The following is a 110113-nucleotide window of genomic DNA, read 5'->3' on the forward strand; positions in this document are numbered from 1 at the left end:
CCGGCTCGAGGTCGTCACCGGGGACCGGGTCGGAGCTGCGCCGGTCGCGGTCACGACGGTCGCGGTCACGACGGGAGGCGCGCGATGAAGGTCGTCGTCGTCGGGAACGGCATGGTCGGGTCGCGGCTCGTGACGGAGCTGTGCGCGAGCGCCGAGCCGGGCGCCGCCGCGCTCGACATCACCGTCCTCGGCGCCGAGGACCACGCGCCCTACAACCGCGTCCTGCTCAGCGAGGTCGTCGCCGGGGCGTACGACGTCGCGGCGATCGACCTGCCCGGCGTCGTCGACCCCCGGGTCGGTGTGTGGACCGGGGTGTGCGCGGTCGCCGTCGACCGCAGAGCCCAGGTCGTCGTCGACTCGACCGGTGGGCGGCACCGCTACGACGCGCTCGTGCTCGCCACCGGTGCCACAGCGCGCGTCCCCGAGCTGCCGGGCCTGCGTCGCGACGACGCTGCTCTCACGCCACCTCCGGCCCTCGCCCCGACCAGCCCAGGCTGTGACGCTGCCCGGGCGGCCGCCAGCCCGCTGCCGGGCTTGCTCGCCCCACAGAGTGACAACGCCGGTCTTGTGCCCGGCGCGCACGTCCTGCGCACGATCGACGACGCCCGCGAGATCGTCGCCGCGAGCGTCAACGCACGCCACGTCGTCGTGCTCGGTGCGGGCGTCCTCGGGGTCGAGGCCGCCGTCGGGATCGCGGGCCGCGTCGGGCCGGGCGCGGTCGTGCACCTCGTGCACCCGCGCGGCCTCATGAACGCCCAGCTCGACGCCGCCGCCGGCGAGGTGGCGGCCGACGCCGTCGCGCGCCTGGGCGTGCACGTGCGCACCGGCGTCGGCGCGGTCGCGGTCGCGCTGCGCGACGGGCGCGTCGCGGGCGTCGTCCTCGACGACGGCACCCAGCTCCCCGCCGACCTGCTCGTCGTCACCGTCGGAACGCTGCCCGAGACGACCCTCGCGCGGCGCGCGGGACTCGACGTGGACCGCGGCGTCGTCGTCGGGCCCGACCTCGCGACGCTGCGTGACCACCGCGTCTACGCGGTCGGCGACTGCGCGCAGCCGCCGGAAGGCGGGTCTGGGCTCGTAGGGCAGGGCTGGGACCAGGCACGACGCCTCGCGCGAACCCTCGCCGAACGTGCCGGAGCGTGCCCCGCGACGCCTGCCGGCCAACATCCCGGCACCCCCGACGGCGTGCCGCGCGAGGCGTGCTCGTGCGGTCCCGTCGACGACAGCACGGTCGTCAAGGTCAAGGGACGCGGCGTCGACATCGTCGCGATGGGCGTGTCCGGCAGCGCGCGGCCGCCAGCGTGCGGGACGCACCCGCGCCGCACCGTCCGCCTCAGCGACCCCGACGCCGTGCGGCACCTCGAGGTCGTCGTCCAGGGTGGCCGGGTCGTCGGCGCGACGTGCATCGGTGGCGGCGCCGTCGCCGCCGACCTCGTCGCCGCGTTCACGCGCGGCACGCCGGCACCGCGCGACCCCGCGCAGCTCCTGGTGCGCGCCGTCGGCCCGGTCGGCGGCAGCGCCGAGACGCCCGTGCGCATCCCGGACCGCGCGACCATCTGCCGGTGCAACGGCGTCACGAAGGGCGACCTGGTGCAGGCGTGGGCCGGCGGGAGCCGCACGGTCGAGGACGTCGCCCGGACGACGCGCGCGACCACCGGCTGCGGCGGATGCACGTCCCCGGTCTGCGGCATCCTCGACTGGCTCCGCGCAGCAGAACCGGCATCGCCGCCCCCGCCCCCGGCCGCGGCCCCGCCCGCCCTTGCCGCGGCCGCGGCCGCTGCACCGACCCCGCCCGCCGCTGCCCCGGCCCCTGCCCCGAGTCCGTCAGTTCCAGCGTGAGACCGTCGGTTGCGTCGGACGGACTCACGCTGGAACTGACGGACTGATGAGGTGCCGCCGCCGAGCTGGAGCGCTGGCGAGCGGGTGACCACAGGGGCGTCCCTGGGGCGCGTTCCCCGTCGACAGGTCTGGACGAGCGATGCGGACGACCGGTCACCAGCTACTGAAGGAGCATGACCGAGACGCTTCGCGAGCGAACACAGACCGACCTCCCGTCGATCTACCGAGCCGCGAGCCACCCCGACCGAGTCGTCCGCGACATGGTGAGGGCAGGGCGGTGGGTCCGTGTGCGTCGCGGCTGCTACGTCGATGCGAGCTGGTTGGCCGGACCGGAAGGCGGGGGCGAGGCGCTCAGCGGCCCCGAGCGTCAGAGCGTGACCGGGTCCCGGTCCAGGGCCGTGCGCGAGCACTCTGGGCGACCGCCGACGACGCCGGCGTACCGACGCAGGCTCGCCGTCGCGCAGGTGGCCGCAGTAGCCGCGACGTCGGCCCGCGCCGAGGAACCGGTGTTCACGCACGTGTCGGCCGCGCTGCTCTAGGGTCTTCCGCTGTGGCGCCTCCCGTCGTCCGTGCATGTCCTCGGGCAGCACAGCCGTGGACGCGACGCGTCGCACCTGACGACCTCGCACGTCATCTCGCTCGCCCCGGAGCACGTCGTCCGGCTTCGAGGTCTGCTCGTCACCAGCGTGGACCGGACCATGCTCGACGTCGCGCGGACGGAGCCGGTCGCCGATGCGCTCGTCGTCGCTGATGCTGGATTGCGTCGCGGGGCGGATCGAAGTGGTGTGCTCGAGCTCGCGTCGAAGTTCGCGGGACGCCGCGGCATCGCTCGAGCACGAGAGACGCTCAGCCTCGCCGATGCTGGGGCCGAGTCTCCGGGGGAGTCGTTCACTCGGCTTCATGTTCTGGCCGCCGGACTCCCGGCACCACGGCTGCAGGTCGACGTGTCGACCCGCCAGGGGAACTATCGAGCGGACATGGGTTGGGAAGCGTGGCGGCAGCTGATCGAGTTCGACGGAAAGGTCAAGTACCGGGAGCTCGCGAACGGTGATCCGGACTCCGTGCTGCTCGCAGAGAAGCGGCGGCAGGACGCGATGACGGAGGTGGGGTGGCGCATTCTGCGTCTGACGAGCGACGACTTCCACGACATCGACCACCTTCATCGCCGGCTCCGAGCCCTCGTCCCTCCGCGCGAAGCGACGTCGCTGATCCCACGCCCACACCTCCTGCTCCGGTGACCCGCGGTGCTCGCCGAGCTGGGCAGCGCCGGGCCAGCCCGCGGCACTCTTCCAGTCGAGTCCGTCACTTCCGGCACGAGTCCGTCAGCTGCAGCTGACGGACTCGGCTGGAACTGACGGACTCGCGAGGCGTGCGCGGGGGCGACGGCCCCGGCCCGGGTCCGGCTGGGAGGGGGAGGGCGGGGGAGGGACGGCGCCGGGCGGGGCTCACAGTGGGGGAGCGGGGGGTGTGAGGAGAGGTTTACTGCCGGGTAACCGCCGGGGTATGGCGTGGAAATCGCGCGGCCATAGCGTCGCAGACATGGACACTTCACCCTCCCAGCCCCAGCCCGACGGCGGCTCGGCCGAGCCCGACGTCGCCGCACGTCCGCTCGCCGGCTCGACCGCGGCCGCGCTGCCTGCGGAGGTTGCCGCCCCTGCGGCCGCCCAGGCCCGCGCCCTGCGGCGGGTCGTGGTGGTCGGCGGTGGGATGGTCGCGCAGCGGTTCGTCGAGGCTCTCCGCGACCGGGACGACGCCGGGCGTCACCACGTCACGGTCCTCGCCGAGGAGCCGCGCGCGCCCTACGACCGTGTCGCGCTGACGTCGTACTTCTCGGGCCGTGACCCTGAGGACCTTGCGCTCGGCGACCCCGCGTTGTGGCAGGACCGGCTCGTCCGGCTCGTGCGCGGGGACGCGGTGACGCAGGTGGACCGCGACGCGAGGACGGTCACGACGGCCACGGGCCGCACGTTCCCGTATGACGAGCTGGTCCTCGCGACCGGCTCCGACGCCGCGGTCCCGCCGATCGAGGGCAACGACCTGCCGGGCGTGTTCGTGTACCGCACGATCGACGACGTCGCGGCGCTGCGCGGCTGGGTCGAGGCGCGTGCGGCGGCGGCGAGCCGGCCCGTGCGGGGCGCGGTGATCGGCGGCGGCCTGCTCGGCCTCGAGGCGGCGGGCGCGCTCAAGGCGCTCGGCGCGCAGGCGACGGTCGTCCAGTTCGGCAGCCATCTCATGAGCGCGCAGGTCGACCTCGGTGGTGGTGAGGCGTTGCGCCGCCTCATCAACAGCCTCGGGGTGGCGGTGCGGGTCAACACGGCGACGCAGCGGATGCGTCCGTCGCGGCGGACGGGCGCCGTCGGTCGCCTCGACTTCGCGGACGGCGGCCGGCTCGACGTCGACGTCGTCGTCCTCGCGACGGGCGTGCGGCCGCGTGACGAGCTGGGGCGCGCGATGGGGTTGGAGATCGGCGCGCGGGGCGGTGTCGTCGTCGATGACGCGTGCCGCACCGCGGCGCCGAACGTGTGGGCGATCGGCGAGGTCGCGTGCATCCAGGGAGCGTGCATCGGCCTGGTGGCGCCGGGGTACGCGATGGCGGAGGTCGTCGTCGACCGCCTGCTGGGCGGCGCGGCGACGTTCCCGGGTGCAGACACGGCGACGAAGCTCAAGCTGGCGGGGGTCGACGTCGCGTCGTGGGGCGACGCGTTCGGCTCGACGCCGGGCTCGATGGAGGTCGTGTGGGCGGACCCGGTCGGCGGCGTCTACAAGAAGCTCGTGCTCGCGGACGACGCGCGCACCCTCCTCGGCGGCGTGCTCGTCGGCGACGCCTCGGCGTACGCGAGCCTGCGGCCGATGCTCGGCCGTGCCTTGCCGGGCGACCCGGCGGCGTTCCTCCTGCCGGAGGGCGGCGCGGGCGCGCCCGACCTCGAGCTGCCCGACGACGCGGGCGTCTGCTCGTGCAACAACGTCTCGGCGGGCACGGTGCGCGCTGCGGTGACGGAGCACGGCTGCACGGACCTCGCTGGCGTGAAGGCGTGCACGCGCGCTGGCACGAGCTGCGGCTCGTGCCTTCCGCTCGTGAAGAAGCTCATGACGGCGGAGCTCGCGAAGTCCGGCGTGGAGGTGTCGAACGCGCTCTGCGAGCACTTCGACCTGTCCCGCGCGCAGCTGTACGACGCCGTCCGTGTCGCGGGCCTGACGTCGTTCAGCGAGGTGGTCGCGCGGTTCGGGACGGCCGGGGCGGGTCGTGGCTGCGACATCTGCAAGCCGGTCGTCGCGTCGATCCTGTCGACGGTCGCTCCGGCGCACGTGCTCGACGGTGAGCGTGCGACGCTCCAGGACACGAACGACCACGTCATGGCGAACATGCAGAAGGACGGCACGTACTCGGTGGTCCCGCGCATCCCGGGCGGGGAGATCACGCCGGAGGGGCTGCTCGTGATCGGGCAGGTCGCGAAGGACTTCGGGCTGTACACGAAGATCACGGGCGGTCAGCGGATCGACATGTTCGGGGCGCGGATCGACCAGCTGCCGGGGATCTGGCGGCGGCTCGTCGACGCGGGCTTCGAGTCGGGCCACGCGTACGGCAAGTCGTTGCGCACGGTGAAGTCGTGCGTCGGGTCGACGTGGTGCCGGTTCGGCGTGCAGGACTCGGTCGGGCTCGCGGTCGATCTCGAGCTGCGGTACCGGGGCCTGCGGTCGCCGCACAAGATCAAGCTCGGAGTGTCGGGCTGTGCGCGGGAGTGCGCCGAGGCGCGTGGCAAGGACGTCGGGGTGATCGCGACGGACAACGGCTGGAACGTGTACGTCGGCGGCAACGGTGGGTTCACGCCGAAGCATGCGGTGCTCCTCGCGGAGGACCTGTCGACCGAGGATCTGGTGCGCACGATCGACCGGTTCCTCATGTACTACATCCGCACCGCGGACCGGTTGCAGCGCACGGCCGCGTGGGTGGCCGACTACGAGGGTGGCGTCGACGCGATCCGCGCCGTGGTCCTGGAGGACTCGCTCGGCATCTGTGCCGACCTGGACGCCGCGATGGCGTTGCACCTCGATACGTACGAGGACGAGTGGGCGGCGACCCTCGCGGACCCGGACAAGCTGCAGCACTTCCGCAGCTTCGTCAACGCTCCTGACGAGCACGACCGCACGCTCGCGTACGTCGCGGAGCGGGGGCAGGCGCGCCCGGCGACGGCGGCCGAGCGCGCGGGTGCAGGCCCCGTCCTTGTTGCCGGAACCACCTTGGAGGTCCGCTCATGACCCGCAGCCCGGCTCTCACCGCCGCGCTCCCCGACGCCGCAACCCCCGACGACGCGACGTCCGCTGCGATCCCCGACGCGTGGCTCCCGGTCTGCGCGCTCGGGGACCTTGCGGTCGAGCGCGGCGCGGTGGCGCTCGTGGCGGGGGAGCAGGTCGCGCTCTTCCGGCTGCTCGACGACACGGTCCTCGCCGTGCAGCAGCACGAGCCCCACACGCAGGCCATGGTCATGTCGCGGGGCATCGTCGGGACGCGCGGCGGTCGTGCGGTCGTGACGTCCCCCCTGTACAAGCAGGTCTTCGACCTGAGGTCGGGGGAGTGCCTGGACACGACGAAGGGCGAGCGTGTCGCGCTCGTGACGTGGCAGGTCGAGGTGCGTGACGACGTCGTGCACCTCGGGGCGACGCACGCCCCCGCGGCGGGGGCTGCGGCGTGAGCGTGCCGGGGACGGTCGTGCTCGTCGGTGGCGGCCCCGGGGCGGCCGACCTGTTGACGGTGCGCGCGCGGCGCGCGCTGTTCTCGGCGGACGTGGTCGTGGCGGACCGGCTGGGCCCGACGTCGGTGCTCGCGGACCTGCCGTCGCGCGTGCGCGTGATCGACGTCGGCAAGCGCCCGGGTGCGCACCCGGTGCCGCAGGCGCGCATCAACGAGATCCTCGTCGCGGAGGCGATCGCGGGGAACCGCGTCGTGCGGCTCAAGGGCGGCGACCCGTTCCTGTTCGGCCGTGGGGGCGAGGAGGTGGCGGCGTGCCGCGCTCGCGGGATCGCGGTCGAGGTCGTGCCGGGCGTGTCGAGCGCGCTCGCGGCTCCCGCGGCGGCGTGCGTGCCGGTCACCCATCGCGGGACGGCGTCGGCGCTGCTCGTCGTGCAGGGTCACGACTCGCTGCCTGGGCTCGCGGTCCAGTCGGTCGTGACGCGTGCCGCGACGGTCGCGATCCTCATGGGTGTCGCGCGGCTCGCAGAGCACGTGGCGGTCCTGCTCGCCGCCGGGGCGAGCCCGACGACGCCGGTCGCCGTCGTCGAGCAGGCGACGACCGACGACGAGCGCACGACCTTCATGACGCTCGAGCGGGTCGTGCGGGCGTGCGCGGAGGCCGGGGTGCGCTCGCCTGCCGTCGTCGTGCTCGGCGACGTCGCGGACCCGGCGCTGCTGGGGCTCGACCTGCACGCGATCGACGTGCCGCTCACGTCCGCGGACGTGACCGACGCCGCGGGTGCGGACACCCCAGCACCGACCGACGCACCCGCGTACGCTCCTCACGTGGACGCTGCAGCCCGCGAGGCCGAGGTGGCCTACGCATGACGACGCCGAACACGGCCCCCGAGGCCGCGCCGGACACCGGTGCCGCCGTGGGCGGCGCCGCACCCGCCCGAGCCCTTGCGGCGCAGCCTGCGCTCGACCCGGTGCTCGCAGGCCTGACGGTCCTGATCACGGCAGACCGCCGCTCGACCGAGCTGCGGGCGGCGCTCGAGCGGCGTGGCGCGATCATCCGACACGCTCCGGCGATGCGGATCATCCCGCACGAGTACGACACGGAGCTCGTCGCAGCGACGCGCGCCCTCCTCGCCGAGCCGCCGAGCACGGTCGTCGCGACGACGGGCATCGGCTTCCGGGCGTGGATCGAGGCGGCCGACGCAGCCGGGCTGGCCGACGACCTGCACGCGCTGCTCGACCGAGCCCGACTGATCGCGCGCGGCCCGAAGGCTCGCGGAGCGATCCAGGCCGCTGGCCTCACGGCCGACTGGGTGGCCGAGTCCGAGACGAGCGCCGAGATCCTCGACCTGCTGCTGACGGAGGGCGTCGCGGGGGAGCGGATCGCGATCCAGCAGCACGGCTCGGGCGCGGACCAGCTCGACGTCGAGCTGGCCGCGGCGGGCGCTGACGTGCGCAACCTCGTCGTCTACCGATGGGGCCCGCCCGCGGACCCGCAGGCTGTGGTCGAGTCCGTGCGTGCGGCGGCACTCGGTGAGGTCGACGCCGTCGTCTTCACGTCGGCGCCCGGCGCGTTCGCGTGGCTCGAGGTGGTCGACCGTGAGGGGGTCGGGCAGGCGCTCGCGGCACGCTTCGCCGACCGTTCGCTCGTGGCGGCCGCTGTCGGGCCGGTCACGGCGGCTCCGCTCGAGGCGCGCGGCATCGTCCCGATCGTGCCGGAGCGCGCTCGCCTCGGCGCGCTCGTCCGCGCTCTCGTGAGCCACTACGAGGAGGACCGCACGACGCAGGTCGGGACCGTCGCGGGCTGCCTGCAGGTCAGGTCGCGCGCCGCGCTGCTCGACGGTCATGTGCTGCCGCTGTCGCCCGCGACCCTCGAGGTGCTTCGCGTCCTCGCCGCCCGGGCGGGCGACGTCGTCACGCGCGCCGAGCTGCTCCAGGTGCTTCCCGGTCTCTCCGAGGACCCGCACACGGCGGAGGTCGCGGTCGCGCGCCTGCGGGACGCCGTCGCGCAGCACGCGCCCGACGCCCGCGCGCTCGTCCAGACGGTCGTCAAGCGCGGGTACCGGCTCGCTGTCCGGTGACGGCGTAGGCACTCCCGCGGGTTCGGCCCTCGCCCGCGAGTTCGGCCCTCGCCCGCGAGGTAGGCCCTCGCCCGCGAGGTAGTGGCTCCCCTGCGAGTCCGGCCCCCGCCCGCGAGGTAGGCCCTCCCACGCGAGGTAGGCCCTCCCACGCGAGGTAGGCCCGTGCAGGGCCCTGTCTCGCGTGAAAGCACCTACTTCGGCGAGGGCGCGGGGCGCGGGGCGCGGGGCGCGGGGCGCGGGGGTGGGGAGGGGAGCGCCGGGGTGCTCAGCCGACCGAAAGGCGGGCGGTGATCGTGCGTGTCTCGCCGGGCTCGACCGTGAGCGTGTCGTCGAGAGCGTTCGCCGTCTCGACGCAGAGGAAGCCGGGCCATGCGTCGTCGGGCACGTCCGCCATCGCGGCGGCCTTCTCAGCCCACGGGTTCCACACGACGGTCGACCGTGACCCGGACTTCGCGACCGTCACGGTGGGCCGGCCGGGCTCGACGACCTGCGTCGTCGCGCCGGTGCCGGTGTAGACGCGGTCGGTCTCGCCGTCGAGCGTCACGGGGCCGACCTGCACGCGGACGTCGTCGGCGACCTTGTCCACGTACGTCGCGCCGTCGAGCCCTGTGACGATCGCGCGGCGCACGTCGCCTACCGCGAGGTAGGTGTGCAGCGCCTCCGAGACGGTGAACGTCGTCCCGCCCGTGTTCGTCACGGCGAGCGACAGCGACAGCTCGCGCCCGACGACGAGGCGCACGCGTGCCTCGAACGGGTGCGGCCACACGCTCGTGAGCGCGGGGTCGACGTCCTGCTCGGTGAGCGCGAGCGTCACGGCGACGCCGCCGCCGGGGTGAGCGGCGTCGTCGGGCAGGTCCGTCGCCTCGACGAGGCGCCACACGGACGTGCGCGCGAAGCCGTGCGCGGGCCCCGTCCCCGACGGGTGCGGGCCGAACCACGGGAAGCACAGCGGCACACCGCCGCGGATCGCAGCGCCAGGCGTGTACGCGGAGCGCGGGGATACCCACAGCGCGTCCGCGCCGCCTGTCGGCACCCACGAGACGAGGTGCGCGCCGTACGTGTGCAGGCGCGCGGTGCCCGACGGCGTCTCGACGACGAGCAGCTCGGCGTCGCCCACGCCCGGCTCCACGTGGACGGACGGCGGCAGCGTGACGGGCATGGGTCCTCCTGGAGGGGGCGTCGTGGTGCAGACCTGCACGGCGTCATCGTCCCAGGACCGGGCCGGGGTGGCGAGGCCGTCCGCGGCCCGCTGGCTTCAATGTCGTTGACGTGCACGAACGCGCCTCGGAAGACTCGAGCGATGACAGCCCCGCGGCATACCGCCCGCCTCACCTTGCGCTCGTTCACCCCGCACGACGGGCCTGCGCTGCACGGCTATCTCTCCCAGCCACGCGCGGTCGAGTTCGAGCCGTACGGCGTCTTCACCCTCGAGGACGCGGTCACGGCGGCGGCCGCACGAGCGCAGGACCCGGCGTTCCTGGGGGTGTGCCTGCGAGACGACGACCGGCTGATCGGCAACCTCTACGTCGCGCCGCACGCGCACCCGGACTGGGCGACCTGGGAGATCGGCTACGTGTTCGACCCTCGTGAATGGGGGCACGGGTACGCGACCGAGGCGTGCCGGGCGCTGCTCGAGGAGCTGTTCGTCGAGCGGCGTGCGCACCGCGTCGTCGCGCGCTGCAACCCGCTGAACACGCGGTCGTGGGAGCTGCTCGAGCGGCTCGGCATGCGGCGAGAGGCGCACATGCTCGCCGCCGCGAGCTTCGCGGTGGCCGACGACGGCAGCCGCGTGTGGCACGACACGTTCCAGTACGCGCTGCTCGCCCACGAGCGGGCGTCCGCTGCGGGCGGGCCGACCGTCGCGTAGGTCCGACCGCCGCGTAGGTCCGTCCGCGCGGACGGCCGCCCGCGCTGCCCTCGCGAGGTAGGGCCTCCCTCGCGAGGTAGGGGTTCCGGTGTGAGGTGGGGCCTTGCAAGCCCCTACTTCGCGCGCAAGGCCCTACCTCGAGCGCAGCCCCCGACGTCGCACGCAACTGCCTACCTCGAGCGCAGCCCCCGACGTCGCATGCAACTCCCTCCCTCGCGGACGGGGCCGGGGTGGGGCGCGAGCCGGCGTGCGCGGAGCCGCGACGGCAGGTGGACCGCCCTGCCGGGCGCGGCGGGCAGGTGGAACGATGCCGTGGTCGGCACCGTGCGGCGCCTGACACGTCGGCGTTCCGAGGAGCAAGAATGAGCCAGCGAGTCCAGACGATCGTCGTCGGCGGAGGAGTGGTCGGGTCCGCGGCGGCCTGGGCGCTCGCGCGGCGCGGGGCCGACGTCGTCCTCCTGGAGCGATTCGGCGCCGGGCACGTGCGGGGTGCGTCGCACGGCGCGTCGCGCATCTACCGCACGACATACACGGAGCCCGAGTACCTCGACCTCACGCTCGAGGCGCACGGCCTGTGGCGCGAGCTCGAGGCTGTGACGGGCGAGGACATCCTGACGATCACGGGCGGTGTCGCGTCCGGCGGGCCGTCGCTGCAGGGGCACCTCGCCGCCCTCGCGGCGGCCCTCGGTTCGCGCGGTGTGCCGCACGCGCTCGTGAGCGCGGCGGAGGCTGCCGAGCGTTGGCCTGGTCTCGCGTTCGAGGGGCAGGTCCTCGTCGAGCCTGAGACTGCGGGCCGGCTGCACGCGGACCGCGCGGTCGCGGCGTTCCAGGCCGACGCCGTCGCGCACGGTGCGCGTGTCGTCCACGGTCGCCGCGTGACGGCGCTCGAGGACGTGCCGGGTGGCGTGCTGGTGCGCACGGAGCCGGAGCCGTTCGCGGCGTCGACGGACGACGACGTCGCCGAGCTCGTCGCGCAGCGCGTCGTCGTCGCGGCGGGGGCGTGGAGCACGGACCTCCTTGCTGACGTGCGCGGCGGCGAGGCCCGGCGGCCGGAGCTCGCCGGGCTGTCGCGGCTCGTCGTGACGCAGGAGCAGCCGGCGCACTTCGCGCCGCGCGACCCGGCCGTGCCGTGGCCATCGTTCACGCACGACCCGGGCGCCGACGCCGTCGGTCCGGGCAGGCGCTGGCCGTCGGGCGCGTACGGGCTCGAGACGCCGGGGGAGGGTGTCAAGGTGGGCTTCCACGGCGTCGGGCCTGTGGTGCACCCGGACCGGCGGACGTTCCAGCCGGACGAGCGTCAGCTCGCGCAGCTGCGCGACTATGTGGCGACTCGCGTCCCGGGCGTCGACCCGGACGCGTTCGCGGCGGTCTCGTGCACGTACACGACGACGCCGGACCACGACTTCGTGCTGGACCGCGTCGGGCGCGTGGTCGTCGCGGCAGGCTTCTCGGGGCACGGGTTCAAGTTCGCGCCCGCCCTCGGGCGTGTCCTCGCGGACCTCGCGGACGAGGCGTCGGCACCGGACGCTCCGGTCCGTGCGCGCGCGGAGCGGTTCGCCCTCGCACGGCTCACGGCGCGATGACATCCCCGGACGCCGGACGTGTCGCCGCCCTGCGGCGCGCGGTCGCGCTCGTCGCGCTGCTCAACCTGGCGTACGCGGGCGTCGAGGGCGCGGTAGCGCTCTCGATCGGTTCCGTGTCGCTGTTCGCGGACGCGGTCGACTTCCTGGAGGACACCGCGATCAACGTGCTCGTGCTCGTGGCGCTCGGGTGGTCGCTGCGACGGCAGGCGGTCGCGGGCAAGGTCCTCGCGCTGCTCATCCTGGTGCCGGCGCTCGCGGCGGCCTGCCGGGCGTTCGCGAAGGCGGGGGCGCCGGAGCCGCCGGACCCGCTCGCGCTGGGGCTCACGGCGGGCGGCGCGGCGGTCGTCAACCTCGTGTGCGCGATCGTCCTGGCGAGGTTCCGTGGCGCGGGCGGGTCGATGGTGACGGGCGCGTTCTTGTCGGCGCGCAACGACGTGCTGGTGAACGTCGCGATCATCGTCGTCGGGGTGCTGACCGCGCTGACGATGTCGGGGTGGCCGGACATCGTGCTGGGCGTCGGGATCGTCGTGCTCAACGTGCGGGCCGCGCGCGAGGTGTGGGAGCTCGCTCACGAGGAGCACCTGGCCGCTCGTGCGCTCGCGGGCGAGGACCTGGACTGAAGGACCGCAGATCGCCCGGATGCGCGTGTTCGCCCACCCCGTTCGCCAGACGCCGGTCGTGGACGGCACCAGGCCCGGGTCGATCAGCGAGTCCGGTCGATGCGCGCGAGGAAGTCACTGACGGCGGCGGCGAACGAGGCAGGTGCTTCCTGTGCGACGAGGTGCCCGACGTCGGGGATCACGACCGCGGTCACGTCGCCTGCGACCTGGCGCATCGTCTGCTCGGTGAACGGGGCGTTCACGCCGTCGACGGCGAGCACCGGAACGGTGAGGGGTCGCGACCGGGCGAGTGCCTTCATCTGATCCCCGCCGGTGAGGGAGGAACGGTAGAGCGCCTCGGTGCCGCGCCAGCCCCCGGGGCGCGCATAGGTGCGGGTGAGCTCGTCGACGTCGGCCTCGGTGATCACGTCCGGGTTCTTCGTCATCGCCGATAGAGCCCAGTCGAGCATCATGCGCTCGCGTCCGGTGAGGAACTGCTCGGCGACCCCGGGCGCGGCGAGGAAGCCGACGTGCCAGGACCCGCCGTTCTGGACGTCGGCGAGCATCTCCCAGCCGTGGCCTGGAAGGGCAGTCTCGACGGCGGTGACGCTGAGGACGTCGTCGGGGTGCGTGGCAGCGAACGTGAATACGACGCCGCCGCTGATGTCTTGACCGGTGACGTGGACGGGGCCGACGTCCAGGTGGTCGACGAGGTGGTGCAGGTCCTCGGCAGTCGTGGCGAGGTCACCAGGGTCGGAGCTGGAGTCGCCGAAGCCGCGGAGGTCGACGGCGAATACGCGGTGGTCGGAGGCGAGCAGGGGGATGACGTCGCGGAATGCCCACCAGGACTCGGGCCATCCGTGCACGAGCAGGACCGGCGAGCCGGTGTCGCCTGCTGCGACGTAATGGAGCTGGGTGCCGTGGACCTGCGCGACGTGGTGGGTGACACCCGGCAGCGTGGGCGACGTGGTCGTGACGGGGCTGGACATGGGACGGCTCCTCAGATCGACAACTAGGTTGACCAAGTATTTGGTCAACCTAGTTGTCGATGTCAAGGGGGGCCTAGACTTCCTCTGTGTCCTCGCGATCCGGCGCCGATCTCGCTCTCCTGCTGCTCGGCAGCTATCGCAACCTCGTCGACGAGGTGGTCCGCGAGCTGGCGAAGCGGGGCTACCCCGACGCCCGGCCCTCGCACGAGCATGCGATCCAGGCCATCCGTGCGGGCGCCGACAGCGCCTCGGATCTGGCCCGCAGGCTCGCCGTCAGCAAGCAGGCAGCCGCGAAGACGATCGCCGCGCTCGTGGAGCGCGGCTACGTGACCACCGAGGTGGACCCTGCCGATGTCCGCCGCAAGAAGATCCGCATCACGGATCGCGGGGACGGTCTGATCGCCGAGGGGGCCGCGATCTTCGACGAGGTGCGGGCGCGCTGGGAGGGGCGTCTGGGTGCTGCCGAGCTCGCGCGGCTCGAGGTGCAGCTCGCCCAGCTCGTCGGCGATGCGCCGATCAACCTCGACTCTCCAGGCTGGGTGGCTGGTCAGGATCGGGCCTGACGGCCGACCGTGCCGCGGCGCCACCGTTCGGCTAGGACCAAAGTCTCACATCCTGAGAGTCGAGGTCAGAGAAACGGCGTCGCCACGAGGGTTTAGCGATGCTGAAGGGGGGTCGCATCATGAGACGGCACGCCCGTCCAGGTTTGTCGGGTGAGACAGTGATCGGCACGCATCACGTCGTCCGAGGAGAACCCATGCAGAGCTCACTCGCGCCCGTCTTCGAGCAGGTGCTCCGGCGCAACCCCGGTGAGGAGGAGTTCCACCAGGCAGTACGCGAGGTCTTCGACTCGCTGGGTCCCGTCCTCGAGAAGAACCCCCAGTACGCGGACGCCGCTGTGCTCCAGCGCATCTGCGAGCCCGAGCGCCAGATCATCTTCCGCGTCCCGTGGGTCGACGACCATGGCCAGATCCAGATCAACCGAGGATTCCGCGTCGAGTTCAACTCCGCGCTCGGCCCGTACAAGGGCGGCCTGCGGTTCCATCCGTCCGTCTACCTCGGCATCGTGAAGTTCCTCGGCTTCGAGCAGGTCTTCAAGAACTCTCTGACCGGCATGCCGATCGGCGGCGGCAAGGGCGGCTCGGACTTCGACCCGCGCGGCAAGTCCGACGCCGAGGTCATGCGCTTCTGCCAGTCCTTCATGACCGAGCTCTACCGCCACATCGGCGAGTACACCGACGTCCCCGCAGGTGACATCGGCGTCGGCGGCCGTGAGATCGGCTACCTCTTCGGCCAGTACAAGCGCATCACCAACCGCTACGAGTCCGGCGTCCTCACCGGCAAGGGCATCACGTGGGGCGGCTCGCTCGTCCGCACGGAGGCGACCGGCTACGGCACCGTGTTCTTCGCGCAGCACATGCTCGAGACCAAGGGCACGTCCTTCGAGGGCAAGCGCGTCGTCGTCTCCGGCTCCGGCAACGTCGCGATCTACGCGATGCAGAAGGCGCAGCAGCTCGGCGGCCACGTCGTCGCGTGCTCCGACTCGTCCGGCTACGTCGTCGACGAGGCCGGCATCGACGTCGACCTCGTCCGCCAGGTGAAGGAGGTCGAGCGCGCCCGCATCGCCGAGTACGCCGCCCGCCGCCCGTCGGCGAAGTTCGTCGAGGGAGCCCGCGTGTGGGAGCTCGGCGCCGACGTCGCGCTGCCGTGCGCGACGCAGAACGAGCTCGACGAGCAGGACGCCAAGGCGCTCATCGCCTCAGGCGTCCTCGCCGTCGCCGAGGGCGCGAACATGCCCACGACCCCGGCCGCGATCTCGATGCTCCAGGACGCCGGGGTGCTCTTCGCCCCGGGCAAGGCCGCGAACGCGGGCGGCGTCGCGACGTCGGCCCTCGAGATGCAGCAGAACGCGAGCCGCGACGCGTGGTCCTTCGAGCACACCGAGGAGCGCCTCGCCCGCATCATGAGCGCGATCCACGACCGCTGCGCCGCCACGGCGGACGAGTACGGCCAGCCGGGCAACTACGTCGCGGGCGCCAACATCGCCGGCTTCACGAAGGTCGCCGACGCGATGCTCGCGCTCGGCGTCATCTGACCGGTCACCACCTCCTCACGCGGCACGCCGCGTGAGGTTGCGTCGCCCCCTCACCCGGGAGCGCGGCGCACCAGCGGGCGGGCTCCTCATGAGGGGGCCCGCCCGCTGTCATGCCGCCGCGCTCGCCCTACCCGCCCGGCGGATCCGCGCTACGTTCGTCTCATGCCTCGCACCGCTCGACGCCGCCGCCGCACCTCCGTCGCCCTCGCCCTGGCCCTGGTCCTCGCCGTCCCTGGCGCGACGGCCGCCGCCGGGACGGACCGCCTGCCCTCGACGCCCGACGCCGCGGCTGCCGCAGGCGCCCACGTGTCCGTCGCGCACGTCGTCGCGACCGCGTCGAAGGTGCGCAAGCTCTACGTCGACAAGGACAGCCAGGCCGAGACGGCCCGCAGGGCAGCCGTGAGCGCGGGCCGGACGAGCGAGGCGAAGAAGCTCAAGGTCATCTCCAGCACCGCCCAGGCGAAGTGGTTCGGCACCTGGAACCCGACGTCGTCCGTCCGCAAGGACGTACGGACCTACACGCGCAAGGCCACCAAGGCCAAGGCCATGCCGCAGCTCGTCCTCTACGCGATCCCGGGCCGCGACTGCGGCGGCTACTCGTCCGGCGGGTTCGACGCCGCGACGTACAAGCGATGGGTCCGCGAGGTGGCCGCCGGCCTACGAGGCAGCAAGGCGATCGTCGTGCTGGAGCCCGACGCGCTCGGCCTCGACTGCGGCGGTACGCAGCGCGCAAAACTGCTCAGGTACGCCGTCGGCAAGCTCTCCGCCGCAGGTGCCCTCGTCTACATCGACGCGGGCCACTCGAACTGGCGCACGCCTGCGGACATGGCGAAGCGGCTCAAGGCTGCCGGGGTCGCGAAGGCGCGCGGCTTCGCGACGAACGTCTCGAACTTCCAGTCGACCAAGAACGAGCGCGCGTACGCCGCGAAGGTGTCGAAGGCGCTCGGCAAGCTCGGGGTGAAGCCGAAGAACCGGCACTACGTGATCGACACCGCGCGCAACGGTCGGGCAACCGCGGGAGCCCAGTGGTGCAACCCGCCCGGGCAGGGGCTCGGCGTGAAGCCCCGCTGGGTCGGGGGCTCGCGGCTCGACGCCTACCTGTGGGTCAAGCGCCCGGGCGAGAGCGACGGCACCTGCAACGGTGGTCCCGCCGCCGGTACCTGGTGGACCGAGTACGCGCTCGGTCTCGTGGACCGGAGGGCGCGTTGACGCGTCACACGATGCGGCTCGAGCCGTCGCCGTCTCCTACCCTGGCGGACCGGTTCGAGCAGCTGCGCATCGACCTGGGGCTCGAGGTGCACTTCCCCGCGGACGCGCTCGCCGAGGCGGAGGCCGCGGCTGCGCGTGTCGTTGCGGAGCTCGCGGCACCGCCTGCGGACGTGCTCGACGCCCGTGACGTCGCGCTCGTGACGATCGACCCGCCGGGCTCGATGGACCTCGACCAGGCGGTGCACATCGAGCGCGACGGGTCGGGCTTCCGCGTGCGCTACGCGATCGCGGACGTCGCGCAGGCCGTCACGCCGGGTGGCGCGCTCGACCGGGTGACGCGCGAGCGTGGCACGACCGTCTACGGGCCGGCGACGCGCCTGCCCCTGCATCCGCCCGTCCTGAGCGAGGGCGTGCTGAGCCTCCTGCCCGACGTCGACCGGTTCGCGTACCTGTGGGACGTGCGGCTCGACGCGCGTGGCGAGCAGGTGGACGCGCAGGTGCGTCGGGCGGTGGTGCGCTCGCGCGCACGGCTCAGCTACGCGGGCGCGCAGGCCGCGATCGACGACGGGAGCGCGACTGACGTGCTTCTCCTCCTGCGAGAGGTCGGAGTGCTGCGGCTGGACCGCGAGCGGGACCGCGGCGGCGTCTCGCTCGACGTGCCGGAGCAGCAGGCGGTGGTCGACGGCGCTGGCGTGCACCTCGAGTTCCGTGAGGTGCTGCCGGTCGAGGCGTGGAACGCGCAGATCTCCTTGCTAACAGGGATGGCGGCCGCGCGGATGATGGTCGGGGCGGGCGTCGGGATCCTGCGGACGCTCCCGCCTGCGGACCCGCGCGACCTCGCGCGGCTGCGGCGGGCTGCTGCAGCGCTCGGTATCGAGTGGCCGGCGTCGCTCGCGTATGCGGACCTCCTGGACCGCCTGGACGCGCGCACGCCTGCGCATGCGGCGTTCATGAACGAGGCGACGTCGCTGTTCCGCGGTGCGGACTACCGGGTGCTCGACGCCGAGGCGGGGCATCCGCTGCCCGCTGAGCCTGCGGACGCGCAGCACGCGGCGATCGCGGCGCCCTATGCGCACGTGACTGCGCCGTTGCGGCGGCTCGTCGACCGCTACGGGCTCGAGGTGTGCGCGGCGGTGAGCGCGGGTGAGCCCGTGCCTGCGTGGGTGCGCGAGGGTCTCGCTGGTCTGCCGGAGATCATGTCGTCGACGGGGCAGCGTGCGGCGGCGTTCGAGCGGGGTTGCGTGGACGCTGTCGAGGCGGCGGTGCTGAGGGGGCGTGAGGGCGAGGTGTTCGACGGCGTGGTCGTCGACACGAACGGCAGCCGCGGTCGCGGCACGGTGATGATCGCGGAGCCGGCGGTGCGCGCGAAGGTCTCGTCGCCGGGGGCCGATCTCGAGCTGGGCAGCCGCGTGCGGGTTCGGCTCGCGCACGCTGAGGTGGGCGACGGCAAGGTGGGCTTCGAGCTCGCGGAGGAGCCCGCTGCGGCGGGTGGAGGTGTCACCCGAGCGCGATGAGCCTGTCGCGGGTCTCGGCGCTCAGGCGCCGGTCGCTGAAGACGATCCGTTCGGCGTCGGCGGCGACGAGCGTGCGGTCGCGCGGGACGCCCCGCCACACCTGGGTGAGGCCCACGTGGTCGAGCACGCGGATCGATGCGGGGTTCGTCGCGAGCACGCGTGCGGTCACGGGGGCGTCGGGCTCGGCGCGGCGGGCGTGCACGATCCCCGCTCGCGCGACCTCGGTCGCGAGTCCCTTGCCCCATGCTTCGGGTGCGAGCCGGTTGCCGAGGTTCCAGCAGCCGACCGCGGACCACGTGACGCCACCGACGCCGATCACGGGCCCGTCGGGCCCGCCCTCGGCGAGGCGCATCGACCAGCTGCCGCAGCCGTGCTCGGCAAGGCTCGCGAGCGAGCGCTCGATCATCGTGACCGTCTGCTCGACGTCCGTGTGACGCCCGCTCGGGAGGTGCCGCCAGGTGCGCTCGTCCGCGAAGATCGCGTGCACCGCGTCCACGTCCGCGTGCGAGAGCGGGCTCAGCAGGAGGCGTGCGGAGCGGAGGGGCGGTGCTGGGGCGAACGTGTCGATCATGGTCGGGACGCTATCGGCTGCCCCTGACACCGGAGCTGCCGCGTCAGCGTGCGCGAGCGGCCTGCAGGGGAAACAGCCGGGATATGTCTGCGCGCGTGCCGGATGCGCGCAGGCGCCCGTCGGCGACGGCGTCGGCCCAGGCGATCTCGCCGGTGACGATGCCGAGCCACGTCTGCGGGTCTGTCTCGACGACGTTCGGCGGGGTGTCCCGCGTGTGGCGAGGGCCCTCGATCGCCTGGACGGCGCCGTCGGGCGGGATGCGGACCTCGACGGCGTGGCCGGGCTCGATCTCGGCGATCTCCTCGAGCGTGAAGCGGACGGCGGTCGCGCGGGCGCGTCGGTCGGTCGGGTCCTCGCGCCAGGCGGCGATCGCGGCGCGTCCTGCGGCGGGGTCGGTGCGGCGTCGTGCGGGCATGGCTCGATCGTAGGACGACCGCGCCGAGCGGCTAGGGTCGGAACGTGACTTCCACCGACCCGCAGCAGCCGAGCACGACGACGCCCGACCCCGCGCCGACGGACGCCACCGTGCCCGCGCCCGAGGCCGCAGCGAACGCCGAAGCGACGCCCGAGGTCGCCGTGACCGCCGTCGTCGACCCGAGCACCGTGCGCCGCGCGCCCCGGTTCAAGGCGTTCGCGCTGACGGGGATCGTCGTGGGGCTGGTCGTGAGCGCGGCGCTCAACGTGTTCGCCCTCGAGCCTGGGCACCCCGGGTGGTCTCGCTCGATCCTCACGCTCGAGGTCACCCTTGCGGGTCTCGTCGTCGGTGTGGTCTGGGCGCTCGTCGCCGACCGCCGCTCACGCCGCTGAACCGGGGGCCCGGCGGCTGAGCCCGGGGCGAGATCCCTCCTCGACGGATCGCCCGCTTGCACACGCGACGTGTGCAGACGGGCGATCTGTCGCCGAACCAGGCAGCGCCGCGTGGGCGAGGCGTGGTGGGCGGGTGTCAGACGAGGGTGAGCGTGCGGGCGTCGGGCGCGGGGCGCAGCCAGACGGTCGACCCGCCGGAGGCGCCGAGCGCGCGCTGCTCCGCACGGGTGAGCGTCACCTCGGTGCGGCTGCCTGCGGTCTCGACCTCGAGCCGGACCTCGAACCCGACGCGCAGCGCCCGCACGACCCGCCCCTCGACGGTGGCGAGACCGGCGGGCGGCTCGGTGAACACGTGCACGTCGTGCGGCCGCACGAGGCGGTCACCGAGCGTGGTGACCGGCCCGAGGAAGCCCATGACGAACTGGTTCGCCGGGGTGTCATAGAGGTCGTCAGGTGACCCGACCTGCTCGACGCGCCCTTCGTTGATGACGACGATCTCGTCGGCGACCTCGAGCGCCTCCTCCTGGTCGTGCGTCACGAAGACGGTCGTCACGGGGATCTCGTCGTGCAGCCGCCGCAGCCAGTCGCGCAGCTCCTTGCGGACCTTCGCGTCGAGCGCGCCGAACGGCTCGTCGAGCAGCAGCACGGACGGCTGGACGGCGAGCGCGCGGGCGAGCGCCATGCGCTGCCGCTGACCGCCGGAGAGCTGCGCGGGCTTGCGGTCGGCGAACTGGGTGAGGTGCACGAGCGCGAGCAGCTCGTCGACGCGGGCGCGCACCTCGTCCTTGGGGGTCTTGCGGATCTCGAGGCCGAAGGCGACGTTCTTGCGCACGGACAGGTGCTTGAACGCGGCGTAGTGCTGGAACACGAACCCGACGTTGCGCTTCTGCGCGGGCAGGCTCGTCGCGTCGCGGCCTTCGATCGAGACGGTGCCGGTGTCCGCCGTCTCGAGCCCGGCGATGATCCGCAGGAGCGTCGACTTGCCGCCGCCGGACGGGCCGAGCAGCGCGGTGAGCTGGCCGGTGGGGATGGACACGGAGACGTCGTCGAGCGCGACGAAGTCGCCGAACTTCTTGCCGACGCCGCGGACGTCGATGCTCATGGTCGCTCCTGGAGGTGGGACGGGCGGAGAGGGCGGTGCGGGGCGCTCATCGACGGGCCTTCGTCTCGGGCCGCAGGAAGGAGACCACGATGATGCAGGCGACGGAGACGGCGGCCAGCAGGAAGCTCGTCGCGTAGGCGGTGGCCTGCTCGAAGTCCTGGTACTTCTGCTCGACGAGGAGCGTCGCGGTCTGGGTGCGGCCCTCGAGATTGCCGGAGACGATCTTGACGGCGCCGAACTCGCCGAGGGACCGGGCGAGGGTGAGGACGACGCCGTAGACGATCGCCCAGCGGATCGCAGGCAGCGTGATGCGCCAGAAGGTCTGGAGCCCGCCCGCGCCGAGGGACCGTGCGGCCTGCTCCTCGTCGGTGCCGATCTCGGTGAGGACGGGCACGACCTCGCGGATCACGAGCGGCAGGGACACGAACGCGGTCGCGAGCACGATGCCCGGTGTCGCGAAGATGATCTGCAGCCCGTTGGCCTCGAGCGTCGGTCCGAACCAGGTGCCGCGGCCGCCGTAGGCGAGGACGAGCGCGAGGCCGACGACGACGGGGGAGACAGACAGCGGCAGGTCGAGCAGCGAGGAGAGCAGCCGCTTGCCGCGGAACTCCTGGCGGACGAGCAGCAGCGAGATGCCGACGCCGAACACGGTGTTGATGAGCGTCGCCTGGAGGGCGACCGCGACGGTGAGCTTGAGCGCGAAGACGACCGACGGCTCGCTCAGCGTGTGCCGCAGCGAGGCGAGGCCGTCGGCGAAGGTGTTCTGCACGACGAGGCTGACGGGCCAGCCGACGAGCAGCACCAGGTACGCGACGACGACGGCGCGCAGCACCCAGGTGGTGGTCTTGCTCCTAGCCACGGGACGCCACCTTCCGCTGGATGAGGTCGAGGGTGACGATCGCGAGGAGCGAGACGGCGAGCAGCAGCGTCGCGACGGCGGCGGCTGCCGCCTGGTCGCCGTTCTCGAGGTAGGACAGGATGCGCACGGACGCGACCTCGGTGCGCATGGGCAGGTTGCCGGAGAGCAGCACGAGCGAGCCGTACTCGCTGATCCCGCGGGCGAAGGACAGTGCGGCGCCGGAGGCGATCGCGGGGACGAGCGACGGGAGGATCACGCGCCGCAGGGTGGTCGTGCGGCTCGCGCCGAGGGAGGCGGCCGCCTCTTCGACGTCCTGGTCGAGCTCGGCGAGGACGGGCTGGACGGTGCGGACGACGAACGGCAGCGTGACGAACAGCAGCGCGAGCGTCACGGACAGCTCGGTGTTGGCGACGTTGACGCCGAGGGGGCTGCCGGGCCCGTACAGGGACAGCAGGACGAGCCCGGCGACGATCGTGGGCAGCGCGAACGGGATGTCGATGAGCACCTCGAGGAGGCGCTTGCCGGGGAAGGAGTCGCGTACGAGGACCCAGGCGATGACGGTGCCCATGACCATGTTGACGAGCGTGACGAGCAGCGCGTGCGTGAGGGTGAGGCTGATCGCGGCGGCGGTCTGCGGGTCGGTGAGGGTCGCGCGGAAGGCGCCCCATCCGCCGTCGGACGTCGCGACGACGACGGCTGCGAGCGGGAGCAGGGCGAGCACGGAGAACCAGACGACGGCGATGCCGAGCCCCACACGTGACGACGTCGTCAGGTCGCGGGCGCCAGGTGTGCGTCGTGCCCGCCGCGGGCGCCCGGGGGTGATGGGCGCAGGAGCCGTCGGCTCCGGGGACGCGACCGGGGCGGCCGGCCCCTGGGGGGCCGGCCGCTCGAGCGCGGTGCGCGGCGGGTTCACTTCTTGCCCGTCTCCTGCTGGATCTTGGTGACGAGGCCGGTGTCACCGAAGAACTTGGTGCTGGTCTCGCTCCACCCGCCGAAGTCGTCGGCGATCGTGAGCAGCTTCTCGGGGGCGGGGAAGGGGTTCTTCGGGTCGTTCGCGCCCTCGACCTCGATGGCGCCGACGTCGACGAGGGGGCGGAACCCCTTCGCGGCGAACTCTCGCTGGCCGTCGGCGGTCAGGACGAAGTCGAGGTACGCCTGGGCCTTCGGGTCGGCGTCCTTGAGGACGGCTGCGGGGTTCTCGATGAGGAGGGTCTCGGAGGGGACGACGTAGTCGAACGTCTCGCCGTTCTGCCGCGCGAGGATCGCCTCGTTCTCGTAGGAGATGAGGACGTCGCCCGTGCCGGACGTGAACGCGGTCGTCGCGTCCCGGCCCGAGCCGGGCAGGGCGGCGACGTTCTGGAAGAACGCCGTGAGGTACTCGGCGGCGTCTGCCTCGGTGCCGCCCTTCGCGATGACGGAGCCGTACGCGGCGAGGATGTTCCAGCGTGCCGAGCCGGACGAGCCAGGGTTGGGGGAGACGATCGTGACGTCGTCCCGGACGAGGTCCTCCCAGCCCTGGATGTTCTTGGGGTTGCCCTCCCGGACGACGAGCACGACGACGGAGTCGCTGACGATGCCCTTGTTGTCGCCGTCGTCCCAGGTGTCCGCGACGAGGCCCGCGTCGACGAGGCGCGTCACGTCCCCCGTGAGGGAGAAGTGGACGTAGTCGGCGTCGAGCCCTGACTCGACGGCGCGGGACTGGTCGCCCGAGGCGCCGTACGACGTCGTCCACGTGGTGCCGGCGCCCGCGGAGGTCGTCGCGAACGCGGCCTGGGCGGCGTCGTTCGCGGCCTTGGGGACGGCGAAGCCGACGAGGCTGAGTTGCGTGCTCGCGGCGTCGCCGCTGGTCGCGGCGTTGAGAGGCTCCGGGCCGCAGGCGCTCAGCGCCGTCGCCGTGAGTGCGGCCAGGGCAAGGGTGAGGATCCCTCGAGTCGAGCGTGCGGTCATGGTCGTGCCTTCGTTCGTGGGGTGGGCCAACGGGTGTTGGTCGGACTGGAACGTAACGGCAACCCGAGAGAATCGATCGACAATGCTCGGGCCGTCTCACATGTCAGAAAGGTCCGTCCAGGGACCGACGTCCCAGCCGAGGTCGCGGCGCTCCAGGCGGCGGGCGCACAGACCCGTCGTGCGTCGTCTGTTCCGCATCGTGGGCCCGCCGGGAGGGCTCAGTGTGCTGTGGGACACTGAAGCCGTGGCCTTGCGCGGAGACGGACTGCTCAATCACGACCTCATGCCTGGCGAGAAGGGACCGCAGGACGAGTGCGGTGTCTTCGGCGTCTGGGCTCCCGGTGAGGAGGTCGCCAAGCTCGCCTACTTCGGGCTGTACGCGCTCCAGCACCGCGGGCAGGAGTCGGCTGGCATCGCGACGAGCAACGGGCAGCAGATCCTCGTCTACAAGGACATGGGCCTCGTCTCGCAGGTCTTCGACGAGACCGCGCTGAACGCGCTCGGCGGCCACATCGCCGTCGGCCACTGCCGCTACTCCACCACCGGCGGTGTCACCTGGGAGAACGCGCAGCCGACGCTTGGCGCGACGGCGCAGGGGACGGTCGCCCTCGGCCACAACGGCAACCTCGTCAACAGCGCCGAGCTCGTCGAGCTCGTCGCAGAGCGCTACGGCGCCCAGCGCCGCGGTGAGCTCGCCCGCGGCAACACGACTGACACCGCGCTCATCACCGCCCTCTTCGCGGGCGACGAGGGGCACACCCTCGAGCAGACCGCCCTCGAGGTGCTGCCGCGCCTGCGCGGCGCGTTCAGCCTCGTCTTCATGGACGAGCACACCCTCTATGCCGCCCGCGACCCGCAGGGCGTCCGCCCGCTCGTGCTCGGTCGCCTCGAGCGCGGCTGGGTCGTCGCGTCCGAGACGTCTGCCCTCGACATCGTCGGCGCCTCCGTGGTCCGCGAGATCGAGCCCGGCGAGATGATCATCATCGACGACGAAGGCCTGCGCTCCCACCGCTTCGCCGAGGTCAAGCGCGCCGGCTGCGTCTTCGAGTACGTCTACCTCGCCCGCCCCGACACGACGATCGCAGGGCGCTCCGTGCACGCCGCACGCGTCGAGATGGGGCGCCGTCTCGCCCAGGAGCACCCGGTCGAGGCCGATCTTGTGATCCCGGTGCCCGAGTCCGGCACGCCGGCCGCGGTCGGCTACGCGCAGGCGTCCGGCATCCCGTTCGGCCAGGGCCTCACGAAGAACGCCTACGTCGGCCGCACGTTCATCCAGCCGTCGGACACTCTGCGCCAGCTCGGCATCCGGCTCAAGCTCAACCCGCTGCGCGAGGTCATCCGTGGCAAGCGACTCGTCGTCGTCGACGACTCGATCGTGCGCGGCAACACGCAGCGCGCCCTCGTGCGGATGCTCCGCGAGGCGGGCGCCGCCGAGGTGCACATCCGCATCTCCGCGCCGCCCGTGAAGTGGCCGTGCTTCTACGGGATCGACTTCGCGTCCCGCGCCGAGCTCATCGCGAACGGCCTCAACAAGGACGAGATCGCGGCATCGCTCGGCGCGGACTCGCTCGGCTACATCTCCCTCGAGGCGATGATCGAGGCGACCGAGCAGCCCGCGTCACAGCTGTGCGCCGCCTGCTTCACCGGCGAGTACCCGATCGAGCTGCCGGACGCCGAGCAGCTCGGCAAGCACCTGCTCGAGGCGGGTGACGCACCGCTCGGCAACCCGACCGACGGCCTGACGACGCTGGCTGTCGCCACGGGCGGCGGCGACGCGCTCACCCGTCCCTGACCGCAAGCACACCGTCCATCCCCGTGGTCCGCGAGCGGTCCACGACGCGAGGAGCGCACCGATGACCGAAGGAATCACGTACGCCGCGGCAGGCGTCGACACCGAGGCGGGCGACAAGGCCGTCGAGCTGATGAAGGCGGCGCTCGGGCGCACGCACGGGCCGCAGGTCCTCGGCGGGGCCGGTGGCTTCGCGGGGCTGTACGACTTCTCCGAGGTGCTGTCCTACCGCCGTCCGCTGCTGGCCACCTCGACCGACGGTGTCGGCACGAAGGTCGCGATCGCTCAGGCGATGGACAAGCACGACACGATCGGCTTCGACCTCGTCGGCATGGTCGTCGACGACATCGTCGTCGTCGGGGCGAAGCCGCTGTTCATGACGGACTACATCGCGTGCGGCAAGGTCGTCCCCGAGCGCATCGCGGACATCGTGCGTGGCGTCGCTGAGGCGTGCGCGGTCGCGGGCACGGCGCTCGTCGGCGGAGAGACCGCCGAGCACCCGGGCCTGCTCGGTGAGGACGAGTACGACGTCGCCGGCGCGGCGACCGGCGTGGTCGAGGCAGACGCGCTGCTCGGCCCCGACCGTGTCGAGGTGGGCGACGTGCTCGTCGCCATGGCGTCGTCGGGCCTGCACTCGAACGGCTACTCGCTCGTGCGCGCCGTCGTGAAGCATGCGGGCTGGGAGCTCGACCGCCACGTCGACGAGCTCGGCCGCACCCTCGGCGAGGAGCTGCTCGAGCCGACGCGCGTCTACGCGTCGGACGTCCTCGCGATCGCGGGTGACCCGGCCACGCAGGTCCACGCGTTCACGCACGTCACGGGGGGCGGCCTCGCGGCAAACCTGGCGCGCGTGCTGCCGGCGGGGACGGTCGCGACGGTCGACCGCGCGTCGTGGGAGGTGCCTGCGGTGTTCCGCCTCGTGCGCGAGCTCGGTGGCGTCCCGCGTGGCGACCTCGAGAACACGCTCAACCTCGGCGTCGGCATGGTCGCTGTCGTCGGTGCGGACGGCGTGGACGCGACGATCGCGCGCTGCCAGGCGGCGGGGTTCGACGCGTGGGTGCTGGGTGAGGTTGCTCACCTCGGGGCTGACGAGGACCGAGAGGGCCTCGTCGCGGGGACGAAGGGCGTGCAGGCGGGCGCCGTGCGCCTCGTCGGCGACTACCGGTAGCCGAGGCTCGCGGGCCGCGGCGACGCCTCCCTGACGACAGACGAACGAGAGCGCCGTACACCTGGGGTGTACGGCGCTCTCGCTTGCTCGGGATCAGCTCGGCGACTGGAGGCCGTGGAGCTGTGGGGGAGCGAGTCAGTCGCGCTCGTCGTTCCAGTCCACGTACGGGTCGACATCGTCCTCCGCCGCACTGCGGTGGTCGACGACGTCAGTCGCGCTGCGGCGGGAGAGCTCTTGCTCGAGCGCCCTGATGTCCGTAGGCGGGGTGTAGTACTTCAGCTCGCGAGCGACCTTCGTCTGCTTCGCCTTCTGACGGCCGCGGCCCATGGCTGTGACCCCCCTTACATAGAGGCAGGACTGGCTCGTGTCGGTATGCCGTCGATGGGCTCCGATGCACGGGCGGTCCGGCATGTTGACTCGTCTATTCGCCCCCAACGGTACATGGTCCGACGGTATTCCGACCACTTCGGTGTTCCCTGCCGATAAGGGGGGAGGGGTGAGCTGCAGGTCGATCCGGACACATCGGTTCAACTGCGACGATCCTCACATCTTCACCCGTGCGTCCGGTCACTTCGTCCGGTTGCGGGTGGCATGATGATGCCTTATAAGAACGACGATGAAGGAGCGACCCATGCCAGTCCACGGCAATGAGTCCGACGTACTGCTGACTCCGGCCGAGGTGGCGAGCCTCTTCCGTGTTGACCCCAAGACGGTCACCCGCTGGGCCAAGGCGGGCAAGATCTCTGCGATCCGCACCCTGGGTGGTCACCGCCGATACCGCGAGGCAGAGGTTCTCTCGCTCCTCAACGAGAGCGCGACGCAGGCCGCTCTCGCCGACGGAAGCTGACGCAGCCGCACGCAGCGGCATCGTCGAACTTCGCGGCTGGGGGCACCGAGCGGTGACCCCCAGCCGACAGCACCCGTCAGATCAGACGAGACACGTCGACGGGGCCTCGCGGCCCCGTCCTTGGCGTACCCGGACACTGGCGCCCGGCGGTCTCAGCGGCGCCGCGCCACCACGAGCGTGACGAGCGCGGTCGCCCCGAGCGCGACACCGATGAGGATCTTGAGGTTCCGGCTGCGCTCCCGGTCGTGCTGCGGAGCGCCCTTTCCTGTCAGCAGCCCGCGCGCGTCGACGGCGGCCTGCTTCGCTGCCTGAGCCGCCTCGGTGGCACGCACGCGTGGGTCGAGCCGCCCGGCAAGTGCGTCGACCGTCCTGGCGAGGTCCGCGCGGGCCGCGAGCACCTCGGCCTCGGCAGCCGACAACGAGAGCTGGGGCTCCTTCTCGGCGCTCATCGGCGCAGTCCCTTCTTGATCTCCTCGACGTCGGCCTTGACGTTGTCGATGGCTCGTTCGGGCGTGGGGGGCGACCCTGCTTTGAGGGCCTTCGCGCCCAGTGCGGCGAGGATGCCGACGATGATGAGCAGCACCACACCGACGATCAGGAAAGCGAGCCACGGGGCGACGGCCTCGGCCAGGCCCAGCGCGGCGGCGTCGAGCAGCTTGCCGAGCGCGTAGAACGAGAGGACGCCGGCGAACACGAGCAGTCCAGCGCCGATCCCGATCTTGGTGAGCTTCGCCTTGAGCTCCGCCTTTGCGAGCGCGATCTCCGCGCGGACGAGCCGCGTCGTGTGCTCGGTCAGCCTCCCGAAGAGCTCGCCGACCGACGGGTCGGCTTCCTTCGGTGCGCCGGCGCCGGTGCGGGCGCCGTCGCCGTGCAGCGGGTCAGTCATGAGATACCTGCCTTCGTCCGGCCGTTCGCGGGTGCGCCGACACTCCCACTCAATCGTGATTCGGAACGCGAGACAACTGTAGGGCGGCTGTGACGTGGCCGCAGGTAGTGACGTCGACGTCCTCGGGTGCCGCACGCTGGCGGCGGGAGCGGGTGCGCGGGGCGGCCGCTGTCGGTCGAGAACGACGAAGCCCCGCGCCGGGAACCGGGCGGGGCTTCTGCGATGTGGCCACTGGCAGGGTCGAACTGCCGACCTTTCGATTTTCAGTCGAACGCTCTACCAACTGAGCTAAGTGGCCGTAATCGACGACGCCCGGTCAGATGACCGGGCGATATCGAGCGACCCCGACGGGACTTGAACCCGCGACCTCCGCCGTGACAGGGCGGCGCGCTAACCAACTGCGCTACGGGGCCTTGTGGTGAGACAAGACCATACTGCATGTACTACAGGTGTTGCGTACCCCCAACGGGATTCGAACCCGTGCTACCGCCGTGAAAGGGCGGCGTCCTAGGCCGCTAGACGATGGGGGCCTAGTCGGTTCCGTTGGAGACCTCGGTAAGCATATGCGTACGGCGGCGTCCTGGCAAAATCGAGAGGATTCCGCGGCTCCGGGGCCCGGAGGTCGGCGGGCCGGGGCCCGGGGGATGATGGTGCCGTGATCGAGATGACCAGGGAGCGCTTCGAGGAGCTCGTGAGCGACGCCCTCGACGAGGTCCCGCAGGACCTGGCCGCGCAGATGGACAACGTCGTCGTCTTCGTCGAGGACGACGCGCCCCCGGAGGACCCGACCCTCCTCGGCGTCTACGACGGGATCCCGCTCACCGAGCGCGGGGCGTCGTGGGCCGCCGGCGCGATGCCCGACCGCATCACGATCTTCCGCAACCCGACGCTCGCGATCTGCGAGACAGAGGAGGACGTCGTCGACGAGGTGCGGATCACGGTCGTCCACGAGATCGCGCACCACTTCGGGATCGACGACGACAGGCTGCACGAGCTCGGCTGGGCCTAGCACGACCGGACCTTCGGTCGCTGCGCCGAGAGAGCCCTGCTCGCTAGGATCGTGACCATGACCACCCTCGTCACCGGCGGAGCCGGGTACATCGGAGCGCACGTCGTCCGCCTTCTCGAGCAGCGTGGTGAGCGCGTCGTCGTCGTCGACGACCTCTCGACCGGCTCGGCCTCCCGCATCGGGGACGCCGTCCTCGTCAAGCTCGACGTCGCGTCCCCGGAGGCCGTCGGCGTCCTCACGGCGACGATGCGCGAGCACGACGTCGACGCGGTGATCCACTTCGCCGCACGCAAGCAGGTCGGCGAGTCCGTCGAGCGCCCCACCTTCTACTACCAGCAGAACGTCGGCGGCCTCACCAACGTGCTGACCGCGATGGAGGCCGCTAACGTCGACCGTCTCGTGTTCTCGTCGTCCGCTGCGACCTACGGCAACCCGTCCGCCGCGATCGTCGAGGAGAAGCTCCACGCGGAGCCGATCAACCCCTACGGCGAGACCAAGCTCATCGGCGAGTGGCTCGGACGCGCCGCCAACCGCGCGTGGGGCCTGCGCTTCGTCGCGCTGCGCTACTTCAACGTCGCAGGTGCCGGCTGGGACGACCTCGGCGACCCGGCGATCCTCAACCTCATTCCGATGGTCCTCGACCGTCTGGAGCGCGGCGAGAAGCCCCTGATCTTCGGTGACGACTACCCGACGCCGGACGGTACGTGCATCCGCGACTACATCCACGTCAGCGACCTCGCCGAGGCGCACATCGCTGCGATCGAATACCTCGGCAAGGACGAGCGGCCGCACGACGTCTTCAACGTCGGGACCGGCAAGGGCGCCTCGGTCCGCGAGGTCATCGAGCAGATCGGGGTCGCTTCCGGGCTCGACACGACCCCCGAGATCCGCGAGCGTCGCGCGGGTGACCCTGCGCAGCTCGTCGCGTCGTCCGATCGGATCAACGAGGTGCTCGGCTGGACGGCGCAGCACTCGTTCGACGAGATCGTGCAGTCGGCGTGGAGCGCCTGGCAGGCAGGTCCGCGCCGCATCGACGTCTGACCTGACCGGGTCCGGGACGGACGGCGGACACACGCCGTTCGTCTCGGCTTCCGATCTGCGTCGTCTCACCGGGCTACGATCCGAGCATGAGCGCCGACGACGCGCGGCTCGACGACGAGACCGCCCTCTCTGACCGCCCGACGTCTCCGTCTCCCGCGGCGCCTGTCCGGCTTCGCGTCGTGACCGCGTGGGCCCTGTGGGACTGGGGCTCCGCAGCGTTCAACGCCGTGATCACCACGTTCGTGTTCACACGGTGGATCACGTCGAGCGACTTCGTCGCGCGCGACGTCGTCGACGCCGCCGAGGCCGAGAAGGTCGCCGGCGTGGCGAAGGGCCCCGCAAAGCTCCTGCTCGACGGCGTCCTCGCCGACCACTCCGCGTGGCTCGGCTGGGGCCTCGCGATCGCCGGCGTGCTCATCGCGGTGAGCGCGCCTGTCGTCGGCGCCCGCTCGGACGACGGCGGCAGGCGCCGCCGCTGGCTCGCGGTCAACACGTTCATCACCGTCGCTATCAGCGCTGCGATGTTCTTCGTCACACCCGACCCGGACAACCTCACGGGGAACCTGCTGCTCGGGATCACGCTCCTGGCGGCGGGCAACATCTTCTTCGAGCTCGCGTCGGTCAACTACAACGCGACGCTCACGCAGGTCTCGACGCCCGCGAACGTCGGTCGCGTCTCGGGTTTCGGCTGGGGTGCCGGCTACCTCGGCGGCATCGTGCTGCTGCTCATCCTGTTCGTCGGGTTCATCAACCCGGAGGTCGGCTGGTTCGGCGTGGGGGACGACGGCGGTCTGCGCTACCGCGTCGCCGTCCTGTTCTCCGCGGTGTGGTTCGCGGTGTTCGCGGTCCCCGTGCTGCTTGCCGTCCCGGAGGTGCCGCCGTCGCCGACGCGCGCGCGGCTCAGCGTCGCGGGCGCCTACCGCAAGCTCTTCAGCGACGTCGCGAGGCTGTGGCGCGAGCGCCGCGACGTCGTGAAGTTCCTCATCGCGTCAGCGGTGTACCGGGACGGGCTCGCGGGCGTGTTCACGTTCGGTGCGGTCATCGCGTCGGGGACGTTCGGATTCACGCCGTCGGGCGTGATCGTGTTCGCGATCGCAGCGAACGTCGTCGCGGGCCTCGCGACGATCATCGCGGGCTTCGTGGAGGACTGGGTCGGGCCGAAGCGCGTGATCGTCGTGTCGCTCGTCGGCCTCGTGATCTCGGGTGTCGCGGTGTTCTTCCTGCACGACGCAGGTCAGGGCGCCTTCTGGGTGTTCGGACTGCTCCTGTGCCTGTTCGTCGGGCCTGCGCAGTCGGCGAGCCGCACGATGCTCGCGCGGCGCATCCCGCCTGGGCGGGAGTCGGAGATCTTCGGTCTGTACGCGACGACGGGCCGTGCCGCGAGCTTCATGGCGCCAGCCGCGTTCTCGACGTTCGTCGCCATCTCGGGCGCGCAGTACTGGGGGGTGCTGGGCATCATGCTCGTCCTCCTCGTGGGCCTCGTCCTCCTCGCGCCCATCTCGGACAGCGCCCGCGACGAGGTCGCGGCGTAGCCTGCTGACAAGCACCGACGACCGCACGGGGGTAGAGATGCGCTGGGTCGCAGACGAGCTCGACGGCTTCGAGAAGGCGACGTTCGACCTCGAGGGGGACGACGACGGACCGGTCGTGGCGACGCTCGTGCGCCGCGTCCAGCCCGAGGGGGAGCCCGCCCGGCGTCGTGCCGTGCTCTACGTGCACGGCTACAACGACTACTTCTTCCAGACGCACCTCGCGCAGCGCTGGGAGGACGAGGGCTACGACTTCTACGCGATCGACCTGCGCCGGTGCGGCCGGTCGTGGCGACCGTGGCAGCTCGCGCACTTCGTCGACGACCTGCGTGACTACCGGCCCGAGCTGACCGAGGCGGCGGCGTGGATCCGCCGCTCGCACGACGTGCTGGTCGTGAACGCGCACTCGACCGGCGGACTGACCGCGAGCCTGTGGGCACACTCCTTGCGGCGGAAGGTCGCGGTCGACGGGCTCGTCCTGAACTCCCCGTGGTTCGATCTCGCGGCGCCGTGGTTCGACCGGGAGGTGGCGACGCGCGTGCTCGACGTCGTCGGGCCGCTCGGGCCCACGTACGTCCTCGATGCCGCACCGTCCACGTACGCGCAGCGGCTCCACGTCGCTGGCGGCGGCGAATGGGACTACGACGTCGCGCTCAAGAACCCCGACGGTGTACCGGTGCGTGCAGCCTGGCTGCGCGCCGTGCGACGCGGGCACCGTCGCCTCGCGCGCGGGCTCGCGGTGCGCTGCCCCGTGCTCGTGTGCACGAGCGACCGCTCAGGACCTGACGGCGACGTCGTGCTCGACGTCGAGCAGATCGAGGCGCGGGCCAAGCAGGTCGGCGCCGACGTGACCCTCGCGAAGATCCCTGGCGGTGTCCACGACCTCGCGCTGTCCCCCGAGCCGGCGCGTGAGCAGTACTTCGCTACCGTGTTCGACTGGCTGTCGCAGAAGCTCTGACCCGCGGGGCCACCGCCCAGATCGCGCCGAACAGGACCGTCGGGGTCAGGGGGTGATGTCGGCGTCGGGCGGCGCGGGATCTGACGCGGCGAGCGCGGCGCGGAGCTCGCGCGGGGTGTTCGTCGTGAGCTCCGCGACGCCGAGGCCGACGAGGAGCTCCGCGTCCGTGACGTCGTCGACCGTCCAGACGCGCAGGGTACGGTCCTGCGCGACGAGGGCGCGCACGTCGTCCGGGTGCGCGCGGCACCAGGCGACGGACGGGCCGAAGCCGCCTACCGCGCCGTCGATCACGAGGGCCATGCCGTGCGCGACGAGCGCGCGGGCGGCCGCGACCGCTGCGGGCGTCGGCTCCGCGCCGGGGTCGAGGTCCGCGACGAGCTCCGCGTCGGAGAGCTCGTCGACGAGGAACATGAGCGCCCCAGCCGGCACGTGGGGCGCGAGGTGCTCGAGCGACGACGGGAAGAAGCTCATGAAGCACACCGTCACCTCGGAGTCACCGAGACGAGCGGACTCGGGGTCCCAGCCGTGCCCGCGCAGCACGTCGAGCGCCGCGTCCTCGAGAGCGTGCCCGAACGGGCTCGGGTGCTTGAGCTCGACGACGAGCACGACCGGCCGGCCGGCCGCGATCGCGAGCAGGGCGAGCTCGCCGAGCGTGAGGACCTGCGTGCCCGCCTCGCCGTGCGAGTCAGGTACGGCGGGCGTGCGCCACGAGAACGTGTCGAGAGCTCGCAGCTCGGCGAGCGTGAGGCGATGCAGGTCGCCCGTCGCGTCGCTCGTCCGGTCGAGGGTCGCGTCGTGCCACAGCACGACCTCGCCGTCAGCCGTGAGCTGCACGTCGCACTCGAGTCCGTCCGCGCCGTCGGCGAGGGCCTGCACGTAGGCCGCGCGCGTGTGCTCGGCGAAAGCGGCGCTCGCACCGCGGTGCGCGATGAACGTCGTCATGCCTCGACCGTAGCGGGACCGTGCGGACATCCTCGACGGCGCGCGCCGGTAGCGGTGGCGGGCCGACGGCGTGCACGGAAGGATGGGGCGGCCGCCGCCAGGGCGGCAGACGCAGGAGGGGTAGACATGGTCGGATCGGCCGGAGTCGGGGTCGTGCTCGGGTTGCTCGTATGGATCGGGCTGCTCGTCGCGGCGATCGTCCTGATCGTCAAAGGTGCACAGGGACGCAAGAAGGTGCCGCGCGTCGCAGTCGAGGGGCGCGTCGTGCAGCGGTGGCAGCTCGGCGGCAACGCCCACACGATCGAGTTCGACTACCCGCTGCCCGACGGCGCGTGGCGACGCGGGAGCGGGCGCCTGCCGATGTTCTTCAAGCCGTACGCGGACGGTCAGCCGATCACCGTGTACGTCGACCCGTCCAACCCGCACGACGCCGTCGTGGACCCGGAGAAGAACGGCAACTCGCGGATGATGTTCGTCGGCATCGTGCTGCTGTTCATCGCGGTCACGCTTGGTGGGCTGGGCTTCGCGGCGCTCGCGATCCTCGCGCAGCTGCCGCGCTGAGCGCGGGCGCGGCCTGGTCGAGACCGCGAGCCGCAGCGATCGCAGCCTTGCGTCCGGCGCGTGTCGCGCCGAGCGTCGACGCGGACGCGCCGTAGCCGACGAGCAGCACCCGGGGGTCGCGGTCGACGACCGTCCCGTCCGTCTTGATGCCGCCGCCGGGCTCGCGCAGCCGTAGCGGTGCGAGGTGGTCGAGCGCCGGCCGGAAGCCGGTCGCCCACAGGATGACGTCGGCGTGGACGTTCTCCTCGGGGCCGCCGTCGCGCCCGGGGAAGACGACGCCGTCCGGCACGATCCGCGTGAACATCCCGCGCGAGACCAGCAGGCCCGAGTCGATCGCCCGCTCGTACTCGGGCGTCAGCGCGAGACCCGTCGCTGCGACGACGCTCAGCGTCGGCAGCCCCGCGAGCGTGCGCGCCTGCACGCGCTTCTCGACGTCGATGCCCCACTCCGTGTCGAACGGACGGTCGACCCACTCGGGTTCGCGACGCGTCGCCCACGTCGTCGACCGTGCGACGCCGTCGAGCTGCAGCAGGAACTGCGTCGCCGACGCACCCGCGCCAACGACGACGACGTCGAGGCCGCGCATTTCCTCGACCGACCAGAAGTCACGCGTGTGGAGCTGCCGACCGCGGAACGTCTCGCGGCCGCGCACGTACGGCCAGTACGGGCGGTCCCACGTGCCGGTCGCGGTGACGACGCGACGCGCCCGCCACGTTCCCGCGTCCGAGGTGACGGTGAGCGGCCCGTCGGGCCCGTCGTCGGACGTCACCGCCGTCACGCGCGCCGGGCGCACGACCGGTAGGTCGAAGCGCCGCTCGTACTCGCCGTAGTACCGCTCCACGACCTGGGACGACGGCTCCGCCGGGTCGGGTGTGCCGAGCGGAAGGCCGGGAAGGTCGTGGATGCCGTGCGCCCCACCGAAGGTGAGCGACGGCCACCGGTGCCGCCACGCCCCGCCGGGGCCCTCGTTGGCGTCGAGCACGATGTGCTGCACGCCGAGCCGCCGCAGGTGGTACGACGCGGAGAGCCCAGCCTGACCGGCGCCGACCACGAGGGCGTCGATGACGGTAGCGCCGCCGGTGATGGAGGGGCGCTGGACAGCGTGGGGCGCGACCATGCTCTGCCCGGCTGAGCGGTACGTCATGGGGCCTCCTCCAGAGATCTCCGTCTGCTGGGGGGAACACGACCCTCGCCGCGCGCATTCCACGACGTGACGCGAGGCACGCGCCAGCGCCTCCCACCGAGAATCAGCAGTTTTGGTTGCTCACAACGACAAAAACTGCTGATTCTCGGGCTGGGCTGGGCTGGGGCCGCTCGGGGCTAGCCGCGGCGCTCGTACCGGCGGGCGCGCCCGACGATGCCCGCGAAACGGAACGGCGCGGCCGTCACGTGCGGCGTCTTCACGTCGACGTCGGAGGCGAGCTCCGCTGCCGCGTGGATCTTGCGGTACTCCGGGACGTCGACAGGCACGCGAGCGTCGAGCTGCGCTGCGACCGAGCCGGGGCGCAGGGCGCTCCGGTAGCCGGGCTGCACGACCGCCGTGAACAGCTCGCCGACGCTGCCGGACCCGTACGAGAAGAATCCGATGCGGCGGCCCGCGACGTCAGCCTCGTTGTCCAGGACGGACGCGAGGGCGAAGTACAGCGACGCCGTGTACGAGTTGCCGATGCGGCGGTTGTACGTGAACGTCGACGCGAGGACCGTGTCGTCGCGCGTGACGCCCGTGTGGTTGCTCAGCTGGGCGAACGCCTTCGCGGCCATGCGCGTGAACGGCTGGTGCAGGCAGAAGCGGTCGATCTCCTCGGCCGCGACGCCCCCATGCGCCTGGTAGTCGTCCCACGCGCCGAGGAGCGAGTCCACGTACGCGGTGACGGACAGGCGCCCGTCCACGACTGCCGTCGAGCGGTCGTTCGGACGCCAGAAGTCGTCGACGTCGGCCGTGTGCACGCCGCTCGCCGGCTCGATCGCGAGGAGCGTCGGGTCGGCACCGATCAGCATCGCGACCGCACCCGCGCCCTGCGTCGCCTCAGCCGCCGAGTCGACGTCGTAGCGTGCGTTGTCGCTCGCGATGAGCAGCACCTGCTCCTCGGGATTGCGCGCGACCATGCCGAGCGCCGCCTGGAGACCAGCGGTCGCGGAGTAGCAGGCCTGCTTCATCTCGACGACGCGGCACCCCGACGGCAGGCCGAGCAGCTGGTGGACATAGACGCCCGCAGCCTTCGACTGGTCGATTCCCGACTCGGTCGCGAACAGGACCGTGCGGATCTTCGCGGTGCCGTGCCGCTCGATGATCGGCGCGGCCGCCGTCGCAGCCATCGTGACGATGTCCTCGTCGGGTGCGAGCAGGCTCATCTCGTCCTGCCCGATGCCCACGTGGTACTTCGCCGGGTCGACACCCGTCGCGACGGCAAGGTCGGTGAGGGACACGACGTGGTGACCGGTCGCGACCGAGAGGTCGATCAGGCCGATCAGGGGTGCAGCCGCCGTCACGACGACCTCCTTGCGTTCCGTTCGAGGGTGATGTGCGCAGCCATGAGCTCGCCAGGGTTCGTCTGCGCGGCCATGAGCGACAGCTCCCCGCACAGAACGGTAGCCGCTGCCAGTACCGCGAGCCTCCGGGAGCTGGCTCCGGGGACGTCGGTTCGCTCACAGCCGAGCCGGACGAGCGCCTCGCCGACGCCGGGCACGTCCTTGCCGTTGCCGACCGTGCCGACGATCAGGTTCGGGATCGTGCACGAGAAGTACAGGTCCCCGTCGCGGTCCTCGGCATGGGTCATGCCCTGCGAGCCCTCGACGATGTTCGCGGCGTCCTGGCCGGTCGCGAGGTAGAACGCGAGCAGCATGTTCGCGTAGTGGGCGTTCGCGGAGCGCAGCGCGCCCGCGACCGTCGAGCCGACGAAATTCTTGCGCAGGTTCAGCTCGGCGATCTGCTTCGCCGTCGAGCGGAGCTGCTTGTGGACGAGCTCCTCGGGGATGAGGATCTCCGCCACGACATTCTTGCCGCGGCCACGGATGCCGTTGACCGCGGTGGCCTTCTTGTCCGAGCAGAAGTTCCCTGAGATCGAGCCGTAGGAGAGCGTCGGCTCGGCGTCGAGGACGAACGACATGAGCGCCTCGGACGCCTTGGTCACCATGTTGTGGCCCGACGCGTCGCCGGTCGTGAACTCCCAGCGGACGAACAGCAGGTTGCCGACGATCTGCTCGTCGAGGTCGATGAGCTTCGCGAACGCGCTCTGCGCGGCGACGACGGCCTGCAGCTCGGGCAGGCGCGTGCGGATGCGCTGCCAGGCCGCGAATGCTGCGGCACCGTTCTCCGCGACGAACAGCGTCGAGCGGGTCATGCGCTCGTCGATCAGCGTCGTGACGATCCCGTCCGGGACGAGGCGTGAGATGCGCGCGCCGCGGCCGACCGAGGGCCACAGCGGGATCTCGTACGTCGCGAGCGGGACCGACTGCTCGCCGGTCATGACGTTGCCGGAGAGCTTGATCGGGCCCACCCAGCGCGTGGGGACGGCGGTGACCGTGCGGGTCAGCTCGGCGTCGGTGGCGTCAGCGGCCATGGCGGCCTCCTCGGGTGTTGTCGTTCGCGGCCGCGGAGCGGGCGCTGAGTGCGGCGGCGTCGATCCCGCGCAGCTCGCAGAACTCTCGCACGGAACCCCGCACGAGCAGGTCGGTGCCCGTGAGCGCGGGAACGGTCGGAGCGCCGACCGTCGCCATGAGCTGCGTGAGGTGCTCCTTCCACCGGTTGATCTCGGTGACGAGCGCGTCGACGCCGCCGTCGACGGCAAGCGCGAGGAACGTGCCCGCGACCCCGACGCCCTTCGCGCCGAGCGCGAGCGCCTTGAGGACGTCGAGCGGGTTGCGCACACCGCCGGAGGCGAGGAGCGTCGGGAAGTCGCCCGGCGCGTCGAGCAGACAGCTCACGGTCGACTGGCCCCAGCCCTCGAGGTACGCGTAGTCGCCGCCCGCGCGGCGGGAGTTCTCGATCCGCGCGAAGTTGGTGCCGCCGCGGCCGGAGACGTCGGCGACCGTGACGCCGAGGCCTGCGAGGGTCTCGATCGTGCGGCGGCTCAGCCCGAAGCCGACCTCCTTGACGACCACAGGGACCGGCACGGCCGCGACGACGGCCTCGATCGTGGCGGGCCACGCGGAGAAGTCGCGCGACCCCTCCGGCATGACCGTCTCCTGCATGGCGTTGACATGGATCTGCAGCGCGTCGGCCTGGAGCAGGTCGATCACGCGCAGCGCGTTGTCGACGCCGTGGTCCGCGCCGAGGTTCGCCATGACGAACCCGTCGGGGTTCTCCTCGCGGATCACCTGGAACGTCGGCGTCTGTGACGGGTCCTTGAGCGCGATGCTCATCGAGCCGGACGCCATCGGGATGCCCGTCTCGCGCGCTGCGATCGCGAGGGTGCGGTTGATCTCGCCGGTCGAGGCGCTGCCGCCGGTCATGCCGTTGATGTAGAAGGGCACGTCCCAGGCGACGCCGCCGACCGTCGTGCCGAGGCTGACGGTCGCCGGGTCGATCCCGGCGAGGGCGTGGTGGAGGAGCTCGACGTCGTCGAAGTCGTTGCGGCCGCGCACGCCTCGGTTCTGGTCCATCGCGAGGGCGACGTGGTTGTCCTTGCGTTCACTCGTCATCGACGGCTCCTTCGGGTGGGTGCACCGAGATGGTCAGGTGGCGCACGTCGTCGCGCTCCCAGGCGACGAGCATGCGGGCGACGTCGGCTGACGGCGGCGCGAGCACGATCCCGCAGTCGCCCCCGCCGGCGCCCGACGGCTTTCCGGCGGCGCCCGCCTCGTCGGCGGCGTCGCACAGCGCGGCGAGCCGCGCCGTCTCGAGGTCGAGGCCAGCCTGCGCGCCGAGGCCCTGCAGGAGGGTGCGGGCGCCGTGGATCGCGTCGAGGACGGCCGCGTCGTCGTGCTCCTGGAGTCCGCGGACGAGCCGGTCGACGTGGTCGCGGCTGGCCGCGACGAACGCGGGCATGTCGACCTCGCCGGTCGCCTGCTTGGCCTGCACGACGTCGACGAAGCGCGTCGTCGACGCAGGCGACCCGGTCCAGCCGACGAGCAGCTGGAGGTGGTCGGGCGGCGTGAGCCGGGTGACGGACAGGCCGTCCCAGCAGTCGGCGTCGAGCAGGTCGGCGGGGTCGCGGCGGCTCAGCTCGTCGATCAGCACGGCGCGGTCAGGAGCGCTGTAGCGGATCCAGCCGCCGAAGCAGCTCGCCGCGAGGTCGCCGCCCGAGGCGGCGGGCGCGATCTGCACGGTCGCGAGCAGGGCGAGCTTGAACACCTCGAGGTTGCTCAGGCCGAGGCCGTACAGCTCGGACATGGCGCGCACCGTCGCGACCGTGACGGCGGCCGAGGATCCGATGCCGAACTTGCGGCCCGAGACGTCGTCGAGCTGGCTGTCGATGCGCGTGTCGAAGAACTTCGGGGCGACGCTGCGGCGGGCGCGTACCCGCTCGACGGTCGTGATCGCGGACATGACGTAGTCGTACGGGTGGTGGTCGCGGTCGATCGTGACGTCGTCGCCCGACCGGCGCCACACGAGCGGCAGCTGGCCGTACTCGGGGGAGTGCACGGTGCCGACGTCGACGCTCTCGGTGAGCGTGACGGCGAGGTAGCGGTCGATCGCGATGATGACCGCGGGCTGTCCCGGCTCGACGACGGCGTACTCGCCAGCGACGAAGAGCTTGCCCGGTGCGCGGACGGTGATCATGCGGCGCCGCCGGCCGGGTCGACGAGGTGGGCGCCCGGGCCAGGCCCGGCGACGAGGACCTCGGCGCTCAGGCCCGGGATCGCGGCGGTGGTCTCACGCAGGGCGGCAGCGACGCGTCCCGCGTCGGCGGGCGGGCAGATGACTGCGACGTTCGGGCCGGCGTCCGCGGTCGCGTACGCCTCGATGCCCTCGGCGCGCAGGGCGACCACGCGGTCGAACAGGGCGATGCTCGCGGGGCTCAGGTAGCGGATCGCGGGCTCGGCGCCCTGCATCGTGGCGTGCATGCGCAGGGCGTTCGCCTCGGTCAGCTCACCGATGCGCGTGAAGTCGCCCGCCGCGCAGGCGGCGACCATCTCGTCGAGGCTCACGCGTGTCGACGTGACCCACGCGGGGAAGAACGGCGACGTCTCGATCGTGCGGCGCATCGCGACGCGGCTGGAGACGTGCTTGACGCCCGCGTCGAGCGTGACGACGACCATCGCGATCGTCGGGGCGGGCACCTCGCGCGCGTACGACGACGCGTCGTCGCCTTCCGTCCACAGCGCGACGTTCGGGATGATCGAGCGTGACGCCGAGCCGGAGCCGCGCCGGGCGAGGCGGCTCAGGCCGGGCTCGTCGAGGTCGAGGCCGTACGCGGCCGAGGCGGCGACGGCGAGCGCCGCGAAGCCTGACGCCGACGACGCGAGGCCCGCGCCCGTCGGGACCGTGTTGGTCGAGCGCACGCGCGCGTGCGCGTCCGTGCCGGCCTGCGCCCGCACGAGGTCGAGGAACGTGCTCACGCGGCGTGCGGCGTCGTCGTCCCGGACGGTGCCGTTCAGCTCGAAGACGTCCGCGGTCAGGGTCTCGTCGACCTCGACCGTCGTCGTCGTCGGGAAGATGTCGAGCGTGAGGGAGAGGCTGCCGGTCGCGGGCAGCGACATCGACTCGTCGCTCTTGCCCCAGTACTTGATGAGGGCGATGTTGGGGTGCGCCTGGGCCGTGGCCGTCGTCATGCGAACGCCTCCGTGGTCGACGGGTGGACTGCGGTCGCGCCGGCGGCGCGCAGCTCGGCGGCGACATGCTCCGCCGTCGGAAGGTCGGGGGCGAGGGCGAGCAGGCAGCCGCCGAGGCCGCCCCCGGTGAGCTTGGCGCCGAGCGCGCCCGCGGCGCGGGCCGCAGCGGCGAGCGTGTCGAGCTCGGGGCCGCTCACGCCGAGCGCGGAGAGGTGCTCGTGCGACTCGTCCATGAGCGCGCCGACCGTCGCGCGGTCGCCGGTCGCGAGGGCGGTGCGGGCGGCGTGCGCGATCGCCGTGAGGCGGGCGAGGATGCCGCCGAACCGGTCGGGCTCGGTCTCGCGGACGCGGCGGACCGCGTCGACCGCGGTGCGGGTGCTGCCCGCGACGCCCGTGTCAGCGAGGACGAACGTGAGCTCCGCGCCCGTCGGCAGGGCCTCGACGGTGCCGCCGTGGAACCACAGGGGAGACGTCGAGACGACGCCGTGCGCGTCGATGCCGCTCGGGGCGCCGTGGGCGACGCGCTCGGACGTCTGGATGAGGTCGTGACGCTCGCCGGAGGTGAGCTCCCGGCCGGCGAGGTCGGCGATCGCGGCGACGACGGCGGCGCCGGTCGCGGCGCTCGAGCCGAGCCCGCGCGAGGCGGGGATGTCGCTGCTGATGCGCAGCGCGACGTTCACGTCGGCGAGGTCGAACCAGCCGAGCGCGGCCTGCAGAGCCGCGACGGTGGGGCTGAGGCGGTCCGGCGCATCCGTGACAGGGCCGGAGTAGAGGGAGGACACGATGCGGCTGGGGCCGTCGGTGACGGTCACGTGCGCGGTGAGCGTCAGGGCCGGGACAGGCACCACGATCGCGGGGGCGCCGTGGACGACGGCGTGCTCGCCGAAGAGGATCGCCTTGCCGTGGCTGCGTCCCACGCCGCGACTCTGCGTCGCGGGGCGGCGCGGTTCCACACTGCTTCGCAAGGATCCTCCTGTCACGGTGCTCGACGTCGCTGACAGCACCGCGCCGGGTCACGGCCGAGTGCACGGCCCGAAATACCGTACATGCCTGGGTGAGGGGTGTCTGTGATCGGTTCGTGTGGGACGGACGCGCACCGGTGTGGGGCCGGTCACCCCAGGGGCGCGGGCTCCCGGGGCTGAGCGGCTCGTTCGTGGCTGCGCACGAGGTCGCGGGCGGCGTCGAGCGACGCGACGGCGGCCGTGAGGTTCACCCGCACGAGCGACAGGGCCGCAATGACGAGGCCGGCGCAGGCGGTCGCGAGGGTGTCGCGCTGGCTGGCGGGAAGGTCGGGGAGCTGGCGGGCGATGCCGGAGACGACGGCGGTGCGCAGCTCGGCTGCGTAGGCGTCGATCGTGCGCGCGACGGTGTCGTCGCGGGCGATCGGGGCGTTGGCGGCGGAGATGAGGAGGCAGCCGTTCATGGCGGCGCCGGAACCGGCGTGCTGGAGCGCGTCGCGCAGCCCGAGAAGGTAGCGGTCGAGGGCGTCGGGGGTGGCGTCGTCGCGCGCGAGCTGGCGTAGCGGCGGGCGGACGACCTCGTCGAGGTAGCTCGCGACCGCGGCGTCGAAAAGGCCGCGCTTCGAGCCGAACGCGTGGTAGATGCTCGAGCGTGAGAGGCCGGTGGCCTTCTCGAGGTCGGGGAGCGCGGCGCTCTCGTAGCCGTGCTCCCAGAAGACGGCGCGGGCGGCGCGGACGACCTCGTTCGTGTCGAACGTCTGGGTGCGGCCCATGTGACCCTCCTGGTGGTGAACTGATCGATCCAGTATATTCTAGATCGATCAGTCCACTAACGGCGCGCAGGGCGCGCTCAACCGAGGAGTCCCCATGGTCATCGCAGGCCTCGTGCTCGCAGGCGTCGCCGCCCTCGTGCACGTCTTCATCTTCTATCTCGAGTCGATCGCCTGGACGAGCGCCCGCGCCCGCGCCGTCTTCGGCACCGGCACCGTCGAGCAGGCCGCCGCGCAGCAGCAGCTCGCGTTCAACCAGGGGTTCTACAACCTCTTCCTCGCGATCGCCGTCGCCCTCGGCATCGGCCTCTACGCAGCCGGGCACACCGCCGTCGGCGCAACCCTCGTCCTCACCGGCGCCGGCTCGATGGCCGCCGCCGCCCTCGTCCTCCTCCTCTCGAGCCCCGACAAGGCCTCGGCAGCGCTCAAGCAGGGCCTCGCACCCGCGCTCGGCGTGATCGCCCTCGCCCTCGGCCTCGCACTCTGAAACCGAACGAAAGCAGAACATGACCCACGCAGCCAGCACCCAGGTCCAGCTCGTCTCCCGTCCCCACGGGTGGCCCACCCCCGAGAACTTCCGCACGGTCACCGTCGAGCTCGGCGACCTCGCCCCCGGCGAGGTGCGCGTCGCGAACGCGTTCCTCTCCGTCGACCCGTACATGCGCGGCCGCATGAACGACGTCAAGAGCTACGTCCCGCCGTTCGCCCTCGGCGAGACCATGACGGGCGGTGCGATCGGCCGCGTCGTCGAGTCCGCCGCCGACTCCTTGCCCGTCGGGACGCTCGTCCAGCACGACCTCGGCTGGCGCGACGTCGCCCAGGCAGACGCAACCGCGTTCCGCGCCGTCCCCGAGCTCCCCGGCGTCCCGCTCTCCGCGCGCCTCGGCATGCTCGGCATGACCGGCCTCACCGGATACGTCGGCCTCACCGCGATCGCCAGCATCAAGGAGGGCGACACGGTGTTCGTCTCCGGCGCCGCGGGCGCCGTCGGCACCGCTGCCGGGCAGATCGCCCGCCTCCTCGGCGCGAAGCGGGTCATCGGCTCGGCCGGCTCGGCCGAGAAGGTCGCGCTCCTCACCGAGAAGTACGGGTACGACGCCGCGCTCAACTACAAGGACGCGCCCGTCCGCGAGCAGCTCCCCGCCCTCGCGCCCGACGGCGTCGACGTGTTCTTCGACAACGTCGGCGGCGACCACCTCGAGGCTGCGCTCGACGTCATGAACACCGGCGGGCGCATCGCCCTGTGCGGCGCGATCACCGGCTACAACACGACCGAGCGGACGCCCGGCCCGGACAACATGGCGAACATCATCACGCGTGGCCTCACGCTCAAGGGCTTCACCCTCGGCAGCTACGTCCACCTCGCGCCCGAGTTCACCCAGAAGATGGCCGGCTGGTTCGCCGACGGCAAGATCGCCTACGACGAGACGATCGTCGACGGCGTCGAGAACGCCGTCGACGCGTTCCTCGACATGATGCGCGGCGGCAACGTCGGCAAGATGCTCGTCCGCGTCAGCCCGGACGCCTGAGCATCCCTCGCGGGGCGCGGTGTCGAGACGACGCCGCGCCCCGCCCGGCTGCGCAGTGCCGGACGGGGCGCGGTGGTCGTGGTCAGGACGCGGGGGCGTCCTGCGTGATCTGAGCGGGCGTGCCCTGGTGCTGCACCTCGATCTTCCGCGGCTTGGCCTGCTCGCTCACCGGGATGGTCAGCGACAGCACGCCGTCGGCGTAGCTCGCCGTGATCTGGTCGAGCGCGAGGCCGCGACCCACCGTGAGCTGGCGGGCGAACGTGCCCGACGGGCGCTCGCGGACCAGCCAGTCCGAGTCGCTCGAGCGTGCGGTCCGCTCAGCGCGGATCGTCAGGGTGCTGTCCTCGACAGAGATGTCGATCGTGCCCGGGTCTGCACCCGGCAGGTCGACCGCCAGCACGTAGTGGTCCTCCTCGCGCAGCAGGTCCATCGGCATCGCCGCGGAGCCGCGCGGGGTCGTCAGGACGGACGACATCAGGCGATCCATCTCCCGGAACGGGTCCCAACGTGTAGCCATCGTCACCACCTCCTCGAAGCACGACCTCGACCGTCGAAGTCGTCGAACGCCGTCAGCGGCTGCCCGCGGACGGGTTGGCTACATCTCCTGTTCTAGCACTCGTGCATGGTGAGTGCCAGCCTCGTTCGGCGAGAGCGAAACGTGCAGTCTCGCCGACGGGACCACCGTTGACCGGCCCTGCCGACGGTGCTTCGATGAAGAGTCGCCAGGGACCGTTCCTCGCCGAGGACCCCCGGCGCCGTGAGGGGTGAGCGAACCCATGACCAAGCACTCCGTGACGAAGCGCGTCCTTCCCGCCGTCGGGCTGCTCCTGGTCCTCGCCCTGGCGGCGTGCGCGCCCACGGCTCCCGAGGCCAGCGAGGCGGCCGGCGCGCCCGGGGTCTGGCAAGGGCTGTGGCACGGGCTGATCTCGCCGGTGACCTTCATCGTGTCCCTCTTCAACGACAAGGTCGGCATCTACGAGGTCAGCAACTCCGGCAGCTGGTACGACGCCGGGTTCATGCTCGGCGTGTCGGTCGCGCTCGGGGGCGCAGCCCGGGGCGGCGGATCAGCTGGGGCGCGCCGCACCACACGGCCGTGAACGTCGCACGTCCACACGGGACAGGTCCTGGCACGTGGGTGTGCCTGCAAGATGAGGGACATGACATCGAACATCCCCTCCCCGAGACAGCTACGTCTGATCATCGAGACCGACGACTTCGACAACGCCGTGCGGTTCTACCGCGATGTGCTCGGGATGCCGGAGCAGCTGGCCTTCGCAACTGAGGGCGACGACCGCGTGGCGATCCTGCACGCTGGCATCGCGACGATCGAGTTGGCCACCCCGACGCACGCCAAGAACATCGACGTTGTCGAGGGGGCGCCGCACACGCCCGGAGTGCTCCGGATCGCACTGGAGGTCGATGACACCGAGCAGGCTGTCGCGGCAGCACTCGACGGCGGCGCCGACCTGGTCGCCCCGCCGGTGAAGACGCCCTTCCAAAGTCTCAACGCCCGTATCCAGGGGCCGGCAGGCTGGCAGGTCACGTTCTTCCAGGAACTGGAGACGCTAGAGGAGCGGGGAGCGCGCGAGGGCTTCACCACCGACGACGTCCGCGACCGCTGAGCCCTGGCCCGGGGTGGCCGACTCTTGGTCGTCCGCGCTATCCGGCGGACGACCTGCTTGCCCACGTCAGCAAGGCGGGCCGAGCGGCGAGGCCCGAACCCAGCCCCGAAGATTCTCCGGGCAAGGGTCCGAGCCTTGTGCGCGGCGTGGGCCCCGTGGGGCTCGAACCCACGACCCGCGGATTAAAAGTCCGATGCTCTACCAACTGAGCTAGAGGCCCGGGGCGCGGGCCGGAGGACCGAGGTGCTCGCGGGGGCCGTGCCGCCGTGGACATGCTACGCGGACCGGGCGACCGGTCGTGCCACGTGAGGGCCGGACGTACGCTCGGAGGGTCGCCCGGCCGTTCGACGAGGAGCACCCATGGGCAAGCTGTACATCGACCTGTTCACCACGCTCGACGGCGTCGCGCAGGCGCCCGGCGGCCCGGACGAGGACCGCGACGGCGGGTTTCCGTTCGGCGGCTGGCAGGCGCCGCACATGGACGAGCTGGTCGGGGAGTCCGTGACCGCCGGGATCGAGGCGATGGACGCGCTCCTCCTCGGTCGCCGGACGTACGAGATCTTCGCGGCGTACTGGCCGCATCACCGTGACGACATCGGCGCGCAGCTCAACGCCGTCCCCAAGTACGTCGCGAGCCGCGGCAACCCCGACCTCACCTGGGAAGGTTCGACTCTCCTCGGCGCCGACCTCGCCGCAGCAGTGCAGGCGGTTCGAGACCGGCACGAGAGCACGCACGTGATCGGCAGCGTCAACCTCGTGCAGACGCTGCTCGCCGAGCGGCTCTTCGACGTCCTGACGCTGTGGGTGTACCCGGTCGTGCTCGGCCAGGGGAAGAAGGTGTTTCCCGACGGGGTGCGCGCCTCCGGGCTCCGGCTCCTCGAGCCGCCCGTCGCAGGCTCCTCCGGCACCGTCCAGCTCCGCTACGCCCCGACCGGTACGGACCCCGAGACCGGCACCGTCGGGGACCTCGACGGGTGACTCACACGCCGCCGAGCGCCCGGTAGGCCACACCGAACGCCACCGCGACGACCGCCGCCCCGACGACCGCGACGATCCGGTCGTCGCGGCTCCGCAGGCGACCCAGCACCATCCCGCCGACAAGCACGAGCGCACACACCCCCGCCGCGACCCAGTACGTCAGGCCCGTCGTCCCGCTCACCACGGTGATGCCGTAGACCGACTCACCCAACCCGATCCCGCCCAGCAGGGCGGTCCCCGCGGCCGCAGCGCGGCCGCCGTCCCGCAGCGACGCGGCCGCAGCCCCGACGAACGGCCCGACCACGAGGCCGATGACCCCGAACCGCACCGGGCTGTAGAACAGGTCGGCCACGTCGGCCGCCGCCGCGTACCCGAGCACGAGCAGGATGAAGCTCGCCGCACCCAGCACCGCGCCCAGCCGCCACCCAGGGCGGGCGATCGCCACGAGGCACGCGGTCAGCAGCGTCCACCCGCTCGCCGAGTTCGCGAACGGAGCCAAGGCGTCCGGCAGCCAGCCCTGCGCGTGAAACGTCGCAAACCCGAGCGACCAGCTCGCGGCAAGGACGAACACGACCGGGAGCGCAGCGCGGCGCACGGTCGGGGCGGGCGAGAGGAGAGTCGCGGTCATGACCTCATCCCACCAAGCGCAACCGCTCCGGCGCGTCGGCCGCAGGGATCATCCGTCACCGCCGCACCTCATCCCGCGGGCCTACGCCTTGCCACTGGCGGGCGAAGGCCCGGCGGCAGCAGAACGCGCCTAGGCTGGACCCATCATGGAGAAGAAGCTGAACCCCAACCCCCACATCCCCCTCGACCTGCCGACGGGGGAGCGCCTGCGCGCCGCCGTCGACCACTACGGCGAGGACAAGGTGGTGGCCAGCGCGATCGCCCTCCTGCGCGGGGAGAACGCCGGCAAGGACTTCCTCCTGTACGCGGGTGGCCGGCACGGCCTCGGCATCCTCGACGGCGCCCCGCCCCTGTACTGGCCTGAGCTGTGGGGCGCCCGCGCCCTGCTCCACGTGTGGGACGACTCCGCAGCACCGTTCGTCCTCAAGGGCCTGAGCAACCAGGCGTGGCGTGTGCGCGAGATGTGCCTGCGCGTGGTGCTCGAGCGGGGCATCCCCGCGCTCGACCAGCTCGTGCGTCTGACGGACGACGACAACGCGCGCGTGCGCAGCGCCGCCCTGCGCGCTCTCGCACAGCAGGGCGGCGCTGAGCACCACGCGGTCATCGCCCGGCACTTCTCCGACCGTGACAAGACCGTCCGTCCGGTCGCGCAGCAGGCGCGCGACACGCTCAGCTCGCGGCTCGCCGCCGCAGAGTGATCGGGACGGTCGTCACGAGCGCGACCACAGCCACGACCGCGGCCAGCCCGCCGAACATCGCCCAGTCGACCACCGGCAGGGGCGTGCCGAGCATCCCGTAGCCCGCGCCCACGAGCGCAGGCAGGACGGCGACCGTCCCGAGCAGCACGGCCGCACCGATGACGAACACCGCCTCGACGAGGACCATCGCCGTGAGCTGGCGACCCGTCGCGCCCGTGCGCCGCAAGAGCGCCAGCTCGCCGCCACGCTGACCCGAGAGCATCGCGAGCGTGTTCGCGCCCGCGAGCGTCACGAACCCCAGCAGCGCGAGCAGGAGGATCATCGACAGGTCCTGCATCGACCCGCCCGAGCCCTTGACAGCCTCGACGTGCGCGGCGACGTCACGCACGGGTGCGCCGAGCGTCGTCAGGCGCTGCTCGACGTCGTCCGCCGCGCCCGGCGCGGTCTGCACCAGGATCGAGTCGGGCTGGGCGGCGAGGCCGTGCGCGGCGAGCGTCGCCTCGCCGACGACGAGGTCGCCGAACCCGAGCGACCGCCCGTACACCACGACGATCGTCGCCGTGCGCTCCTCGCCGTCGGGCCACCGCACCTCGATCGAGTCGCCGTAGCCCTTGCCCGTGCCGAACAGCGCGTCGCGGCCCACCGCGACCGTGTCGACGCCGTCGAGCGCCGCGACCGAACCCTCGCGCACGTCGAGGTCGAGGATGTCCGAGCTCGCGCCGCGCGGCAGCACGGCGAGCGAGCCCGCCTCCCAGGACAGCGAGTCGAACAGCGGCATCTCCTCGTCGTCGTCCTCGATCTTCACGTCCGCCGGGATCGCGGCCGTCGCGAAGGTGGCAGCGACTCCCGGGACGGCGGCGACCTGCGCCGCCGTCGTGCCCGCCGACGCGTCGACCACGAGGTCCGCGTGCAGGCCGGCCGTGAGCTGCTCGCCCGCCGCAGCGACCGTCGTGCGGTCGAACGCCGACTGCACCGTGCCGAGCGCGATCAGGAGAGCGAGCGGCACGACCGCCGTCGTCAGACGGCGCGAGAAGCCCCGCGCGTTCGCGAGGGCGAGGTGCCCGCTCGCCCAACCGAGCGGCGCCGTGGCGCGCAGCCCCCGCTCCGCGAGCCACGCCACGATCGCCGGGCCCGCGAGCGCGCCCGCCGTGATGAGCAGGAACGCCGACATGACGCCCGCCATCGTGCCCCCGATCCCGGGGAGGAAGAACGGCGTGAGCGCGAGGACGACGCCACCCGCCGTCAGGTAGACCGCCGTGGCGATGCGCGCCTTGCCGAGCCGCGTCGGCTCCGCCTGGCTCTGCTGGACCGCCGCCGTGGGGCTCGTGCGGACCGCCTCGCGGCTGGCGAGGCGCGCGGCGAGCAGGCACGTCGGGACGAGCAGCAGCAGCGTCGCGACGACGGGGACCGGGGAGAGCGTCAGCGCGTACCCGGCGGGCACGATCCCGCTCGACTCGAGCGCCGGCGTCAACAGCCGCGACCCGAACAGGCCCGGCACCGCACCCAGCGGCGCCGCGACCGCGAGGACCATCAGCACCTCACGGGTGACGAGCGAGCGGACCTGGCTGCCCGTCGCGCCGATCGCGCGCAGCAGCGCGAGCTCGCGACGGCGCTGGCGCAGCGCACCCGCGATCGTCGACGACAGCATGAAGACCACGATGAGGATCGTCGTGCCCGCGAAAGAGCTCGCGACCATCGCGAGCAGCATCGCGCTGCCGCCGACCGTGTCCGAGGCGAGGCCCGTGCGGAGCCCCGACTCGAGGAGGACGCCCGTCGCGGTCAGCAGCGCGGAGGCGAGCGCGACGATGATCGCGGACCCGGTGAGGCTCGCGCGGTTCGCGCGGGCGGAGGAGCGGGAGAAGAACCACATGGTCGTCACCGCCCCGCCGCTGCGAGGAGGTGCTCCGCGACCAGCTCGGTCGTCGGCTGCTCGAGGTGCCCGACGACGCGCCCGTCCGCGAGGAACAGCACCTGGTCGGCGACCGCCGCGACGCGCGGGTCGTGCGTCACGAGGACGAGCGTCTGGCCCAGGTCCCGGACCGCGCCCTGCAGCACGTCGAGCACCTGCTGGCCCGTGTGCGAGTCGAGCGCGCCCGTCGGCTCGTCGGCGAACACGACCGTCGGCCGCGTGATGAGCGCCCGCGCGATCGCGACGCGCTGCGCCTGCCCGCCCGAGAGCTGGCCCGGAAGGCGGTCCGCCATGCCGTCGAGCCCGACGGCGTGCATCAGGTGGTCCTGCCACGCCTGGTCGGGGCGGCGCCCGTCGAGCAGCAGCGGCAGCTGGACGTTCTGCGCGACCGTCAGGTGCCCGACGAGGTTGTACGCCTGGAAGACGAAGCCGATGTGGCGGCGGCGGAACTGCGTGAGCGCGTCCGGCTTGAGCGTGGTGAGGTCGACGTCGCCGACGACGACGTGCCCGCTCATCGGGCGGTCCAGCCCGGCCGCGCAGTTGAGGAACGTCGACTTGCCGGACCCGGACGGGCCCATGATCGCGGTGAACGATCCGGGCCGCAGGGCGACGGACACGGACGCGAGGGCCTCGGTCTCGTCGAGGCCGTTGGGGTACGTCTTGCGGACCTGGACGAGGCGGACGGCCGTGCGGGTGTCCGGCGGGGCGGGGGCGGTGATGTAGGACATGGGGTGCTCCGAGAGGTCGAGGGGACGTGCTCTCCGTCGTTCTCGACGCTATGAGCGGGGCGGGGGCGCGTTCGAGCCGCTCAGGACGCAACCCTGCGGCTTGCACCTTTCGATGCAAGCGGCCCGGTCACCCCTCGTCGGGGACCGTCACCACGCGGTTCTGGTACGCCCACACGACCGCCTGCAGCCGCGACCGGACGCCGATCTTCGGCAGCATCCGGGCGAGGTGCGACTTGACGGTCGACACCTCGACGACGAGCTCACGAGCGATCTCCTCGTTCGACATGCCTTGCGCGAGCAGCAGCAGGATCTCCGTCTCGCGCGCCGTGAGCAGCTCCGAACCGCGCTGCGCGGAGACCGGCTGCGTGCGACGCCGCTCGGCGAACTCCCGCAGCACTCGACGCGTCAGGCTCTGGTCGAGCGTGCCGTGCCCTGCCGCGATCGAACGCACCGCCGCGACCATCTCGTGCGGCTCGGCGTCCTTGAGCAGGAACCCCGACGCCCCCGCCTCGAGCGCGCCGAACACGTAGTCGTCGAGGTCGAACGTCGTCAGCACGAGCACGGGCACCGGGTCGACGACGTCGGGCCCGCACAGTGCACGCGTCGCGCTGATCCCGTCCCGGCCGGGCATGCGGATGTCGAGGCACGCGACGTCGGGCCGCAGCTCGTGCGCGAGCGTGACCGCCTCGTCGCCGTCGGACGCGACGCCCACGACCTCGATGTCAGGCTCCGAGCCGAGGAGGGCGGCCAGGCCAGCCCGGACGAGCGGCTGGTCGTCAGCGACGATGATGCGGATCACGCGGTCCCCCCGTCGGTCGTGTCGAGCTCGGTGTCAGGGTCGCGGGGCAGGCGCAGCGTCACGTCCCAGCCGCCGTCGACCTCCGGACCGTAGCTCAGCTCCGCCCCCGTGAGCGCCGCGCGCTCACGCATGCCGACGAGCCCGAATCCCCCGGAGGTGTCGCGCTCGGGCGGGGTGGCCGCGGAGTCGTTCCGCACGGACACGACGACGGCGGCCGGGTCACGGCCGTCGAGCGTCACGACGCACGGCGCCCCGGGCGCGTGCCGTGACGCGTTCGCGAGCGACTCCTGGACGAGCCGGTACGCCGTGAGCTGCGCGAGCGGGCCGATGCCCGCCGCGAGGGTCGGACCACCGCCAGCAGGCAGCGTGACGAGCTCGACCGTGACACCGCGCGCCGACGCGTGAGCGACGAGCTCCGCGACTCCCGCGAGCGCCTCGACACCCAGCTCCGCGGCGTCGTCCTCCCGCAGCAGCCCGACGAGCCGACGCAGGTCCCGCAGGACCGCCGTGCTCTGGCTGCGCACCTGCCGCACCCCCTCCTGCGCCGCAGCCGGGTCGGTCGTGACCTGCCGCTCGATCGCCGCCGACATGACGGCGATGCCGGACAGGTGGTGCGCCGCGATGTCGTGCAGCTCGCGTGCCATGGCCGTGCGCTCCTGCGCGCGAGCCTCCCGCACGAGCGCGTCGCGCTCGCGGGCCAGCGCTGCGAGCTCCTGCTCGCGCGACCGGGCGACCGCCCGCCGGGACGCGACGAGCACGGCGACGAGCGCGGGCCCGCCCACGACGACCACTCCCTGGCCCACTGCCGCGGTCACCGCGAGCAGCGGCTCGAACATGCCGTCCCGCAGCCCGGCGACGGCGTGCGTCACGACGGTCAGCACGACGGCCGCGACGACCGCGGGCCGCATCTCCGCCCACGGTCTCGAGACCACCGCGACGTACACCGCGACCATCACCGCGAGCGTCGTCATCCCGGCGAGGCCGCCCGTCCCGGCGACCGCTGCGAGGAGCGGCACACCCGCGACCCCCACGAGCACACGCGCCTGGGCGGAGCTCGCCCACGCGAGTGCGACCGCCTGAACGGTCACCGTGGCGAGGACCACCCACCACGCTGCGTCGCCGAAGCCGGGCGCCACGTCGGAGGGAGCAGCCTCTGGATCAGGAAGGAACGGAGCCGCCAGCAGGCCGACGAGCGCGACGCACAAGCAGACGGCAGCGCGCACCGCGTCGCGGCGCACGGGACGAGCAACGATCACGGATTGTTGCGGCTCGACGTCACGACGACAGCGACGATCACCGCGACGACCGCGGCGACCGCCACGACACCCGCGATCAGGGCGAAAAAGGATATCGACGCCATCAGCGTTCCCTCCGGTCAGGCGGAGCGTCCCCGCCCCAGCCGCCCGCGCCCCTCCCGGGCACGGCCTGCCTGACGGTACTGCGCCTGCCTGACGTCGGCAACGGTCGCAAACGCCCTGGTACCTTGCGCGGATGCAGAGCCGCCAGCCTCGTTCCCGTCCGCGCCTCGCCGCCGTCATGGCGGTGGTCGTCGTCGCGGGGCTGCTCGGACGGTCGCTGCCGGGGCTCGTGGGCGACGTCGTCGGCGGCCTGCTCTACGCCGTCCTGCTCTACCTCCTGCTCGCGCTCTTCGCGCCGCGGGCCCGGGCCGCGACGCTCGTCGTGGCCGCTGCCGCGCTCGGCGTCACGGTTGAGCTCGCCCAGCTCACGGGACTGCCCGCACGCGTCGGCGAGCTGTGGGCGCCCGCCCGCCTCGTGCTCGGCTCGACGTTCGTCCCCCGCGACCTCGCGGTCGCCGTCGCAGGCGCCACGCTCGCGGCCCTCACCGACCGCCTCACCCGCCGCGGCCCGGCACGGCGTACGGTCGAGGCATGTCACGAGCTGCCGGATGGCACGACGAGCTGCAGGGACGAGCACCGGGAGACTGGCCAGCCTTCCTGAGCGAGCACTCAGGGCTGCCCGGCCCGCGAGCGAACCTCGCCCTCGTCGACGCTGTGGCGGCGCTCGCCTCGCAGGCCACGATCGACGCGCTCCTGGAGTCGGGCGACGAGTACCTCGTCATGTGCGCCGCAGCCGCGCTCGGGCGGCGGGCCGACGACCCGGCCGTCGCGGCCCGCGCGCGAGCCCTCGCCTCGGACGAGCGCTGGCGCGTCCGGGAGGGTGTCGCGATCGGCCTGCAGCTCCTTGGCGACCGGGACCTGCCCGCGCTGCTCGTGCTCGCGGAGGAGTGGGCAGACGACCCCGACCCGCTCGTCGGGCGTGCCGCCGTCGCCGCCGTCTGCGAGCCACGACTGCTCCGCGACCCCCAGGCGACGGCCGCCGCGCTCGCAGCGTGCGAGCGCCTGACCGCGCGCCTCGCCGCGCTGCCGCCCGGGCAGCGTCGGGGCGCCGACGTGCGCACGCTGCGCCAAGCCCTCGGCTACTGCTGGAGCGTGGCCGTCGCCGCCGACCCGGCCGCGGGCCTGCCCACGTTCGGTGCCCTCGACGTCGCCGACCCGGACGTCGCCTGGATCGTCAGGACCAACACGGGCAAGAAGCGCCTCGCATCCCTCCTGCCGAGCCCTGCGTGACCACCGTGTTGCTCCTGCCCCTGGGGCAGGGCCTAGCGTCCACGGCATGACGAACGACGCATCTGCCGGCCAGCTCACGACCGGAGACCTCGCCCGGGCTGCCGGGCTCACGACCAAGGCCGTCCGGCTCTACGACGAGCGCGGGCTCCTGCACCCCGCACGCACGTCCGAGGGGTGGCGGCTGTTCGACCGCACGCAGGTGGACCGCGCGCGGCTGATCGCGCTGCTCCGGTCGCTCGGCGCGCCGCTCGGCGTCGTCGCCGGGCTCCTCGAGGCGGGCGGCACCTCGGACTCGAAGGGCCCGGGCAGCGCCGTCGGGGCGTTCGACCGGTGGTGGGCGCAGGAACAGTCCACGCACGCAGGCCGTGCGCCTCTCGCCGAGCTCGTGCGCCGCCGTCTTGCGGGCGAAGACCTGCCCGCGCTCGCAGCGGCGCGCAGGGAGGTCCCCGAGCAGCTCGTCCTGACCGTCACGTGCCGGACGGACGCGGCCGGGCTCCCGGACGCGCTGCGGCGCAGCGCGGGCACGCTCTTCGAGCAGCTCACGCCCGACGACGTCGCCGGCCCCGTGTTCACCGTGTACCGCGGACGTGTGACGCCCGACGGCGACGGCGAGGTCGAGACGTGCGTCCCCGTCGTCGCGCCGCTGCGACCCGCGCGCGGCAGCGTGCTGCGCGTCGAGCCTGCGGCGACACTCGCCGTCGTCACGGTCCCGGGCCCGCCCGACGCCGTCGGCTTCGCTCGCATGGTCGAGGTCCACGACGCGCTGTCGTCAGGTCGCTTCACGCTCGACGGCGGGGCCGGCGCCGAGCCGTGCGGTGCGAACCGCGAGATCACGTACCCGCCGCACGAGGAGCAGCGGACCGACGTCGCGGTGCCGGTGGGCTGAGGTCCGCGGGCCGCGGGGGCCGCGTCAGGGCAGGAGGGTGGGCGCGATCCATCGCGCGCCCTGTGCGAGCGCGGCGAGCGTCACGAGCGCGAAGATCGCGACCCAGAGCCCGCCCGGCGTCCGTGTGAGCCGGCCGAGCACGTCCGCGTCGGAGCCGGTCGCGCCCCGGCGACGACGCTGCACCTGCAGCTCGACGACCGCCCGCGGCGCGCCGAGCAGCAGGAGCCACACGACGGCGTACGCGGCACCGAGGCGCAGACCGTCGCTGCCCCACCAGGTCACGCCGACGAGGGCGACGAGCGTCACGAGCACCGTCCACAGCCCGTACCAGTTGCGGATCATGACCAGGACGAACACCGCCACGAGCACGAGCGCCCACAGGACGCCGACGGCGTAGCCGCGGTTCAGCCCGTACGCCGCCGCGAGCCCGAGGACCGCGGGCGCGGTGTAGCCGGCGAACGTCGTCGCGACCATGCCGGGCCCGCGTGGCCGACCCTTCGACACCGTGAGCCCAGACGTGTCCGAGTGCACGCGGATGCCCTGCAGCTGCCTTCCCGTGAGGAGCGCGACGACGGCGTGACCCGCCTCGTGCACGGTCGTCACGCCGTGCCGCACGACCGACCACGGCGGCCGCCAGGCCACGACGACGAGCGCGGCCGCGGCGGTCACGAGGACGAGCCGCAGGTCGGGAAGGTCGGACGGGGTGGTCGCCGCGGACCAGATCTGGTCGAGGACGTCGAGGACTGTCTGCACGGTGCCATCCTGCCTGCCCCGCCTGTGACAGGCCTGGTCGGGAGGGGGCGGGAGGCGAACGTCACGCGGACGGGGGAGGTGCTTCGCCGCGTCGTCTGACATGATGGGACCTACTCGGGCCGCGCGATCTGCCGGCCCAGCGTCGTGGAGTCAGCACGTCCCAGCGAGATCGCGGGCGCGTGCGAGCCTGAGTTCTCTCGCGGCGGACCCCGAACCCTCGGTCGAGACCGGACAGCCGGTCGGTGCCGAAGGCTGCCAGGAAGCAGCCAGCAATCAGGCTCGTCGCAGCCTCGTCCCCGCCCGTGTGCGCGGGAGACCTACCCAGAGAGCACCATGCCTTCCACGCCTCAGTCCTTCGCGGACTTCGATCTGCCCACCGCCGTCGTCAACGCCCTCGCCAAGGACGGCAAGACGACCCCGTTCCCCATCCAGACGGCGACGCTGCCCGACACCCTCGCAGGACGCGACGTCCTCGGGCGCGGCCGCACCGGCTCCGGCAAGACCCTCGCCTTCTCCCTGCCGATGGTCACGCGCCTCGACGCGACCCGCCCCGAGGGACGCCGTCGGGCTGCCCGTCCGCGCGGTCTCGTGCTCGCCCCGACGCGCGAGCTCGCGTCGCAGATCGACGCGACGCTCGCCCCGCTCGCCACGTCCCTCGGGCTGACGACGACGGTCATCTTCGGTGGTGTCGCCCAGTCGCGCCAGGTCAACGCGCTCGCGGCGGGCATCGACATCGTCGTCGCCTGCCCGGGGCGCCTCGAGGACCTCCTCAGTCAGGGCCACCTGACGCTCGACGACGTCGAGATCACCGTGCTCGACGAGGCCGACCACATGGCCGACCTCGGCTTCCTGCCCGGTGTGAAGCGCATCATGGACCGCACGCCCAAGCGCGGTCAGCGCATGCTCTTCTCGGCGACGCTCGACAACGGCGTGGACGTCCTCGTCAAGCGCTACCTGAGCGACCCGCTGCACCACGCGGTCGACTCGGCGCAGTCGCCGGTCGCCGCGATGACGCACCACATCTTCGAGGTCGCGGACGCGGGCGTGAAGCGTGACGTCGTCACGCAGCTCGCGAGCGGCACCAACCGCCGCATCCTCTTCACCCGCACGAAGCACCAGGCGAAGAAGCTCGCGAAGACGCTCACCGCTGACGGCATCCCGGCCGTCGACCTCCACGGCAACCTGTCGCAGGGTGCGCGCGAGCGCAACCTCGAGGCGTTCTCGACGGGCGCGGTCAAGGTGCTGTGCGCGACCGACATCGCGGCGCGCGGCATCCACGTCGACGAGGTCGAGCTGGTCGTGCACGTCGACCCGCCGGCCGAGCACAAGGCGTACCTGCACCGCTCGGGCCGCACGGCTCGCGCCGGGCACGGCGGCGACGTCGTCACCGTCATGCTTCCCGAGCAGCGCGGCGACGTGAAGGACCTGACCCGCAAGGCGAAGATCGCCGCGACGCCCGAGCGTGTGCGTGCGGGTGACGCGCGCATCGCCGAGCTGGTCGGTGACGTCGCGGAGCTCGTGGCGCCGTCGGCCGCCCCGGCCGCCGCGCAGCCCGCGCCCAAGCAGCCGCGGAAGAAGAAGCCCGCGGGCGAGACTGCGCGCGGCGCTGGTCGTGGCGCGCAGCAGGGCGGCGGGCAGCGCGGTGGCGCGCAGCGCGGCCAGCGCAGCGAGCAGGCTGGCCAGGGTGGTGGCCGCCGGTCGGGTCAGTCCGCCGAGGGTGGTCGCGGGCGCCGCGGTGCTGGTTCGGCGCCGACGACGTACTCGACGTCCACGCCGTCGTCCGGGGGTTCCGGCCGTTCGGGTCAGGGCCGCTCCGGGGGCTCGCGCCAGGGCGCGACGTCGGGTCGCACGCGTACTGCTGCCGACTTCTCCCGCGGCCGCGGCCGCTGACCCACGGGGTCTTCTTCCCCTTCGCCGAGGTAGGGGGTTGCGCTCGAGGTAGGGCCCTCTAGGGGCCTGTCTCGCGTGCGGCCCCCTATCTCGGCGTCGTTGTGCCCGGCGGGCCCGGCCGCGCGCGACGGAAGAATCGCGCGGCCGGAGCCCGCGCCGTCGCCCCTCCTCGGCGCGTGGTGCCGAGGCGAGGGAAGATGTGAGGGCGCGACGGTGTTGCGCCCCCTGAGGAGGAGAGACATGACGTACCAGGTGAACAAGACCGACGACGAGTGGAAGGTCGTGCTGACCCCGCAGGAGTTCCACATCCTGCGCGAGGCCGGGACGGAGCGCCCGTTCACGGGGGAGCTGCTCGACGAGAACCGCGAGGGCATCTACCGCTGCCGCGCCTGCAGCGCCGAGCTGTTCCGGTCGACGACGAAGTTCGACGCGCACTGCGGCTGGCCGAGCTTCTACGAGGCCACGAGCTCCGACGCCGTCGAGCTGCTCGAGGACCACTCGCTCGGGATGGTCCGCACCGAGGTGCGCTGCAAGAGCTGCGGCTCGCACCTGGGCCACGTCTTCGACGACGCGCCCCAGACGCCCACGGGCAACCGCTACTGCATGAACTCGGTGTCGCTCACGTTCGACCCGGACGCCTGAGCAGCCGACCCAGCGCAACAGATCGCCCCGGTGCACACCTCACGTGTGCACAGGGGCGATCTGTCGTCCGGGGGCTGGCCAGGGCCCGGGCTCGCAGGGCTCGGGACCAGGGCGAGAGCGCGGGTCAGGACTGCTCGGCGTCCTCGCGAGCGAGCTCCTCCATGCGCAGCTCGAGGTTGGACTTGGTGCCGAGCGGCACCTCCTTGATGAAGAGGATCGCGACGAGCGTGACGAGCGCGATCGGCGCAGCGACGAGGAACACCTCGGCCACGCCGGCACCGTAGGCGGACTCGACGATCTTGGCGATCGGCGCGGGCAGCTCGTGGACGTTGGGCAGGGTGCCGCCGGAGAGCGGCCCGCCGTCGACCCCGAGGGACTTCAGCCCGGACGCGATGTCCGACGTGATGCGCGAGCCGAGGATGGCGCCGAGCACGGAGACGCCGAGCGCGCCGCCGAGCGAGCGGAAGAACGCGATCGTCGCGGAGCCCGTCGAGAGCTCGGCGGGCGACAGCGTGTTCTGGGCCGCGAGCATCATGTTCTGCATGAGCATGCCCATGCCGACGCCGATGATCGCCATGTAGAGGCAGATGAGGCCGAGGTTCGTCTGGTAGTCGATCGTGCCCATGAGCCCGAGGCCGACCGGCATGAGGACGCCGCCGACGATGAGGAAGACCTTGTAGCGGCCGCGGCGTGAGATGGCCTGGCCGGTCGCGATCGAGGACGTGAGCTGGCCGAGGATCAGCGGGATGGTCAGCAGGCCGGAGACGGTCGGGGAGTAGCCGCGGGCGATCTGCATGTACTGGCTGAGGAACACGGTCGTGCCGAACAGCACGACGCCGACGGAGGCGCTCGCGATGATCGCGAGGGTGACCGTGCGGTTGCGGAACAGGTCGAGCGGGATGATCGGCGCGGCGACGCGGGACTCGACCCAGACGGCGATCGCGAGGACGACGACGGAGCCGCCGACCATCGCGGCGGTCTGCCAGGAGGCCCAGTCGAACGAGTTCCCGGCGAACGTGACCCAGAGGAGGAGCGTCGAGATGCCGGCGGACATGAGCAGCGCCCCCCAGTAGTCGATGTCGACCTTGTCGGGGCGGGTGAACGGCGGGAGGTGCAGCGTCTTCTGCAGCAGGACGATCGCGACGACGGCGAACGGCACGGCGATGAAGAAGTTCGCACGCCAGCTCACGGCGTCGGTGAGGAAGCCGCCGAGGAGCGGGCCGCCGATCGTGGCGACGGCCATGATGCCGCCCATGTAGCCCATGTACTTGCCGCGCTGGCGGGGCGCGACGATGTCGGCGATGAGCACCATGCTCACGGCGGTGAGGCCGCCTGCGCCGACGCCCTGGAGGGCGCGCCACGCGATGAGGGTGCCGCTGCTCTGCGCGAGACCGGCGAGGCCTGCGGAGACGACGGTGAGGACGAGCGAGAGCTGGACGATGACCTTGCGGTCGAACAGGTCGGCGACCTTGCCCCAGATGGGGGTGCTGATCGTCGTCGTCAGCAGCGTGGCGGTGACGACCCACGTGTAGGCGGACTGGTTGCCGCCCAGGTCCGCGACTATGCGAGGCAGCGACGAGCTGACGATCGACGTCGACAGGATCGACACGAACAGGCCCATGAAGATGCCCGAGATCGACCGGAGGATGTCGGTGTGCGACATGGTCGAGGGTTCGCCGGGGAGGTGGTCGGGGCTCTGGGCCGCACCGGTCTGGGGTGCGTGGGGCGCTGGGGACTTGCTCATGCGTGGTCCTTCTGGTCGGGCGTGGGGAGAGGACCGGCGGCACCGTCGGCGCCGGGGAGGGCGGACGCCGCCGCGGGGGCGTCGATCCGGTTGATGGCGTCGGCGACCGCGATGACGGAGGCCGCCGCGGTGTCGAGGTCTGCGGGGTCCCAGCCGGCGAACGCGGCGGAGAGGTCGGTCGTGAGGCGTGCGAAGAGCTGCGTGACCTTGGCGCGTCCTGCGTCGGTGAGGCCGACGGAGCGGCCGCGGCGGTCGTCGTCGGCGACCGTGCGCTCGACGAGGCCTGCGGCGACGAGTGCGGAGACGTGCCGGGACGCGACGGACGTGTCGACCTTGAGGTGCTGCGCGAGGCAGCCGACCTGGGTCGAGCCGGCGCGCGAGAGGTGCAGCAGGAGCCCGATCGTCGCGCGTGGCAGGTCGAGGTCGTGCGACATGCGCGCGCCGAGGGTCCGCTGCGCGGAGGTGAGCACCTCGAGGGCGCGGGCGAGGCCGATGATGTGCGGGGGGATCCCGGATGGGGTGGTCATGGTGCTCCTTCGGGTGCCGGACCACGATAGGTGCCGTTGCTTGCAGCATGCAAGCAAATTGGGTCGGACGTGACGAGCAAGACAGCCCACGCCCCGACTGGCCGCCGCGACCCCTCGTGCCCAACACTGGACGGATGACTGACGCCACCGGACCACGCCGGCCGCACCGTCGGCCTGCGATGCTCGATCCGCAGCAGGCCGACGAGATCCCCGGCGTCAACGACCCCACCCTGCGCGCCGAGATCGCGCACACCACCGCGTGCGCGCTCGTCCGCGAGGCCCACGCGCACGAGGACCCCGACGTCGTCGAACGTCTCGTCCGCCTCGTCGAGACCGAAGGCCTCGACGTCGTCGCCGGGCTGTGGGCGGACTCCGCGCCCGAGACCCTGCCCGGCGCGCTGTGGCGCCTCTACGTGCTGCGCGAGTGGGTGCGCCGCGACCCCGCGACGGTCACGCTCCGCTTCCGCCTCGGCGTCGTGCACGCGCCCGTCCACGAGGCCGTCGCCGGAGCGTCGGGCCCCTCGCCCGAGGACATGCTCCGCCTGGCCGACGCCGTCCTCTCCGGCGTCTTCGCAGGGGACCTCGCCGTCGCGCTCGAACGTGCGAGCGCGTTCTGCCGCATCCTCGCCGTCGGCGCGGCGTTCGACGCCGACTCGGTCGACGTCACCGACGGCCCCCGGGCCACCCACATGACGCGACGGGCCTCGTCGCTCGTACGCACCGCCGAGGAGCTCGAGAGCTGCGCCCACCTGTGGCGCGCGGGCATGCTCGACTGACCTGACCCGGGGCTCGCCGTTCAGGAAGTGCACGGCGGGCCGCAGCGTTAGAGTGGACGTGCGACGCCGGGCTGCGGTAGCCCCGGGCTCCATCATCAGCCGCTACGAGCGGCCCCGCGCCGAGAGGCGCTCCCGGCCCGGCGTCGTTCATCTCACTCCCGCTCCGGGGCATAGGTCCCGCACGGTCCCCGGCCGGGATGGTGCAGCACCCGAACCCTCATCCGGTGGATGCCTGCCGGACGCCCGTGAAGTTGCGTGTTCACCCAAACGAGGTTCTACGCTGTACGCGACACCTCCCCTCGTCATCGGAGCTTCCCGTGCGCTTCCGTATCACCCCGCGCGATACATCTTTCTTCGACCTCTTCACCGCCTCGGCGGAGCACCTGGTCACCGGTTCGAAGCTCCTCAGCGAGCTCCTCGGTGCCGACAGGCAGGGCCGCAAGGCGATCGCGAAGCAGATGAACGAGGTGGAGCACCTCGCCGACGAGGCGACGCACTCGATCCTGCGACGCATCAACTCGACGTTCGTCACGCCGTTCGACCGTGACGACATCTACGCGCTCGCCTCCGCGCTCGACGACTGCATGGACTTCATGGAGGAGGCGAGCGACCTGATCGTGCTCTACAAGCTCGACGACCTCCCGCGCCGCGTCGCCGACCAGATCCAGATCCTGCAGCGCTGCGCGGAGATCACCGCCGAGGCGATGCCCCGCCTGCGCTCCATGCAGGACCTCTCGGACTACTGGGTCGAGATCAACCGCCTCGAGAACCAGGCCGACAAGCTGCACCGCAAGCTCCTCGCGCAGATGTTCGACGACGTGACCGACCCGATCGAGCTCATGAAGCTCAAGGAGGTCGTCGAGATCCTCGAGGAGGCTGCCGACGCGTTCGAGAAGGTGGCGAACACCGTCGAGACCATCGCGGTCAAGGAGTCCTGACCCCTCGTGGACGTCGCACTCGTTCTGGTCGTCGCCGCGCTCGCGCTGACGTTCGACTTCACCAACGGCTTCCACGACGCGGCCAACGCGATCGCCACCTCGGTGTCGACGCGCGCTCTCACGCCGCGTGCGGCTCTCGCCATGGCCGCGGTCATGAACTTCGCGGGCGCCCTCATGGGTACCGCGGTCGCCGAGACGATCGCTCACGAGATCATCCACATCGACGACGTCGGCACGCGGCTCACGCTCGTCGCGGTGCTCGCCGCGCTCGTCGGCGCGATCGTGTGGAACCTCATCACCTGGTGGTTCGGCCTGCCGTCCTCCTCGACGCACGCGCTCATCGGTGGGCTCGTCGGCGCGGGGCTCGCTGGCGGGATCGCCGTCTACTGGGCGTCGATCGTCGAGAAGGTCGTCCTTCCGATGGTCATCTCGCCGACGGTCGGCTTCGGTCTCGCGTTCCTCGTCATGGTCGGGGTCCTGTGGGTCTTCAAGAACGTCGCACCGGCGAAGGCGTCGCGCCGCTTCCGCATCGCGCAGACGGCGTCGGCTGCGGCCATGGCGCTCGGCCACGGGCTCCAGGACGCGCAGAAGACCATGGGCGTCATGTTCCTCGCGACGACCGCGATCGGATGGACCACGAAGGGTGACGCCATCCCGTGGGAGATCAAGATCCTGGCTGCGGCTGCGATCTCGGCGGGGACGGCCACGGGCGGCAAGCGCATCATGCGCACGCTCGGCCGCCGCATCATCGAGCTCGACCCGGCGCGCGGCTTCGTCGCCGAGTCGGTCTCCGCGGTCGTCCTGTACGTGAACGCGTTCTGGCTGCACGCCCCCGTGTCGACGACGCACACGATCACGACCGCGATCATGGGCGTCGGCGCGACCAAGCGGTTGTCGGCCGTCCGCTGGGGCGTCGCCAAGTCCATCGGCATGGCGTGGGTCCTCACGATCCCGGCCGCCGCAGGCGTCGCCGCGATCGTGTTCTGGCTCCTGCACCCGATCCTCGGCTGAGGTCGCCCGCCGCCTGAGGCGGCCAGACGCAGCGACGGCTCCCGTGCTCAGCACGGGAGCCGTCGTCGTCAAGGGCTGGTGACGCTCAGGAGACCCCGGCCTTCGCCGTGAGGATCGCCTGGTGCAGGTGGCTCTGCGAGCGCTCGACCGCGACGACGCGCGGGCCGTCGCGGTGGTCGGCGACGTGGGCGATGAGCAGCTCGCCGGGCTTGAGGTACGGGTCCTGCGACGGGAGGTCGGCACGGACCCCCTCCCGGGTACGCGCGGAGAGGGCTCGCACGACCGTCGGCAGCACGGGACGGTGCGTGCACATCACTGCCGAGCGGGGCTCCTGGAGGAGCCGGTCGACGACGGCCGCGACCTTCCGCGGGGAGGTCTCGTGAGCGAGCTCCGTCAGGTCGAAGCTCAGGCCCGACGCGAGGCCCGTGGCGCGGGCGTAGGGCGCCATCGAGTCGGCGCAGCGCAGCCAGTGCGACGTCGTGATCGACACCGCGCCGTACGCGGCGAGGATCGGGACGAGCGTCGCTGCTTGCAGGTATCCCGCCGGGGTGAGTGGCCGGTCCTCCTCGGTGCCCGCCCACGCTGCGCGCTTGCGTGCCCGGGCGTGCCGCGCGACGACGAGCGCGCGCGTGTCGAGACGGCCCTTCGCGTGCGCGTGCACGAGCGCGTCGAGAGGCTCGCGGTCTGCGGGGCGGGTGAGGCGGCGTCGGGCATCGTCGACGCCGAGCCAGCACGCCTCGTCGATCTCGGCGGGGTCCACGGCCGGCACGGGCGTGCGCGCGCGCAGCGCAGGCGCGTCCGAGTCCGTCGCGCGTCGTGCTGCCCAGTAGTGCACGCGCTTGAAGCGTCCCTCGGGCGTCTTGTACCGCAGCATCGGCAGCGGGATCCCGAGGATGATCGGCTTGCCGGTCTCCTCCGCGACCTCGCGGACCGCGCACTCCCGCAGCGTCTCGCCCGGGTCGAGCTTGCCCTTGGGCCACGACCAGTCGTCATAACGGGGGCGGTGGATGAGCTGGACCTGGAGCTCGCCCTTGCGGACGCGCCACACGAGCGCACCGGCGGCCTCGATCGCGTGCCGGTGCGAGCTCTCGCCCGTGTCGACGAGGCTGCTGCCGCTAGGGACGTGTCCCTGCGTCGACAGTCGGCTCACCGCCCGAGCCCGAGGCGGCGCCGCTGGCGCTGGATGAGCACGGCCTGGATGTCCTGGAGCGGCTCACCGTCGGGGCCGGTGTGGCGGTGCTCCCAGGTGCCTGCGGCGTCGAGGACCCAGGACGCGGTCGAGTCGTCCATCGAGGCGTCGAGCAGCGCGATGAGGTTCTGCACCTGCTCGGGGTCGGCGATGGACACGAGCGCCTCGACGCGGCGGTCGAGGTTGCGGTGCATGAGGTCGGCGGAGCCGATGAAGATGTCCGGGACGCCGTCGTTCGCGAACGCGAAGATGCGTGAGTGCTCGAGGTAGCGGCCGAGGATCGACCGGACCCGGATGGTCTCGCTGAGCCCGGGCACGCCGGGACGCACCGCGCAGATGCCGCGGACGACGAGGTCGACCTGGGCGCCCGCCTGCGAGGCACGGTAGAGCGCGTCGATGGTGGCCTCGTCGACGATCGAGTTCACCTTGATCTTGATCCACGCGGGCCGTCCGAGGCGCGCGTGCTCCGCCTCGCGGTCGATGCGCTCGATCAGGCCGGTCCGCACGGAGCGCGGCGCGACGAGCAGACGGTGGAACTCGGACTTGGGCGCATACCCGGAGAGCTGGTTGAACAGCCGGGTGAGGTCCTGGCCCACGTCCGGGTCGCACGTGAGCAGGCCGAGGTCGGTGTACTGGCGGGCGGTCTTCGGGTTGTAGTTGCCGGTGCCGACGTGGCAGTAGCGGCGCAGCCCGTCGGCCTCCTGCCGCACGACGAGCGACAGCTTGCAGTGCGTCTTGAGCCCGACGATGCCGTAGACGACGTGCACGCCCGCCTGCTCGAGCTTGCGCGCCCAGGAGATGTTGTTCTGCTCGTCGAAGCGTGCCTTGATCTCGACGAGCGCGAGCACCTGCTTGCCGGCCTCGGCGGCGTCGATCAGGGCGTCGACGATCGGCGAGTCACCTGACGTCCGGTAGAGCGTCTGCTTGATCGCGAGGACCGACGGGTCCGCCGCGGCCTGCTCGAGGAACGTCTGCACGGACGTCGAGAACGAGTCGTACGGGTGGTGCAGCAGGATGTCGCGGCGCTTGATCGCCGCGAACACGTCCGTCGGCTTCGCCGACTCGACCTCCGCGAGGTATCGGTGCGTCGTCGGGACGAAGCGCGGGTACTGGAGGTCAGGTCGGTCGATGTCGGCGATGAGGTGCAGGCCCGTGAGGTCGAGCGGCGCGGTGAGCTCGTAGACCTCGTCGGGCTCGACGCCGAGCTCCCGCACGAGGAGCTTGCGGATGCGCGGCGTGATCGACTCGGTCAGCTCGAGGCGCACGGGCGGGCCGAAGCGGCGCCGCAGCAGCTCCTTCTCCATCGCCTGCAGGAGGTTCTCGGCGTCGTCCTCCTCGACCTCCACGTCCTCGTTGCGGGTGACGCGGAAGCTGTGGAACTCGAGGATCTCCATCCCCGGGAAGAGGTGGTCGAGGTGCTGCGAGATGACGTCCTCGAGCGGCACGAACGACGTGCGCTCGCTGCCCTCCGCGCCGGTCTGCGCGCCGGGCGCCGACGGGCGGCCGCGGGAGTCGACGGCGATGAACCGGGGGAGCAGCGGCGGCACCTTGACGCGCGCGAAGTGCTCCTTGCCGGTGCTCGGGTTGCGGACGATGACCGCAAGGTTGAGCGACAGCCCCGAGATGTACGGGAACGGGTGCGCGGGGTCGACGGCGAGCGGGGTGAGCACCGGGAAGATCTGCTTGCGGAAGTACTTGTGCAGGCGGTCCTGCTCCTGGGCGGCCAGGTCCTCCCAGCGCACGATCGTGATGCCCTCCTCGGCGAGGGCGGGCTTGAGGTCGTCGAACACGCGAGCGTGCCGCGTCGCGAGGATGTGCGCGTGCTCGGCGATGCCCTCGAGCACCTGGCGCGGCGTCTGCCCGGACGCGGAGTTGACCGCGATGCCGGTCGCGATGCGGCGCTTGAGGCCGGCGACGCGGACCATGAAGAACTCGTCCAGGTTGGACGCGAAGATCGCGAGGAACCGCACGCGCTCGAGGAGGGGCAGGCCGGGGTTCTCGGCGAGCTCGAGGACGCGCTGGTTGAACGCGAGCCAGGACAGCTCGCGGTCCGCGAAGCGGTCGTCGGGGAGCGGGACGAGCTCCGGCGTACGGTCACTGCCCGGCTGCTCGGGCTCCGCGATGTGCTCGGCGATGTGCGCGGCGAGCTCAGGGTCGAGGGGGATCGTCGGCACGCCGGGGGCGCGGGCCTCGCCCGGAGCGGGAGCGCTGGCGGGGGCGGCTGGTCCGGTCGCGTCGTTCATGCTGCTCATCGTGGCACCTCGTGGTGACGCCGCGCGACCGCCTGAGGGCGCTCAGGCGCGCGTCGACCGCATGCGGACGCTGCGGGCCGTCGTCTCGAAGCCGGCCCGCAGGTAGGTCGCGACGGCGGGGACGTTGTCCGCATCGACGTAGAGGAAGGCGCGCGGGAGGCCGCGCGCCGCGACGTGCGCGAGCCCGACGGCGGTCAGCAGGTGCCCGTAGCCCCGCCCCTGCGAGTCAGGGTCGACCCCGACGACGTACAGCTCGCCGCCGGTCTCGTCGACGACCTTGACCCACACGAAGCCCGCGAGGGCGCCTGAGCCGGCGTCCTCGAGCAGCAGGAGGTCCTCGGCGCGGAACCAGGGTTCCTCGAGGCGGGCCTGCAGGTCGTCGCGCGTGAGGCGGCCCTGCTCAGGATGCGTGGCGAAGGACCGCGCGTTGACCGCGAGCCACGCGTCCTCGTCGCGCCCGACCTCGAACGAGCGCAGCCGGGTCCCCGTCGGCAGGGCGGGGTACTCGACCTCGGCCTCCGTCGCGGGCTCGACCGGTGCACCGCCGCCCGGGAGGACCGTGCCGACGGCGGGCTCGACGTCGCGCGACATCACCCACAGCTCTCGGGCAGGCTCGAGGCCGCGCGCAGCCGCGAACTCGAGAGCCTCGGGCAGGTTGCCGTGCGCCCACACCGAGAACACGCCGGGGGTCGACGCCGCGGCGTGCCTCCCCGTCGCTGCGGGGACGTCGCGTGCGACCCCCGCGACGGCGTCGAGCAGCGCGGTGCCGATGCCGCGACGGCGCAGCTCGGGCGCGACGACGAGCTCGGCTGACGGCTCGTCGCCGCCGACGTCGACCTGCGCGTACCCCACCAGCGCGCCTGCGCCGTCGTGAGCGAGGACGTGGACGACCGGCGCCTGCGCGGACAGCCAGAGGAGCGTCTGACCGGACAGCGGCGCGGTGCCGTCCTGCTCCTCGGCGCGCCCGGCGAGGGAGCGCACCGCGGTGGCGTCGGCCGTGTCGAGGCTCTTGTGGACGAGGAGGATGTTCACCCGTCCAGTCCACCACGGTGACGCCGCACGCGCGACGGCGTACCTCCGACATCTGGCCCACGGTGGTCACAGGCCAGGCACAGGCTCGACCTACAGGCGTCCCAGGTGCGGGCGTGACGCTCGTGCCATGACCTCACGCAGACGCCTGTTGATCAACGCCGCCCTCGTGGTGGCCCTCGTCCTCGTCGGCACCGGGACATGGTGGTTGCTGCGACCAGGCGATGGTCAGAGCGCCGACGCTGCGACGGGGGCGGTGCGCACCGTGACCGCGCAGCGCGCCGATGTCACGGCGACGATCGCCGCGCAGGGCAACCTCGGCTCGGCGAAGGTCACGGACGTCTCGTTCGCGACGTCGGGCACGATCGCGTCGATCGACGTCGCCCTCGGCGACACCGTCACGAAGGGCGACCTGCTCGGCACCCTCGAGGACGACTCGGTGCAGGACACGATCGATGCCGCGCAGGACGCCGTGACCGAGGCCAAGGCGCAGGTCGCGACCGCAAGGCTCAACGTCACGTCCGCGAACGAGGCGGTGGCCGAGGCGCAGGACGCGCTGTCCGCCGCGAAGGAAGCGGCCGCGGCAGCCGAGAAGGAGGCGAAGGCGAGCCCGACCGTCACCTCGTCCGGTACGGGCACCAGCAGCGCGGCGCCGACCGGGACACAGTCCCAGGTGACGTCCGCCAAGGCCCAGCGCTCCTCCGCCCAGTCCAACCTCACCAAGGCCCTCGCGACGCTCGCCGACGCGCAGGAGAACCTCACCGACGCGAAGGCCGCGCTCGACGACCTCACGCTCACGTCACCTGTCACGGGCGTCGTCACCGCGGTCACGGGCGCCGTCGGGCAGTCGACGGGCGCTGCCACGTCCGCAGCGTCGGGCGGGTCGGGCGCTGTCTCCGCCGCCGGCACCTCGAGCGCGTTCGTCACGATCTCCTCGCTCGCGAGGATGCAGGTCGCTGCGACTTTCGACGAGGCCGACGCAGCACGCCTCGAGGTCGGCCAGGCAGCGACCGTCACGTTCCCCGCGGTCGACGACGTCACCGCCGAGGCCACGGTCACGGCGCTCGACCCCGTCGGCACCACGTCCGGGTCCGTCGTCACGTTCGGCGCGACGATCACCCTCGACGCCGTCCCCGACGGCGTCCGCCTCGGGCAGACCGCCTCCGTGACCGTCACGACCGAGAGCGCGACCGACGTCGTCGCGGTCTCGAGCCAGGCCGTCGAGGTCTCGACCACCACCGACGGCGTCACGACCGGCAGCGTCACCGTGCAGGCGACCGACGGCAGCACCTCCGTGCGCACCGTCGAGGTCGGCGTGCAGGGTGACTCGCTCACCGAGATCACGTCCGGGCTGACCGCCGGCGAGACGGTCGTCGTCTCTGTCGACACCGAGGTCGGCACCGCCACGACGAGCGAGCAGCGGGGCGGCTTCCCGGACTCGGGCTCCTTCCCTGGCGGCGTCCCGGGCGGTACCGGCGGGTTCACCGGCGGCCAGATGCCCGGGGGAAACTGATGAGCGCCGTCCTCGAGCTGCGCGGAGTCAGCCGCGTCTACGGTGATGACCCCTCGTCGCAGGTGCGGGCCGTCGACAGCGTCGACCTCGTCGTCGAGCAGGGCGACCTCGTCGCCATCATGGGCGCGTCCGGCTCCGGCAAGTCCACGATGATGAACATCCTGGGGTGCCTGGACGTCCCGACGGCCGGCACCTACCGGCTCGACGGGGTCGACGTCGCGATGCTGACCGAGAACCAGCTCGCGGCCGTCCGCGGGCGGCGCATCGGGTTTGTGTTCCAGTCGTTCAACCTGGTCCCACGCATGACGGCGCGCGCGAACGTCGAGCTGCCCATGGTCTACGCGGGCGTCCGCCCCGCCGAGCGGCGCACGCGAGCGCAGGCGGCGCTCGAGATCGTCGGGCTCGCCGACCGCGCCGAGCACGAGCCGAACGCCCTCTCGGGAGGCCAGCAGCAGCGTGTCGCGGTCGCGCGCGCCCTCGTCAACGCACCGCGCCTCATCCTCGCGGACGAGCCCACCGGCAACCTCGACTCTCGGTCCACCGAGGAGGTGCTCGACATCTTCGGGCGGCTCAACGACGCCGGGGCGACGATCGTGCTCATCACCCACGAGGACGAGGTCGCGGCGCGCTGCCGCCGGGTCGTGCACATGCGCGACGGCCGGATCGTCGCGGACGACCGCACGGACGACGGCCTCGACCAGCCGCGACCGCGCCGCGAACCTGCGGGGGTGGCCCGGTGAACGCGTGGGACGTCACCCGCAGCGCCCTGCGCGGCATGGCCGCCAACCCGCTGCGGTCGGTGCTGACCCTGCTCGGCGTGCTCATCGGCGTCGGCTCGGTGATCCTGCTCGTCGGTGTCGGCAACGGGTCCGCCCAGGCGGTGACCGACCAGATCGGTGCCCTCGGCACGACGACGATCACGGTCCGCTCGTCGTCCGGCGGGGGACCCTCGGGGGCGGTCCGCGACCAGACGCTGACCCTCGACACGGTCGCCGCGCTCGAGCAGTCGATCGCGTCCGACGGATCGCCGCACCTCGCGTCGGTCGTCCCGCAGGTGACGTCGTCGGCGACCGTCGCCGTGGACGCGCTGAGCGCGAGCGCGCAGGTGGTCGGCACGAGCGCCGGCTACTTCGACGCGACCGCCTCCCCGGTCGCGCTCGGCACGGGCTTCACCGCGAACGACGAGGAGCTTGCCCGGCGCGTCGTCGTGCTCGGCGCCGAGATCGCCGAGACGCTGTTCGGCGCCGACGACCCGGTCGGCCGCAGCGTCGTCGTCGGGTCCACGCCGTACGTCGTCAACGGTGTCATGGCTGCGAAGGACTCCGCGGGGACGTCCTCGACGAACGACCTCGTGGTCATGCCGCTGAGCCGCATGCAGCGCACGATCTCGGGCTACGGAGGCCTGTCGACGATCGTCGTCGACGCGACGAGCGCCGACGACGTCTCCGCGGCCGTCGTCGAGACGACCGTCGTGCTGCGTGACGCCCTCGGTGTCGCCGCGGGCGAGGACGACCCGTTCACGGTCTCGAGCCAGTCCCAGCTCTTGTCCACCGCCGACTCTGCGACCAGCACCTTCACGTCCATGCTCACTGCGGTCGCCGTGCTGTCACTCGTCGTCGGCGGCATCGGCGTCACGAACATCATGCTCGTCACCGTCACCGAGCGGACCCGCGAGATCGGCATCCGCAAGGCGCTCGGGGCGCGCCGCGGCGCGATCCTCGGACAGTTCCTCACCGAGGCGACCCTGCTCTCCCTGCTCGGCGGCGCGCTCGGCGTGCTCGCAGCGCTCGTCGGGTCGCGCTTCACGATCATGGGCATCGAACCCGTGATCGTGCGCTCCTCCGTCGCGCTCGCTCTCGCCGTCTCCCTCGGCGTCGGCGTCCTCTTCGGCGGCTATCCCGCCTGGCGCGCGGCGGCGATGCGTCCCGTCGACGCCCTGCGCCATGACTGACCCCCCACCCTGCTCGACGACACCCGGAGCTGACATGACTCACGAGAACCCCGCTGCCCGCGCGACCCCCGACACGACCCCCGACGCGACCCCCGACACGACCCCCGAGGCGCTCCTCGCAGGAGAGCCTCAGACGCTGCCCGATGGCGGCCGCATCGTCTTCACGAAGCGCAAGAGGTCGACGGTCACCACGGTGCTCGGCGCCGTCGTCGCCGGTGCCGTCCTGTTCGCGGGGGGCGTGCTGACCGGCAACGCCCTCGGCGGCGACGACACCGGCGGCGGACGAGGCCCGGGCAACGCGACAGGTGCCTTCCCGGAGGCGCCCGGCGACCTTCCCGACGGCGCACTGCCGGAGGGCGGCACGCCGGGCGGCGGCGGGGGCTTCCCCGGCGCGACGAGCGGCGAGATCACCGCGATCGGTGACGGCACGCTCACCCTCACGACGGCCGACGGAACCGAGGTCACGGTGACGACGTCGGACGGAACCACGGTGTCCGTGGTCGACGAGGGCGAGGTCTCGAGTCTCGCCGTGGGCGACGCCGTGAGCGTCACGGGCACGACGGACGATGACGCCGTGACGGCGTCGAGCATCCTCGTGGGCGACGTGACAGACCTCGTCGGCGCACGCCCCAACAACCCACGCTAGGTGCTGCGACGGGGAAAGACCAGGGGCCAAGAGCCTTGAAATTCCGCCCTTCCCGGGCGCAGACTGGAGTCACAACAGCACAGAGGAACAGGCGGAACCCACGCGCGATCAGTCCACGCATAGGACCTGTGAACGGGGCCACTGCTCTCGACACAGCACAGTGCACGCTTGATAGCCCCTGTTCCTGCTGACCGGACGGCGTCCCGCTTGGGACGCCGTTCGTGTGTCCGCCTCTGGCTGGCGCCGCAGGCCGCGAGCACAATGAAGGCATGAGCCCAGCGCCGAGCGTCTCGTCGTCCATCACCGCGCGCCTCCACGTCGAGGCGAGGCCGACCGTCGTCAGCGAGCTGACGACAGCGATCGAGCACCAAGGCGGTCTCGTCACCGGCATCGACGTCACCGAGTCCGGCTCCGCCCGCATGACCGTCGACGTCACGTGCGCGACGAGCGGCGACGCCCACGCGCAACGGATCGTCGAGGCGCTGCGCCACGTCGCGGGCGTCGAGGTCGGCCGGGTCTCGGACCGCACGTTCCTCCTGCACCTCGGCGGCAAGCTGCGCATCGAGCCAACCTCGCCGATCCGCAACCGTGACGACCTGTCGATGATCTACACGCCCGGCGTCGCGCGCGTGTGCGAGGCGATCGCCCAGCACCCCGAGGACGCTCGGCGCCTGACCATCAAGCGCAACACCATCGCCGTCGTCACGGACGGCACCGCCGTGCTCGGGCTCGGCGACATCGGGCCGCTCGCCTCGCTCCCCGTCATGGAGGGCAAGGCGGCGCTGTTCAAGCGCTTCGCGGGGATCGACGCGTTCCCGATCGCGCTCGACACGACCGACGTCGACGAGATCGTGCGGACCGTCAAGGCGATCGCTCCCGTGTTCGCGGGGATCAACCTCGAGGACATCTCGGCACCACGCTGCTTCGAGGTCGAACGGCGGCTGCGCGAGGAGCTCGACATCCCCGTGTTCCACGACGACCAGCACGGCACGGCGATCGTCGCGCTCGCGGCGCTCATCAACGCTCTGCTGGTCGTGGGCAAGGAGCTCGAGGCGGTGCGGATCGTCCTGTCCGGTGCTGGCGCGGCCGGGACCGCCGTGCTCAAGCTCCTGCTCGCGGCAGGAGCGAAGGACGTCGTCGTCGCGGACATCGACGGCGTCGTCCACACGGGGCGGCCAGGCCTGACGGAGCAGCTGCGGTGGACGGCCGAGCACACGAACCCGCGCGGGCTCACGGGGACGCTCAAGGCCGCCATGGCTGGCGCAGACGTCTTCATCGGCGTCTCCGCACCGAACGTGATCGACGCCGACGACGTCGCGACGATGAACGACGACGCGATCGTCTTCGCGATGGCCAACCCGGCCCCGGAGATCGACCCGGTCGAGGCCGCGAAGCACGCGACGATCGTCGGCACCGGCCGCAGCGACTTCTCGAACCAGATCAACAACGTGCTCGCGTTCCCCGGCGTGTTCCGCGGCCTGCTCGATGCGGAGTCGTCGCGGATCACCGACGACCTGCTGCTCGCAGCGGCGCGCGCGCTCGCCTCGACCGTGCACCCCGACCAGCGCAACGCGACCTACATCGTCCCGAGCGTGTTCAACCCTGACGTGACGACAGTCGTCGCCGAAGCGGTGGCGAACGCGAGCCGGGCCTGACCGCAGCCCGAAGGTCCCACGAATCTGGCCCGGTCGCCCCGCATCGTGGAGACGTGCTGAGCATCGACGAGACCATGGCCTACCAGGCGCAGTCGGCGGCCACCAAGGTCGCCTTCACCCGCCGCCCCATCGCATACACCGTGCAGTCGATGCTGGCCGGGTCGTACATCGGCATCGCCGTCGTGCTCATGGTCTCCGCAGCGGGGCCCTTCCTCGCAGCAGGATCACCCGCGACGAAGCTCGTGCAGGGACTCGTCTTCGGCGTCGCGCTGACCCTCGTCTTCACGGCCGGCGGCGAGCTCGTCACCTCGACCATGATGACGATGACGCAGGGCGCGTACTCCCGCGCCATCAGCTGGTGGGAGGGCGGTCGCACGATCCTCTTCTGCTTCTTCGGCAACATGCTCGGCGCGTTCGCGTTCGGCGGCATGGTCCACCTCACCGGTCTCCTGGACCGGTCCACCCCGGCCGGCGCGATGCTCGCCGGCATGCTCGAGGGAAAGTCCCACGAGGCGATCCCTGAGCTCTTCTGGCGCGGCGTGCTCTGCAACATGCTCGTCTGCCTCGCCATCTGGTCGAGCGTGCGGCTCACGAGCGAAGGCGCGAAGCTGTTCACGATCTTCTGGTGCCTGCTCGCCTTCATCACCTCCGGGTTCGAGCACGTCGTCGCGAACATGACGTCCTTCGCCGTGGGGCTCATGGCGGGGCTCCCCGAGACGTCGTGGGCAGAGTTCGCGCGGAACATGACCGTCGTCGGTCTGGGCAACCTGGTCGGTGGTGCCGTCGTGGTCGGGCTCGCCTACGCGGTCAGTGCCTCCCGCGACCGCGCGCCGCAGACGGTCGACGCGGTCGAGCTGCCTGCCGAGGGACCGGAGGCGGCCAGCGCGACGGCGCTCGTCTGACCCTCGTCTGCGAAGCGCTTTCACCCGTCGTCGAGGAGTAGACCGCGAGGCCGGACAAGATGAGCCGTGGCGTCTGCGAGGTCGCCATGTTCAAGCTCTGACGGACGCGCGCGGTGCGTCGGGGTCTAGACTCCCGACAGGGACCTAGGTCCCGACGCACCAACGACGATGCGCACCGGAGGACCGATGACGACCGACGAGACTCCCGCCCAGGGCCAGCAGGGCGCCCCGGCGCACGAGCCGGGCCTCGAGAACCTGCTCCACGAGACGCGTTCCTTCCCGCCGTCGCGCGAGTTCGCCGCGCAGGCCAACGTCCACAAGGACGCGTACGCCTGGGCCGCTGCCGACCGCGTCGCGTTCTGGGCCGACCAGGCCCGCGAGCGGCTCTCGTGGCGCAAGCCGTTCACCGAGACGCTCGACTGGTCCGGCGCCCCGGTGGCGCGCTGGTTCGCCGACGGCACGCTCAACGCCTGCTACAACGCCGTCGACCGGCACGTCGCGGAAGGCCGCGGCGACCGCGTCGCCCTGCACTTCGAGGGCGAGCCCGGCGACACCCGCACGCTGACGTACGCCGACCTGCAGCGGGAGGTGTCGCGCGCCGCGAACGCGCTCGCCTCCCTCGGCGTCAGCGCCGGGGACCGGGTCGTCATCTACCTGCCGATGATCGTCGAAGCGGTCGTCGCGATGCTCGCGTGCGCGCGCCTCGGCGCGCCGCACTCCGTCGTCTTCGGCGGCTTCTCCGCAGACGCGCTCCGCTCCCGCATCCGCGACGCAGAGGCGAAGGTCGTCATCACCGCCGACGGCGGCTTCCGCCGCGGCGCGGCCTCCGCGCTCAAGCCTGCCGTCGACGACGCCCTCGCCCCGCGCGACGGCGAGGAGACCACGGTGACGAACGTCGTCGTCGTCCGCCGCACCGGTCAGGACGTCACGATCGAGCCCGGCCGCGACCTGTGGTGGCACGAGCTCCTCGAGACGGCCGACGTGCTCCACGAGCCCGTCTGGGTCGACGCCGAGCACCCCCTGTTCATCCTCTACACCTCCGGCACCACCGGTAAGCCGAAGGGGATCCTGCACACGACCGGCGGGTATCTCACGCAGGTGGCGTTCACGCACCACGCCGTGTTCGACCTCAAGCCCGAGACCGACGTCTACTGGTGCACCGCAGACATCGGCTGGATCACCGGCCACTCGTACGTCACCTACGGACCGCTCGTCAACGGCGCGACCCAGGTCATCTACGAGGGCACGCCCGACACCCCGCACCAGGGCCGCTGGTGGGAGATCGTCGAGAAGTACAAGGTCACGATCCTCTACACCGCGCCGACCGCGATCCGCACGTGCATGAAGTGGGGCGACGAGATCCCCGGGCGCTTCGACCTGTCCAGCCTGCGCGTGCTCGGCTCGGTCGGGGAGCCCATCAACCCGGAGGCGTGGATGTGGTACCGCCGCGTCATCGGCGGCGACCGCACACCGATCGTCGACACGTGGTGGCAGACCGAGACGGGCGCGATCATGATCTCGCCGCTGCCCGGCGTGACAGAGGCCAAGCCCGGCTCCGCGCAGGTGCCGCTCCCGGGGATCGCAGCGACCGTCGTCGACGACGAGGCGCACCCCGTGCCCGACGGCGGAGGCGGCTACCTCGTGCTCACCGAGCCGTGGCCCGCGATGCTGCGCGGCATCTGGGGTGACCTCGAACGGTTCAAGGACACGTACTGGTCCCGCTTCCCGGGCATCTACTTCGCTGGTGACGGCGCCAAGAAGGACGAGGACGGGGACATCTGGCTCCTCGGCCGCGTCGACGACGTCATGAACGTCTCGGGGCACCGGCTGTCGACGACCGAGATCGAGTCGGCGCTCGTGTCGCACGAGGCCGTCGCCGAGGCAGCGGTCGTGGGCGCGGCGGACGAGACGACCGGTCAGGCCGTCGTCGCGTTCGTGATCCTGCGCGAGGACGCCGCCGAAGCGCTCGGAACACAGGACCCGGACCAGATCGTCGAGGTGCTGCGCAGCCACGTCGCGAAGGAGATCGGACCGATCGCGAAGCCGCGCAAGATCCTCGTCGTGGCCGAGCTGCCCAAGACACGCTCGGGCAAGATCATGCGCCGCCTGCTGCGCGACGTCGCCGAGAACCGTACGGTCGGCGACGCGACCACGCTCGCAGACTCCTCCGTCATGGACCTCATCTCGCAGGGCCTCTCGAAGTCTTGAGCCGCGCGCCAGCCGGGCGCCCGGGCGTTCCTCCGTCAGACGCACACCCCGCGCGGCCGGGCACCCACGCAGATCAAGGAGCGGCGGCAGCCTCCCAGCGGCATGATCAGAGGATGCGGACCTTCGACGACCTGGTCCCGGACGCTGAGGCTCTCGCCCGCGCCTGGATGCACGCCGCGCAGGAGGGGGCGGCCGCCGAGACGACGCGTGAGCGGCGCACCACGCGCCGTCTCGCGCGGCTCGTCGCCGACCCGGACGGCCTCGAGCTCGCCCTGCGCTTCGTCGATCGCGTCGTCCGCCCGCGTGACGACGCCGTCGCCGCGCGTGAGCTCGCGCGGCTGCGCGGTCGCCCGAGCACGTTCCTGTCCGTCGTCGACCGCACCATGCTCGGAGCGGGCGCGCTCACGGCACCTGCACTGCCGCGCCTCGTCGTCCCGGCCGCGCGGGCGCGGCTGAGAAGCCTCGTCGGGCACCTCGTCGCCGACGACGGCCCGCGGCTCGGCGAGCAGGTCGCGCGGCTGCGCGACCAGGGGTTCCGCGTCAACGTCAACCTCCTCGGCGAAGCCGTGCTGGGCGAGCAGCAGGCGCGCGAGCGCGCCCGCCGCCTCCTCGAGCTCGTGCGCCGCCCGGACATCGACTACGTCTCGGTCAAGACGTCGTCGGTCGTCCCGCAGATCTCGACGTGGGACACCGCGGGCTCGCGCGACCGCGTGCTGCGCCGGCTGCGCCCGGTCGCGCGCGCCGCGGCCGCAGACGGGACGTTCGTCAACCTCGACATGGAGGAGTACCGCGACCTCGAGCTCACCCTCGAGGTGTTCGAGGCGCTCGCCGACGACCCTGGCCTCGCGCCGCTGTGCCTCGGCGTCGCGCTGCAGGCCTACCTCCCGGACGCGTCTGACGCGTTCGAGCGCGTCGCCGCCATCGCCCGCCGCCGACGCGCAGCCGGCGGCGCGCCCGTCAAGGTGCGCCTCGTCAAGGGCGCGAACCTCGCGATGGAGCACGTCGAGGCGGAGCTCCACGGCTGGCAGCCCACGCCGTACCCGACGAAGGCCGACGTCGACGCGTCGTTCCTCGACCTCGTCGACCGCGCCCTCGCCCCGCGCCACCACGGCTGCCTGCGAGTGGGCGTCGCGAGCCACAACCTGTTCCACGTCGCGCTCGCCCACCTCGTCGCGGTCGAGCGCGGCGTCACGGACCACATGGACGTCGAGATGCTGCAGGGCATGGCGCCAGCGCAGGCGCGCGTCGTGCGCGAGGCGACCGGGAGCGTGCTCCTCTACCTCCCCGCGGTCGCGCCGGAGGACTTCGACGTCGCGGTCGGCTACCTGGTCCGGCGCCTCGAGGAGAACGCCGCCCCGCAGAACTACCTGCACGCCGCGTTCGGCTCACCCGACGCGATGGCGGCGCAGGCGGAGGCCTTCCGCGCCGCCGCCGCCCGCCGCAGCGAGGTCGGCCGCACCCCGCGTCGTCTCTCGCCGCCGGAACCGCCAGGGGCGCACCCCGCGCACCCCGCGCACCCCGCGCACCCTGCGCACGCCGCCCACCCCGACCGTGAACCGTTCCACAACGCGCCCGACGCCGACCCTGCGCTCCCCGGGACGCGTGCCCGCGCGGCGACGCTCGTCGAGGGCGACACCGACGCCCGGCTCCTCGCGAACCTCCCCGCCGCGACGTACGTGCTCTCTCCCGCCGACGTCGACGAGGTGCTCGCCCGCGCGACGTCGGTCAGCTCGGCCTGGGCCGCCGCCGCGCCGTCCGTGCGCGCCGCCGTCCTGCGCGACGCCGCGAACCGGCTCGAGGACCTCCGCGGCGACCTCACCGCGACTGCCGTCCACGAGGCAGGCAAGACCGTCGCCGAGGCCGACCCCGAGGTGAGCGAGGCGGTCGACTTCGCCCGGTACTACGCGCTCGCCGCCGAGGCGCTCGAGGACGACCCCGACGCGACCTTCGAGCCCGACGGTGTCACCCTCGTCACGCCGCCCTGGAACTTCCCCGTCGCGATCCCGTGCGGGTCCGTCCTCGCGGCGCTCGCTGCCGGGTCGGCGGTCGTCGTCAAGCCGTCGCACGTCACGCCGCGCTGCACGCAGGTCGCGATGTCCGCCGTCCGCGACGCCCTCGAGGCGGCGGGCTTCGAGGCGGACACCGTCCAGGTCGTGCTCGCCCTCGAGGGCGAGGTGGGGCGCGCGCTCGTGACGCACCACGACGTGGCACGCGTGATCCTCACCGGGTCGATCGACACGGCTCGCACGTTCGCGGGCTGGCGGCCGGACGTCGACGTCCTCGCCGAGACGTCAGGCAAGAACGCGATCGTCGTGACGCCGTCGGCCGACGTCGACGTGGCCGTCACCGACGTCGTGCGGTCGGCGTTCGGGCATGCCGGGCAGAAGTGCTCGGCCGCGTCCTTGCTCATCCTCGTCGGGTCGGCGGGCACGGACGACCGGTTGCGGCGCCAGCTCGCCGACGCCGTGACGTCGCTCCGCGTCGGATGGCCGACCGACCTCGGCACGGCGGTCGGACCGCTGACGACGCCCGCGGAGGGCAAGCTGTGGCGCGCGCTCACCACCCTCGAGGCGGGTGAGTCGTGGCTCGTCGAGCCGCACCCGCTCGACGTGCCCCCGGCCGGGCTCGCCGAGGGACGCTGCCGCCTGTGGACGCCCGGCGTCCGCTCGGGCGTCCAGCCCGGCTCGTGGTTCCACCGCACCGAGGTGTTCGGGCCTGTGCTCGGCGTCGTGCGCGTCGCGACGCTCGACGACGCGATCGACGTGCAGAACGCCGTCGCGTTCGGGCTCACCGCCGGGCTGCACAGCCTCGACGAGGAGGAGATCGCCCGGTGGAAGGACCGCGTCGAGGCCGGGAACCTGTACGTCAACCGGCACACGACGGGGGCGATCGTGCAGCGGCAGCCGTTCGGCGGGTGGAAGGAGTCGGTCGTCGGACCGGGCGCGAAGGCGGGCGGGCCGCACTACGTCGCCCAGCTCGGCCGCTGGCACGACGCCGAGGGAGTCCCCGACCGTGGGGCCGAGCCCGAGGCGTGGCTCCAGCGGTCCCTCGCGTCCGACGAGCGTGTCTGGGCCGAGCGCTTCTCGCGCGAGCACGACCCGAGCCGGCTCACGGTCGAGAGCAACGTCCTGCGGTACGTCCCCGTACCGGACGCGGTCGTGCGTGTCGGCACAGGCTCGTCGGCTGTCGAGGTGCGTCGCGTCGTCGCGGCGGCCGAGAGGTGCGGTGTGCCTGTGACCTTGTCGGTCGACCCAGGTTGGGGCGAGCTGCCCGCCGAGGTACGTCCTGCGGACGGTGCCGGGCACGGCGCCCGCACCGTGCGCGACGTGCGCGTCGAGGATGCTGACCGATTCGTCGACGCCGTCGCGCGCGGGTCCGTGCACGGTCGGGTGCGGGCTCTCGGTGAGACGCCCGGGCTGCGGGCCGCCGCAGCGCCGTGGGCGGGCCGGACGACCGTGCTCGACCGTCCGGTCGTCGCGTCGGGCGAGCGTGAGCTGCTCGGGTTCCTGCGGGAGCAGGCCGTGTCCACGACGCTCCACCGCCACGGCCACGTCCCGGCGGTCCGCTGACGGGTGAGGCTCAGCGCCGGCGGCGGCGGGACACCGCCCACACGATCGCGACCGCCGCAGCGAGGGCTGCAGCGCCGGCGACGGCAGACGTCGTGCGCGAGATGAAGGGCCGCAGCGCGACCGGACGCGAGAACGTCAGGTTCCCCCAGCCGTTCTCCGCCGCCTCACGGCGCAAGGCGCGGTCCGCGTTGACCGTGAACGCGTGCCCGACCGCCGACAGCATCGGCACGTCCGTGATCGAGTCCGAGTAGGCGTACGACCCGTCGAGGTCGTACCCGCGACGTTCGGCCAGCTCGCGGACCGCGAGCGCCTTGTTCTCCCCGTACGCGTAGAAGTCGATGCCGCCCGTGTAGCGGCCGTCGACGACCTCCATGCGGGTCGAGATGACGTGGTCGGCGCCGAGCGCCGCCGCGATCGGCTCGACGACCTCCGCGCCGGACGCCGAGACGATGACGACGTCGCGGCCCGCCGCGTGGTGCACGGCCATGAGCTCGACGGCCTCCGCGTACACGTACGGGTCGATGAGGTCGTGGAGCGTCTCGGCGACGATCTCCTCGACCTGGGTCACGTCCCAGCCGGTGACGAGCGAGGAGATGTTGGCGCGCATGCGTTCTGTCTGGTCGGCGTCGGCGCCGCCCAGCATGAAGAGCAGGTGGGCGTACGCGCTGCGCAGCATCCCGCGGCGCGAGAGGAGGCCGCCGGCGAGGAACGGGCGCGAGAAGGCCGAGACCGACGACGTCGCGATCACGGTCTTGTCGAGGTCGAAGAACGCCGCGGTCGGCGGCGTCCGTCGTGCTGGCTGACGGGCGTCCACCTGCCGAGCGTATCGGGTCGGTCTCTGAGCGGGTCGGTGCTGCCCACAGTCCCGGTGTCGGACGCCGGACCCCGCACGTCCCGTCCCGCCCTGAGCGCCTGAACCCGCCGCGACCGAACCTGGCCGGTGTGCCCGTGCGGGCACGCTTCAGACGGGAGGCGGTCGATGCGGGGCTGGGCGGACACGGCGGGGAGGGACCCGAGGGGAGAAGCAGCCGGGCCTGCGGTGCGCGAGGCGGTCGTCGGGGTGTGCGGCGCACGTGGCGGCGCTGGCGCGAGCGTGCTCGCGGCCGCGCTCGCACGAGCACGCCACCGGCGCGGCCCGCACCCGGCGGTGCTCGTCGACCTCGACGACGCCGGGGGAGGGATCGACGTCCTTCTCGGGATCGAGGACCAGCCGGGCATCCGCTGGCCCGACCTGCGTGACGCGCGCGGCGACGTCCCCGCGCGCGAGCTCGTCGGGCTCCTGCCGCGCTGGGGCGACGTGCCCGTCCTGTCGGGCGACCGCACGCGACGGGAGCCGGTCGATGACGACGTACGCCGCGACGTGCTGAGCGCGCTGCGACGGGAGGCGGCCCTCGTGCTGGACCTCCCGCGCCCGGTTCCCGATGCCCCGGCGTGGGGCGGCGACGAGTGCGACGCCCTGCTCGTCGCGGCGCGCAAGGACCTCCCCACGGTCGCGGGGGCGCTCGGCGTGGTCGCGCGGGCGAGAGCAGGCGGCGCGCACGTCGCGCTGGTCGTGCGCGGCCGCGCCCCCGCAGGGCTGACGGCCGCGCAGCTGGGTGCGGCGCTCGACTGCCCCGTCGCCGCCGAGATGAAGTCGGAACGGGCCCTCGCAGCGGCCGTCGAGCGTGGCGTCGGGCCGTGCGGGGCGCGGCTGCACCGCGCCGCAGTCCGGGCGCTCGACCACGTCGCCGCGTCGGCGCCCGTCCTGGGTGGTGCCGTCCGGGGGCCCTGGCCCGCCCGCACGGCCGCAGCGGAGCTCTCGTCCGGCAGGATCGCGTGACTCGGCCGGTGGTCGACACGACGCTCGTCGCCGACGTCCGTGCGCGCCTCGGTGCCGCCGCGCGCGACGGTGAGCGGGCCGACGTCGGCCTGCACGTCCGGGACGCCCTGCGCAGCCGCGGCGCCGTGCTCGGCAGCCGTGCGCTCGAGAGCGTCGTCGCCGACGTGCGCGCGCACGTCCTCGGTGCCGGACCGCTCCAGCCGTTCCTCGACGACCCTGCCGTGACCGACGTCCTCGTCAACGGGCCCGGTGAGGTGTGGGTCGATCGCGGCGCGGGCCTCGACCGGGTCCACGTCGACCTCGGCGGGCCGGCGGCGCTGCGCGAGCTCGCCGTGCGCCTCGCCGCCGCGGGCGGGCAGCGGCTCGACGACGCGTCCCCGCTCGTCGACGCGCGCCTGCCCGACGGCACGCGGTTGCACGCCGTCATCGAGCCTGTGTGCACGTCCGGGGCGCTCATCTCGCTGCGCGTGCTCCGCAGCGCAGCGCTCGGCATCGACGCGCTCGACGCGGCGGGCGCGTTCCCGCCAGGGGCCCGGGCGACGCTCGAGGCCCTCGTACGGGCGCGCGCGAACGTCCTCGTGTCCGGCGCGACCGGGACCGGGAAGACGACGCTGCTCGCCGCCGTCCTCGCCCTCGTCCCGCCCGAGCAGCGCATCGTGTGCATCGAGGAGGCGCGTGAGCTCGCGCCCGTGCACCCGCACGTCGTGCACCTGACCGCGCGACAGGCGAACGTCGAGCACGCGGGCGAGGTGACGCTCTCCGCGCTCGTGCGGGCCGCGCTGCGGATGCGGCCCGACCGCATCGTCCTCGGAGAGTGCCGCGGCCCTGAGGTGCGGGACATGCTGCTCGCGCTCAACACCGGCCACGAGGGCGGTTGGGCGACCGTGCACGCCAACTCGCCGGGCGACGTCCCCGCGCGGCTCGACGCGCTCGCTGGCCTGGCGGGCATGACGTCGGCATCCATGGCGGCGCAGGCCGCGAGCGCGCTCGACGCCGTCGTGCACCTGCAGCGGCGCGGACGGCGGCGGGAGATCGCTGGGATCGGGGCGGTCGTCCGCGACGGTGACCGTCTCGTCGTCGAGGACGCCCTCACGTGGGATGACGGGGCGCCCGTGCGCGGGCCGGGGTGGGACGGGCTCGTCGCGCGGCTCGGCCCGCGGAGCCTGGTGGGCCTGGACGATCCGGTCGTGGCCGCGGTGCGGGAGATCGCGTGACCGCGCTCGCGTCGATCCTCGTCGCGGTCACGGCGGCGCTCGTGGCGTGGTGCCGACGCGGCTCGGCGGCGCGGGTCGACGCCGTGGCACGCCCGCGTGCCGTGGGTTCGCCGTCGCGCGGCGGTCGCGGCGGCGGCGCGGGCGTCCCGCTCGACCGGCTCGTCACGGAGGTCGCGACGATGCTGCGGGCGGGAGCACCGCCTGCCTCGGCGTGGGCGCGCGTGGGCGTGCTCGCTGACATGTCCGGGGTTCCGGACGCCCAGGCGCTGAGGGCACGGTGCGCGGACGGCGCCGCGCAGGGGTGGGCGCGACTTCTCGCCCGCTCCGGGCGCGCTCCGTCCCCCGACCGCCACGTCGTGGGCGTGGTCGCGGGGTGCCGCGTCGCCGCGGACGTCGGAGCGTCGCTCGCCCCCGTGCTCGACGGCGTCGCTGCCGCGGTCGTGCGCGCCCGTGAGGGCGAGGCGCGCCGGGCGGCGGCGCTCGCGGGCCCTCGAGCGACCGCGCGGCTGCTGGGTTGGCTGCCCGTCGGTGGGCTCGTCGTCGCCGTGCTGATGGGTGCGGGCCCCGGTTCGTCGGGAGCCGGGCAGGGCGTCACGACGGTGTCCATCGGGGCGGGCGCGCTGCTCATGCTCGCGGGTCGCGCCTGGACGCGGCGGCTCGTCCGCGAGGCTGCGGGAGCCCGGGGATGACGGGTGTCGTCGTGAGCGCGGTGACCATCGACGTCGTGCTCGCGGTCGTGGTCGCTGCGGGGCTCCTCGCTGCGGTGGTGCCGTGGCGGGGGCTCGAGCCGGGGCGGCGGCTGCCGCTCGTCGCCGCGCCCGGGTGCTCCGACGTGGCTGGCGGGGAACCTGCGGCGGAGCAGGCCGAGGAGGTCGACCTCGGCGTCGTCCTCGAGCTGTTGGCGGTGGCGCTGCGCGCTGGCACGTCGCTACCGCGGGCGATCAGGGTCACGGGTCAGGCCGTCGCGGGTGTCGACGGCTCGAGGCTTGCCCGCGCGGGGACCGCGCTCGAGCTCGGAGCCTCGTGGGACGAGGCGTGGCACGGTCCCGCCGACGCGGGCGCGCGTGCGCGCTTGCGCCTCGGGCGTCGGCGGACGGCCGACGACCGCGTCGTCGCGCTCGTACGCGACTGCCTGCGCCCGGCCTGGGTGGACGGGGCGGCGCCGGGCCCCCTCCTGCACGCGGCTGAGGCGCGCCTCGCGCACGACGACGCGACTGCTGCGCAGGTTGCCGCGGAACGTCTGGGCGTGCGCCTCGTCGTGCCGCTCGGGACGTGCCTGCTCCCCGCGTTCATCTTGATGGGGCTCGTGCCGGTGGTCGTGGCTCTCGGGCAGGGACTCCTGTGACAGCTGCCGTCCACAGGCGAGGCCGCCGCGCATCGACCGCACGCGGACGGGTGCAGCCGGAGCGGTACCCGCGAGGGGCGGCGCAGGCTCGGAGCGCGGCCGACCGGCCGCGACGGATCGACGGAGGAACCATGACCACGATGACCAGCACGATCGCCGCGCCGGGAAGGCCCGCGAGCTGTCCGACCGCCCCGAACGGCGCCCTGCGCGAGCGAGCCCGCCGCGACCGGCACGGAACCGCCCGGCTCGTGCGGCTCGCGGCACGGGCCAGGGCTCGGTGGGCGCGGACCGTCGTGCACGGGCGCGACGCCGGCCTCGCGACTGCCGAGTACGCAGTCGTCCTGATCGCGGCGGTCGGCTTCGCCGGCCTGCTGCTCGTGATCCTCACCTCGAGCGAGGTCCGCGGGCTGCTCCTCGGCCTCGTCCAGAAGGCCCTGGCTGTCGGATGAGCAGGTCGCCACGGCCGGCGGTCGCACCCCGTGGGGACTCGGGCGTCGTCACGGCGGAGCTCGCGGTGCTGCTCCCGACGGTCGTGGTCCTGCTGCTCGTGCTGCTCGTCGTCGGGAACGTCGGGATGACACGGCTGCAGGTCGCCGGCGCCGCGCGTGCGGGGGCACGCGCGGCGTCGCTCGGCGAGGACCCGGCTGCCGTGACGACCGCGGCCCGCCGCGTCGCGGGCGACCGCGCCGCAGTCCAGACCGGTGAGGACGGGGGCTGGCGCACCGTGGAGGTGAGCCGCGACATCGGGACGTCGTGGTTGTCGTTCCACGTCAGCGCCTCGTCGACCGCATGGGTAGAGCAGTGAGCACCGGCCGGGCCGGGAGCGGGGACGAGGGATCGGCCGCGGTCCTGGTCGTCGCCCTCCTCGCGGTCGCCGCGGCGCTCGTCGCGGCGGTCGCGATCCTCGCGGGCGCGCACACCGCGCGGGCCGACGCTCAGACTGCGGCGGACCTTGCCGCGCTCGCGGCAGCGCAGCGCCACGCGGTCGCGCGCTCCGGGGCGTGCGAGACGGGGAGCGAGGCGGCGACGCGCAACGGAGGTCGTCTCACCAGGTGCGTCGTGGCAGAAGACGGTAGCGTCACGGTCAGCGTCGAACGTGACCGTGGCGGTGTCTCGGGAGCATTCGGTGCGCGGTCGGTGGAAGCGACAGCGCGCGCAGGGCCGTCCTGGCTGCTGGTCGCACGTGCCGCCCCGTGATCGGGGGCTCGGCCGACCCGGCGCGTCCGCGCCACCGTCGACACGAAGCAGGGGAGACACATGAGGGCCGATGACCGAGACCGCCTCTGGGGCCTGGTGCACGCGGAACGAGCCGCGCTCGCAGACGACCTCGCCCGGCTCGAGCCGGAACAGTGGCACCACCGCACCTTGTGCGGGCGGTGGGACGTCGAAGACGTCGTCGCGCACCTGGTCGCGGCCGCGCTGACCGGTCGTGGCCGCTGGATCCGCAGCATCGTCGGCGCGAGGTTCCGCACAGACGTGCACAACCAGAGGCGGCTCGACGAGCACAAGGGTCGCGACCCGGAAGAGACGTTCGCGCGGTTCCGCGCAGCGGTCGACAGCACGATCGCCCCGACAGGTCACACGGCGGCCTATCTGGGCGAGGTCCTCGTCCATGCGCAGGACATCCGCCAGCCGTTGGGCCTGCCGAAGCGCCCGAGCGTCGAGGCGCTCACCCCTGTCGCGGACTTCTTCGCGAAGCAGGACTTCGCCGTCTCGAGCCGCAAGGTCGCCGCAGGCCTGGAGCTGGTCGCTTCCGACGGGCCGTTCCGCGCAGGCGCCGGGCCTCGTGTCGAAGGCAGCACGCTCGCGCTCGTCATGTCGATGGCAGGGCGGGACGCTTACCTCGACGAGCTCGAGGGGCCGGGGCTCGAGGATCTGCGGGGGAGGGTGTCCGCAGGGCACTGAGGGTCGAGAGTCGAGCCTCGGGGGAGCGGGGCCGGTCCGCGGCGTCGTCCGCGCCTGACGCACGACGAAATGTCAACCCGTTGACACCTCGAGTGTCAACGGGTTGACTTCCGGTATGAGCACACGCCTCACCTACTCGATCAACGAGCTCTCGACCGCGCTCGACGCGTACGCAGACCGCATCCTGCAGGCGCGTTGGGGAGTCACGATCAGCCAGTTCACCTTCCTCGCCGTGCTCGAGGAGGGGCAACCGATCGACGTCACCCACCTCGCCGAGTGTCTCGGTGTCACGAAGGCCGCGGTGAGCAAGCGTGTCCCCATCCTCGTCGGCAAGGGCCTCGTGCAGACCCAGACCGACCCCGCGAACGCTCGAAGGGTCGTCCTCACCCTCACCGAGGAAGGGCTGCGGCTCGCACGCGAGGCCGGGGACGTCCTTGAAACCGAGTTCGAGGACATGTTCGTCGACCGCCCCGACCTCGACCTCGAGCGGATCCACGCTGACGTGCTCGCAATGCTCGGTACCGTCCTGTCCAAGGAGAGCGCGAGATGACCTCGACCACGCCACCCTCAACCGCCCGAACCTCGACCGTGCGACCCTCGATCCTCGTCGTCCTCGGTCACCCGCGCAGCGACAGCCTGTGCGGGGCGCTCGCAGACGCCTATACCGAGGGCGCGCGAGCCGCGGGCGCCGACGTCACCGTCCTGCGCCTCGGCGACACGGACTTCGACCTCGCGTCCCGCCAGCACAGCCTCCAACGCTGGCTCGGCCCGGACCAGGAGCCGGCGCGTGAGCCCGAGGTCGAGGCGATGATCGCGGCGGTCCACGCCGCGGACCACATCGTGCTCGTGTTCCCTCAGTGGTGGGGCACCTACCCGGCCCTGCTCAAGGGGTGGATCGACCGGGTGATCCTGTCGAGGTCTGCGTTCTCCTACCGTGCAGGCTCGTCGCTCTGGGACAAGCACCTCACCGGTCGCACTGCGCGCCTCATCATGACGATGGACAGCCCTGCGTGGTGGGACACCGTCCAGTACCGCCGTGCCGCACTCAGGTCGCTCACGCACGCGACGCTCGGCTACTGCGGCGTGCGGACGGTGGGAACGACTCGTCTCGCGCGGGTGCGCTTCTCCTCCGCCGAGCGCCGCGCCGCATGGATCGCCCGGGCCGAGCGCCAGGGTCGCACCGATGCCGCGCGGACGCCGAAGGTGAGCCGCACGCCAGCCAGGTCCGAGAAGGTCTGACCCGGCCCACCCTGTCGTTCACCGTCGGGCACCCCCCGCGCGTTCTCCGAGCGCGGGCCGGGCGTGACTCCGTCAGTCCCAGCCCGATTCAGTCGGCCGCGGCTGACGGACTCGGCTGGAGCTGACGGACTCGCGAGAAAGGTGCCGGAGGGGGCAGGCGGGGGAGCGCGCCATCGGCGCCCGGATGGTCGCGACAAGTCGGCTAGCGGGCGGTCGGCGCCGCGCCGGGCCGCACACCGGGGCCCGGCGCGTCACACGCCGGTGCCGCTCCGAGGGCGCCGGTTCCGGCCGCGACCCGGGTCGAGGTCGCCCTCGGCGCCCTCGCCGTCGCGCACGCCGCGCGGGGCGGGGGTGCACGCGAGGACGACGTCGAGGAGCCGCACTGCCGCGTCCTTCTCGAGCGGGTTGTTCTGCGAGCCGCACTTGGGCGACTGGACGCATGCAGGGCAGCCGCTCGTGCACGGGCACGCGGCGATCGCGTCGCGAGTCGCGCGCAGCCAGGTCGCGCCCAGCTCGTAGCCGCGCTCGGCGAAGCCTGCGCCGCCGGGATAGGCGTCGTAGACGAAGACGGTCGCGTGCTCGGTGTCGACGTGCAGCGCGGTCGAGACCCCGCCGAGGTCCCAGCGGTCGCAGGTCGCGAGCAGGGGCAGGAGGCCGATCGACGCGTGCTCGGCCGCGTGAAGCGCGCCGGGGACGGTCTCGGCCGTGAGACCGGCCGCCTCGAGGAGCGCGGCAGGAGCGGTCCACCACACGGCGACGGTCGACAGGGTCCGCGGCGGCAGGTCGAGCTCTTGCGACCCGACGACCTCGAGGCCGGGCAGGCGCCGCTTCGTGAAGCTGATGACCTGCGTCGTCACGTCGACCTCCCCGACGCCCCACGTCACGGGCGCCGGGCCGGAGTCCCACGTCCGCGAGCGAAGGGTGCTCTGCACGGCGATCGTCGTGACGTCGTGGGACCACGTGCCGTAGTCGACGTCGCGGCGTCGCACGAGCGCGACGTGGTCCTGCAGGTCGAGGTGGTCGACGACGAACGTCGCGCCCTGGTGCACGTACACGGCGCCGTCGTGCACGGACCCGTCCGCGGCGGGCTGGTCGATCGTGCCGAGCATGCGTCCGGTCGCCGCCTCGACGACGCGGACGGGCTGCCCGCCCGTGCCGCGCAGGTCGGTGAGCTGCGACGCGGGCTCGGGATGCGTCCAGAACCAGCCGCTCGGGCGGCGGCGCAGCGCGCCGCGCGCGGTGAGGACGTCGAGCACCTCGGAGGTGTGCGCGCCGAACGTGTCGAGCTCGTCGGGGCGCACGGGGAGCTCGGCGGCGGCGGCGCAGAGGTGCGGGGCGAGGACGTGCGGGTTGCCGGGGTCGAAGACGGTCGCCTCGAGCGGGGCGTCGAGGATCGCTTCGGGGTGGTGCACGAGGTACGTGTCGAGCGGATCCTCGCGCGCGACGAAGACGACGAGCCCGTCGGCGCCGGCGCGCCCTGCGCGCCCGGCCTGCTGCCAGATCGACATGCGGGTGCCGGGCCACCCGACGATGAGGACGGCGTCGAGCCCGGAGATGTCGACGCCGAGCTCGAGCGCGTTCGTCGTGGCGAGGGCGCGCAGCGCTCCCGTGCGGATCGCGTCCTCGAGGGCGCGGCGTTCCTCGGGGAGGTAGCCGCCGCGGTAGGCGGCGACGGCGTGCTGCAGCGCAGGGTCGACGGCGTTCAGGGCGCGTTGGGCGCTCAGCGCGACGGACTCGGCGCCGCGCCGGGAGCGGGTGAAGGCGAGGCTGCGGGCGCCCGCGCAGGTGAGGTCGGCGAGGAGGTCGGCGGCCTCGGCGGTCGCGGACCGCCTGGGACGGTCCTCGACCTCGGGGGCGTCGACCCACCACTCGTCGGTGCCGGTCGTGGCGCCGTCGGCTCCGGGACCGGAGGGGGCGACGACCTGGAACCCGTCGACGCCGGAGTCGGCGGGCGGGAGCTCGGGCGGCTCCCACAGCACGAACGTGCGGGTGCCGGACGGTGCCGTGTTCTCGGTGACGGTGACGACGTCGCGCTCGTCCACGCCGACGAGGCGCGCGGCGCTGCGTGCCGGCTCGGCGGTCGTCGCGGACGCGACGAGGAAGATGGGCCCGGGACCGCCGGAGTAGTGCGCGCACAGGCGCTGGAGACGGCGCAGGACGAGCGACACGTGCGCTCCGAAGACGCCGCGGAAGGCGTGCCCCTCGTCGACGACGACGTAGCGCAGGGACCGCAGGAACCGCACCCAGCGGGCGTGGCTGGGGAGCATCGAGAAGTGCAGGAAGTCGGGGTTGGTCAGGACGGCGTCGGCGTGGTCCTGGACCCAGCGGCGCTCGGTGAACGGGGTGTCGCCGTCGCACGTCGCGACGCGCAGGTCGCGGACGTCAGCGGCCCGCAGGAGGCGTTCGACGCCGCTGAGCTGGTCGGCGGCGAGCGCCTTGGTCGGGCACAGGTAGAGCACGGACCCGCGGGAGCGGACGTTCTCGATGCGGCTGAACGCGGCGGTGCCTTCTGCGGCGGCGAGGATGTCGGCGCGCACGGAGGTGAGGGCGGGCAGCCAGAAGGCGAGCGACTTGCCTGAGCCGGTCGACGTGCCGAGCGCGGTGTGCTGGCCGTGCCACGCGGCGTCGGCCGCCTCGACCTGGTGGCGCCACGGGCGTTCGACGCCGAGCGCACGGTAGCCCGCGACGAGCGCCGGGTCCGCCCACGCGGGCCAGTCGGCGTGCACGCCCTCGCGGGCGGGCAGGTGGGCGATGTGCGTCGCGTGGTCGGTGCGGCGCCCTCCGGCGAGGAGGACGTCGAGGAGGTCGGGTGCGGGCACGGGCCAATCCTCGCACCCGGCCTGCGGCCGCCTGATGATCCAGGCATGGACACCTGTTGACACCCCTGGGCCCCGCGCCTAGATTGCGCAGTAATTCCGGAACGCAGGGTGTCAAACCAGGTGACCGGAAGGACTCGACAAGACAAGGTCACGAGTATCAGCGACAAGCCCCGGCTCGCTGGTCAGCAACCCTCCCGCGCGGTGGGGTGCTCCGGGTGAAGACCTGGCACCGGAATCGGTGCAAGAGCGCAGCCGCGAGAGCGGTTCGGACAGGAGACACGCACGATGATGGCAGGACGGCTTCGCACACCCGCGTCGATCTCGCTCGCCCCGGTGATGTGTCCGACCTGTATGCCCTGCGGGTCCGTCGCCTGTTGTCCCCGCGACTGACCCGCTGAGGTCCGCCCACGGCGGACCCCTGCCGGCGCACGCCGTCGCGCTCCCGAGCGCGCACGCCGTCGCCTGACCGTCCTTCTCGGACACCGCCGATGCCGGCTCCTCGGGAGCCCCCGGCCGTTGCAGTCACCTTGGCGCACGCTGCGCACCGTCCCACCTGACGACGTGAGTCCGTGGGGTCGGTGCTGCGCGCCGCCGTCACGCAGAGAGCGAAGACCATGACCTCGACCACCTCTTCCCGTCCCACGACCGCCGACCGTCAGATCCACCTGGGTATCGACCTCACGAGCGCGGGCGCGCGCCGCGTCACGAGCCGCGTGCCTGTGGCGTCGTTCGCGAGCGCGTTCGACGCCGAGCGTCTCGCTGACCTCGTCGCTGCGGCGCAGCGCGGCACCCTCGACTTCGTCGCGATCGACGACACGTTCCGCCTCCAGCCTGAGACGGTCGGCCTGCTGCGCGGCCGCCTCGACGCGGCTGTTGTCGCGTCGCGCCTCGGCAAGACGACGCGCGGCGTCGGCCTCGTCGCGACGATCTCGCCGGAGGCGACCGACCCGGAGCACGTCGCGACCGCGCTGCAGACGATCAGCCGGGTGTCCGGCGGCCGCGCTGGCTGGCAGGTCGACGGCAGCGCGCCTGACCGGTCGGTGACGGCCGTGACGCGGGCCGTGTCGTCGGTCGCGCCGACGGTCGTGCGCGTGCGCTCGGACGCTCAGCTCGAGCGTGCCGCCCGGCACGCGGACGTCCTGCGGATCGCCGCGACGGACCTCGACTCGGCGCTCGAGCAGCGCCGTCGGGCTCGGACGATCGCCGTCGAGTCGGGCCGCGCGGCCGACGACGTCCTCGTCCTCGTCGACGTGTATGCCGTCACGGGTCCGGACGCGGAGAGCGCGCAGGCGCGTGTCGAGCTGCTCGACGCGTTCGAGGGGACGGACGTCGTCGCGCAGCACTCCGACTCGCTCATCCACGTGGGGACGCCGCTCGACCTCGCGGAGCTTGCCGAGGCGTGGTTCGAGGCGGGTGCGGTCGACGGGTTCGTCGTGACGCCGTCGTCGCTCGTCGCGGACGTCGCGGGCCTGGTCGACGGCGTGGTGCCCGCGCTCCGGGCGAGCGGCGTGTTCCGCCGCGAGTACCCGGGGGCGACGCTGCGCGAGAGCCTCGCGCTCACGCCGTCGGGCGTGGGGGTCCTCGCCGGGGTGTGAGACGCGCTGCCTGCTGCCCTGCCCGGGCATCCCGGGCGGGGCAGCGGTGCGTGCGGGGGAGTTTCGCGCGTCGTTCTGCGGATGTGGGCGCGGCTGGGACTTTAGGCCCCTCCGCCACGCGGGTGCAGCAGAGCAGAATCAACATCTAGTGACAACGGTGTGACTCGACCACTAGATGTAGGGGAATCGAATGGCTCAGGCTGACGCAACGACGCGGACCCAGGTCGACGTGGGGTCGACCATGCGCGAGTACCTGGACCGGACCGACTGGCGCGTCAACGCCAACGCCAACCAGGGCTACTCCCTCGGCGGCCTCATCCTCAACACCGCCGGCAAGGTCACCGCGAACTACTGGCTCTCCGAGGTGTACCGCCCCGAGGTCGGGCAGGCGCACCGCGACGGCGACCTGCACATCCACGACCTCGACGTGTTCGGCGGGTACTGCGCCGGCTGGTCGTTGCGCATGCTCCTGACGCAGGGCTTCAACGGTGTGCCGGGCAAGGTCGAGTCGAACCCGCCCAAGCACTTCAGCTCCGCCGTCGGGCAGATCGTCAACTTCCTCGGCACGATGCAGAACGAGTGGGCCGGCGCGCAGGCGTTCTCCTCGTTCGACACGTACATGGCGCCGTTCGTCCGCAAGGACGCGATGACCTACGACCAGGTCAAGCAGTGCGTCCAGGAGCTCATCTACAACCTCAACGTCCCCTCCCGCTGGGGCACGCAGACGCCGTTCACCAACCTCACGTTCGACTGGACCTGCCCCGAGGACCTCCGCGACCAGGTGCCGCTCGTCGACGACTCCCCGATGGACTTCACGTACGGCGACCTCCAGGCCGAGATGGACCTCATCAACCGCGCCTACATCGAGGTCATGACGGAGGGCGACGCGTCGGGCCGCGTCTTCACGTTCCCCATCCCGACGTACAACATCACCGAGGACTTCCCGTGGGAGTCCGAGAACGCGACGCGCCTGTTCGAGATGACCGCGAAGTACGGGCTGCCGTACTTCCAGAACTTCCTCAACTCCGAGCTCGAGCCCGGCATGGTCCGCTCGATGTGCTGCCGCCTCCAGCTCGACCTGCGCGAGCTGCTCAAGCGCGGCAACGGACTGTTCGGGTCCGCTGAGCAGACCGGGTCGATCGGCGTCGTCACCGTGAACTGCGCGCGCCTCGGCTACCTGTTCCGCGGCGACGAGGCCGCGCTGGTCGCCCGGCTCGACGAGCTGATGGACCTCGCGAAGGAGTCGCTCGAGGTCAAGCGGCAGGTGGTGCAGCACTACATCGACGAGGGCCTGTTCCCGTACACGCGCCGCTACCTCGGCAACCTCGACAACCACTTCTCGACGATCGGTGTCAACGGCCTCAACGAGATGGTCCGCAACTTCACCGCGACAGCCGAGCAGCCGCAAGGGGCCCTCGACATCACGGACGACGAGGGGCACGCGATGGCCGTGCGCATCCTCGACCACGTCCGCGCGCGCATGGTCGAGTTCCAGGAAGAGACGGGCCACCTCTACAACCTCGAGGCGACCCCCGCGGAGGGGACGACGTACCGCTTCGCGAAGGAGGACCGGGCGCGCTGGACGGACATCCTGCAGGCGGGCACCGAGTCGAACCCGTACTACACGAACTCGTCCCAGCTCCCGGCCGGGTTCACCGCCGACCCGTTCGAGGCGCTCGAACGGCAGGAGGAGCTGCAGGGCAAGTACACGGGCGGCACGGTGCTGCACCTGTACATGAGCGAGAAGATGAGCTCGGCGGACGCCGCGCGCGAGCTGGTGCACCGGTCGCTGCAGAACTTCCGCCTGCCGTACATCACCGTGACGCCGACGTTCTCGATCTGCCCGAACCACGGCTACCTCGCGGGTGAGCACCCGACGTGCCCGCGCTGCGCCGAGCGCCGCCCAGGTGCCGAGCCGGTCGTGTGCGAGGTGTGGACGCGCGTCATGGGCTACCACCGGCCCGTGAGCTCGTTCAACATCGGGAAGAAGGGCGAGCACGCGGAGCGGCAGTTCTTCACGGAGGAGCGGGCGCGAGCGCACCTGCGGTCAGCATGATCCTCGCGGACGACCTCAACGTCGCCGGCTTCGAGCCGTTCTCGTCCTGCGACTGGCCAGGTCGTCTCGTCGCGACGGTCTTCCTGCAGGGCTGCCCGTGGGACTGCGGCTACTGCCACAATGCGGCGATCATCGACCCGCGCGCGCAAGGCGAGTCGAGCTGGGCGGAGGTGCGCGCGGTCCTCGCGCGCCGTCGCGGACTGCTCGACGGCGTCGTCTTCTCGGGTGGTGAGCCGACCCGTCAGGCGGGGCTCGCCGCCGCGATGCGCGAGGTGCGCGCGGCCGGCTACGCCGTCGGGCTGCACACCGGGGGCGCGTACCCACGCCGGGTGCGTGACCTCGCCGCGGAGGGCCTGCTCGACTGGGTCGGCCTCGACATCAAGGGTCCGCGCGACCGGTTCGACGTCGTCACGCGGAGGCCGGGCGGCGCCCGGCCGGCGTTCGAGACTCTCCGCGTCCTGCAGGAGGCCGGGGTGCCGATGCAGGTGCGCACGACGGTCGACCCGACGGTGCTCTCGCCCGACGACGTCGCGCGCCTGACCGCCGAGCTCGCCGAGGCCGGCGTCACGGACCATGTGCTGCAGGAGGTGCGCACGGACGGCGCCAGGCCCGAGTTCGTCGAGCGGTTCGCCGAGGTGAGCGGTGCGGCGAACCGGCGGGCCGAGGAGCGGGCCGCCGGGCACGGACCGGCGCGCCTCGACGTGGTTCCGTCGTGACGGCGCCCCGGCTGGCGATCGCAGCAGGTGAGGTCCACCCGGCGGAGCTGTACCTGCGCGTGGACGACGTCGCGCACGAGCTGGAGCGGGTCGTCGCGCTGGGTGCGGAGGTGCTGTCCCCGGCCGACGCGCGGCCATGGGGCGAGACGGTCGCCTACGTGCGCGCCCCCGGCGGTGCCGTCGTCGCGCTCGCCACGGGACGCTGACGCGCCGCTGCTGCGGGTCCTTGCTCCGGGTCGGGCTTTCTTCACGTGGGCTCGCTCACACGCAGGGTTCCTGGTGGTACGCCCGTGCTAACGTCGTCGACGGTGCCCATCGGCACCCGATCGAGCGTGAGCCCTTCGCCATGACGGCGCGGTTCACCCACGGCGTGCATCACCTGCTCCTCGCAGCAAGGCGGCACCAGCCAGACCTTTCTAGGAGCATCGAGTTGAGTACCGTCACGCCCGCGCGCCCCGACGCCCGCGTCACCACGACCGGCACCGAGCACGCCCCCACCCTGGTCGCCGCGACCGGACTGGGCTACTACCCGCTCGCGTTCGTCGCGCGCCTCCCGTTCGCGATGGTCGTCGTCGGTGTCCTCACGTACGTCGTGGCGGTGTCCGGGTCGGTCGCCGTCGGCGGCCTCGCGGCGGCTGCGGTCGGTGTCGGTGTCGTGATCGCCGGGCCGGTCGTCGGTGCGACGGTCGATCGTCGCGGCCAGCGCAAGGTCCTGCCTGCTGTTGCCCTCGCGAACGTCGTGGCGGTGCTGACGCTCGCGTTCGTCGTCGGGCAGGGCGTGTCGACCTGGATCATCGTCGCGTGCTCGTTCTTCGCGGGTGCCACGGTCCCGCAGGTCGCGCCGCTGTCGCGGACGCGGCTCGTGACGCTCGTCGGTGAGCGCGTCGCGCCGAGCCGACGCGTGAGGACGTTCTCGCGGGTCATGTCGTACGAGTCGGCGATCGACGAGACGGCGTTCGTGGTCGGGCCGGTGCTGGTGGGTCTGCTCGCGGCGTGGGTCGCGCCGTGGCTGCCGCTCGTCGCGGCGGCGGGGCTGAGCCTGACGGCGGTCGTGGCGTTCGCCCTGCACCCGACGGGTGCGGTGCGCTCGCACGCGGCACGCGATGCTGAGCGGGCGCCGCTGAGCGAGGTCGTGCGGGTGCGTGTGCTGGTCGTCGTGGCGGGTGCGTTCGCGGTCGGCCTGTTCTTCGGGACGACGCTGACGTCGCTCACCGCGCACATGGGTGTGCAGGGCCGCGCGGACGACGCCGGCCTGCTGTACGGCGCGCTGGGCCTCACGTCTGCGGCGCTCGCGCTGGGTGCGGCGGCGCTGCCGCGTGCGTTCGCGGCGCGGTGGCGCTGGGTCGGGTTCGCGGCCGTGATCGCGGCGTCGGCTGCGCTGTACGCGCAGCTCGGTGCTGCGGCGTCGCCGACGGCGGTGCTGCTGCTCATGGGTGTGGGCGTGGGGCCGGTGCTCGTGACGCTGCTGAGCATGGCGTCGGACCGCAGCCCGGTCGGGCGTGCGGCGACGACGATGACGCTCGCGACGGCGGCGCTGAGCCTCGCGCAGGCGCTCGCGTCGGCACTGACGGGCCAGGTGGCGGAGCGTGTGGGTGTGTCGGCGGCGATGTGGCTGCCGTTCGCTGCGGCGGTGCTGCTGCTGGTGCTGGGTGGCGCGAACGTCGTCGTGGAGCGTCGCGCGCGGCGGTGACCGGGCCTGCGGCCCTCGGTCGACGTGGTAGGTAGACAGTCTGACTAGGTAGCGGTACGTTCTAGTCATGTCCGAGACCGCGTGGCCCGCCGAGTGGCTTCGCGGCGTCCTCGAACCCTGCGTCCTGCGGGTCCTCGCCGACGGTGCCACGTACGGCTACGCCATCGCCGAGAAGCTCGCGGACCTCGGCCTGGGCCGGCTCAAGGGCGGCACCCTCTACCCGCTGCTCGGACGCATGGAGGCCGCGGGCTACGTCACCGTCGAGTGGCGCGCCGGCGACGGCGGCCCCGGCCGCAAGTTCTACGAGCTCACCGCGGCCGGGCGCACCGCGCTCGAGGACGCGACCGCCCGCTGGGACCTCTTCACGACGACGACCCGTTCGATCCTCGCGCCCGCGCCCGACGGTCCGGACCACACCCCGGAGGTGCTCTGATGGCACACGCCCCTGACCCCGCGTCCCTCGCCCCCCACGTCGACGACGCGTGGACCGACGAGTTCGTGGTCCGGCTGAGGCTGCGCGACGTACCCGGCGACCGCATCGGTGACGCCCTCGCCGAGGTCGACGCCCACTGTGCCGACTCGGGAGAGGGCGCGCTCGAGGCGTTCGGCGACCCCGTCGAGTACGCCGACAGCCTCGACCTGCCCAGCGCGCCCGACGAGCCCGGCGTGCGCCGCACGCTCGCCGGCAGCGGCCTCCAGATCATCGGGCTCCTGCTCGCGCCGCAGGCCGTCGAAGCCCTCGCGACCGGCGAGGGCCTGCCCCTCTCGGCGGGCGGCGTGACGACGCTCGGCATCATGGTCGCCGTCCTCGCCGCGTTCGCGGTGCGGCACGACGCGGTGCTGCGGAGCATGATCGCGCGTCCCTGGCCGTGGTGCGTCGGGATCGGTCTCCTGGCCACGGCCTGCGTCTTGCCGATGCTGCTCTGGCAGACGCAGGTGGCCGACGTCGAACCGTGGGTGGGTCTTGCCCTTGCCGTGGCGCTGCTCGCCGTCGGCGGCGTCGTCCAGGCGCGTGCCCTGGGCGCGGGGGACCCGGTCCTGCTGCCGGGCGACGAGCGCCCGGCGCCGCGCGTCGAGCCGGTCGTCTGGATGATGCCGGCTGCCGCCGTCGTGCTCAGCGCGTTCGCGTGGTTCGTCGCACGGTGACCTCCCCACCCAGGACGTGGGGCGGTCCCCTAGGATCGGACGTGGTCGCCCGGCGTCCTGCCGGACGGTCGCCGCACACCACGACCACCCGGGCCCCCACCGGTGAGAGGCGTCAGCGATGTCCACAGCGTTCGAGTCCATGAGCCCCGACGAGCTGGCCGCCGAGCGTGCGCGCCTCACGGCCGCCTACGCGGACCTGAAGGCGAAGAACCTCAGCCTGGACCTCACGCGTGGCAAGCCCGCGCCGGCGCAGCTCGACCTGTCGAACGACATGCTGAGCCTGCCGGGCGCGGACTTCCGCGACGGCAGCGGCCTCGACACGCGCAACTACGGCGGGACGCAGGGGCTCACCGAGCTGCGCGAGATCTTCGCCGAGCTGCTCGCGATCCCCGTCGCGAACCTCGTCGCGGGCAACAACGCGAGCCTCGAGACCATGCACGACCTGCTCGTGTTCGCGACGCTCTACGGCACGCCCGACTCCCCGCGCCCCTGGGGCAAGGAGGAGAAGGTCCGGTGGCTCGCGCCCGTGCCCGGCTACGACCGGCACTTCGCGATCACCGAGCACCTCGGCTTCGAGATGATCCCGGTCCCGCTGAACGCAGACGGGCCTGACGTCGAGGCCGTCGCGGCGCTCGTCGCGGCCGACCCGACGATCAAGGGCATGTGGATCGTCCCGACGTACGCGAACCCGACCGGCGCGGTCGTCTCGGAGGAGGTCGCTCGCGCGCTGCTGTCGATGCCGACCGCCGCACCGGACTTCCGCATCGTCTGGGACAACGCGTACGCGGTGCACACGCTCGTCGAGGACGGCGCGCCCGCGCTGCCGATCGTCGACCTGGCCGCGCAGGAGGGCAACCCGAACCGCGTGTGGGCCGTCGCGTCGACGTCGAAGATCACCTTCGCAGGCGCGGGCGTGAGCTTCTTCGGGTCGTCCGCCGAGAACCTCGCCTGGTACCAGTCGCACTACTCGATCAAGTCGATCGGGCCCGACAAGGTGAACCAGCTGCGGCACGTCCGCTTCTTCCGGGACGCTGCGGGCGTCCGTGCCCACATGGCGAAGCACCGCGAGATCCTCGCCCCGAAGTTCGACGCCGTCCTGGCCATCCTCGACGAGCGCCTCGGTGCTGCGGGCGTCGCGACCTGGACGCGTCCCGAGGGTGGTTACTTCATCAGCCTCGACGTCGTGCCCGGCACGGCGAAGCGCGTCGTCCAGCTCGCGAGGGAAGCCGGGATCTCGCTCACCGCGGCCGGCTCGGCCTTCCCGTACGGCAAGGACCCGGACAACAAGAACATCCGTCTCGCTCCGAGCTTCCCGTCGCTCGACGACGTCAAGGCCTGCATGGACGGCGTCGCGACGTGCGTCCTGCTCGCGGCAGCCGAAGCCGCCTGACCCTCCTCGACGACGATCACCTGGAGCTGTCCCCGACGAGCGTGATCGTGGTCGGGGGTGCGATGACGTGGAAGTCGACGTCCGGGCCGCCCGCGTGGGCGACGACGAGGACCTCGTAGTCGCCCGGCTCGAGGGGAGCGCCGTCCTGGCAGCGTGTCCCGGTGAGCTCGGGATAGAGGGTGCCCAGCGGGGCCGCGCCGTGGTGCTCGGCGTACGCGTCGCCCACCTCGTCACGCCCGGACGAGAGGACCCACATGCCGCCCGGCACCGTGGTCTTCCGTCCTGAGACCACGTGCCCGTCCTTGACCAGGTAGGCCTCGACGTACGTGCCCGTGTAGGTGGTCTCGTCGTCGGGGTCTGCGGTGAGTCGGACCTCGAGCGCGGACCTGATCACGGCACCGACAGGGACCGGCTCCTGCGCCGGGTCGACCGTGATGTCGAGCGGCCAGCCACCTGCCTCAGCCACCGACTGGAGCTGAGGCGTGACCTGAGCGGTCGGGTCGGCGCAGACCAGGCCGTGGTCAGACCATCCGGTCGGCCGGAGCGGAATGCCTCTCTCGAGCGTGAGGTCGATCGCCTGGCTCCACAGGCGGACCTTCGGGCCGCCGCGCGGACCGTAGTAGCTCGACGCCTGGCGCTCGGTCGAATTCTCGGCTACCTCGGCGTCCAGGTACACGTACAGCTGGAACGTCACGCCTTCGGGGACGGGAGCGCCGTCGCACATCGTGGCGTCGGACGGCAGGTTGAGGACCTCGGACACGTCGCCCGTGCCAGCCCGGGCCTCGCTGTACCCGCTCGGTACGCCCGTGCGTCCGCCGACCACGACGCCGTCCCGGACGAGCGCGTAGGACAGGTCGTGCTCGAAGCCTGCGACTACGTCGACCGCGGAGTCGTTCACGACGACGATCTGCGGGAGGTCTGAGACGTCTGTCGCGCCGGCTGCCGCAGCGAGCCGGACCGGCTCGACCTTCGGCGGGGCGACCGTCGACCCGCACGCCGGGAACGCGCTGCCGGGCTCGAAGGTCGCTGGCGGCACGGGCGCGGGGGCCAGCCGTCCCACGTACTGCGTCACGCCGACGCCGGCCGCAGCGACCGCTGCGACCGTCGCGACGGCGGCGAGGTTGCGGGTGCGTGCGCGCCGGACGCGCAGCGCGGTGGCGCGGAGGCGGACGGACGACACCATCGCGTCGTCGGACAGGGTCGAGAAGCCAGCCTCCTCCTCGGCGGATGCGCCGATCGCCTCGAGGAGGTCGGGAAGGTCGGGGTGGTCGTCGTGGTGCCGCTGGTTCATCGCGCGCCTCCGAGGGTGATCGTGTCGAGGTCGTCGAGGTGTGCGGCGGGCAGCGGGCCCACCATCCCCTCGAGCCGGGAGACAGCGTCGGAGAGATAACGCTTGACGGTCCCCACCGCGAGCGAGAGCTCGACGGCGATCTGCGCGACCGTCATGTCCTCGTAGAACCGGAGGACGACGCACGTCCGTTCGCGCGGACCCAGGGCAGCGAGCGCCCGCTGGACGTCGATGCGTACGGGAACCGTCTCGGGCGACGCGTCGCCCGTCGGTGGCTGCACGTCGGGTGTCACGACGAGGTGCCGCAGCGTCGCCCAGTGGCGGCGGCGCCTGAAGCCGTCGATGTACGTGTTGCGGATCGCCCGGCGGACGTACGCCTCGAGCGCGTCGACCTCGTCGGGGAGGCGCCGGCCCGCGAACACGGAGACGAGCGCGTCCTGGACGAGGTCTTCCGCCTCGCGAAGGTCGGAGCAGAGCAGGAAGGCATATGCCGTGAGCGCTCTGCGGCGTTGCCGCACGAGCGCGTCGAGTGCCTGCTCCCAGCCGCTCATCAGATCCCCTGTGCGTGTGTCGTCGTGCTGTCCATCCTGCTGTCACAAGCCCAGACGAACGGTGGTCGGAAAAGGTTGGGGTCGCCTGGCGACGAGTTCACGACGGGCTGCTGGCCTCGCCGAGGTCGGTGCGGCGGTCTGGCTCGGGGGAAATCAGACCGGTGCACCGACCCCGGCCTCGGGGGATGGGGTCCAGCTGCGGGGCAGGCCGGGCGGCACGCCCCCTGCGCGTGCCGCCCGAAACCCAGCCCTATCCCTCTTGTGTCGCGTGCATGCCCGGTCTTGCACTCCTGTCTCAGGAGATCTTGACCGACCCCAGGCGCCCGATCGACGTCTGCGTCGAGCCGCCTGCAGGGGTCACCTCGACCTGTGACCAGATCTCGTACGTGCCGGCCGGGAGCCGCTCCGAGGAGCCGCACACCTCGGAGGCAAGCTCCGCGGTCAGGTCCGCTGTCTCGCCCGGACCGAGGTCGATGCTGCGCTGGCTGCTAGCGATCGGCGTCGTCCCGACCGCTCCGACCACCCGGCCGTCGAGCGTGAGGACGGACTGGACCTCGCTCCCCAGCTGGCCGCGGAACGTGGTGCTCTGGTCCTCGTTGGTCACGACGGTCTCCACCTGGGAGGTCGTGTCACCGTTCACCACGGTCTCGTCCGGTCGGCCGAGCGTGACCGCCGTGTCGGAGTAGCCCGGCACGGCCGCGCCGCACTCGGGGAAGATCGCGAGCGGGTCGCTCTCGGGGAGGACGGGAGCGTCCCCGAGCGTGATGCGCTCGCGCGGCGCGAACACGGTGAACTGGTAGTCGGGGACCCACATGCGCGCGACGACGAGCATCTCGTACTCGCCCGCGGCGAGCGGCTCGCCCGTCTGGCAGTCGACGCCGGAGATCTCGGGGAAGAACGCCTCGGCAGGCGTGGCGCCCGTCTCCTCGACGGTCGACGCCCAGAAGTCGGGCTTGCCGATGTACCAGGGGTCCTTCGCCGCCTTGGTGGCCCGTGCCGAGACGACCTTGCCGTCGCGGATCAGGTACACCTCGACGTCCCCGCCGAAGTACGTGTCACCCTCGACGCTCGTGAGGTCGAGACGGACCTTGCGGGTGAGGACGTCCTCGAGGGCGAGCGCGTCCTGCGGCGGCGTGACCTCGGCGACGACGACGGCCTTGCCGTTCTTCTGCGGGTACTCGGGAGCGGTGATCTCGCTCGTCGGCATCGCGCACGACAGGGCAAGGTTCTCGGAGCCGCCGACGGTGGGGCCGACGCGGACCTTCCACGGACCGCCCCACAAGCGCGAGCTCGACGGCTGGGTGCCCGCGTCGCTCGCCGGGTCGGTGAGCGACGCGTCGACGTAGGAGTACACGTCGTAGATCCCGGCGACCTCGGTCTCCGGCCCGTCGCACATCGCGACGCCGGCACGCTCGAGGGGCTCGCCGACGGCACCTGGGGAGAGGGCCTCCTCGCGGTACGGCTCGGGCATCGCGTCGGTCGCGCCGACGACGACGCCGTCGCGCACGAGCACGGATGCGGCGTAGCCGGTCGACCCGACCGTCATGGTGCTGTCGCCCTGGTTGGCGACCGCGACGTCGAAGAGGTCGTCGATGCTCTGGATGATGACGGGCGTGGCGTCGGCGGTGGACATGCTTGCGGCGTTGCCGTCGGCGTCCTTGACCGCGTTCGTCACGAGGCGCAGCGCGGTCGCGTGGTCGAGCGCGCCGACGGGTGCCCCGCACTCGGGGAACGCCGCGCCGGGCTCGATCGACGGCGTCTCGACGGGAGTCTGCGTCGCTGGCGGCGGGGGGACGGTCGCCCCGCCGATGTTCTGCGCGATGACGACGCCACCCACGGCGATCGCGGCGACGCTCGCAGCGGCGACGAGCGCCCGGGAGCGGGTCTGGCGCCGGCGTGCGGCCGCGCCGTGCCGGCGTGCGGTCGCGAGGAGCGCCTCGGGCGTGCGGCCCGCGTGCGTCTCGGCAGCCGAGTCGGCGAGAGTGTTGAGGATGTCGGACAGGTGCTCCGGACGGGACCGGTCGCGGTCGTGGTGGTTCATCGGGCACCTCCGGGTGCTGCGTCGTCCAGGTCGTCGAGGTGGGCGTCCGCGAGCGGGCCCAGGTGCTGCTCGAGCCGCGCGACGGCGTCGTGCAGGTAGCGCTTGACGCTCCCGAGGCTCAGCGAGAGCTCCGAGGCGATCTGCGGCACGGTCATGTCCTCGTAGAAGCGCAGGACGACGCAGGCCCGCTCGCGCGGCGACAGCAGCGCGAGCGCGCGCTGCGCGTCGAGCCGTGCGGGGACGTGGTCGACCGTGGCGACGTCCGACGGCGGCTGCGACTCGGGTGCGACGTGCAGGTGGCGCACGGTCGCCCAGCGCTTGCGACGGCGGAAGCCGTCGATGTACGTGTTGCGGATCGTGCGCCGCACGTATGCCTCGGCGCTCCGCACGTCGTCGGGCCCCCGACGCCGCGTGTACGCAGCGATGAGCGCGTCCTGGACGAGGTCCTCGGCCTCGGCGAGATCCCCGGTGAGGAGGAACGCCGAGGACACGAGGGCGGACGTCCGGGTCCGCACAAGGTCTTCGAGCGCCTCTTCCCAGCTGGTCATGCCTGTCATGGTCCCCCTCGGTGCGTAGATCTTGGCGCTCGGAGCCGGGGACGCGCCGTCCGTGCCGTCGTCGGGGGCGGCAGGCACCGCTCTCAACGTCGGACGTCGCGCGTCCCGGGCGCCCGGCCACGTAGCGGGGGGCGTCGGACCTGCGTCCGCTGCTCCTGCTTGCACGGTGTGCCTCCCTGTCCTGGTGGGCGCGTCGTCTCCGTCGGCCCCGTGGGCGCCCTGGTGGGTGCCTCTACCGGGTATGACGTCTGCCGCGCGAAGATCGTTGGGGGCGCGGTGTTCCCGTCGTGGGTGCCGAGGGCTACGGTCGGAGCATGGTCCGGTTCTTCGTCCGAGTCGCGGTGTTTGTCCTGTCCGCGGCGCTCGGCCTTCTCGTGGCTTCCCTGCTGATCGACGGCGTCCACGTGACGTGGCGCGGCTACGTCGTGACCGTGATCGTGTTCGCGATCCTGCAGTCGGTCCTGACGCCCTTCATCGGGAAGATGGCCGACCGGTACGCGCCGGCGTTCGTGGGCGGTGTGGGCCTCGTGTCGACGTTCGTCGCGCTGCTGGTCACGAGCCTGCTGCGGGACGCGCTGACGATCCGTGGTGGCGTGACGACCTGGGTCGTGGCGACGTTGGTCGTCTGGCTGGTCACGGCCCTGGCCACGGTCCTGCTCCCGAAGGTGTTCGTGGTCAAGAAGATCCGCGACCGGGACCGCTGACCCGCCCCCACCTCGACGGGGCTCACGGGTCACAGGTTGATCACGCCCGGGGTTGCGGCTGAACGTTTCGTCCCCGATGAGTAGGCTGACGGCAACCCGGACGACGATGGGGTCGTTCGGGCCTTCGCACCTTCCCGCCCGGCACGGCTCCGGCCGCGCCTGAGGCGCGTGGTGCGCTGACCGCCGCACGTCGAGGAGGACGCATGCAGCTCGGAAGCGCCAGCCTGACCATCGTCACCGTGATCGCCGTCGTCGCGATCCTCGCGCTCGTCGTCGCGGTGGTCCTCAGAAGGCAGGTCCTCGCCGCAGGCGAGGGCACACCGCGGATGCAGGAGATCGCTCTCGCGATCCAGGAGGGCGCCTCGGCCTATCTCAACCGTCAGTTCCGCACGCTCCTGCTGTTCGCGGTGATCGTGTTCGGCCTGCTCTTCCTGCTCCCCGGTGACGCAGGCGTGCGGGTCGGTCGATCGGTCGCGTTCCTGTTCGGGGCAGGCTTCTCGGCGGCGATCGGCTACCTCGGCATGTGGCTCGCGGTGCGCGCGAACCTGCGTGTCGCGGCGTCGGCCCAGGTGGCTGGCTCGGTCGACGCCCGCCGCGCGGAGGGTGCACGGATCGCGTTCCGCACGGGAGGCGTCGTCGGCATGAGCGTGGTCGGTCTCGGCCTGCTCGGCGCGTGCGCGGTCGTGCTCGTCTACCGTGCGGACGCGCCAGCCGTGCTCGAGGGCTTCGGCTTCGGCGCGGCGCTCCTCGCGATGTTCATGCGCGTGGGCGGCGGCATCTTCACCAAGGCGGCCGACGTCGGCGCCGACCTGGTCGGCAAGGTCGAGCAGGGCATCCCCGAGGACGACCCGCGCAACGCGGCGACGATCGCCGACAACGTCGGGGACAACGTCGGCGACTGTGCCGGCATGGCAGCGGACCTGTTCGAGTCGTACGCGGTGATGCTCGTCGCGGCCCTCATCCTCGGCAAGGCCGTGTTCGGTGAGCAGGGCCTCGTGTTCCCGCTCATCGTCACGGCCGTCGGTGCGCTCGTCGCGGTGCTCGGCGTCGCGATCACGCGCGTCCGCCCCGGCGAGGGCGGTCTGCGCGCGATCTACCGGGGCTTCTACCTGTCGGCGCTCGCGGGCGCCGCGCTCGCGAGCATCGCTGCGTTTCTCTACCTCCCGTCGAGCTTCGGTGCGATCGAGGGAGTCGCCGCCGATCTCGCGGGCAGGTCAGGGGACCCGCGCCTGATGACGTCGGGTGCCGTCGTCATCGGTGTGCTGCTCGCGGGCGTGATCCTGTGGGTCACGGGCTACTTCACGGGCACGACGTCGAAGCCCACGCTGCACGTCGCCCGCACCTCTCAGACGGGCGCGGCGACGGTCGTGCTCTCGGGCATCGGCGTCGGGTTCGAGTCGGCCGTGTACACGGCGGGCATCATCGCCGCCGCGATCTGCGGCGCGTTCCTCATCGCGGGCGGCTCGGTGTGGCTCGCGCTGTTCCTGATCGCGCTCGCGGGCTGCGGGCTGCTGACGACGGTGGGCGTGATCGTCGCGATGGATACGTTCGGGCCTGTCTCGGACAATGCGCAGGGCATCGCCGAGATGAGCGGCGACGTCGACGCCGAGGGCGCGCAGATCCTCACGGACCTCGATGCCGTGGGCAACACGACGAAGGCGATCACGAAGGGCATCGCGATCGCGACCGCGGTGCTCGCCGCGACCGCGCTGTTCGGGTCGTACGCGGACGCCGTCGCCACGGCGCTGCGCGACGTCACGAACCCGGTCGGGGAGGACGGCATCGTCGCTGCGCTCCTGAGCTACCAGATCATCTCGCCGATCACGCTCGTCGGCGTGATCCTCGGCGGTGCGACCGTCTTCCTCTTCTCGGGCCTCGCGATCGACGCCGTGACGCGCGCTGCGGGCGCCATCGTGTTCGAGGTGCGCCGCCAGTTCCGCCACCACCCCGGCATCATGACCGGCGAGGAGCGGCCCGAGTACGGGCGGGTCGTGGACATCTGCACGCGGGACTCGCTGCGTGAGCTCGCGACGCCCGGCCTGCTCGCGGCGTTCGCACCGATCGCCGTCGGCTTCGGGCTCGGCGTCGGCCCGCTCGCGGGCTTCCTCGCCGGGGCGATCGGCACGGGCGTGCTCATGGCGGTGTTCCTCGCGAACGCGGGTGGCGCGTGGGACAACGCGAAGAAGATCGTCGAGGACGGCGCGTACGGCGGGAAGAACTCTGCGGCGCACGCGGCCGTCGTCATCGGTGACACGGTCGGCGACCCGTTCAAGGACACGGCCGGCCCGGCGATCAACCCGCTCATCAAGGTCATGAACCTCGTGTCCGTGCTGATCGCGCCTGCGGTCGTCGCGATGAGCGTCCCGGCGGACGCCAACCACGTCCTGCGTGTCGCGGTCGCGACGGTCGCCGCGCTCATCGCGATGGGTGCGGTCGTCTGGTCGCGCCTGCGTGCGGCCAGCGTCGACGAGCAGGGCGAGCTCGAGCACGACATGGGTCTGCCGGTCTGACCAGCGGGAGCGGGTGCAACGGCGTAGGTCGCTGCACCCGCCTCTCGACTCGCGGCAGACGCGCCCTTACGGGAAGATGCGTCCGGGACTCCGTTCGGGGGCCTCTGTGGTGCCGTGCGATGCGGCACCTCCCTGTCAGGAGAACCGATGGCTTACCGTTTCAACCCCGCTCCCGGATGGCCCGTGCCCCCTCAGGGATGGGTGCCGCCGGAGGGTTGGGTCCCCGATCCTGCATGGCCCCCGGCACCGGCCGGTTGGAACTTCTGGCAGGAGGTCCCTGACGTCGCGGCGCCCGTGAGCCCGGCCGCCACGCCGCAGCCCACCACGCCGATGCCTGCAGCCACGAGCCCCGCGATGACCACGCCGATGCCCGCCGTCGCACCGACGCCTCCTGCGGGTGCAGGGGTGCCGCCGCAGGCGGCGCCCGCGAGCGTCCCTTACGCGCAGTACAGCCACGTGCCTACTGCAGGCTCGGCGAGCCAGCCGGGCCTCGTCCAGGAGCGTCGCCGTCGCAGCCCGCTCGTGTGGCTCGTGCCGCTCGTCCTCCTCCTCGTCGGTGGCGTGGCCTGGGGAGTCGTCGCGCTCCTGAGCGGCCCCGACGACAAGCCGACGGACTCCGCAGCGCCGACGGTGACCGCGACCGCCACACCGACGCCCGACCCGGCGACGACCCCGCCGCCGGCGGAGAACCCCGCCCCCGAGCCGCCGCCGGCCGAGGCCACGCCGACGGAAGCCCCTCCCGCAGGTGGGGACGACCAGGCCGCGACCACAGCGTTCTGCCCTGCGGCGCTGTCGCTCTACACGGCGTTCGGCCAGGCCACGTCGACCGAGACGGTCGCCGAGTTCATCGCGATCTACGAGCCTGCCGTCGCCGCGATGCTGCAGGCTGCCCCGCCTGCCGAGATCGCGGAGGCGTGGGCGTTCAAGCACACGAACGACACCGAGATGATCGCTGCGATCAAGGCGGGCGATCAGTCGCTCAAGCCGATCGACGCCTACATGTCGTTCCAGATCCAGGCCGCGCTCGAGGGCGACGAGTTCGTGACGCAGGAGACGGCACTGACGGAGTTCGTCTCCGACCGCTGCTACTGACAGGGCCGCACGAGGGCAGGATGGACCTGTGAGCCATCCTCCGATCCTCGATGTCGACGCTGCCCCTGACCTTCTCGCGCGCCTGCGCGCCGATCTCTCCGCTGCCGACTACACGGTCGCCGGGGTCCAGGCGCTGCTCGGGTCGCTCGCGTTCGACGCGCTGCATCGCGAGGAGGCGCTGCCTGCGCGCCGCGTCCTGCGCGGCGTGCTCGCAGCGGCAGGGGCGGGCTCCGCCGACGTGGACCGCCGCCGTGCTGCGCTCGCCGCGGTGTTCTTCCTCGGCGACTCGGTCACGCGCGACGCGCTCGCGCTCGCGCTGCCCACCCTCGGGCTCGACGGTGCACGGAGCCTCGGCCTGACCCGCGACGTCGACCCGGACCGGGTACGCGCGCGGTTCGACCTGCGGCCCTACGCAGCCGACGACGCCGCGGGGCACCTCGACTGGTGGCTCGCCTCCGACCTGGGCGAGCTCGCGACCGGTGCCGGTCTCGAGCCGGACCACGTCCTGGGCGCGGGCGGCGCCTCCCTCACGCTCGCGCAGGTGACGGCGCGTCGGCCTGTCGGCCGGGTCCTCGACCTCGGCACGGGCTGCGGCATCCAGGCGCTGCACGCGTCGCGGCACGCCGAGCATGTCGTGGGCACGGACATCTCTGGGTCGGCGCTCGCGTTCGCGCGGTTCAACGCTGCGCTCAACGAGGTCGACCTCGAGCTGCGCGAGGGCTCGATGCTCGAGCCTGTCATGGGGGAGACCTTCGACCTTGTGGTGTCGAACCCGCCGTTCGTCATCACGCCGCGTGCGTCGGCGGGTGTCGAGATGTTCGAGTACCGCGACGGTGGCCGGTCGGGCGACGACCTGGTGCGGGACCTCGTCCTCAACGTCGGGAGCGTGCTCGCGCCGGGCGGCGTCGTGCAGATGCTCGGCAACTGGGAGCACCGGCGCGGCCAGGACTGGACCGAGCGCATGGGCGGCTGGCTCGACGCCGCCGGGCTCGACGGCTGGGTCATCCAACGTGAGGTCCTCGACCCGGCGCAGTACGCGGAGACGTGGCTGCGCGACGGCGGCACCACGCCCGAGCGCGACCCTGAAGGCTTCGCGTCGATGTACGAGGCGTGGCTCGAGGACTTCGAGTTGCGCGACGTCGAGGCCGTGGGCTTCGGCATCGTGTACCTGCGACGCCCCGCCGACGGCCGCGTCACGCTGCGGCGCCTCGAGGAGCACACGGGGTCGGTGCACCAGCCGCTCGGCGAGCACCTCGCGGCGTCGGTCGAGGCGCACGACTGGCTCGAGGCCCGGGACGATGTCGCGCTCCTCGCGGAGCACCTCGTCGTCGCGCCGGACGTCACCGAGGAGCGGTACCTCACCCCGGGGCAGGACGACCCGAACGTCGTGATCGTGCGGCAAGGCGGGGGGCTCGGGCGGGGCGTGCACGCCTCGACAGCCCTCGCGGCCCTCGTCGGGGTGTGCGACGGCGAGCTGAGCGTCAGCCAGATCGTCGGCGCGATCGCGTCGCTGTTCGACGTCGACGCGCACGAGCTCGCCGCCGAGGTGCTGCCGGGCGTGCGCGGCCTGGTCCGCGACCTGTTCCTCGCCGCCGCCTGACGGGTCAGAAAGAGATCACCGATCTCGGGGTTGACGGCATGTTAGCGCTAACACTATGGTCAAAGCATGCGGTCGAAGATGAGCGTAGTGATCATTGCAGTTGGGTTGGTGTTGAGCTCCTGTTCTGAAACTGTCGGCACAGGGGCTCTGCACGCATCCGACCTCAGTGATGCTGAGATCGCGCACGGGCACTTCGGCGCAGAATCCACCAGCGTCGAGGCTGTGCTGGGTGTCACGGAATCTGGTTGTGTCACCGTCACGATCGACGGGAAGGTCATGATGCCATTCTGGCCGGACGGGACCGAGGTTGAGGATGGTCGTCCGGCAGCGGGCGATTACACCGTTGATGTTCCTG

Annotated in this window: 107 protein-coding genes, 4 tRNA genes and 1 riboswitch (2 of these 112 only partly in view); of the genes, 69 read left to right on the forward strand and 42 right to left on the reverse strand. The window is 72.6% G+C overall.

Features of this window, described 5'->3' with window-relative positions; all coding sequences use genetic code 11:
- The 8 genes from AC4F3Q_RS08380 to AC4F3Q_RS08415 form a co-directional block, all read left to right on the forward strand.
- Window positions 1–88, forward strand: partial view of a molybdopterin oxidoreductase family protein gene (locus AC4F3Q_RS08380; protein WP_491039566.1) — the final stretch only. 2144 nt of this gene lie to the left of the window's left edge; 88 of the gene's 2232 nt are visible here — the last part of the coding sequence; its start codon lies beyond the left edge, outside the window; its stop codon occupies window positions 86–88.
- A complete protein-coding gene (locus AC4F3Q_RS08385) occupies window positions 85–1839 on the forward strand; it encodes an FAD-dependent oxidoreductase (protein ID WP_491039567.1) in 1755 nt (584 codons plus the stop codon). Before AC4F3Q_RS08380 ends, AC4F3Q_RS08385 begins: the two co-directional genes overlap by 4 nt.
- Before the next feature lie 173 nt (window positions 1840–2012).
- The gene (locus AC4F3Q_RS08390; protein ID WP_491039568.1) at window positions 2013–2378 is read left to right on the forward strand and encodes a hypothetical protein; all 366 of its coding nucleotides are present in this window, start codon (window positions 2013–2015) and stop codon (window positions 2376–2378) included.
- A gap of 30 nt (window positions 2379–2408) precedes the next feature.
- Window positions 2409–3077 carry a hypothetical protein gene (locus tag AC4F3Q_RS08395; RefSeq protein ID WP_491039569.1) on the forward strand — a complete coding sequence of 223 codons (669 nt, stop codon included), beginning with the start codon at window positions 2409–2411 and terminating at the stop codon, window positions 3075–3077.
- Window positions 3078–3378: 301 nt separating this feature from the next.
- Entirely contained in the window at window positions 3379–6096 is a 2718-nt protein-coding gene (nirB, locus tag AC4F3Q_RS08400; protein ID WP_491039570.1) for a nitrite reductase large subunit NirB, read from the forward strand.
- Window positions 6093–6530 carry a nitrite reductase small subunit NirD gene (gene nirD, locus AC4F3Q_RS08405; RefSeq protein WP_491039571.1) on the forward strand — a complete coding sequence of 146 codons (438 nt, stop codon included), beginning with the start codon at window positions 6093–6095 and terminating at the stop codon, window positions 6528–6530. Before nirB ends, nirD begins: the two co-directional genes overlap by 4 nt.
- Complete coding sequence (gene cobA / locus AC4F3Q_RS08410; protein ID WP_491039572.1) at window positions 6527–7396, forward strand: uroporphyrinogen-III C-methyltransferase; 870 nt, start codon at window positions 6527–6529, stop codon at window positions 7394–7396. The genes nirD and cobA overlap by 4 nt, the downstream gene beginning before the upstream one ends.
- A complete protein-coding gene (locus AC4F3Q_RS08415) occupies window positions 7393–8607 on the forward strand; it encodes a uroporphyrinogen-III synthase (protein ID WP_491039573.1) in 1215 nt (404 codons plus the stop codon). Before cobA ends, AC4F3Q_RS08415 begins: the two co-directional genes overlap by 4 nt.
- A gap of 265 nt (window positions 8608–8872) precedes the next feature.
- Here the strand turns inward: AC4F3Q_RS08415 and AC4F3Q_RS08420 are convergent, their stop codons facing one another.
- Window positions 8873–9766 (reverse strand): D-hexose-6-phosphate mutarotase, encoded by an 894-nt coding sequence (locus AC4F3Q_RS08420; protein WP_491039574.1) that lies wholly within the window; start codon window positions 9764–9766, stop codon window positions 8873–8875.
- A 141-nt stretch (window positions 9767–9907) separates the two neighbouring features.
- Here AC4F3Q_RS08420 and AC4F3Q_RS08425 point away from each other — a divergent pair, with 141 nt between their 5' ends.
- The 3 genes from AC4F3Q_RS08425 to AC4F3Q_RS08435 all read left to right on the forward strand — a co-directional run bounded on the left by AC4F3Q_RS08425 (window position 9908) and on the right by AC4F3Q_RS08435 (window position 12677).
- Window positions 9908–10474, forward strand: a complete 567-nt coding sequence (locus AC4F3Q_RS08425; RefSeq protein ID WP_491039575.1) for a GNAT family N-acetyltransferase — start codon at window positions 9908–9910, stop codon at window positions 10472–10474.
- Window positions 10475–10836: 362 nt separating this feature from the next.
- Window positions 10837–12057, forward strand: coding sequence for an FAD-dependent oxidoreductase (locus tag AC4F3Q_RS08430; protein WP_491039576.1), 1221 nt, complete (start codon window positions 10837–10839; stop codon window positions 12055–12057).
- Window positions 12054–12677, forward strand: a complete 624-nt coding sequence (locus AC4F3Q_RS08435; RefSeq protein WP_491039577.1) for a cation efflux transmembrane domain-containing protein — start codon at window positions 12054–12056, stop codon at window positions 12675–12677. The genes AC4F3Q_RS08430 and AC4F3Q_RS08435 overlap by 4 nt, the downstream gene beginning before the upstream one ends.
- 83 nt (window positions 12678–12760) lie before the next feature.
- Here the strand turns inward: AC4F3Q_RS08435 and AC4F3Q_RS08440 are convergent, their stop codons facing one another.
- The gene (locus AC4F3Q_RS08440; protein WP_491039578.1) at window positions 12761–13645 is read right to left on the reverse strand and encodes an alpha/beta fold hydrolase; all 885 of its coding nucleotides are present in this window, start codon (window positions 13643–13645) and stop codon (window positions 12761–12763) included.
- An 86-nt stretch (window positions 13646–13731) separates the two neighbouring features.
- Between AC4F3Q_RS08440 and AC4F3Q_RS08445 the strand changes: the two genes are divergently transcribed.
- The 4 genes from AC4F3Q_RS08445 (at window position 13732) to AC4F3Q_RS08460 (ending at window position 18463) form a co-directional block, all read left to right on the forward strand.
- Window positions 13732–14208, forward strand: a complete 477-nt coding sequence (locus tag AC4F3Q_RS08445) for a MarR family winged helix-turn-helix transcriptional regulator (RefSeq protein WP_491039579.1) — start codon at window positions 13732–13734, stop codon at window positions 14206–14208.
- Window positions 14209–14402: 194 nt separating this feature from the next.
- Window positions 14403–15740, forward strand: a complete 1338-nt coding sequence (gene gdhA, locus AC4F3Q_RS08450) for an NADP-specific glutamate dehydrogenase (RefSeq protein ID WP_168447996.1) — start codon at window positions 14403–14405, stop codon at window positions 15738–15740.
- 162 nt (window positions 15741–15902) lie between these two features.
- A complete protein-coding gene (locus AC4F3Q_RS08455; RefSeq protein ID WP_491039580.1) occupies window positions 15903–16949 on the forward strand; it encodes a glycoside hydrolase family 6 protein in 1047 nt (348 codons plus the stop codon).
- Window positions 16946–18463: an RNB domain-containing ribonuclease gene (locus tag AC4F3Q_RS08460; protein WP_491039581.1), complete on the forward strand. Its 1518-nt coding sequence runs from the start codon at window positions 16946–16948 to the stop codon at window positions 18461–18463. Before AC4F3Q_RS08455 ends, AC4F3Q_RS08460 begins: the two co-directional genes overlap by 4 nt.
- Here AC4F3Q_RS08460 and AC4F3Q_RS08465 read toward each other — a convergent pair.
- The gene (locus AC4F3Q_RS08465) at window positions 18447–19034 is read right to left on the reverse strand and encodes a GNAT family N-acetyltransferase (protein ID WP_491039582.1); all 588 of its coding nucleotides are present in this window, start codon (window positions 19032–19034) and stop codon (window positions 18447–18449) included. The two genes, AC4F3Q_RS08460 and AC4F3Q_RS08465, sit on opposite strands and share 17 nt — an antisense overlap.
- Before the next feature lie 43 nt (window positions 19035–19077).
- On the reverse strand, window positions 19078–19449 hold the full coding sequence (locus tag AC4F3Q_RS08470) for a sterol carrier family protein (RefSeq protein WP_491039583.1): 372 nt from the start codon (window positions 19447–19449) through the stop codon (window positions 19078–19080).
- Window positions 19450–19493: 44 nt separating this feature from the next.
- Here AC4F3Q_RS08470 and AC4F3Q_RS08475 point away from each other — a divergent pair, with 44 nt between their 5' ends.
- On the forward strand, window positions 19494–19841 hold the full coding sequence (locus AC4F3Q_RS08475; RefSeq protein WP_491039584.1) for a hypothetical protein: 348 nt from the start codon (window positions 19494–19496) through the stop codon (window positions 19839–19841).
- Window positions 19842–19977: 136 nt separating this feature from the next.
- Here AC4F3Q_RS08475 and AC4F3Q_RS08480 read toward each other — a convergent pair whose 3' ends face one another.
- Genes AC4F3Q_RS08480 through AC4F3Q_RS08495 form a run of 4 tightly spaced genes read right to left on the reverse strand, consistent with a single transcriptional unit; the run spans window position 19978 to window position 23749 of the window.
- Window positions 19978–20943: a sulfate/molybdate ABC transporter ATP-binding protein gene (locus AC4F3Q_RS08480; protein ID WP_168448001.1), complete on the reverse strand. Its 966-nt coding sequence runs from the start codon at window positions 20941–20943 to the stop codon at window positions 19978–19980.
- A gap of 46 nt (window positions 20944–20989) precedes the next feature.
- Complete coding sequence (locus AC4F3Q_RS08485) at window positions 20990–21802, reverse strand: sulfate ABC transporter permease subunit (RefSeq protein WP_491039585.1); 813 nt, start codon at window positions 21800–21802, stop codon at window positions 20990–20992.
- Window positions 21795–22715: a sulfate ABC transporter permease subunit CysT gene (gene cysT / locus AC4F3Q_RS08490; protein WP_491039586.1), complete on the reverse strand. Its 921-nt coding sequence runs from the start codon at window positions 22713–22715 to the stop codon at window positions 21795–21797. The genes AC4F3Q_RS08485 and cysT overlap by 8 nt, the downstream gene beginning before the upstream one ends.
- Window positions 22712–23749, reverse strand: coding sequence for a sulfate ABC transporter substrate-binding protein (locus AC4F3Q_RS08495; protein ID WP_491039587.1), 1038 nt, complete (start codon window positions 23747–23749; stop codon window positions 22712–22714). The genes cysT and AC4F3Q_RS08495 overlap by 4 nt, the downstream gene beginning before the upstream one ends.
- Window positions 23750–23993: 244 nt before the next feature.
- Here AC4F3Q_RS08495 and purF point away from each other — a divergent pair, with 244 nt between their 5' ends.
- Complete coding sequence (purF, locus tag AC4F3Q_RS08500) at window positions 23994–25541, forward strand: amidophosphoribosyltransferase (RefSeq protein WP_168448004.1); 1548 nt, start codon at window positions 23994–23996, stop codon at window positions 25539–25541.
- Between the two features lie 61 nt (window positions 25542–25602).
- On the forward strand, window positions 25603–26706 hold the full coding sequence (purM, locus tag AC4F3Q_RS08505; protein ID WP_491039588.1) for a phosphoribosylformylglycinamidine cyclo-ligase: 1104 nt from the start codon (window positions 25603–25605) through the stop codon (window positions 26704–26706).
- Window positions 26707–26841: 135 nt separating this feature from the next.
- Here purM and AC4F3Q_RS08510 read toward each other — a convergent pair whose 3' ends face one another.
- The gene (locus AC4F3Q_RS08510; RefSeq protein WP_098458255.1) at window positions 26842–27033 is read right to left on the reverse strand and encodes a DUF3073 domain-containing protein; all 192 of its coding nucleotides are present in this window, start codon (window positions 27031–27033) and stop codon (window positions 26842–26844) included.
- A 304-nt stretch (window positions 27034–27337) separates the two neighbouring features.
- Here AC4F3Q_RS08510 and AC4F3Q_RS08515 point away from each other — a divergent pair, with 304 nt between their 5' ends.
- A complete protein-coding gene (locus AC4F3Q_RS08515) occupies window positions 27338–27553 on the forward strand; it encodes a BldC family transcriptional regulator (RefSeq protein ID WP_098458256.1) in 216 nt (71 codons plus the stop codon).
- Window positions 27554–27705: 152 nt separating this feature from the next.
- On the opposite strand, the gene AC4F3Q_RS08520 is transcribed toward AC4F3Q_RS08515, so the two are convergent.
- From AC4F3Q_RS08520 to AC4F3Q_RS08540, 5 genes are all read right to left on the reverse strand, one after another.
- A complete protein-coding gene (locus AC4F3Q_RS08520) occupies window positions 27706–28002 on the reverse strand; it encodes a DUF3618 domain-containing protein (RefSeq protein ID WP_491039589.1) in 297 nt (98 codons plus the stop codon).
- Entirely contained in the window at window positions 27999–28439 is a 441-nt protein-coding gene (locus AC4F3Q_RS08525; protein ID WP_491039590.1) for a phage holin family protein, read from the reverse strand. Before AC4F3Q_RS08525 ends, AC4F3Q_RS08520 begins: the two co-directional genes overlap by 4 nt.
- Before the next feature lie 225 nt (window positions 28440–28664).
- A tRNA-Phe gene (locus tag AC4F3Q_RS08530) sits at window positions 28665–28737 on the reverse strand.
- Window positions 28738–28778: 41 nt separating this feature from the next.
- A tRNA-Asp gene (locus tag AC4F3Q_RS08535) sits at window positions 28779–28852 on the reverse strand.
- A gap of 44 nt (window positions 28853–28896) precedes the next feature.
- Window positions 28897–28969, reverse strand: a tRNA-Glu gene (locus tag AC4F3Q_RS08540).
- A gap of 134 nt (window positions 28970–29103) precedes the next feature.
- Here AC4F3Q_RS08540 and AC4F3Q_RS08545 point away from each other — a divergent pair.
- From AC4F3Q_RS08545 to AC4F3Q_RS08560, 4 genes are all read left to right on the forward strand, one after another.
- Window positions 29104–29448 (forward strand): metallopeptidase family protein, encoded by a 345-nt coding sequence (locus tag AC4F3Q_RS08545; RefSeq protein ID WP_491039775.1) that lies wholly within the window; start codon window positions 29104–29106, stop codon window positions 29446–29448.
- Window positions 29449–29505: 57 nt separating this feature from the next.
- The gene (gene galE, locus AC4F3Q_RS08550; RefSeq protein WP_491039591.1) at window positions 29506–30489 is read left to right on the forward strand and encodes a UDP-glucose 4-epimerase GalE; all 984 of its coding nucleotides are present in this window, start codon (window positions 29506–29508) and stop codon (window positions 30487–30489) included.
- Window positions 30490–30575: 86 nt separating this feature from the next.
- Window positions 30576–32021, forward strand: a complete 1446-nt coding sequence (locus AC4F3Q_RS08555; protein WP_491039592.1) for an MFS transporter — start codon at window positions 30576–30578, stop codon at window positions 32019–32021.
- Between the two features lie 37 nt (window positions 32022–32058).
- Entirely contained in the window at window positions 32059–32976 is a 918-nt protein-coding gene (locus AC4F3Q_RS08560) for an alpha/beta hydrolase (RefSeq protein WP_491039593.1), read from the forward strand.
- Between the two features lie 45 nt (window positions 32977–33021).
- Here the strand turns inward: AC4F3Q_RS08560 and AC4F3Q_RS08565 are convergent, their stop codons facing one another.
- A complete protein-coding gene (locus AC4F3Q_RS08565) occupies window positions 33022–33918 on the reverse strand; it encodes a glycerophosphodiester phosphodiesterase family protein (protein WP_491039594.1) in 897 nt (298 codons plus the stop codon).
- Between the two features lie 126 nt (window positions 33919–34044).
- Between AC4F3Q_RS08565 and AC4F3Q_RS08570 the strand changes: the two genes are divergently transcribed.
- A complete protein-coding gene (locus AC4F3Q_RS08570) occupies window positions 34045–34479 on the forward strand; it encodes a DUF3592 domain-containing protein (protein WP_491039595.1) in 435 nt (144 codons plus the stop codon).
- Here the strand turns inward: AC4F3Q_RS08570 and AC4F3Q_RS08575 are convergent.
- The 8 genes from AC4F3Q_RS08575 to AC4F3Q_RS08610 form a co-directional block, all read right to left on the reverse strand.
- Window positions 34421–35596, reverse strand: coding sequence for an NAD(P)-binding domain-containing protein (locus AC4F3Q_RS08575; RefSeq protein WP_491039776.1), 1176 nt, complete (start codon window positions 35594–35596; stop codon window positions 34421–34423). The two genes, AC4F3Q_RS08570 and AC4F3Q_RS08575, sit on opposite strands and share 59 nt — an antisense overlap.
- 203 nt (window positions 35597–35799) lie before the next feature.
- A complete protein-coding gene (locus tag AC4F3Q_RS08580) occupies window positions 35800–36969 on the reverse strand; it encodes a hydroxymethylglutaryl-CoA synthase (protein ID WP_491039596.1) in 1170 nt (389 codons plus the stop codon).
- On the reverse strand, window positions 36966–38039 hold the full coding sequence (locus tag AC4F3Q_RS08585; RefSeq protein WP_491039597.1) for a hydroxymethylglutaryl-CoA reductase: 1074 nt from the start codon (window positions 38037–38039) through the stop codon (window positions 36966–36968). The genes AC4F3Q_RS08580 and AC4F3Q_RS08585 overlap by 4 nt, the downstream gene beginning before the upstream one ends.
- Window positions 38029–39120: a type 2 isopentenyl-diphosphate Delta-isomerase gene (gene fni / locus AC4F3Q_RS08590; RefSeq protein ID WP_491039598.1), complete on the reverse strand. Its 1092-nt coding sequence runs from the start codon at window positions 39118–39120 to the stop codon at window positions 38029–38031. Before fni ends, AC4F3Q_RS08585 begins: the two co-directional genes overlap by 11 nt.
- Window positions 39110–40201, reverse strand: coding sequence for a phosphomevalonate kinase (locus tag AC4F3Q_RS08595; RefSeq protein ID WP_168448017.1), 1092 nt, complete (start codon window positions 40199–40201; stop codon window positions 39110–39112). Before AC4F3Q_RS08595 ends, fni begins: the two co-directional genes overlap by 11 nt.
- A complete protein-coding gene (mvaD, locus tag AC4F3Q_RS08600) occupies window positions 40198–41193 on the reverse strand; it encodes a diphosphomevalonate decarboxylase (protein ID WP_491039599.1) in 996 nt (331 codons plus the stop codon). Before mvaD ends, AC4F3Q_RS08595 begins: the two co-directional genes overlap by 4 nt.
- A complete protein-coding gene (mvk, locus tag AC4F3Q_RS08605) occupies window positions 41190–42110 on the reverse strand; it encodes a mevalonate kinase (RefSeq protein ID WP_491039600.1) in 921 nt (306 codons plus the stop codon). Before mvk ends, mvaD begins: the two co-directional genes overlap by 4 nt.
- A 194-nt stretch (window positions 42111–42304) precedes the next feature.
- Entirely contained in the window at window positions 42305–42925 is a 621-nt protein-coding gene (locus tag AC4F3Q_RS08610) for a TetR/AcrR family transcriptional regulator (RefSeq protein WP_491039601.1), read from the reverse strand.
- 94 nt (window positions 42926–43019) lie between these two features.
- Here AC4F3Q_RS08610 and AC4F3Q_RS08615 point away from each other — a divergent pair, with 94 nt between their 5' ends.
- Window positions 43020–43409, forward strand: coding sequence for a DUF1304 domain-containing protein (locus AC4F3Q_RS08615; RefSeq protein ID WP_491039602.1), 390 nt, complete (start codon window positions 43020–43022; stop codon window positions 43407–43409).
- Between the two features lie 19 nt (window positions 43410–43428).
- A complete protein-coding gene (locus AC4F3Q_RS08620) occupies window positions 43429–44451 on the forward strand; it encodes an NADP-dependent oxidoreductase (RefSeq protein ID WP_491039603.1) in 1023 nt (340 codons plus the stop codon).
- 82 nt (window positions 44452–44533) lie between these two features.
- On the opposite strand, the gene AC4F3Q_RS08625 is transcribed toward AC4F3Q_RS08620, so the two are convergent.
- Window positions 44534–44968 carry an Hsp20/alpha crystallin family protein gene (locus tag AC4F3Q_RS08625; RefSeq protein ID WP_491039604.1) on the reverse strand — a complete coding sequence of 145 codons (435 nt, stop codon included), beginning with the start codon at window positions 44966–44968 and terminating at the stop codon, window positions 44534–44536.
- A 259-nt stretch (window positions 44969–45227) separates the two neighbouring features.
- On the opposite strand from AC4F3Q_RS08625, the gene AC4F3Q_RS08630 reads away from it, so the two are divergent.
- Both AC4F3Q_RS08630 and AC4F3Q_RS08635 read left to right on the forward strand, forming a co-directional pair.
- Window positions 45228–45548, forward strand: coding sequence for a hypothetical protein (locus tag AC4F3Q_RS08630; protein ID WP_491039605.1), 321 nt, complete (start codon window positions 45228–45230; stop codon window positions 45546–45548).
- A gap of 60 nt (window positions 45549–45608) precedes the next feature.
- The gene (locus AC4F3Q_RS08635) at window positions 45609–46073 is read left to right on the forward strand and encodes a VOC family protein (protein ID WP_491039606.1); all 465 of its coding nucleotides are present in this window, start codon (window positions 45609–45611) and stop codon (window positions 46071–46073) included.
- A 147-nt stretch (window positions 46074–46220) separates the two neighbouring features.
- Here the strand turns inward: AC4F3Q_RS08635 and AC4F3Q_RS08640 are convergent.
- Window positions 46221–46293, reverse strand: a tRNA-Lys gene (locus AC4F3Q_RS08640).
- A 140-nt stretch (window positions 46294–46433) separates the two neighbouring features.
- On the opposite strand from AC4F3Q_RS08640, the gene AC4F3Q_RS08645 reads away from it, so the two are divergent.
- Entirely contained in the window at window positions 46434–47051 is a 618-nt protein-coding gene (locus tag AC4F3Q_RS08645; RefSeq protein WP_491039607.1) for a dihydrofolate reductase family protein, read from the forward strand.
- A 1-nt stretch (window position 47052) separates the two neighbouring features.
- Here the strand turns inward: AC4F3Q_RS08645 and AC4F3Q_RS08650 are convergent, their stop codons facing one another.
- On the reverse strand, window positions 47053–47679 hold the full coding sequence (locus AC4F3Q_RS08650; RefSeq protein WP_491039608.1) for a DUF6518 family protein: 627 nt from the start codon (window positions 47677–47679) through the stop codon (window positions 47053–47055).
- Window positions 47680–47824: 145 nt separating this feature from the next.
- Here AC4F3Q_RS08650 and AC4F3Q_RS08655 point away from each other — a divergent pair, with 145 nt between their 5' ends.
- The gene (locus tag AC4F3Q_RS08655; RefSeq protein WP_491039609.1) at window positions 47825–48376 is read left to right on the forward strand and encodes a HEAT repeat domain-containing protein; all 552 of its coding nucleotides are present in this window, start codon (window positions 47825–47827) and stop codon (window positions 48374–48376) included.
- Here the strand turns inward: AC4F3Q_RS08655 and AC4F3Q_RS08660 are convergent.
- From AC4F3Q_RS08660 to AC4F3Q_RS08675, 4 genes are all read right to left on the reverse strand, one after another.
- On the reverse strand, window positions 48348–50246 hold the full coding sequence (locus tag AC4F3Q_RS08660) for an FtsX-like permease family protein (RefSeq protein WP_491039777.1): 1899 nt from the start codon (window positions 50244–50246) through the stop codon (window positions 48348–48350). The two genes, AC4F3Q_RS08655 and AC4F3Q_RS08660, sit on opposite strands and share 29 nt — an antisense overlap.
- A gap of 5 nt (window positions 50247–50251) precedes the next feature.
- A complete protein-coding gene (locus AC4F3Q_RS08665) occupies window positions 50252–51013 on the reverse strand; it encodes an ABC transporter ATP-binding protein (RefSeq protein ID WP_491039610.1) in 762 nt (253 codons plus the stop codon).
- A gap of 127 nt (window positions 51014–51140) precedes the next feature.
- On the reverse strand, window positions 51141–51812 hold the full coding sequence (locus tag AC4F3Q_RS08670) for a response regulator (RefSeq protein ID WP_168448037.1): 672 nt from the start codon (window positions 51810–51812) through the stop codon (window positions 51141–51143).
- Window positions 51809–53068: a sensor histidine kinase gene (locus tag AC4F3Q_RS08675; protein WP_491039611.1), complete on the reverse strand. Its 1260-nt coding sequence runs from the start codon at window positions 53066–53068 to the stop codon at window positions 51809–51811. Before AC4F3Q_RS08675 ends, AC4F3Q_RS08670 begins: the two co-directional genes overlap by 4 nt.
- Window positions 53069–53303: 235 nt before the next feature.
- On the opposite strand from AC4F3Q_RS08675, the gene AC4F3Q_RS08680 reads away from it, so the two are divergent.
- From AC4F3Q_RS08680 to AC4F3Q_RS08690, 3 genes are read left to right on the forward strand one after another with little or no spacing between them, the layout of a single operon-like run.
- Window positions 53304–53771, forward strand: a complete 468-nt coding sequence (locus tag AC4F3Q_RS08680) for a DUF2809 domain-containing protein (protein WP_491039612.1) — start codon at window positions 53304–53306, stop codon at window positions 53769–53771.
- Window positions 53702–54400, forward strand: a complete 699-nt coding sequence (locus AC4F3Q_RS08685; RefSeq protein ID WP_491039613.1) for a HEAT repeat domain-containing protein — start codon at window positions 53702–53704, stop codon at window positions 54398–54400. Before AC4F3Q_RS08680 ends, AC4F3Q_RS08685 begins: the two co-directional genes overlap by 70 nt.
- Before the next feature lie 46 nt (window positions 54401–54446).
- Complete coding sequence (locus AC4F3Q_RS08690) at window positions 54447–55286, forward strand: MerR family transcriptional regulator (protein WP_491039614.1); 840 nt, start codon at window positions 54447–54449, stop codon at window positions 55284–55286.
- Between the two features lie 24 nt (window positions 55287–55310).
- On the opposite strand, the gene AC4F3Q_RS08695 is transcribed toward AC4F3Q_RS08690, so the two are convergent.
- Entirely contained in the window at window positions 55311–56039 is a 729-nt protein-coding gene (locus AC4F3Q_RS08695) for a M50 family metallopeptidase (RefSeq protein WP_491039615.1), read from the reverse strand.
- A gap of 333 nt (window positions 56040–56372) precedes the next feature.
- Between AC4F3Q_RS08695 and AC4F3Q_RS08700 the strand changes: the two genes are divergently transcribed.
- Both AC4F3Q_RS08700 and msrB read left to right on the forward strand, forming a co-directional pair.
- The gene (locus AC4F3Q_RS08700; RefSeq protein WP_491039616.1) at window positions 56373–57929 is read left to right on the forward strand and encodes a DEAD/DEAH box helicase; all 1557 of its coding nucleotides are present in this window, start codon (window positions 56373–56375) and stop codon (window positions 57927–57929) included.
- Between the two features lie 240 nt (window positions 57930–58169).
- Window positions 58170–58571 carry a peptide-methionine (R)-S-oxide reductase MsrB gene (gene msrB / locus AC4F3Q_RS08705; RefSeq protein ID WP_168448044.1) on the forward strand — a complete coding sequence of 134 codons (402 nt, stop codon included), beginning with the start codon at window positions 58170–58172 and terminating at the stop codon, window positions 58569–58571.
- Between the two features lie 124 nt (window positions 58572–58695).
- Here msrB and AC4F3Q_RS08710 read toward each other — a convergent pair whose 3' ends face one another.
- Entirely contained in the window at window positions 58696–60315 is a 1620-nt protein-coding gene (locus tag AC4F3Q_RS08710; protein ID WP_491039617.1) for an MDR family MFS transporter, read from the reverse strand.
- Window positions 60312–60842 (reverse strand): MarR family winged helix-turn-helix transcriptional regulator, encoded by a 531-nt coding sequence (locus AC4F3Q_RS08715; RefSeq protein WP_491039618.1) that lies wholly within the window; start codon window positions 60840–60842, stop codon window positions 60312–60314. The genes AC4F3Q_RS08710 and AC4F3Q_RS08715 overlap by 4 nt, the downstream gene beginning before the upstream one ends.
- A 179-nt stretch (window positions 60843–61021) precedes the next feature.
- On the opposite strand from AC4F3Q_RS08715, the gene AC4F3Q_RS08720 reads away from it, so the two are divergent.
- From AC4F3Q_RS08720 to AC4F3Q_RS08730, 3 genes are all read left to right on the forward strand, one after another.
- Window positions 61022–61618, forward strand: a complete 597-nt coding sequence (locus AC4F3Q_RS08720; RefSeq protein WP_491039778.1) for a hypothetical protein — start codon at window positions 61022–61024, stop codon at window positions 61616–61618.
- Between the two features lie 317 nt (window positions 61619–61935).
- A complete protein-coding gene (locus tag AC4F3Q_RS08725) occupies window positions 61936–62556 on the forward strand; it encodes a DUF47 domain-containing protein (protein ID WP_168448047.1) in 621 nt (206 codons plus the stop codon).
- 6 nt (window positions 62557–62562) lie between these two features.
- The gene (locus tag AC4F3Q_RS08730; RefSeq protein ID WP_491039619.1) at window positions 62563–63567 is read left to right on the forward strand and encodes an inorganic phosphate transporter; all 1005 of its coding nucleotides are present in this window, start codon (window positions 62563–62565) and stop codon (window positions 63565–63567) included.
- Between the two features lie 85 nt (window positions 63568–63652).
- On the opposite strand, the gene AC4F3Q_RS08735 is transcribed toward AC4F3Q_RS08730, so the two are convergent.
- The 3 genes from AC4F3Q_RS08735 to mshD are packed head-to-tail and all read right to left on the reverse strand — an operon-like array spanning window position 63653 to window position 68040.
- Complete coding sequence (locus AC4F3Q_RS08735) at window positions 63653–64717, reverse strand: NUDIX domain-containing protein (protein WP_491039620.1); 1065 nt, start codon at window positions 64715–64717, stop codon at window positions 63653–63655.
- Window positions 64714–66999, reverse strand: a complete 2286-nt coding sequence (locus AC4F3Q_RS08740; protein WP_491039779.1) for an RNA degradosome polyphosphate kinase — start codon at window positions 66997–66999, stop codon at window positions 64714–64716. Before AC4F3Q_RS08740 ends, AC4F3Q_RS08735 begins: the two co-directional genes overlap by 4 nt.
- Window positions 67000–67050: 51 nt before the next feature.
- Entirely contained in the window at window positions 67051–68040 is a 990-nt protein-coding gene (gene mshD, locus AC4F3Q_RS08745; RefSeq protein WP_491039621.1) for a mycothiol synthase, read from the reverse strand.
- A 127-nt stretch (window positions 68041–68167) separates the two neighbouring features.
- Here mshD and AC4F3Q_RS08750 point away from each other — a divergent pair, with 127 nt between their 5' ends.
- The 8 genes from AC4F3Q_RS08750 (at window position 68168) to AC4F3Q_RS08785 (ending at window position 80481) form a co-directional block, all read left to right on the forward strand.
- Window positions 68168–69550 carry an efflux RND transporter periplasmic adaptor subunit gene (locus AC4F3Q_RS08750; protein WP_491039622.1) on the forward strand — a complete coding sequence of 461 codons (1383 nt, stop codon included), beginning with the start codon at window positions 68168–68170 and terminating at the stop codon, window positions 69548–69550.
- Window positions 69550–70290 carry an ABC transporter ATP-binding protein gene (locus tag AC4F3Q_RS08755; protein ID WP_491039623.1) on the forward strand — a complete coding sequence of 247 codons (741 nt, stop codon included), beginning with the start codon at window positions 69550–69552 and terminating at the stop codon, window positions 70288–70290. Before AC4F3Q_RS08750 ends, AC4F3Q_RS08755 begins: the two co-directional genes overlap by 1 nt.
- Entirely contained in the window at window positions 70287–71501 is a 1215-nt protein-coding gene (locus tag AC4F3Q_RS08760; protein WP_491039624.1) for an ABC transporter permease, read from the forward strand. Before AC4F3Q_RS08755 ends, AC4F3Q_RS08760 begins: the two co-directional genes overlap by 4 nt.
- 34 nt (window positions 71502–71535) lie before the next feature.
- Window positions 71536–72147 carry a hypothetical protein gene (locus AC4F3Q_RS08765; RefSeq protein WP_491039625.1) on the forward strand — a complete coding sequence of 204 codons (612 nt, stop codon included), beginning with the start codon at window positions 71536–71538 and terminating at the stop codon, window positions 72145–72147.
- 269 nt (window positions 72148–72416) lie between these two features.
- Window positions 72417–73802, forward strand: coding sequence for an NAD-dependent malic enzyme (locus AC4F3Q_RS08770; protein WP_491039626.1), 1386 nt, complete (start codon window positions 72417–72419; stop codon window positions 73800–73802).
- Window positions 73803–73855: 53 nt separating this feature from the next.
- Entirely contained in the window at window positions 73856–74704 is an 849-nt protein-coding gene (locus AC4F3Q_RS08775; protein ID WP_491039627.1) for a formate/nitrite transporter family protein, read from the forward strand.
- 186 nt (window positions 74705–74890) lie between these two features.
- Window positions 74891–76912 (forward strand): acetate--CoA ligase, encoded by a 2022-nt coding sequence (acs, locus tag AC4F3Q_RS08780; RefSeq protein ID WP_491039628.1) that lies wholly within the window; start codon window positions 74891–74893, stop codon window positions 76910–76912.
- A gap of 113 nt (window positions 76913–77025) precedes the next feature.
- Entirely contained in the window at window positions 77026–80481 is a 3456-nt protein-coding gene (locus AC4F3Q_RS08785) for a proline dehydrogenase family protein (protein WP_491039629.1), read from the forward strand.
- A gap of 10 nt (window positions 80482–80491) precedes the next feature.
- Here AC4F3Q_RS08785 and AC4F3Q_RS08790 read toward each other — a convergent pair whose 3' ends face one another.
- Window positions 80492–81295 carry an HAD family hydrolase gene (locus AC4F3Q_RS08790; RefSeq protein WP_491039630.1) on the reverse strand — a complete coding sequence of 268 codons (804 nt, stop codon included), beginning with the start codon at window positions 81293–81295 and terminating at the stop codon, window positions 80492–80494.
- A gap of 165 nt (window positions 81296–81460) precedes the next feature.
- Between AC4F3Q_RS08790 and ssd the strand changes: the two genes are divergently transcribed.
- The 10 genes from ssd to AC4F3Q_RS08840 all read left to right on the forward strand — a co-directional run bounded on the left by ssd (window position 81461) and on the right by AC4F3Q_RS08840 (window position 88003).
- Window positions 81461–82300, forward strand: coding sequence for a septum site-determining protein Ssd (gene ssd, locus AC4F3Q_RS08795; RefSeq protein ID WP_491039631.1), 840 nt, complete (start codon window positions 81461–81463; stop codon window positions 82298–82300).
- Window positions 82297–83514 (forward strand): TadA family conjugal transfer-associated ATPase, encoded by a 1218-nt coding sequence (locus tag AC4F3Q_RS08800; protein ID WP_491039632.1) that lies wholly within the window; start codon window positions 82297–82299, stop codon window positions 83512–83514. The genes ssd and AC4F3Q_RS08800 overlap by 4 nt, the downstream gene beginning before the upstream one ends.
- Complete coding sequence (locus AC4F3Q_RS08805; RefSeq protein WP_491039633.1) at window positions 83511–84203, forward strand: type II secretion system F family protein; 693 nt, start codon at window positions 83511–83513, stop codon at window positions 84201–84203. The genes AC4F3Q_RS08800 and AC4F3Q_RS08805 overlap by 4 nt, the downstream gene beginning before the upstream one ends.
- An 11-nt stretch (window positions 84204–84214) precedes the next feature.
- Window positions 84215–84859: a type II secretion system F family protein gene (locus AC4F3Q_RS08810; protein ID WP_491039634.1), complete on the forward strand. Its 645-nt coding sequence runs from the start codon at window positions 84215–84217 to the stop codon at window positions 84857–84859.
- A gap of 131 nt (window positions 84860–84990) precedes the next feature.
- Window positions 84991–85308, forward strand: a complete 318-nt coding sequence (locus AC4F3Q_RS08815) for a DUF4244 domain-containing protein (protein WP_491039635.1) — start codon at window positions 84991–84993, stop codon at window positions 85306–85308.
- Window positions 85305–85664 (forward strand): TadE family type IV pilus minor pilin, encoded by a 360-nt coding sequence (locus tag AC4F3Q_RS08820; RefSeq protein ID WP_491039636.1) that lies wholly within the window; start codon window positions 85305–85307, stop codon window positions 85662–85664. The genes AC4F3Q_RS08815 and AC4F3Q_RS08820 overlap by 4 nt, the downstream gene beginning before the upstream one ends.
- Window positions 85661–86056 carry an Rv3654c family TadE-like protein gene (locus AC4F3Q_RS08825; protein WP_491039637.1) on the forward strand — a complete coding sequence of 132 codons (396 nt, stop codon included), beginning with the start codon at window positions 85661–85663 and terminating at the stop codon, window positions 86054–86056. The genes AC4F3Q_RS08820 and AC4F3Q_RS08825 overlap by 4 nt, the downstream gene beginning before the upstream one ends.
- 60 nt (window positions 86057–86116) lie before the next feature.
- Complete coding sequence (locus AC4F3Q_RS08830; protein ID WP_491039638.1) at window positions 86117–86764, forward strand: maleylpyruvate isomerase family mycothiol-dependent enzyme; 648 nt, start codon at window positions 86117–86119, stop codon at window positions 86762–86764.
- A 115-nt stretch (window positions 86765–86879) separates the two neighbouring features.
- A complete protein-coding gene (locus AC4F3Q_RS08835) occupies window positions 86880–87314 on the forward strand; it encodes a MarR family winged helix-turn-helix transcriptional regulator (RefSeq protein WP_491039639.1) in 435 nt (144 codons plus the stop codon).
- Entirely contained in the window at window positions 87311–88003 is a 693-nt protein-coding gene (locus AC4F3Q_RS08840) for an NAD(P)H-dependent oxidoreductase (RefSeq protein ID WP_491039640.1), read from the forward strand. The genes AC4F3Q_RS08835 and AC4F3Q_RS08840 overlap by 4 nt, the downstream gene beginning before the upstream one ends.
- A gap of 251 nt (window positions 88004–88254) precedes the next feature.
- Here the strand turns inward: AC4F3Q_RS08840 and AC4F3Q_RS08845 are convergent, their stop codons facing one another.
- Complete coding sequence (locus AC4F3Q_RS08845) at window positions 88255–90822, reverse strand: DEAD/DEAH box helicase (RefSeq protein WP_491039641.1); 2568 nt, start codon at window positions 90820–90822, stop codon at window positions 88255–88257.
- 146 nt (window positions 90823–90968) lie between these two features.
- A riboswitch (SAM riboswitch) is annotated at window positions 90969–91075 on the forward strand.
- 361 nt (window positions 91076–91436) lie between these two features.
- Between AC4F3Q_RS08845 and AC4F3Q_RS08850 the strand changes: the two genes are divergently transcribed.
- The 8 genes from AC4F3Q_RS08850 (at window position 91437) to AC4F3Q_RS08885 (ending at window position 99415) form a co-directional block, all read left to right on the forward strand.
- On the forward strand, window positions 91437–92417 hold the full coding sequence (locus AC4F3Q_RS08850; protein ID WP_491039642.1) for an LLM class oxidoreductase: 981 nt from the start codon (window positions 91437–91439) through the stop codon (window positions 92415–92417).
- Between the two features lie 190 nt (window positions 92418–92607).
- Window positions 92608–94473 carry a ribonucleoside triphosphate reductase gene (locus AC4F3Q_RS08855; protein ID WP_491039643.1) on the forward strand — a complete coding sequence of 622 codons (1866 nt, stop codon included), beginning with the start codon at window positions 92608–92610 and terminating at the stop codon, window positions 94471–94473.
- Window positions 94470–95189 carry an anaerobic ribonucleoside-triphosphate reductase activating protein gene (locus AC4F3Q_RS08860; protein ID WP_491039644.1) on the forward strand — a complete coding sequence of 240 codons (720 nt, stop codon included), beginning with the start codon at window positions 94470–94472 and terminating at the stop codon, window positions 95187–95189. The genes AC4F3Q_RS08855 and AC4F3Q_RS08860 overlap by 4 nt, the downstream gene beginning before the upstream one ends.
- Window positions 95186–95395 (forward strand): VOC family protein, encoded by a 210-nt coding sequence (locus AC4F3Q_RS08865; protein WP_491039645.1) that lies wholly within the window; start codon window positions 95186–95188, stop codon window positions 95393–95395. The genes AC4F3Q_RS08860 and AC4F3Q_RS08865 overlap by 4 nt, the downstream gene beginning before the upstream one ends.
- A 224-nt stretch (window positions 95396–95619) precedes the next feature.
- The gene (locus tag AC4F3Q_RS08870; RefSeq protein ID WP_491039646.1) at window positions 95620–96879 is read left to right on the forward strand and encodes an MFS transporter; all 1260 of its coding nucleotides are present in this window, start codon (window positions 95620–95622) and stop codon (window positions 96877–96879) included.
- A 67-nt stretch (window positions 96880–96946) separates the two neighbouring features.
- Complete coding sequence (locus AC4F3Q_RS08875) at window positions 96947–97312, forward strand: PadR family transcriptional regulator (protein WP_491039647.1); 366 nt, start codon at window positions 96947–96949, stop codon at window positions 97310–97312.
- A complete protein-coding gene (locus tag AC4F3Q_RS08880; protein WP_491039648.1) occupies window positions 97312–98025 on the forward strand; it encodes an HAAS signaling domain-containing protein in 714 nt (237 codons plus the stop codon). The genes AC4F3Q_RS08875 and AC4F3Q_RS08880 overlap by 1 nt, the downstream gene beginning before the upstream one ends.
- A 118-nt stretch (window positions 98026–98143) precedes the next feature.
- Window positions 98144–99415 carry an aspartate aminotransferase type Ic gene (locus tag AC4F3Q_RS08885; protein ID WP_491039649.1) on the forward strand — a complete coding sequence of 424 codons (1272 nt, stop codon included), beginning with the start codon at window positions 98144–98146 and terminating at the stop codon, window positions 99413–99415.
- A 16-nt stretch (window positions 99416–99431) separates the two neighbouring features.
- Here the strand turns inward: AC4F3Q_RS08885 and AC4F3Q_RS08890 are convergent, their stop codons facing one another.
- From AC4F3Q_RS08890 to AC4F3Q_RS08905, 4 genes are all read right to left on the reverse strand, one after another.
- A complete protein-coding gene (locus AC4F3Q_RS08890) occupies window positions 99432–100706 on the reverse strand; it encodes a hypothetical protein (RefSeq protein ID WP_491039650.1) in 1275 nt (424 codons plus the stop codon).
- Window positions 100703–101254 carry an RNA polymerase sigma factor gene (locus tag AC4F3Q_RS08895; RefSeq protein WP_491039651.1) on the reverse strand — a complete coding sequence of 184 codons (552 nt, stop codon included), beginning with the start codon at window positions 101252–101254 and terminating at the stop codon, window positions 100703–100705. The genes AC4F3Q_RS08890 and AC4F3Q_RS08895 overlap by 4 nt, the downstream gene beginning before the upstream one ends.
- Before the next feature lie 295 nt (window positions 101255–101549).
- Window positions 101550–103295, reverse strand: coding sequence for a hypothetical protein (locus AC4F3Q_RS08900; protein WP_491039652.1), 1746 nt, complete (start codon window positions 103293–103295; stop codon window positions 101550–101552).
- On the reverse strand, window positions 103292–103843 hold the full coding sequence (locus AC4F3Q_RS08905) for an RNA polymerase sigma factor (protein ID WP_491039653.1): 552 nt from the start codon (window positions 103841–103843) through the stop codon (window positions 103292–103294). Before AC4F3Q_RS08905 ends, AC4F3Q_RS08900 begins: the two co-directional genes overlap by 4 nt.
- A 323-nt stretch (window positions 103844–104166) precedes the next feature.
- Between AC4F3Q_RS08905 and AC4F3Q_RS08910 the strand changes: the two genes are divergently transcribed.
- The 5 genes from AC4F3Q_RS08910 to AC4F3Q_RS08930 all read left to right on the forward strand — a co-directional run.
- Window positions 104167–104556, forward strand: coding sequence for a hypothetical protein (locus tag AC4F3Q_RS08910; protein WP_491039654.1), 390 nt, complete (start codon window positions 104167–104169; stop codon window positions 104554–104556).
- Between the two features lie 203 nt (window positions 104557–104759).
- Window positions 104760–107066 carry a sodium-translocating pyrophosphatase gene (locus AC4F3Q_RS08915; protein WP_491039655.1) on the forward strand — a complete coding sequence of 769 codons (2307 nt, stop codon included), beginning with the start codon at window positions 104760–104762 and terminating at the stop codon, window positions 107064–107066.
- Between the two features lie 147 nt (window positions 107067–107213).
- Window positions 107214–108158, forward strand: coding sequence for a hypothetical protein (locus AC4F3Q_RS08920; protein ID WP_491039656.1), 945 nt, complete (start codon window positions 107214–107216; stop codon window positions 108156–108158).
- Window positions 108159–108186: 28 nt separating this feature from the next.
- Window positions 108187–109758: a DUF7059 domain-containing protein gene (locus tag AC4F3Q_RS08925; protein ID WP_491039657.1), complete on the forward strand. Its 1572-nt coding sequence runs from the start codon at window positions 108187–108189 to the stop codon at window positions 109756–109758.
- A 66-nt stretch (window positions 109759–109824) separates the two neighbouring features.
- Window positions 109825–110113, forward strand: the 5' portion of a protein-coding gene (locus AC4F3Q_RS08930; protein WP_491039658.1) for a hypothetical protein. The gene runs 197 nt beyond the window's last position; only the first 289 of its 486 coding nucleotides appear in the window; its start codon is at window positions 109825–109827; its stop codon lies off the right edge, out of view.

This window comes from Flavimobilis sp. BM9 (genome assembly GCF_058313055.1).

What these genes read in the sequence shown, in the direction of transcription:
- AC4F3Q_RS08900 (WP_491039652.1), bottom strand. Translation starts at nt 103,295, where the DNA reads ATGAACCACCACGACCGCGACCGGTCCCGTCCGGAGCACCTGTCCGAC.
- AC4F3Q_RS08625 (WP_491039604.1), bottom strand. Translation starts at nt 44,968, where the DNA reads ATGGCTACACGTTGGGACCCGTTCCGGGAGATGGATCGCCTGATGTCG.
- AC4F3Q_RS08570 (WP_491039595.1), top strand. Translation starts at nt 34,045, where the DNA reads ATGGTCGGATCGGCCGGAGTCGGGGTCGTGCTCGGGTTGCTCGTATGG.
- AC4F3Q_RS08915 (WP_491039655.1), top strand. Translation starts at nt 104,760, where the DNA reads ATGCAGCTCGGAAGCGCCAGCCTGACCATCGTCACCGTGATCGCCGTC.
- AC4F3Q_RS08920 (WP_491039656.1), top strand. Translation starts at nt 107,214, where the DNA reads ATGGCTTACCGTTTCAACCCCGCTCCCGGATGGCCCGTGCCCCCTCAG.
- AC4F3Q_RS08425 (WP_491039575.1), top strand. Translation starts at nt 9,908, where the DNA reads ATGACAGCCCCGCGGCATACCGCCCGCCTCACCTTGCGCTCGTTCACC.
- AC4F3Q_RS08650 (WP_491039608.1), bottom strand. Translation starts at nt 47,679, where the DNA reads ATGACCGCGACTCTCCTCTCGCCCGCCCCGACCGTGCGCCGCGCTGCG.
- AC4F3Q_RS08575 (WP_491039776.1), bottom strand. Translation starts at nt 35,596, where the DNA reads ATGGTCGCGCCCCACGCTGTCCAGCGCCCCTCCATCACCGGCGGCGCT.
- AC4F3Q_RS08620 (WP_491039603.1), top strand. Translation starts at nt 43,429, where the DNA reads ATGACCCACGCAGCCAGCACCCAGGTCCAGCTCGTCTCCCGTCCCCAC.
- AC4F3Q_RS08910 (WP_491039654.1), top strand. Translation starts at nt 104,167, where the DNA reads ATGGTCCGGTTCTTCGTCCGAGTCGCGGTGTTTGTCCTGTCCGCGGCG.
- AC4F3Q_RS08520 (WP_491039589.1), bottom strand. Translation starts at nt 28,002, where the DNA reads ATGAGCGCCGAGAAGGAGCCCCAGCTCTCGTTGTCGGCTGCCGAGGCC.
- AC4F3Q_RS08685 (WP_491039613.1), top strand. Translation starts at nt 53,702, where the DNA reads ATGTCACGAGCTGCCGGATGGCACGACGAGCTGCAGGGACGAGCACCG.
- AC4F3Q_RS08440 (WP_491039578.1), bottom strand. Translation starts at nt 13,645, where the DNA reads ATGTCCAGCCCCGTCACGACCACGTCGCCCACGCTGCCGGGTGTCACC.
- AC4F3Q_RS08595 (WP_168448017.1), bottom strand. Translation starts at nt 40,201, where the DNA reads ATGATCACCGTCCGCGCACCGGGCAAGCTCTTCGTCGCTGGCGAGTAC.
- AC4F3Q_RS08635 (WP_491039606.1), top strand. Translation starts at nt 45,609, where the DNA reads ATGACATCGAACATCCCCTCCCCGAGACAGCTACGTCTGATCATCGAG.
- AC4F3Q_RS08835 (WP_491039639.1), top strand. Translation starts at nt 86,880, where the DNA reads ATGAGCACACGCCTCACCTACTCGATCAACGAGCTCTCGACCGCGCTC.
- AC4F3Q_RS08720 (WP_491039778.1), top strand. Translation starts at nt 61,022, where the DNA reads ATGCTCGATCCGCAGCAGGCCGACGAGATCCCCGGCGTCAACGACCCC.
- msrB (WP_168448044.1), top strand. Translation starts at nt 58,170, where the DNA reads ATGACGTACCAGGTGAACAAGACCGACGACGAGTGGAAGGTCGTGCTG.
- AC4F3Q_RS08585 (WP_491039597.1), bottom strand. Translation starts at nt 38,039, where the DNA reads ATGGCCGCTGACGCCACCGACGCCGAGCTGACCCGCACGGTCACCGCC.
- AC4F3Q_RS08740 (WP_491039779.1), bottom strand. Translation starts at nt 66,999, where the DNA reads ATGAACGACGCGACCGGACCAGCCGCCCCCGCCAGCGCTCCCGCTCCG.
- AC4F3Q_RS08885 (WP_491039649.1), top strand. Translation starts at nt 98,144, where the DNA reads ATGTCCACAGCGTTCGAGTCCATGAGCCCCGACGAGCTGGCCGCCGAG.
- AC4F3Q_RS08390 (WP_491039568.1), top strand. Translation starts at nt 2,013, where the DNA reads ATGACCGAGACGCTTCGCGAGCGAACACAGACCGACCTCCCGTCGATC.
- AC4F3Q_RS08690 (WP_491039614.1), top strand. Translation starts at nt 54,447, where the DNA reads ATGACGAACGACGCATCTGCCGGCCAGCTCACGACCGGAGACCTCGCC.
- AC4F3Q_RS08700 (WP_491039616.1), top strand. Translation starts at nt 56,373, where the DNA reads ATGCCTTCCACGCCTCAGTCCTTCGCGGACTTCGATCTGCCCACCGCC.
- fni (WP_491039598.1), bottom strand. Translation starts at nt 39,120, where the DNA reads ATGACGAGTGAACGCAAGGACAACCACGTCGCCCTCGCGATGGACCAG.
- AC4F3Q_RS08905 (WP_491039653.1), bottom strand. Translation starts at nt 103,843, where the DNA reads ATGACCAGCTGGGAAGAGGCGCTCGAAGACCTTGTGCGGACCCGGACG.
- AC4F3Q_RS08875 (WP_491039647.1), top strand. Translation starts at nt 96,947, where the DNA reads ATGTCCGAGACCGCGTGGCCCGCCGAGTGGCTTCGCGGCGTCCTCGAA.
- AC4F3Q_RS08610 (WP_491039601.1), bottom strand. Translation starts at nt 42,925, where the DNA reads ATGGGCCGCACCCAGACGTTCGACACGAACGAGGTCGTCCGCGCCGCC.
- AC4F3Q_RS08470 (WP_491039583.1), bottom strand. Translation starts at nt 19,449, where the DNA reads ATGCCCGCACGACGCCGCACCGACCCCGCCGCAGGACGCGCCGCGATC.
- ssd (WP_491039631.1), top strand. Translation starts at nt 81,461, where the DNA reads ATGCGGGGCTGGGCGGACACGGCGGGGAGGGACCCGAGGGGAGAAGCA.
- AC4F3Q_RS08770 (WP_491039626.1), top strand. Translation starts at nt 72,417, where the DNA reads ATGAGCCCAGCGCCGAGCGTCTCGTCGTCCATCACCGCGCGCCTCCAC.
- AC4F3Q_RS08555 (WP_491039592.1), top strand. Translation starts at nt 30,576, where the DNA reads ATGAGCGCCGACGACGCGCGGCTCGACGACGAGACCGCCCTCTCTGAC.
- AC4F3Q_RS08515 (WP_098458256.1), top strand. Translation starts at nt 27,338, where the DNA reads ATGCCAGTCCACGGCAATGAGTCCGACGTACTGCTGACTCCGGCCGAG.
- AC4F3Q_RS08680 (WP_491039612.1), top strand. Translation starts at nt 53,304, where the DNA reads ATGCAGAGCCGCCAGCCTCGTTCCCGTCCGCGCCTCGCCGCCGTCATG.
- AC4F3Q_RS08785 (WP_491039629.1), top strand. Translation starts at nt 77,026, where the DNA reads ATGCGGACCTTCGACGACCTGGTCCCGGACGCTGAGGCTCTCGCCCGC.
- AC4F3Q_RS08880 (WP_491039648.1), top strand. Translation starts at nt 97,312, where the DNA reads ATGGCACACGCCCCTGACCCCGCGTCCCTCGCCCCCCACGTCGACGAC.
- AC4F3Q_RS08420 (WP_491039574.1), bottom strand. Translation starts at nt 9,766, where the DNA reads ATGCCCGTCACGCTGCCGCCGTCCGTCCACGTGGAGCCGGGCGTGGGC.
- AC4F3Q_RS08495 (WP_491039587.1), bottom strand. Translation starts at nt 23,749, where the DNA reads ATGACCGCACGCTCGACTCGAGGGATCCTCACCCTTGCCCTGGCCGCA.
- AC4F3Q_RS08815 (WP_491039635.1), top strand. Translation starts at nt 84,991, where the DNA reads ATGACCACGATGACCAGCACGATCGCCGCGCCGGGAAGGCCCGCGAGC.
- AC4F3Q_RS08820 (WP_491039636.1), top strand. Translation starts at nt 85,305, where the DNA reads ATGAGCAGGTCGCCACGGCCGGCGGTCGCACCCCGTGGGGACTCGGGC.
- AC4F3Q_RS08565 (WP_491039594.1), bottom strand. Translation starts at nt 33,918, where the DNA reads ATGACGACGTTCATCGCGCACCGCGGTGCGAGCGCCGCTTTCGCCGAG.
- AC4F3Q_RS08525 (WP_491039590.1), bottom strand. Translation starts at nt 28,439, where the DNA reads ATGACTGACCCGCTGCACGGCGACGGCGCCCGCACCGGCGCCGGCGCA.
- AC4F3Q_RS08385 (WP_491039567.1), top strand. Translation starts at nt 85, where the DNA reads ATGAAGGTCGTCGTCGTCGGGAACGGCATGGTCGGGTCGCGGCTCGTG.
- AC4F3Q_RS08850 (WP_491039642.1), top strand. Translation starts at nt 91,437, where the DNA reads ATGACCTCGACCACCTCTTCCCGTCCCACGACCGCCGACCGTCAGATC.
- AC4F3Q_RS08710 (WP_491039617.1), bottom strand. Translation starts at nt 60,315, where the DNA reads ATGAGCAAGTCCCCAGCGCCCCACGCACCCCAGACCGGTGCGGCCCAG.
- AC4F3Q_RS08615 (WP_491039602.1), top strand. Translation starts at nt 43,020, where the DNA reads ATGGTCATCGCAGGCCTCGTGCTCGCAGGCGTCGCCGCCCTCGTGCAC.
- AC4F3Q_RS08715 (WP_491039618.1), bottom strand. Translation starts at nt 60,842, where the DNA reads ATGACCACCCCATCCGGGATCCCCCCGCACATCATCGGCCTCGCCCGC.
- AC4F3Q_RS08560 (WP_491039593.1), top strand. Translation starts at nt 32,059, where the DNA reads ATGCGCTGGGTCGCAGACGAGCTCGACGGCTTCGAGAAGGCGACGTTC.
- AC4F3Q_RS08750 (WP_491039622.1), top strand. Translation starts at nt 68,168, where the DNA reads ATGACCTCACGCAGACGCCTGTTGATCAACGCCGCCCTCGTGGTGGCC.
- AC4F3Q_RS08765 (WP_491039625.1), top strand. Translation starts at nt 71,536, where the DNA reads ATGACTCACGAGAACCCCGCTGCCCGCGCGACCCCCGACACGACCCCC.
- nirD (WP_491039571.1), top strand. Translation starts at nt 6,093, where the DNA reads ATGACCCGCAGCCCGGCTCTCACCGCCGCGCTCCCCGACGCCGCAACC.
- acs (WP_491039628.1), top strand. Translation starts at nt 74,891, where the DNA reads ATGACGACCGACGAGACTCCCGCCCAGGGCCAGCAGGGCGCCCCGGCG.
- mvaD (WP_491039599.1), bottom strand. Translation starts at nt 41,193, where the DNA reads ATGACGACGGCCACGGCCCAGGCGCACCCCAACATCGCCCTCATCAAG.
- AC4F3Q_RS08830 (WP_491039638.1), top strand. Translation starts at nt 86,117, where the DNA reads ATGAGGGCCGATGACCGAGACCGCCTCTGGGGCCTGGTGCACGCGGAA.
- AC4F3Q_RS08415 (WP_491039573.1), top strand. Translation starts at nt 7,393, where the DNA reads ATGACGACGCCGAACACGGCCCCCGAGGCCGCGCCGGACACCGGTGCC.
- AC4F3Q_RS08545 (WP_491039775.1), top strand. Translation starts at nt 29,104, where the DNA reads ATGACCAGGGAGCGCTTCGAGGAGCTCGTGAGCGACGCCCTCGACGAG.
- AC4F3Q_RS08435 (WP_491039577.1), top strand. Translation starts at nt 12,054, where the DNA reads ATGACATCCCCGGACGCCGGACGTGTCGCCGCCCTGCGGCGCGCGGTC.
- AC4F3Q_RS08755 (WP_491039623.1), top strand. Translation starts at nt 69,550, where the DNA reads ATGAGCGCCGTCCTCGAGCTGCGCGGAGTCAGCCGCGTCTACGGTGAT.
- gdhA (WP_168447996.1), top strand. Translation starts at nt 14,403, where the DNA reads ATGCAGAGCTCACTCGCGCCCGTCTTCGAGCAGGTGCTCCGGCGCAAC.
- AC4F3Q_RS08840 (WP_491039640.1), top strand. Translation starts at nt 87,311, where the DNA reads ATGACCTCGACCACGCCACCCTCAACCGCCCGAACCTCGACCGTGCGA.
- AC4F3Q_RS08895 (WP_491039651.1), bottom strand. Translation starts at nt 101,254, where the DNA reads ATGAGCGGCTGGGAGCAGGCACTCGACGCGCTCGTGCGGCAACGCCGC.
- AC4F3Q_RS08480 (WP_168448001.1), bottom strand. Translation starts at nt 20,943, where the DNA reads ATGAGCATCGACGTCCGCGGCGTCGGCAAGAAGTTCGGCGACTTCGTC.
- AC4F3Q_RS08630 (WP_491039605.1), top strand. Translation starts at nt 45,228, where the DNA reads ATGACCAAGCACTCCGTGACGAAGCGCGTCCTTCCCGCCGTCGGGCTG.
- purM (WP_491039588.1), top strand. Translation starts at nt 25,603, where the DNA reads ATGACCGAAGGAATCACGTACGCCGCGGCAGGCGTCGACACCGAGGCG.
- nirB (WP_491039570.1), top strand. Translation starts at nt 3,379, where the DNA reads ATGGACACTTCACCCTCCCAGCCCCAGCCCGACGGCGGCTCGGCCGAG.
- AC4F3Q_RS08855 (WP_491039643.1), top strand. Translation starts at nt 92,608, where the DNA reads ATGGCTCAGGCTGACGCAACGACGCGGACCCAGGTCGACGTGGGGTCG.
- AC4F3Q_RS08430 (WP_491039576.1), top strand. Translation starts at nt 10,837, where the DNA reads ATGAGCCAGCGAGTCCAGACGATCGTCGTCGGCGGAGGAGTGGTCGGG.
- galE (WP_491039591.1), top strand. Translation starts at nt 29,506, where the DNA reads ATGACCACCCTCGTCACCGGCGGAGCCGGGTACATCGGAGCGCACGTC.
- AC4F3Q_RS08465 (WP_491039582.1), bottom strand. Translation starts at nt 19,034, where the DNA reads ATGATCGACACGTTCGCCCCAGCACCGCCCCTCCGCTCCGCACGCCTC.
- AC4F3Q_RS08860 (WP_491039644.1), top strand. Translation starts at nt 94,470, where the DNA reads ATGATCCTCGCGGACGACCTCAACGTCGCCGGCTTCGAGCCGTTCTCG.
- AC4F3Q_RS08455 (WP_491039580.1), top strand. Translation starts at nt 15,903, where the DNA reads ATGCCTCGCACCGCTCGACGCCGCCGCCGCACCTCCGTCGCCCTCGCC.
- AC4F3Q_RS08665 (WP_491039610.1), bottom strand. Translation starts at nt 51,013, where the DNA reads ATGTCCTACATCACCGCCCCCGCCCCGCCGGACACCCGCACGGCCGTC.
- AC4F3Q_RS08890 (WP_491039650.1), bottom strand. Translation starts at nt 100,706, where the DNA reads ATGAACCAGCGGCACCACGACGACCACCCCGACCTTCCCGACCTCCTC.
- AC4F3Q_RS08660 (WP_491039777.1), bottom strand. Translation starts at nt 50,246, where the DNA reads ATGTGGTTCTTCTCCCGCTCCTCCGCCCGCGCGAACCGCGCGAGCCTC.
- AC4F3Q_RS08655 (WP_491039609.1), top strand. Translation starts at nt 47,825, where the DNA reads ATGGAGAAGAAGCTGAACCCCAACCCCCACATCCCCCTCGACCTGCCG.
- AC4F3Q_RS08645 (WP_491039607.1), top strand. Translation starts at nt 46,434, where the DNA reads ATGGGCAAGCTGTACATCGACCTGTTCACCACGCTCGACGGCGTCGCG.
- AC4F3Q_RS08510 (WP_098458255.1), bottom strand. Translation starts at nt 27,033, where the DNA reads ATGGGCCGCGGCCGTCAGAAGGCGAAGCAGACGAAGGTCGCTCGCGAG.